The following is a 115,343-nucleotide window of genomic DNA, read 5'->3' on the forward strand; positions in this document are numbered from 1 at the left end:
CGACGGCAAATTGAAGCTAATCAAGACTTTTACATTGTCAAAAGCGGACGAATCCGCGTTGATGGCTTTCGCCAAAAAAACACTGAATGTAAATTTGTCTCGCTTCTCAAAAAACAATTATCCACCACCACCAATGATGGCTCCTTCAAGCGGAAGTGGTAAAACAAAAGATGTTATAGTGTTGTATCCGTTTTTTCAATTTAAAAAATTAGAAAATGGTACTACCGTATTTGAACTTCAAAAAACGAAAGACGAAAGTCAATCTATTTTTAGTTTTGAAGGAGATAGAAGTACAACCCTCGATACAAAAAAACACCGAATAGGGATTGAAGACACGAATGGGAAATGGCATTATTTTAGTTTTGATCCAACCACAGGTGCTGTATTTTTACCTCAAAAATATTACAATGTAGTAGGAATTACTATTCTATAAATTTTTACGGAAGATCGATCCAATGAACAAAGCTAAATCATGATAAGATCACAAAATTTGCTATATCTTTTCTTTTAATTCAATACCTAAAAAGAAGTAATGAATCCAATTCCCCACTTCATTCAGCAACTTAACGACCAGCATTTATGGGACACCGAACTTTCGCTAAAAAGAAATGAATATTTGAAGGTGAAAGATACCACTGATACCAATCTCTATTTTGTGGTTAGCGGTGCATTGCGAATATACATTGTAGAAGAAAGCGACGAACATAGTATTCGATTTGGGTACAAAAATAACTTCATCGCATCATTAGACTCTTTCATAAGCGAAAAACCATCTGATTTATACATTCAAGCTCTTAAAAAAACCGAATTAAAAGTCATCACTAAAAGCAACTTCATGAGTTTCGTAGAAAGCTCTGCCGAGAATATTAAGATTTGGCTTCTTATGTTGGGTGACTTAATATTCCAACAAATGGAACGGGAACGCGATATTTTAACTTCGTCTCCCTTGGAACGTTACAAAAGAGTTTTAACAAGAAGTCCACAATTATTTCAGGAAGTCCCACACAAATACATTGCTTCCTATTTAAGAATGACTCCTGAAACCTTGTCAAGAGTCAAAAAATCTTAATTCAAATCAATGTCTATGAACACAACACCACGTAATTTTGACAAAAAACACCATGACTCTAAATACTGAAATACTGCTAGAAGACTTGATTTCCCGTACGCAAACCAATATCAAAGAAGCCGAAAAGTACAGCAAGCTTTCAATTGAAACGCTGAATTCGAAAGTGGATCCAAATAGTTGGAGCGTGCTAGAGTGTCTAGAACACCTTAACTTATACGGTGATTTTTACTTACCCGAAATTAAAAAGCGGATGGAGATTTCAACAACGATTCCAAGAGAAAATTTTAAATCAGGGTTTTTAGGTAATTACTTTGCAATGGCTATGGTACCAAAGAAACCGCTAAAAAAGATGAAGACATTTAAGGATAAAAACCCAATAGGCAGTGAATTAGACCAAACTACAATCTCCCGATTTATAAAGCAGCAAGAAGTACTTTTACAACTGCTGGAAAAAGCAAAAACAGTTGATTTAAGCAAAATTAAAACTGCGATTAGTATTTCAAAACTCATCAAGCTGAAACTCGGAGATACTTTTAGAGTGGTCGTTTATCACAACGACAGACATATTCTTCAAGCGAACAAGATACTTGTTTTAAAATAATTACTACTTACTATAAGAAATAACAGTCGTTTCATTAAATGGATTTATAGGCTTTTAAACTGGCTACCATCCTTCCGCAACAAGCACATGATTTATATCATTGTTAAACCACTTCCTCTTGTCTATATTTACAGGTCATTTTAGAAATTAGATATGAAAATACTAGAACCGATTGTTGTTGGAGGGGTTAGATTTAAAAACCGGATTATGTTTCCACCGCTAACCACGGGATACGAAGACAAAGACGGAAATATCACTGCTCAAAGTCGTGCATTTTATACCCGTTTAGCAAAAGGAGGCGTTGGGTATATTGTTCTTGGTGATGTCGCTCCTATTCGAAGTTTTGCACCTACACCAAAACTTTTTGACGACAGTCAAATTGAAAGTTTTCGACTTCTTGCCGAAAGCGTGCACCTTCATGGCGCAAAACTCGGCATACAAATTTTTCATCCCGAATATGATTGCGAAGCTTTAAACAAGTTATTTGATAATGGTCAAATGGGTCAAGTGCGAACACAATTGCACCACGATATGCAGTTTTTTATAAATGAAGTCACAGAAGACGCGTTACTCAAAATAATCGAAAATATGTGCGAATGCGCCATACGGGCCGAAAAAGCAGGTGTTGACGTCATTCAAATTCACGGAGACCGACTTGTGGGTGCACTTTGCAGTACTAAAATGAATTCCCGAACCGACCAATTTGGGGGATCGCTCGAAAATCGAACCCGATTTGCTCTTCTCTTAGTTCACGCATTAAAAAAAGCAGTTCCAAACATGCTACTCGAATATAAATTTCCGGTTGTGACACCAGAACGAGGAAAAGGTGGAATTGACGAAATTGACGCACCTCAGTTTGCAAAATGGCTCGAAGATGCCGGAATCGATATGTTGCATGTTGCCCAAGCCAATCATACGGGTAATTTGGCCGACACAATTCCACCAATGGGTGTACAACCTTATTGTTTCTTTGTTGATATCGCAAATACAGTTAAAAAAGCAGTTTCAATTCCTGTGAGTGCCGTAGGCCGAATTATTGATCCTGAAATGGCAGAAGAAGTAGTGCAAAGCAATAGAGCAGATATAATTGGTTTAGGTCGTGCTTTATTAGCAGATCCCGATTGGATTAATAAAACAGCGGCAGGTAACGCTTGTGATATTAGAAGGTGTATTTCCTGTAATCGTGGCTGTACGGACAATATTCAAAATCGCGCTTTTGTAGCTTGCGTACTGAATGCTGAAAACGGATTTGAAGAAGAGCGAAGTATTACTCCTGCTGCAATTAAGAAGAATATAATCGTTATCGGTGGTGGACCTGCAGGACTTGAAGCTGCAAGAGTGGCTGCCAAAAAAGGACATAAAGTGATTATGTTCGAGAAAGAGAAAAAGTTGGGTGGCCAACTAAATATTGCTGATGTTCCTCCTCGAAAACGGGAAATGCATCGTGCCGTACAAGATCTCGTCCATGCCGTCAGAAAGGAAGATGTTGCCATTCATTTGGGAGAACCGGCAACCATTGATCGAATTTTATCTTTGAAACCAAATGCAGTAATTATAGCGGTCGGTGCTAAGAGTTTCGCTCCTTCGATTCCAGGTATAGACGGAATAAACGTGTGTGACGCTTGGGACGTGTTATCGGGCGAACGAAAAGTAAAAGGCCGTGTAGCAGTAATTGGCGGTGGATTAGTAGGATGTGAAACCGCAGAATACCTTGCCGAACAAGGATGCAAAATAGCACTTATAGAAAAAGAAGCGACACTTGCAAATGGAATTAGTACAACCGTATTGCCTACATTACTCGAAAATTACAGAACCTACGGCGTCGAGCAATACACGGGACACAAGGTTTTGCGAATCGAAAAAGAAGTATTAATCTGCGAAGATGCTGAAGGAAAACAAATTGAAATTCTATGCGATTTTGTTATCACTGCACTTGGTTCTCGCTCACTTGCTTTTGATACCGAATCATTTATTCAAAATAATATAGAAGTAATAAAAATTGGAGATTGTAAAGAAGTAGCTGATATTTCGCATGCCATAAAGACGGGTTACGACGCTGCCAATGCGCTTTAAATTATGCATTAAAAAACGCACGTTCGAAGTTTTATCAATTTCGTAACGTGCGTTTTTTAATTATGTAACTTATCTTTTTATTCTTCCTTCTTAATCACATTTCTCGCGATTTCAATTTTAAACTTTTTGCCTTTCATCTTTTCGTCCTTGATGTTATTTAAAAGGTCTTTTACCTTTGAAAATTTCACCGCAGCAAACGACACAAAATCTTTGACTTCAATTAATCCCAAATCCTCTTTCTCTAGTTTTCCTTTTTGGGAGAAAAAACCAACGATATCAAATTTATTCAACTTCGTTTTCTTTCCACCTGAAATATAAACGGTTTGAAACTTTGGTGGCTGTGGCACACTTTTGTTCTGCTTCACGTCCAACTTTGGCATTTCATAATTAATGAAATCCATTTTTTTATCCCCTTCGTGAAAAAGAACGTAAGCTGTTCCCGAAGTTAACATACGAGCTGTTCGTCCGTTTCTGTGGGTAAACTCGTCTTCTTTTAAAGGCAAATGGTAGTGAATGACGTGTTTCATTTCCGGAATATCTAATCCACGAGCGGCTAAATCCGTTGTAATTAAATAGTTAATACTTCCGTTTCTGAATTGGATTAAAGCACGTTCACGTTCTTCTTGATCCATTCCACCGTGGTAATACGTAGCGTAAATTCCTCTTTCGTTCAAAGTATCAGAAATGCGTTCGGCAGCATCTCTGTGGTTGCAAAAAACCAAAGCGGCTTCTGATTTCAAGCCACAAATCAGTTGGAACAACGTATTCATTTTATCTTTTTCAGTCGACACAACTAATTTCACGGTCAAATTAGAATCCTCGTCTTCCGGTTTTATGAAATCCAGAACATAAGGATTTACCACTCTTGTATAACGTGGAATTTCAATATCAGCAGTTGCCGAAACTAAAATTCGCTTGTTTAGGTTGGTTAATTTTCCAATGATAAAAGACATTTCATCGTGAAAACCCAACTGTAGTGACTTGTCAAATTCATCCAAAATCAACGTTTGCACTTTGTCTAATCTAAAAGTTCCTCTTTCAATATGGTCTGCAAGTCGGCCTGGCGTTCCAATCAAAACCGCTGGAGGCGAACTTAAATTTTTTATCTCTGTATCAATGGAGTGGCCTCCGTAACAAATATTTACTTTGTAATTGGTTCCCATTTTTTTCCAAACTTGCTCAATTTGAAGTCCCAATTCTCTTGATGGAACAATAATCAAACATTGCACAGATTGGATTTCAGGTAAAAGCATTTCGAAAATAGGAACTAAGAATGCGACTGTTTTTCCAGATCCCGTGGGCGATAATAGCAAGACATTATTTTCCTCAAGGATTGCTTCTTGAGCGGCTACTTGCATTTCATTAAATTCGGCGAAACCTAAATTTAAAAGCAAATTAGTAGATGGTATATTTTTATTCATGGTGCAAAGGTAAGGGAATTATGATTTATGAATTATGATTTATGAATTTAACACTCTTTAAATTACATAAAACCATTTACATTATTTTGTCATTCTGAATAAGCAAGAATCTCATCAAGTTTAGGAATTTATTAGAGTTTTCTCTTTCAACGGATGGTACGTTTATAAATTATCTCGCAAAGACGCAAATTATGGATTACTCTCTTAGCGACTTGGCGAGATTTAAAAATTCGTTGAAAATCTGCGAGAAATAATACTTATGAAGAAACTGAACTTTCTAAATCTTTCTATTGCTCAAACAGCAATTTAATATTTTCATACGAATTTTTAAGCGCTTCCGTAATTTCATCTGGATTTAACCAAGCTACTTTTTCAATGCCTTCTTCTGCTTGTCCTTCAGGAATTCCGTCAAAATTGGTTCGCATTTCAAACCAGTGCGTGATTTTCAATTTGAAGCGTCCGTTTCGTTTAAAAATGTGATACGTTTTCTGCAATTTATTAGTGACAACCAACTTTCCAACACCGGTTTCCTCCTCTACTTCTCGCATTGCAGTATCTTCAATTGCTTCTCCTTTTTCAGTTCCGCCTTTGGGTAAATCCCATTTTCCATTTCGAAAAATAAACAAAACTTCATTTTTAGCGTTATAAACAAGTCCGCCTCCCGCCTTTTGAACAGGGATCTTCGTTTTTAACGTTTTCATAATCTCCTTCTCATCAGGGTGATAGAGATATGCTTTATGAATTTTATTTTGAAACATTTTTACAATAACCTGCTTAATATCAGCACTTTCAAGTAGAAAAAGCTGAAAATCTGTTTCTTTAACGATTTCATTGGTTAAAAAAAGTGGTTTGTCGTTCACAAAAACTTTATACATTTGTAGTATGATTTTTAATAAAGATACAGCGAGCAAAACTGCCGAATTGCTTTTACAAATAAACGCAATTAAATTAAATCCAGGAAATCCTTTTACATGGGCTTCCGGATGGAAATCTCCTATTTATTGTGACAATAGGATAACACTCTCATTTCCACCCATCAGAAATTATCTAAAAGCCGAATTTGCTAAACATATTGAGAAGCAATTTGGTAAACCAGATGTAATTGCAGGTGTTGCAACAGGTGCTATTGGTATCGGTTTGCTTGTTGCAGAAGCATTAGCCTTGCCGTTCGTATACGTCAGACCGGAAGCTAAAAAGCACGGAAGACTAAATCAAATTGAAGGTTTTTTGCAAAAAGGACAAAATGTAGTAGTGATTGAAGACTTGATTAGTACAGGAAACAGTAGTTTGATGGCCGTCGAAGCTTTACGTGCTGCAGGTGCAAATGTGAAAGGAATGGCTGCGATTTTCAGCTACGGATTTGACGTTGCCACTGAAAACTTTCAAAAAGCAAATGTTGATTTATTTACATTGAGCAACTATGAAAACTTATTGACTTTGGCCGTAGCCAAAAAATACATTACAGAAGAAGAAGAAAAAACGCTGCAAGAATGGTGTGTTAGTCCATCAACTTGGGGAGTGGAACAACAATCTATATAATATAAGCTATGAAATTAGAAAGCCATAAAGTTACGGTTGAACAATCAGCTGAATATCTATTTAACGCACTGAACGAAGTGGGCAATTTTGAAAAATTAATGCCGGACAATGTGGTGAAGTTTGAAGTTTTAGACGAACGAACGTTTAATTTCGGACTGAAAGGATTACCTGAAATTAAATTAAGAATGAAGGATAAAACACCTTTTTCTGAAGTTGTATTAGGTGCTGCTTCTGATAAATTACCGTTCACTTTAACGGCAGATTTGAAATCCTTATCTGAAAGTTCAACGGAAGTCTACTTGCATTTTGACGGTGAGTTCAATGCCATGATGGCAATGATGATCAAGGGACCGATTAGTAAATTGATCGAATCGTTTGCAAACAATATGCACAAATTATAATAGTTGAAAGCCTGATAAAAATTTATCAGGCTTTCTTTTAGTATAGCATTTTCAATTCCTTAATATTGAAGTGTTGCAAAGAATCATCTTCCATCAGTACTTCCAACTGACCGTTGAGATTCACCTGTTTTATAATTCCCATAAACTGTTGTCCTTCCTTGTTTTCAAAAGCGGAAGGAATCTCTTTTTTGTACAAAAATTGATGGTACTTATTCCATAAATCTTTAACGTGATTGGTGTTAATCAATCCGATATTAAATTTCAATTGTTTTACAATCTTTGTCAGCAACTCCTCCCGATCGTAAAACTGACCCGTTGTCAAACATAAAGATGAGGCTTGAGGCAAATCTTCATAGTTTTGTTGGTTTACATTCAACCCAATTCCAATAATGGATTGAATTTGATCGTGGTGTTTAATTGCATTTTCAATAAGAATGCCACCTATTTTTTTGTTGGCTGACATAATGTCGTTAGGCCATTTAATTTTTAATTCAGGAATCTGTTCTTTTTTTAACACTTCAAGTAGCGAAACTGCCACTGCAATATTCAAATTATAAATTGCTTCTACATTAGTTAAGGCATTCGCTAAAAAAACACTGAATGTCAAGTTTTTACCTACTTCGGAAGTCCAACTAGATCCCATTTGGCCACGTCCTTTTAATTGCTCTTCAGTAGCGACCACCGTATAATTTTCAAGGGTTTGTGCAATGGCTAATTGTTTTAGGAAGTCATTTGTAGAATCTGTGGCATTGAGTTTGATTAATTTCATTGAATTAAAATAAAAACAGAATTTAATGTTGTGTTAAGGTTCAAAAATAATAACATTTTTTGATAACTTTGCCAATCAGACAAAAAAATATAAATGACAAAAAAATCAGTGAATAATGATGTTTTACTAGCTAACATCATCAAAGGAATCGAAGAAGTAAAAGGTAGCAACATTGATATTTTGGACTTGAGGGAAATAGATAATTCAGCTTGTGATTATTTCGTTATTTGTGACGGAACTTCCAATACACAAGTTAGTGCAATTGTAAATTCAATTCAAAAGACCGTTTCTAAAGAACTGAAAGACAAGCCTTGGCATGTGGAAGGTTCTGAAAATGCCGAATGGGTTTTGATGGATTATGTGAACATTGTAGTTCATGTATTTCAAAAGCACATTCGTGAATATTACAATATTGAAAGTCTTTGGGGCGACGCGAAGATTACTACGATCGAAAATAAATACTAAGAAATGGCAAAAGATAAAAATCCAAATCCAAAGAAAATAAAAATTGGTCCTTGGCTAATACCTGGTGCTTTAATTGTATTTTTTATTGCTTTTAGTCTTTTCAGCGGTGAATCTGGGTTGTCAAAGCCGGGTGAACTTTCGTCTAGTAAATTCAACGTAATGTTGGAAAAAGGAGACGTTGAAAAAGTAATTGTTTACAATAAAACCGAAGCAGAAGTATTCTTAACAGCAGAAGCTTTGAAAGAAGCGGATTATAAAGCTGTAGCAAAAGGTTATTTGGACCAACCAAACAAAGGACCTCATTACGTTTTTGACCCAGGAAACGATGAGCTTTTTCAGAAAAAATTAGAGACTGCGGTTTCAGAAAACAAGTTGAAAGATTATAAATTTATGTCCCGAAGCAATTGGGGCGATATTCTTTCTATGTTTTTACCGTTTATCATCATTATTGCAATTTGGGTTTTTCTGATGAGAAGAATGTCAGGCGGTGCCGGTGGTGCTGGTGGTGGCCAACTTTTCAATATTGGAAAATCAAAAGCAAAATTATTTGACGAAAAAACAGATATAAAAACTACTTTTAAAGATGTTGCTGGTTTAGAAGGAGCTAAAGAAGAGATACAAGAAATTGTTGAGTTCTTGAAAAATCCTGAAAAATACACAAACCTTGGAGGTAAAATTCCCAAAGGTGCCTTACTTGTTGGTCCTCCAGGAACAGGTAAAACTTTATTGGCAAAAGCCGTAGCTGGTGAAGCTCAAGTTCCTTTCTTTTCACTTTCAGGATCTGATTTCGTGGAAATGTTTGTAGGAGTTGGTGCTTCAAGAGTGCGTGACTTATTTAAACAAGCAAAAGAAAAATCGCCTGCAATAATCTTTATTGATGAAATTGACGCTGTAGGACGTGCTCGTGGAAAAAACAACATGTCAGGCGGTAACGATGAACGCGAGAATACTTTGAACCAATTACTGACCGAAATGGACGGTTTTGGAACAAATTCTAATGTAATTGTTTTAGCAGCCACCAACAGAGCGGACGTTCTAGATAAAGCATTAATGAGAGCGGGACGTTTTGATCGACAAATCTTTGTTGACTTACCAGATATTCGCGAACGAAGAGAAATTTTCGATGTGCATTTAAAGCCTTTGAAAAAAGCAGAAAATTTAGATACTGAATTTTTAGCAAAGCAAACGCCAGGTTTCTCTGGTGCTGACATTGCTAATGTTTGTAACGAAGCAGCTTTAGTTGCTGCTCGAAAAGACAAAACTGCAGTTGACAAACAAGATTTCCTTGATGCCGTTGACCGAATTGTAGGCGGATTAGAGAAGAAAAATAAAATCATCACGCCGGATGAAAAACGAGCAATCGCTATTCACGAAGCTGGCCACGCTACTGTTAGTTGGATGTTAGAACATGCAGCACCACTTGTAAAAGTAACAATTGTTCCTCGTGGACAAAGTTTAGGTGCAGCTTGGTATTTACCTGAGGAGCGTCTTATCGTCAGAACGGATCAAATGTTAGACGAAATGTGTGCTACAATGGGCGGTCGAGCAGCAGAAAAAGTAACCTTTAATAGAATTTCTACTGGTGCTTTAAGTGATTTGGAAAAAGTAACCAAACAAGCAAGAGCGATGGTCACTGTTTACGGTTTGAATGAAAAACTAGGAAACGTGACTTATTACGATTCTGGAGGACAAAATGAATATGGGTTTACAAAGCCTTATTCTGATGAGACCGCAAAAATCATCGACCAAGAAATATCTGCTTTAATTGAAAGTCAATATATTCGAGCAATAGCGATTCTTGAGGAAAACAAAGACAAATTAAATCAACTTGCTGATATCTTAATTGAAAAAGAGGTGATTTTTAAAGATGATTTGGAAACAATCTTTGGGAAAAGAAGCTTTGATGCAAACCTACAAGAAGAAACTTCGTTGTAAATAGCATAAAAAGGATATTTAAATGAAAAAATCTTAATTCAAAATTTTTTTGAGTTAAGATTTTTTTATCTTTGAACGGTTTCTACAATCTAATTCTAGCATTCGACAACAATATGAGTCTTTTTAAAAAATTTTTTGGTTCTACCAATGATTCTTCTTCCGAGGAGGAAAAAGATAGTGCCTACAATCCTTTTACTGCAGAAAACACCCCTATCGACGAATTGTTCACTTTGAATTTTAAGAAAAACGGAGGTAAGTTTTTGTACTGTGAGAATTTGACCGAAGTCAAAACCCTTTTTGAAGATATTTTAACCGAGAATGACTGGTATGAAATCGATGTAATGTGCTTTGAGCCTAAATTATACAGTTTGTTAGATGAGAACAAATTAAATTACACTTCTGTGTCCAACCCAAAATTTCTTCTGGCGAGTTGCGAAAGTTTGATTGCTGATGAAGGTTCCATTTTATTTTCATCCAATCAAATCAAACAACATAAACCTCAGGATCTTCCGGGAAACATTATCATTGTAGCCACAACCAGTCAGATCAAAACGACGAAAAGCGATGCAATGAGCCACATTACAAAACACTATAATAAAAATTATCCAAATAATATTACTACCATAAAGTATTTTGAAAAAGCAAAAGTGGAAGATTTTTTAAGTTACGGAAGTAGCGCCAAAAATCTATATTTACTGCTACTAGAAGATTTATAGCATGAATGAAACTTTAAAAAGAGCAATTTCTGGCGCGATTTACATCTTGCTTCTGATTTTTTCAATTACTTATTCTACGGAAAGTTTCTTTGTGCTCTTCGGCATATTTTTATTGATTGCCGTTTACGAATTTTGTGAACTGGTGCATCTCAACAAAATTATTCCTATTATTTCTGCATTTTTAATATATGGAAGCGTTACTTATCTTGAAAGCCAGCACATTCCTCTCTCTAAGAGTTTTGACTACACTTTATTAATTGCCACCTTAGTTATCTCTTTTTACTGTATGTATTTCTTATTTGACGACAAACAGTATAAAGTAGAAAAAGTTTGGAAATACTTATTCCTTCTCGGCTATGTTATTTTGCCTTTTATTATAATTACTAAAATTCCATTCGGAGTTAAAGGCTACAACCACAAAATTATAATTGGAATATTCATACTGATATGGACAAATGATACCTTCGCCTACATTGTTGGAAAATCGATTGGAAAACATAAGTTGTACGAAAAAATTTCACCAAAGAAAACAATTGAAGGTTTTATTGGAGGTATTGTATTTGCTATGATCGCTAGTTATTTCATCGCCAAATATTACATTGAAGGAAAAGAAGTTGCACAATACATTTGGTTGGGATTTGCAGTCATCGTTGGTGTCTTCGGTACGATCGGCGACTTGATTGAATCAAAATTCAAGCGTATTGCCAATGTAAAAGACAGTGGAGCCATAATGCCTGGCCACGGAGGCATTTTAGATCGCTTAGATAGTGTTATATTTGTAGCACCGTTTATATTTTTATTTTATCAACTATTGCCATTTATTAAATTTTAAAATTATGTTACATTTTCATAAAGAAGGCGCCGTCAGTATTATGTTGGCCTCATTAGTTACTGTTTCGATCGTTTTTGCAGCAGAATATTTTTTGAAAGAACATTATTGGGTTCTGAAAGGAGTTCAAATTCTAGCCTTACTTTTACTAGTGATTGTATTGCAATTTTTCAGAAATCCAAACCGAAATATTCGGGCTCATGCTCAAACCATTGTTGCACCTGTTGACGGTAAAGTAGTTGTTATTGAAGAAGTAATGGAAACTGAATATTTTAAAGCAAAACGTTTACAAGTATCCATTTTTATGTCTCCTATAAACGTTCACGTTACACGATATCCTATGTCGGGTAAAATTAATTTTAGTAAATACCATCCGGGTAAATTTTTGGTAGCTTGGCATCCAAAGGCAAGCGAAGAAAATGAACGTACAACGATTGTCATTGAAAATGAAGTGTATGGTGAAATTTTATACCGTCAAATTGCTGGTGCGTTGGCAAAACGTATTGTAAATTATGCTAAAGTAGGAGAAGAAGTGATTCAAGGCGACGACGCTGGGTTTATTAAATTTGGCTCAAGAGTCGATTTATTCTTACCTTTAGGAACCGTTTTGAATGTAAAATTGAACGATAAAGTAAAAGGAAATCAAAGCATTATCGTAGGACAAACTGCATAAATGACTACTAAAGATTTAAATATTCGTTTTGATGAAGCCGTTGCTGTCGCTGCAGAAATGACGCAAGCGTCTTTACCGCAGGATGTGCAGCTGAGGCTTTACGCAAATTATAAGCAAGCTACATTTGGTACCATTCAGTACCAGAATAATTCTGGTTTTGATTTGCGAAATGCGTTTAAAACCAATGCATGGATGCAAATTAGCCATCTGACACCGGATCAAGCGAAAGAAAACTACATTGAAATTATAAATGCTATCGTAAATCAAAAATAATGAACCAATTTCGAACTGTTTTATCTGTATTTACAATTGCATTACTTTTTACTTCTTGCAATGAAAAAAAACTAACTGAAGTACAAGTTCCATTACCCGAAGAAGAAGCTACGACTGTTCAAATGGGAAACCCAGCTGATATCATTGCAAATGAAGGAACATTTAAAATGATGCCACTTCCCTACGCTTATGATGGTCTAGAGCCGAGTATTGATGCACGAACGATGGAAATTCATTATTCTAAACACCATTTAGGCTACATCAACAAATTAAATGAGGTAATCGCCGGAACGGAATTAGAAAAGTTGACTATTGAAGAAATTTTAAAATCGTTAGATTTAGAGAATAAAACATTGCGAAATAATGCGGGTGGTTATTACAACCACAACTTATTTTGGTCAAGTATGAGTTCAAAAGGCGGTGGCGAACCAACAGGATCATTGAACACAGCGATAAAAAAAGATTTCGGTTCGTTCTCCGACTTCAAAAATCAATTGGCTGAAGCTGCTAATAAGCAATTTGGTTCTGGTTGGGCTTGGTTGGTTACTGACAAAACAGGAAAATTGACAATTGTAGGTACCGCCAATCAGGATAATCCTTTAATGCCTAACATTGGCGTAACAGGAACTCCTATTCTTGCATTGGACGTTTGGGAACATGCCTATTACTTGAAATACCAAAATAAAAGAAATAGTTATGTAGATGCATTCTTCAATGTGATCAATTGGAAAGCAGCTGAAAAAAGATACGACGAAACAGTTAAAAAAGAACTTCCCGTAAAAGTACTATAAAACAAAAAAAATCCCTTAACGGGATTTTTTTTTGCTTCTCATTTTAATGCTACTATTTTAAATTTGCTAAACTTTGTTCTATTGTCGCAATCTTAGCTAAAGCATCAGTTTGTTTTTTACGTTCCATTTCCAATACTTTTTCAGGCGCTCCGTTTACAAACTTTTCGTTGGACAACTTCCCTTCTACCGACTTCAAGAATCCTTTAGTATAATTGAGCTCTTCGGTTAATTTAGCGATTTCAGCTTCCACATCAATACTTCCTGAAATTGGAATGAAGTATTCGTTCGATTTCACTCTAAATGACAACGCTCCTTCTACTTGCTCAGAAACGTACTCGAAATTAGTAATATTCCCTAACTTAGAAATAACCGAATCAAAGTGAACACTCATTTTTTCATTGTTTATTGCTTTCAATTCAATTGCATCTTTAAAAGCGATGTTCTTGTCTTTCCGAATTGTTCTAATGCCTGAAATGACTTCTATCGCATTATCAAAATCAGCAATTATTGTCTCGTCGTATGCCTTTAGAACAGGCCATTCAGAAACAATTAATGCTTCCTCTGGAGTTCGTTCAGCAATTAGGTGCCAAATTTCCTCTGTCAAAAACGGCATAAATGGATGCAACAATTTCATATTGTTTTCCATCATTTCAATTGCTTTTGCAAAAGTTTTTGCATCAATTGGTTGTTGGTAAGCGGGTTTGATCATTTCCAAGAACCAAGAACAGAAATCATCCCAAACTAATTTGTAGATTCCCATTAAAGCATCTGAAATTCTGTATTTTTCGAAATTATCTTCGATTTCTACTAACGTTTGTTGCAGTTTCGCTTCATACCATTCAATCGCCACTTTTGAAGATTCGGGTTGTGAAATTGTTTCAGAAACTTCCCAACCTTTAATCAGTTTGAATGCATTCCAAATCTTATTTGAAAACCCTTTTCCTTGGTTGCATAATTCTTCATCAAACATGATGTCGTTTCCGGCAGAAGCACTTAAAAGTAATCCTACACGAACGCCGTCTGCACCAAATTTCTCAATCAATTCTAACGGGTCTGGAGAATTTCCAAGCGATTTTGACATTTTACGACGTTGTTTGTCACGTACCAATCCTGTCAAATATACATTGTTAAACGGTTTTTCTCCTGTATATTCATAACCTGCAATAATCATTCGCGCCACCCAGAAAAACAAAATATCTGGACCCGTTACTAAATCATTTGTAGGATAATAGTATTTGAAATCTTCATTTTTAGGATCTAAAATTCCACCGAAAACTGCCATTGGCCACAACCATGAAGAAAACCAAGTGTCTAAAGCATCCGCATCTTGATTTAAATCTTGTGATTCAAGTTTAGAGTTTGAAGTTTTCTCGCGTGCTAATTTTAAAGCCTCGTCTATATTTTCTGCCACTACGAAATCTTCTTTTCCGTCGCCATAGAAATACGCTGGAATTTGTTGTCCCCACCAAAGTTGACGAGAAATATTCCAATCGCGTATGTTTTCCAACCAGTGACGATACGTATTTTCGAACTTCTTTGGATATAATTTAATTTCGTCTGTTTCTAAAACTGCTTTGATGGCTGGTTTTACTAAATCTTCCATTTTTAGAAACCATTGATCCGATAATCTTGGCTCGATAACGGCTTTTGTACGTTCAGACGTTCCTACTTTATTTAAGTGAATTTCGGTTTTAACCAAACTTCCATTTGCTTCTAATTCATTTTCGATTGCCGAACGAACTGCAAAACGATCTTGACCTTGGTAATGCAATCCAAAACTATTCAACGAAGCATCGTCGTTAAAAATGTCGATTACTTCCAAGTTGTGTTTGTCGCCCAACATTTTATCGTTCATGTCGTGAGCCGGCGTCACTTTCAAGCAACCTGTTCCAAACTCAATATCCACATATTCGTCTTCGATAATTGGAATTACTCGTCCGGCGATTGGAACAATCGCTTTTTTTCCTCTTAAATGAGTAAAACGCTCGTCGTTTGGATTGATGCAAATGGCAGTGTCACCAAAAATTGTTTCAGGACGCGTTGTCGCAATCGTTAAGAAGTCTTCACTTCCTTCGATTTTATATTTTAGGAAATATAATTTTCCGTTTTGTTCTTCGTAATTTACTTCTTCGTCCGACAAAGTCGTTTTTGCTTCTGGATCCCAATTTACCATTCGGTAACCGCGGTAAATCATGCCTTTGTTGTATAAATCAACAAATGATTTGATTACGGAAGCCGACATATCTTCATCCATGGTGAATTTTGTACGTTCCCAATCACACGAACAACCAAGTTGTTTCAGTTGCTCAAGAATAGTTCCGCCGTACTTATCCGTCCAATCATAGGCGTGCTTTAAAAATTCTTCACGGGTTAAATCTGCTTTATTGATTCCTTCACTTTTCAGTTTGGCTACCACTTTTGCTTCTGTTGCAATTGACGCATGATCCGTTCCCGGAACCCAACATGCATTAAAACCTTTTAGACGAGCACGACGGATTAATACATCTTGAATAGTATTGTTCAACATGTGTCCCATGTGTAAAACTCCTGTCACATTTGGTGGTGGAATTACAATGGTATATGGCGTTCTATGATCTGGAGTAGAATGAAAATAGTTGTTTTTCATCCAGTAATCGTACCATTTTTGCTCGATGTTTTTTGCGTCAAATTGTGCAGGTATTGTCATAGTATGGAAGTCGTTGTAACGTTTTATTTTTATTTAGATGTTGCTCAAAAATGGAAAAATAAATAGCCCCGATTGCATGGAATCTCGTCTTTTAGTGACGAGATGGAAGGAAAGCGGGAAAATGAAAACCTGAAAAAGCCCAAGCGGTTCGCTCCTAATTATATTTGGCATCCTTTTTGAAATCAGTACAAAAGTAAATAATTAAAGGCGTTTAAAAAATTAAGAATTAATAATTTGTTCTTTAATTAAAAGAAAGTAAATTTACGAACCCAATAAAATTAGAAAAAATGAGAAAATTATTACTTTTAGTAGCAGTTGTAGGTTTTAGCAGTTTGAGTTTTGGTCAAGCGAAGATTGAATTTACGGCGAAAGACAACACGATTGACTACGGTATCGTTTCGAAAGATTCTGATAGCGGTATACGTACTTTTGATTTTAAAAATACGGGAAATGCACCCTTGATTATTACAAATGTGCAATCCACTTGCGGTTGTACTGTTCCATCGAAACCAACAGAACCAATTATGCCCGGAAAAATGGGGAAAATTGATGTGAAATACAATATGGCTCCTGGTGCAATTAGAAAAACAATTACAGTAGAGTCGAATGCGACAAATTATGAAGGTGGAAGAGTTCCTTTGAAAATAAAAGGAAATGTTGTTGTAAAACAAGAAGTGAATCCACTTGAAAAATCAAAATCCATGATGGAGAAAAAATAATTAAAATTTTTCTTTACTAAAAGTGTAAAACCGTTTCATAAGCTGAAACGGTTTTTTTATGGTTAATTTTCTAGAATTTTAATTTCGACGCGACGGTTTTCGTTTTCTTCAAAATCACTTTTTTCAGGAATCGGATATATAGGTTGGGAAACGCCGTAACCTTTATAGGACAATCGGTTTCGTGCGATTTTATTTCGAATCAGATGATTGTAGATCGCTCGAGCTCTTGCCGTAGAAATGTGATCCAAACTGGTTGACAATTGACAACAGATATGTCCTTGAATTTCAATTTTAAGTTTTGGGTTCTCCTGCATGACGCAAAGTAAGTCGTATAAGGTGCTTTCTGATTTTGGAACAATTCGTGCTGAATTGTTGTAGAAATTGATGTTTTTCAATCGCACCACATCTCCTTTTTGCGCTATTTTAAAGGATTCCGCTAGGTTTTTTTCTTTAATTTGTTTCTCAGCTTGGGGGATTGCATTCGAGTACTCAATCTCCACTTTTCGGTTCAGCGCTTGATTTTTATCTTGTGTGAAATTTTTTCCAAAACCTTTTTGCAAATAATCTTTGTCAATCGCTATTTTATGTTCAGTGAGGTACTCAAAAACAGTCTGAACGCGTTGTAGTGAAAGCGTATCGTTGTATTCGCTGGTTCCTTTCCAATCACAAAAACCATAAATTTTAAGCACTTTGCTATCGGGTTGGGCCAAAATCCAGTCGTTTAGTGCTGTAAGTGCTGTAGGATTTAATTCGTACTTATTAAAATCAAAATATACAGCTATTTTTTCTTGTGAGAAACAAGAAAACAGTGAAGAAAAAAGGCAAAATGCTACTACAATTGCTTTCATACTGTGTTATTTAATCCCTTAAAATTAGTGAAAATTATCTAGTTTTCAATAATGAGTATTTCTACCCTACGGTTTGCAGCACGCTCTTGTTCGTTTTTTTCGGGTAATGGATAAAGTGGTTGTGTACTCCCAAATCCCTTGAACGTAACGCGACTCGTGTCAATTCCTTGGCTTTTTAAAAATCCTTTAATAGCTTTTGCACGTTGTGTGGAAAGCGTTTCCTTATTTGATGAATTGCAGCAGATGTGGCCCTGAACTTCGATTTTAAGTTGTGGATTTTGCATCATTACTAACAGCAATTCATACAATTTACCTCTGGAATCATTAGTAATCGCAAAGGTGTTGAATATAAAATTGAGATGCTCCAATTGCAACTTTTCACCTGATTTAGCTGTGGTGATTTTCTGCATAAAATTAGTGTCCAATGCATATTCAGAAACTGTTCCGTTTGGATTTTGAACTTGGAAGCTATCCGGATACCGAATTTCAGCTTTTGTTTTTTGAATCTTAATTTCTTCAGTAATTCCAAGTATTTCATTTTCACGAGCGAGGTCTTTTTCAAGAATGTAAAAAACATCAACTCTTCTGTTTTTAGATTTTTCTTGGTTCTGGACATGCTTTTCGCCGAAACTTATGGTTTTAAAATCGGAGCGAATTGTAATTTTATTTTCTACACATTTATAAATAAAGTCGACTCTTTTTTGAGCCAATGTATCGTTCATTTCTGACAAACCGTCTTTGTCCGTAAAACCATTAATAGCTACGATTTTTACTTTAGGATTTGCAGAAATCCACTCTAGTAATTTCTGATTTTCAGTTGGAATTAAATCAAATTTATTGGTTTCAAAATATACCGAAAATTGTTCTTGAGCGCTTGAAATTAGGCTCCCAAATAGAAATAAAACAAAAACCCAATTAATTTTAGACTTCATAAGTGTTGTATAAGTATCAAAACGAATTTACTACATTATTCGTATAAAAAAAAGACCTGAAAACATACATTTTCAGGTCTTATTCTTTTTATTTTTTTTAATTATCGTGTAAAAAGTAATTCACGGTATTTGGTCATTGGCCAAATTTCGTCGTCCACTAATAATTCTAATTTATCACAGTGTCTTCTGATTTCGTCGAAGAACGGAATTACTTTGTCGCAATACGTTTCCGCCATTTCTTGTGGATCTTCTAGTAAATTTGCAGCTTTACGCGTGGCAATCATTTCTGCCACATTTCGGTTAATTCCTTCAATGTGTTTTGAAATTTGCTTGATCAAAATGATTTGTTCACCAGCCGTTTTTTCAAATTCGTCTCCAAAAATTTCTTTCAAACCTCTTACATTTTCAATCAACGTATTTTGGTATTTGATAGCGGTTGGAATAATATGATTTCGAGCAATATCACCCAAAACGCGTGCTTCGATTTGGATTTTTTTAGTATATTCCTCAATCTCAATTTCATAACGTGCTTCTACTTCTACCGGATTCATGATGTTCATTTCACTATAAAGTGCAATAACACGTGGATCAATTTTTGCTTTTAAAGCCGTTGGCGTTGTTTTAGAATTGCTTAAACCACGTCTCACTGCTTCAACTTCCCATTCGTCGCTGTATCCGTCGCCTTCAAACAAAATTGATTTTGTGCTTTTGATGTATTCGCGTAAAACATTGAAAATTGCTTCGTCTTTCTTCAATTTTTTTCCTTCAATTAAAGCGTCTACTTCAATTTTAAAATCTTTCAATTGTTTTGCTACGATAGCATTTAAAGCAGTCATTGCATTTGCGCAATTTGCTGTTGAACCCACGGCTCTAAATTCCCATTTATTTCCTGTAAATGCAAAAGGAGAAGTTCTATTTCGATCGGTGTTGTCTAAAAGTACATCTGGAATTTTCCCAACCACGTTTAATTTTAGATCGGTTTTTTCTTCAGGAGATAATTTTCCATCCGAAACTCCTTCTAAGTTATTCAAAACATTTGTCAACTGTTCACCAATGAAAACAGAAATAATTGCTGGTGGCGCTTCATTGGCACCTAAACGATGATCGTTACTCGCTGTCGCAATTGTCGCTCTCAACAACGCTTCGTTATCATTTACCGCTTTAATTGTATTGATGAAAAAAGATAAAAACTGCAAATTACTCATAGGCGTTTTCCCTGGACTCAATAAATTAATTCCCGTATCACTTGCCAAAGACCAGTTGTTGTGTTTTCCAGAACCATTTACTCCTTTAAAAGGTTTTTCGTGAAAAAGAACTTTAAAATGATGACGTTCTGCAATTTTTTGCATCACATCCATCAATAATGAATTGTGATCTACAGCCAAGTTTGTTTCTTCAAAAATAGGCGCTAATTCAAATTGGTTTGGTGCCACTTCATTATGTCTTGTTTTCACTGGAATTCCAAGCAACATGCACTCTTGTTCCAATTCTCTCATGTAATTCAAAGCTCTCGTAGGAATGGATCCAAAATAATGATCTTCTAATTGTTGTCCTTTTGCAGACGTGTGTCCTAAAAGCGTTCTTCCTGTAACTAGAATATCGGGTCTTGAATTTGCTAATGCCTTGTCAATCAGGAAATATTCTTGTTCCCAACCTAAAGTGGCTGTCACTTTCTTTACGTTTTTGTCAAAATATTTACATACTTCAGTTGCAGCTTCATCAATTGCACTTAAAGCTCTCAATAGTGGCGTTTTATAATCTAAAGCTTCACCGGTGTACGAAATGAATACCGTTGGAATACATAAAGTAGTTCCAAAGATAAATGCTGGTGAAGTCGGATCCCAAGCGGTATAACCTCTCGCTTCAAATGTATTTCTGATTCCACCATTTGGAAAAGAAGAAGCATCTGGTTCTTGTTGCACCAATTGTGCTCCACCAAATTTTTCAAACGATTCTAAACCGTCATAAGAGGTTTCAAAAAACGCGTCGTGTTTTTCTGCTGTTGTTCCTGTTAACGGTTGAAACCAGTGGGTATAATGCGTCACTCCTTTTGAAAGTGCCCATTCTTTCATTCCCATTGCAATATAATCGGCTAAATTTCTGTCAATTTTTTTTCCAACTTGCATTGCTTCCTGAACACCTTTATAGGCATCATCTGTAAGAAATTGTTTCATCGATGCTTGGTTAAATACATTTTTACCAAAAAGAGCTGATTTTCTATCAGATTCTTCAAATTTAACCGGTTCTCTGTGAGTTGCATCATGTAATGCTTGGAAACGTAATGTTGACATAAAAATTTAGTATTAAATTGATAGTAAGTATAAAACTGAGTACAAAGATATTTTATTTATTAATGCAAAATAAATTTTACCCTATTTTTTTAGGGGTATAATCCAATAAATAAATTTAAATCATCAATACGAAACAATAAACGTATCAAAAATTATTTTAACCCCACTTAATTAGGGGCTAAAAATAAAAAAGGAGAAATAACGAATTGTCATTTCCCCTTTTTGAATTTAAAATAAAGATTCTATTATTTATTCAACACGGTGATTTTAGAATCATCAATATTGAACGCTTTAATTACAGAATTGTAATCGTTGAAATCCAATTCTGAATTTTTAGAAAAATATCCAGGAACTATTACAATTCTGAACGTTTGATTTTGAATAAATTGAGGAGTTGTTGCAATATTATATGTTCCACCGGCATAAATTGTAAAATCAACGCGAGAGAAATCAAAATCGTAATCTAATTCTCCTTCGTCTAAAAATAAGGTTCTAGGAATCAATTGCCAAATCGGAGTTTGTGCATTAATCGTACCTGCCATACGATAAATTAAAATATTATCAGAGTCAAGAATAACGGGAGTTAATTGTTGAAAAATAGTGTATTCGTTATTCTGATTGAGTTGAAAATTTACATTCTGCAATTCAAACACTTCACTTTCCGGTCCTGCAGGTCCTTGTGGTCCTGTATCACCATCACAACTTGATAGCGTTGTCAATCCAACTACGGCTAAAAATAGTAAAATACGTTTCATAATTTAGGTTTTTAAGATTAATGATGTTAAATGTATTTCAAAAACTAAACCAAAAAAAGAATTTAAGATAAATTTAGTGGTTAGTTGCTGCTTTTTGATAAATACGACTTCAAATACACCGATAAATAGACGAAATGAAGTTGTTGGTTTACTGAGATGAATGGCTTCCTTTGAAATTTCTCGTTGGTAAGATAATACTGTAATCCATTTTTAGTGGCAATTCCTTCAACTTGATGGAACGGCAACCCCAATTTTATTTTTCGTTTATTTCCTGAAAAAAACTCATTTTCTTTGTAGTCATATAATAGGTATAAAAACGGTTGAAGATTTTTTGAATAACCACAAAGTGCAATTATCTTTTTATCTTCTAAAAGCACACCACCGGTTACTAATCCATTTACATTTAAAGAAGCTCTGAATTTAGCTTTAAAGGTTCCTGCCAATTTTGGCAAAACATACAATCGTGTTTGTCCACTACTCCACTCTTTCGTCAATAAATACAAACTATCTTTCGTGACTAACATTGTTTCGCAATCAAAATTCGTGGTGTTTGACGTTTGTTTTTCAAAATTAATTTGGTCTTCAAAAGAAAAAGCTATAGTATCAATCACTATTTTATTTTCAAGTAAAGATTTCTTTTCGATTTTAAGAATATGCAAGTCTTGCCGATTTCCGCTGACGTTATTCCCAAAGTCTCCTATGTAAATATGCGAACTGTCTTGTGCAATCGCTTCCCAATCTTTGTTTTTAACTTTTAGTAAAGCAAATTTCTGCAAATTAATGCCCGTCGTGTCTAAACTGTACAGATTTGTATCGCCATCGTCGTTCATGGTCCATAATTTATCGTTCCAATAAATCAGACCGGAAGTTTCATGGATTGTATCACTAATTGGAACTGAGAAATTTGGATAAATTTTGGAAGACAAATAAATGCAACTTCCGTCGTTGATAATGGCATTCGGATTGTAATTTCTCGCTTCTAAATCTGTACAACCACTAATTTGCGCTAATAAAAGAGTAGGTGAAAATAAAACGATAGAAAAAAGTAGAAACCACTTCATTTATTCAGCAGTTTTTAATTTCAACATTACTTTCGTGCCTTGACTTTCAGATGAAATTTCGATGTCAAATTTCAATAAATCACTTAAACGACTGACAATTGACAATCCCAATCCCGTTCCTTTTACATCAGGATGTTCCGATGGATTGGAGCGGTAAAAACGGTTGAATACTTTATCAATATCCACTTTTGAAATTCCGATTCCAAAATCTTGTAGGGTGAAAATAATTTCGTTTTCTTGTTTCGCCACGTTGATGTCAATTTTGCCTTCATTAAACGAGTATTTTACCGCGTTTGAAATTAAATTATGAAGTACAATCGCGAATAAATACGGGTCCGTTTCGAAATAAAAGTCTTCTTCAAAAAACGAATTTACTTGTAGCTTTTTGTCGGAAATGGTTTCCGAATAAAGGGCTACAACATCTAAAACCATTGCGTTTAAGAAGGTTGTCTCGTATTTAATTTCATTTTGCTGATTTTCAAAACGGGCTAACAATAGTAGTTCATCCACCAAGAAATTCATTCGGTTTACTTCTGAAATGCAAAATTTTATCTTCTCTTCATATTCATTTTGTGTCCTCGGTTTGCGAGACAGCACTTCTAAAGTTCCTTTAATCACCGCTAATGGCGTTCGTAATTCATGGGAAGCATCTGACGTAAATTGTTTTTCGCGTTCGATGGCGCTTTCAATTCGGTCCAATAGATTATTGATTGTTTGTGATAGTGTATAAAGTTCATCCTTATTTTGCGGAAGCGGAATTCTAGTACTTAAATTGTCTTTTGAAATCAGAGAAGTAGTATCAATAATCGCAGAAATGGGCTTAATACTTCTTCCAACAATAAATCTGGTGATAAAATATAACACGATTAAAATCAGAAAATAACCTATAAATAAGATTTCACTTAAGTTGGTTACCACTGCTTTTGCGTCTTGTAACGACATCGCGATGACTACGTATCCAATCAATGCTTCGTCGTGAAATATCGGGAATTGTACCTGACGAATGTTGATTTCCTTTAATTTTGTATCGTAGAAAACTTCTTCTTCAATACCTTTTTTCAGCGATAGCGTATGATTTTCTAAATTGGGCGATTTGTCAAGGATTTTACCATTGACGTCTACTAATTGAATAAAAACGGGATGCAATCCGAGTGTAGTGTGTTCCCGTTCTTCCCATTCTTCCGGGTCCGCGATTTCAAAAGTGGTGGATTTTACAACTAATTGTTCTGTCGTGCTTTCCATTTCCACTTGCAAATCTTTGTCAATAGCACTGTAAACCCTAGCTTTTACACTGTAGTAAACGGCGAAAAACACCGCAAATATTAGTAAAGCCGTACTCACAATATAATAACGTGCAATTCGATTTTTGAAGGAAATAGTGGTCATAACAGAATTTAATCGTTTGCAATATAACCTATTCCGCGAATTGTTTTTATATATTCTTGGTCTTTTGGCAAATTTAATTTTTTCCGTATTCCGTTCATAAAAACATCAATTACACCCGAATCATATTCAAAATGGATGTTCCAAACTTCCTCAATAATTTGGGTTCGTGAACAAACGGTTCCTTTATTTTTCATCAGAAAATGGAGCAATTCAAATTCCCTTTGGGTAAAAGTAATTTCACGTTCATCCACAAAAACTTGATGCGTCAATCGATTCATCGAAATAGGACCTAAAGTCAGTTGTGTCGCTTCTGTATTTTCACGGAAATAAATACTAATTCGCGCTAAAAGTTCGTCAAAGCTGAACGGTTTTTTGATGTAATCGTTCGCTCCTCCTTTTAATCCTTCAATGGTTTCTTGAACGGTGTCTCGCGCTGTGAGAAAAATAATGGGCGTTTTTGTATCATTCGCTCTCACTTTTTTACAAACCTCAATTCCTGACATTTTTGGCATCATCCAATCCAGCAGGATCAAATCTGGTTTAGTTTTTTGAATTAATTCCCAACCTTTTTCGCCGTCATTTGCAGTTACAACTTCATAGTGTTCTTCTTCTAATCCTTGTTTTAGAAAATTGGTGATTCCAACTTCGTCTTCTATAATAGCTATTTTCATTCCGGTTTTTCGAAGAATTAAATTAATTTTATTGGTCTCGCAAAGTCGCGGAGACGCAAAGAGTTGCAATAAAAATTTCTGGTTAAAGATTTTACGAAATTAAAACATTTGTTTTTTTTGTGAATTAATACAAATTACAATTTGCTTGTTTTAGGATTGTATTCGTAAATTTAAAACAATTTTATTTCTCTTCCAATTTCTTATGGGTAAACAAATAATCAGCCGTTTGGTACCATGAAATTGCTTCCTTCGAAAAGGAATTATTCATTGGGATTTTGTTCAAACCGTTGGTTTCTTTGTTCCATTTGTAAAAATGCTTTTTCTTTTGATTGGATAAAATCATGATTTCGTCGTTTTTCATGTAACCCAATTTCAAATACGTTCCTAGAAAAGCACGGGGTTCAAAAGAAGTCGTTCGAACATCTTGTCCGTAAAAATTAGATTCATAATTCCAATTCAATAAACCAAATAACGTAGGAAATACATCAATTTGCGAACACAATTTTTCAATTTTTTCAGGTTTAATATTTGCACCGTAAATCATTGCCGGAATGTGATAATTGGCCACATCAATTTCATCTTTTCCTGCAGAACTTGCACAATGGTCGGCAATTACTACGAAGATGGTATTCTTGAACCAAGGTTTATTTTTAGATTTTTCAAACAATTGTTGCAAAGCAAAATCGGCATATTGAACCGCGCCATTCCTACTCGTTCCGGACGGAATCGCAATTTTTTTATCAGGATACGTAAACGGTCGATGATTGGAAGTCGTCATCACAAAGTTTAAAAACGGTTTCTTTTCGGCATGGTATTTATCGGCCACGGTAATCAATTTCTTGTACATGTCTTCATCACAAGCACCCCAAGCATTTTCAAAAGTAACTTCATCATCAGTAATATTGTAGCGTTTTGCTTTAATTTTATCACTCAAAATACTACCACGACCTCTGTCGTAAATGTCAAAACCATTTCCTCCAAAATACGCGTTCATGTTATCAAAATAACCGTCACCACCATAAAAGAAATTGCATTGGTAATTTTTCTGTTTGAAAACAGAAGCGATTGTAAATAAATTTGCATTGTTTGGACGTTTCACAATACTACTTCCCGGCGTTGGCGGAATGGACAAAGTAACCGCTTCCATACCACGAACTGTTCGTGTTCCTGTAGCATATAAATTACTAAATAGAAGACTTTCTTGAGCCAATTTATCCATAAAAGGCGTGATGGCTTTGTCATTTCCAAATTCCCGCATGAAGTTGGCACTCATACTTTCCATCAATACAAAAACCACATTAGGTCGCTGTTCACTCGCTAGAGAATCTGAAATCGTTCGTCTGATAGATATAGAATCCGCATTAAATTTAGTTTGTGGATTTTTAAGATTTGCACGTACGATTGCAAACGCTTCGTCTGTAGGAAGGGTTTCATAAAACGTTTCATAATCGAGTTTACTGTTTCTTAATTCCGCAAAAAACGAATAAATTCCTGCCTTTGATATTTCGTTCGTATAGCGATTTTCTGACCATTCCGCATCTGCATTTTTAATGTATGCAACATAAAAACCGGCAATTAGTAACGCAATAATGAACGGAATAATTCTAGTTTTGAAAGGAGACTTTGTAGAAAATGTTTCACGAAAACTACCTCTCTTTTTGAACACAAACAAAATACCAAAAGTTATCAAGAGCATTGCAGGAATTAAAATCACGAGCGGATAGGATTCGTTGATGTTTTTGACGACTTCAAAAGTGTAAATCAAATAATCGACTGCTACGAAATTAAAACGACATTTGAATTCGTCCCAAAAAGTGATTTCAGCAAAGAAAGTGAAGACAAATAGTAATACAGTTAATGTGAAAAAGAAGTAAATTAAAGATTTATCAACGATACTACCAATCCATTTTTTGGGCATTATTAATAAGTAGAAACTACTGATTAACCATACAAAAGAAAGAATGCCTAAATCAAAAAAGATTCCGTAGAAAATAGTTTTCACTAGACCAAAAATAGAATGATTGATTTCAGAAAACTGCCACACTATAAAAATGACACGAAGGAAAAGTGAAAATAATAAGAACCAAATTGAAAAATCAGACAGTAATTTGAATCGTTTTGGGAATTGGATTTGCATTTTAAAAATTGAATTGGTTTACAGAACAAAATTCAATTTTTAAAGATTAATTAGACTTAAGAGTTGCTAAAGTGTTTCTTAAGATTGGCTTAAAATAGTAAAATATTTTACTCAGATTACACGAATTTTCACAGATTTATTGAGATAAAAACGTTCTTGATTTTTTGTGTTTCCTGCAAGGTTTCCATCCCGAATAATATCAGGATTGTAAGTATTAACTTATTTAAACTGATACCTACAAGGTCAAAAAAAAGACCTTGCAGGATGTTGAAAAGAGACTAAAGCATTCCATTATACTTTCTAACAAACCACTCTATCGCTAAAAATAACGCCATTAGAATCAACAATAAAACAGTGTCAATTAACGGTTTTTTATTTGTGATTTGTTTTTCAACTGCCGTGTAATCCGTGTTGTTTTTTAAGGAATCAATTAAGGCTTCAATTTGGTTTGGCATAAAAGCTTGACCATTTGTTTGGGTTGCCAATTGGGCTAATTGTTGCACGTTTGGGTTTACAAATTGCTGTTCAATGTCAAAATCAAGTAATTCAAAAGTGTTTGAATATGTTGTATTTGAGTTTAATTCTTTGACTACAAAACTATATTTTCCGGCAGGCAAGCTTTCTAAATCGACGGAGAAGGAATTGTTGCTTTTTAATAAATCGTAATTTTTAATTTTGTTGGTTTCTGTATTTTTAATAGCGATAGTCAACCTTGCTTTTTCGTCAAACTCGTAATTTTTATTGAAATATTGAGCAGAAATAATTAAAGCATCGCCTGAATTATAAAATGATTCGTGTTCAACGACTAATGATTTTCGGGAACTTGTAGTGGCTAAATACTGCACAATTTTATCTACAAAAATATCAAAAGATTCAAAAGATTCTTTCTTGATATTGGTTTGCATACGCCATCTCCAAATATTTTCTCCTATTAAATAAGCCGTTCGCGGACTTTGATTATTAAACGCCAATAACGGCGAACCTGCATCAATAGCGCGAATTTTTGAACCTAATAAAGTAGTTGTTGCTCCATTGATTTGCACGGTTCCGAAGAGATTGTTTAACGGTGGAAAACTTTCGAATCCAATATTTTCAATTGAAAACAAGTTGAAATTAGTGTCAAACGTAGCCGTAAATTCCTCCGATTGGTTGCTCATTTTAAAAACCAAATCATTTTGTTGTTGGTTCAGAAAATTATAATCGGTTTGGGTTCCTGTAATAATCCATGTTGGAAGTTGCAGGTTTTTATTGGTATCAAAAACAGTTTTGAAAGTCGCATTGGGTTGGTACAAAATCAACACATTGTACTTGGTCAAATCACTTGCATCAGGTTTTAGAAGTGTGACATTTCGTTGAGAATTTTGTTCAATCGAACGTTTCAACGCACTAATATCCGGATGATTTATTGCCGAAATAATCGCAACTTCTGACTTCTGGTCGATGACCTCAACGGCGAATTTCTTGCTGTTGTTATAGGTGTTTTTTTCTTGCAGTTTTGAAGAAATCGTTGCTTGATAGATTTGCAATCCCACAGAATTAGCGGGTAAAAGCAAATTTAAAATCGCTGTTTTTTTGTTGGGTCCAAAAGAAACGCTTTGTTTAACCACGTTTGAATTTCCTTGTTTGATATTGAAATTCGCTTCTACAGTTTGTGTTCCTGAATAACTTAAAAATACTTCTACGAGAAACTTGTTTTTGTGAAAAGCATACTTGTTTACATTGATTTGATTGATTTTCAAATCTAAAAATGTAGTCGTGTCGCCTAAAACTACAGGATAAACCGAAGTTTTATTTGGAAAACCATACACGTAATCAGAACCCATCGTTTGGTTTCCGTCTGTCATTAAAACGATTGGAAAACGTTTGTTTTTGTGGATGCTTTTTAAGTTTTTAGCTACTTCCTCAATGTTGGATTGAGTGCCTTTGAAATCAAATTCAGATTCAGTTTCAAACTCGCTGTCGAAACGGTACGTTTGAATTTCAAACTTGTCTTGTAAGTCTTTATTGGTGCTTAATTGTTCGTAAACTTGTCTTGCAACTTTATCCGCTTTTAAGTAATTTATGGAAGCCGAATTATCCATTACCAAAGCCAAAGGTGTTTTCTGCACTTCGTACGTTTGACTGGTAATCTTTGGATTTATGAGTAAAAGAAATATCCCGAAGTACACACCAAAACGCAATAAAGCCAAAAACAAATGCAGTTTTGACTTGTTTTTGGCTTTGTAATAATATTGAAAATAGGACAATCCACCGGCTATAACTATTGAAAGTAGTAGTAATAAGAGGGTGGATGTTGTCATTTATGAATTGGGATTTTTGATTTATGATTTAGCGTTAGGAATGAGGAACTTCTGTTGAAAACGAATCCCCTAGCCCAGATAGTAGTGGAAATCCTTTATCGTCCGGGGTTCGGAACATAAAGATTGCAACGGATAGCTGGAAATAGCTCCTGAAATAAATTCAGAATAAATCCTAAAAAATCAACTTAAAATACGATTAAGTTAACATCCCACCACAAACATTCATCACTTGACCCGTAACATACGTACTCATATCTGAAGCGAAAAACAGACATGCGTTTGCCACATCTTCTGTACTACCGCCACGTTTTAATGGGATACTTTCTCTCCAACCTTTTACGACGTCTTCGTTTAGTTTAGCAGTCATTTCCGTTTCGATGAAACCTGGAGCGATTGCGTTGCAACGAATGTTACGTGAACCCAACTCTAATGCCACCGATTTTGTGAAACCAATAACTCCTGCTTTTGAAGCAGCATAATTGGTTTGACCTGCGTTTCCTTTCACTCCCACAACCGATGCCATGTTGATGATTGAACCCGAACGTTGCTTTAAAAATGTTTTTTGGATTGCTTTTGTCATGTTGAAAACCGACTTCAAGTTGACGTCAATTACTTGGTCAAAATCAGCTTCAGACATACGCATTAGCAAGTTGTCTTTTGTAATTCCAGCGTTGTTGATTAAGACATCTACTGAACCGAAATCTTCTAAAACGGCTTGAACAAACGTTTCCGCTTCGTCAAATTTTGCTGCATTAGATTGGTATCCTTTCGCTTTAACACCCATGGCATTCAATTCTTTTTCCAATGCTTCAGCCGATGCTGCAGATGAACTATAGGTGAAAGCGACATTTGCGCCATTTTTTGCAAAAGTTTCTGCAATTCCTTTACCAATACCACGGCTTCCGCCTGTGATGATAACTGTTTTTCCTTCTAGTAATTTCATATACTTAAATATTATTTTTAAAGAAATAGTGACTTTTTAATGACTGCCAAATATAGTATAATTGCAAAGAACTAAAAAATTAAAAACACAATTGATTTAAAGTGTAAATTAGCGTTTGTATTGAAATTAATTTTCCCTTAAGATTAGTTTCTTATTGAAATATGGCTGTATTTTCGACGTTAATTTGCTGTTGATTTATTTTAAACTCCCCCACTATGCGAAATTTTAATATCATTTATTTTTTGTTTTTTGCTTCGTTGCATTCGTTTTCACAAACTGCAACTGACTCGATTAACACTGCTATTCCTGCGGTCGAAACCACACAATTAAAGTTCGCTACCAAGCAATTAATTATTCCTGCCGTCTTAATGACGTATGGAATTGTAGCAATCGAGAGTGATTATTTGAAATTAATCAACGTTGAACTTCGGGATGAATTAAAGGAAACGATTGATGATAAATTTACCATCGATGACTTTTCGCAGTACGCTCCAATGGCCTCGGTTTATATTTTGAATAACGTGGGTATTGAAGGGAAAAACAATTTAAAAGACCGTTCCATTATTTTAGCAACTTCGTATGCATTGATGGCGGCAACTACTTTAGGATTGAAAAGTGTGACGCAAATTGAGCGTCCAGATGGAAGTTCAAATAATTCTTTTCCTTCGGGTCATACGGCAACGGCTTTTGCAGGCGCTGAATTTTTGTGGCAAGAATACAAAGATGTGAATATCTGGGTCGGAATTTCCGGTTATGCGGTTGCTGCAGGAACGGGGTTTTTTAGAATTTATAACGGTCGGCACTGGCTCTCTGATGTAGCAATGGGTGCCGGAATTGGAATTTTGAGCACCAAAGCAGCCTATTGGATGTATCCGTATTTAAAGAAACATTTGTTTACTAAAGAACGCAATACGACTTCGATGATTGCTCCTTTTTATAATGGAAAACAGAGTGGTATTGGGTTTGTGATGGTGTTTTGATATATGATACATGGTTGAAATGGAGGGCAATTGATAGAATGTTTTTATATAATGAACCCACGGTTGAAACCGTGGGCAATATTTTATGCGAATATGGGCCACGGTTTTAACCGTGGTGTTGAAAGATAATTATTTTTTTATAATGATCCAAGTTGAAATCGTGGGCAATGTTTAATTTGATTAAAAGCTCTAAACCATAAAAAAAGTCTTACAAAAATGTAAGACTTAAATTGTTTTCTTTGAATAGAAAAATCTAGAACGCAACATTCCAACGTGGCAATCTTGCGTTTTCGTCCATAAAGTTTTGCAACATTTGTCCTTCGACAGCGGTAGGAATTGCTTTATTTTTTTCGTTGAAAGTCTCGTACCACGAAACCTCTAATCTTTCGATGTTTTCTAGTTTCATTTGTGCTGGCCAAGAATACTTTCTTCCTGTTTTAGCAAATTGGTGTCCGTTTACAATTTTGTCGTAAAGACCACCATTTTTGATTTTCAAAGTTCCGTCGTTTTGAACAGTACCTGTTGAACCCACCATAATCAATTCCTTTTCTTCACCATCTACAGCATAAACCATAAACACACCACTACCTGATTCTGGAGCGTTGCAAACCGTTTCTAAACTGTCTTCTTGTGTGAAAGAAAATGTATTTTGGGTTTTGAATTTCTTTAATTCTTTGTACATAAATTTGTTTTTTTCCACAAAGGCACGAAGGCGCCAAGTGAGTTTATAAAAGAAAAACTCCACCGTAAAGTGGAGTCTTCTCTATTTTTAGAACAGATTTAAATCTATTCTCTATATTCTATTTTCTAAATTCTTAAGAACCTAAAACTTCTTTTACTTTCAAACCAATTTCCGCTGGAGAATCAACCACGTGGATTCCACATTCTCTCATGATGCGTTTTTTAGCTTCTGCAGTATCGTCTTCACCACCAACAATAGCACCTGCGTGACCCATTGTTCTACCTTTAGGAGCTGTTTCACCTGCGATGAAACCTACAACAGGTTTACGGTTACCGTCTTCTTTAACCCATTTAGCAGCATCAGCTTCTAATTGACCACCAATTTCACCAATCATGATGATGATTTCAGTCTCTGGGTCATTCATTAATAATTCAACCGCTTCTTTCGTAGTAGTTCCAATAATTGGATCTCCACCAATTCCGATAGCTGTCGTGATACCTAAACCTTGTTTTACAACTTGATCCGCCGCTTCGTAAGTTAAGGTTCCTGATTTAGAAACGATTCCAACAGTTCCTTTTTTGAAAACAAAACCTGGCATAATACCTACTTTTGCTTCACCTGGCGTAATTACACCTGGACAGTTAGGACCAACTAAACGACAGTCTTTAGTTTGAATATAAGCGTAAGCTTTAATCATGTCTGCTACTGGAATACCTTCTGTAATCGTGATGATTACTTTGATTCCTGCATCAGCTGCTTCCATAATTGCATCTGCAGCAAAAGCCGGCGGTACAAAAATAATAGTAGTATCCGCTCCAACTTGGTCTACAGCGTCTTTTACTGTATTAAATACTGGACGGTCTAAATGCGTCGTTCCACCTTTTCCTGGCGTTACTCCACCTACAACGTTTGTTCCGTATTCAATCATTTGCGAAGCGTGAAAAGTTCCCTCGCTTCCTGTAAAACCTTGAACAATTATTTTAGAATCTTTATTGACTAAAACGCTCATAAATATATCTTTTAAATTATTTTTTGAAATAGTGTGGCAAAAGTACGGTTTTGATGCCTAATTGAAAAGTTTTTTCAAAACTTTAATCACACTTAAGTTAATTAAGTTGGCTCATCTGATACCCTCTATACAATTTGTCGTCTTTTACTTCTAAAATCACAAAGAAATTAGCCAGAAGCATTTCTTCTCTCGGATTTTCAACTGTTTTTACAAATTGTGAATATCGCAAAGCAACTTGATTTTTCTCAATAACTAGCGAATGAATTTTAACTTTAGTTCGAATGTAAGAAGCGCTCATTTCTGTAGTTAAATTAAGTACTTCTTGTCTATTCATCTTCGAAAATCCTTTACTACTTTGCCATTCCAATACAAAATCGGGATGCAAATAATTTTCCATTTCTGCAACATTAATAAATGCATCGGATTTGTAAAAATCTTGAATTAACTTTTTAGTTGTCATATTTCTTAATTTTTTCAATTAGCTCCGGAATCTTCTTGATGTAAGCCAATTGTTTTAATTTCTCTCGCGATTCTTCAATGGGTGTTCCAAAATAACTCTTTCCACCTTCAATGGACTTCGTAACTCCGGTCTGACCCATTACAACCGCTTTTGTACCAATGGTAATTCCACTTGTAGTTCCCACTTGTCCCCACATTGTCACTTCGTCTTCAATAATCACACAGCCTGCAATTCCGGTTTGTGAAGCAATCAAGCAGCGTTTTCCAATCACGGTATCGTGACCAACATGCACTTGATTGTCCAATTTTGTTCCTTCACCAATGGTGGTATCGCCTGTAACTCCTTTGTCAATTGTACAAAGTGCTCCAATGCCTACATTATCATGAATAACAACACGACCTCCCGAAAGCAATTGGTCAAAACCATCTGCTCTTTTTTTATAATAAAAAGCATCCGCTCCTAAAACCGAACCTGCGTGAATGATTACATTGTCGCCGATGATCGTATTGTCGTAAATTGAAACATTGCAGTGTATCACACAGTTTTTACCAATCTTGACATTATTTCCAATGAAACAATTGGGCTGAATAAAAGTATGTTCGCCAATTTCCGCACTTAAAGAAATGGAAACATTCGTTCCCTGAAAAGGTCTAAAATGCCGTGTCAATTTATTGAAATCTCTAAACGGATCATCTGATATTAATAAAGCTTTGCCTTCAGGGCAATCTACCTTTTTGTTAATCAAAACAATCGTAGCTGCTGATTGCAACGCTTTATCATAATACTTTGGATGGTCCACAAAAACAATATCACCCGATTCCACCACGTGAATTTCGTTCATTCCCAATACAGGAAAATTTGGTTCACCCACATAATCACAATCGATTAATTCGGCAATTTGTTTGAGCGTATGTACTTTAGGAAACTTCATAGGAAAGCGGTCAGTATTCAGTTATATAGCGGACAGTTTTGAAAGTATTCAGTATTCAGTTGATTAGTGGCTATTTTTAGTAGTGCTCATCCAACTGATTACTAAAAACCTGACCACTTAACACTACTCTTTTACTCGCTCCATGTAATTTCCTGAAGCAGTATCAATTTTTATCTTATCGCCTTCGTTGATAAACAAAGGAACATTAATAGATGCTCCCGTTTCTACAGTTGCAGGTTTATGTGCGTTTGTAGCCGTATTTCCTTTTAATCCCGGCTCTGTGTAAGTAACTTCTAAAACAATTGAAGCCGGCATATCAACCGAAAGAGGCAAATCTGTTTCCGTATTCACTTGGACCATTACGTTTGATCCTTCTTTCAATAAATCGGGGTGATCAAGTACATTTTTATTCATCGTAATTTGCTCAAAAGTCTCCGTATTCATAAAGTGAAAATCTTCTCCTTCAGCATATAAATACTGGTAAGTATGAGTTTCCACACGAACGATATCAATTTTGTGTCCTGCAGAAAACGTATTATCCAATACTCTTCCGTTCGTTACACTTCTTAATTTTGTTCTTACGAAAGCAGGACCTTTTCCTGGTTTTACGTGCAAAAATTCAACAATTTTATAAATGTCGTGGTTGTGTTTGATACACAATCCGTTTCTAATATCTGATGTAGATGCCATTCTGTTTTTTTATTTAATGTAACTTATTTTTTTTAAACACTTCCGCTGTAGCCTTTCATCACTCCTCGCGAAGAGTTTCGGATGAACAAAATGATTTCGTCACGTTCTGGAGTTGCTTCCATTTCCGCTTCGATAATTGCCAAGGCTTGGGAAGTATTGTAATTCTTTTGATATAATATGCGGTAGATATTCTGAATTTCTCTGATTTTATCCGAAGTAAATCCACGTCTTCTCAGTCCTACAGAATTGATTCCAACGTAAGAAAGTGGTTCTTTCGCCGCTTTGGTATAAGGAGGAACGTCTTTTCTCAATAAAGAACCTCCCGAAATCATTGCATGATCTCCAATACTAATAAATTGATGTACGGCAGATAATCCTCCAATTATTGCATAATCGCCAACCGTAACGTGACCACCTAGAAGAACGCCATTTACAATAATGACATTGTTCCCAATGTGACAGTCATGAGCAATGTGTGCCGTTGCCATTATTAAACAATTATTTCCAATCTTCGTCTGACCTGACGCAATCGTACCCCTATTAATTGTTACGCATTCGCGAATTGTAACATTGTCGCCAATGATAACTAAAGAATCTTCACCACCAAATTTTAAATCTTGTGGTACGGCTGAAATTACTGCTCCTGGAAAAATATTGCAATTCTTACCAATTCGAGCACCTTCCATTATGGTTACGTTTGAACCAATCCAAGTTCCCTCTTCAATAATTACATTATTATGAATGGTTGTAAATGGGTCGATTACTACGTTTCTTGCTATTTTTGCACCGGGATGCACATATGCTAAAGGTTGATTCATCTTTTTTTGGATTATGGGTTATTTGGTGAAGGTTTTGGGGTTTGGGTTGTACTTCTAAAACTTTATTGAAAAATTTCTAAACCTATAACCTCTTAAACTCTTAAACTTATAACCTTTTTAATTTATTGTTTTCTGGCAATCTGAGCCATCAATTCTGCTTCTGCAACTAATTTTCCGTTCGCATAAGCGTGCGCTTGCATGTGGCAAATTCCTCTTCTAATTGGTGTAATTAAATCACACTTAAATATCAAGGTGTCGCCTGGTAATACTTTATGTTTGAATTTCACATTGTCAATTTTCATGAAAAATGTCAAATAATTTTCTGGATCTGGAACCGTACTTAAAACTAAAATACCTCCCGTTTGTGCCATTGCCTCTACGATAATTACTCCTGGCATTACAGGTGCGTTTGGAAAGTGACCAACAAAAAAACCTTCGTTCATCGTCACATTTTTCAATCCAACTACATGAGAATCTGACATTTCAATGATTCTATCGATGAATAAAAAAGGTGGACGGTGAGGCAACATATCCATAATTTGATGGATATCCATTAACGGCGGTAGGTTCAAATCGTAAGTGGGAACAAAATTCCGTTTCTCGATTTTAATTAATTTGGCCATCTTCTTTGCAAACTGTGTGTTTACAAAATGTCCTGGTTTATTTGCAATTACTTTTCCTTTAATTCGGGTACCAATTAAAGCTAAATCACCAATTACGTCTAGTAATTTATGACGTGCCGCTTCATTAGGATAGTGTAAAGTCAAATTATTTAGAATACCATTTGGCTTTACAGCAATATCGTCTTTGCCAAAAGCAACTTTCAAATGTTCCATTGTGCTTGGAGAAATATCTTTGTCTACATACACAATTGCATTGTTCAAATCACCACCTTTAATCAGACCGTTTTCCAATAATGATTCCAATTCATGTAAAAAACTGAAGGTTCTTGCATCTGCAATTTCAGTTTTAAATTCGCTCATGTTTTTAATGCTGGCATTTTGAGTACCTAACACTTTTGTACCAAAGTCAACCATAGCAGTTACCTGATAATCATCGCTTGGCATCACAAGGATTTCACTTCCTGTCGCTTCGTCCGTAAAAGAAATCACTTCTTTTACCACATAAAACTTACGTTCCGCTTCTTGCTCTTCTACTCCTGCTTTTTCAATTGCTTCTACAAAATATTTAGAAGAACCATCCATAATAGGCGGTTCTGCAGCATCTAATTCGATGATAACGTTATCTACATCACAACCTACAAATGCAGCTAAAACATGTTCCGAAGTTTGGATTTTAACGCCTAATTTTTCTAAATTAGTACCTCGTTGGGTATTTACAACATAATTTGCATCCGCTTCAATAATTGGATGACCTTCTAAGTCCATACGAACAAAGGTGTATCCGTTATTTACTGGTGCGGGTTTAAAAGTCATCTTGACTTCTTTCCCTGTGTGGAGTCCAACTCCTGTAAGAGAAATCTCGCTTTTGATGGTAGTTTGCTTAACCATTGTACTAAATTTAAGGTTTTATTCTTTTATATTATTTTTTAATAACTCATTAAACTGGCTTACCATTTTCGGTAAATTTTTGAAATGAACAAACGATTTACTATAATCATTATAGTTAAATGCAGGCGAACCTTGCACTGTTTCCTCGTCTTTCATGCTTTTTGTAACGCCTGATTGGGCTTGAATACGCACGTTATTTCCAATCACAATGTGACCTGAAATTCCCACTTGTCCACCAATAATGCAATGTTGTCCAATTTTCGTAGAACCTGCAATTCCCGTTTGTGCAGCAATTACCGTGTTTTCTCCAATTTCAACATTATGAGCAATTTGAATTTGGTTGTCCAATTTCACACCATTTCTAATAATGGTCGAACCCATTGTTGCTCTATCAATCGTAGTTCCTGCTCCAATTTCAACTTTATTCTCGATAATTACATTTCCTATTTGAGGAATCTTATCGTAGGAATTGTCAGCATTTGGTGCAAAACCAAATCCATCTGCTCCAATGATTACACCCGAATGAAAACAGCAGTCATCACCAATCACCGTTTCTGAATAAATCCGAACTCCGGAATGCATTAACATATTGTCGCCTATCGTGACATTATCACCGATATAACAGTTGGGATAAATTTTTACATTTTTACCTAAAACTACGTTCTTACCAATATAGCTGAAGCTTCCTAAATATAAATCTTCACCATATTTAACGTCGTCCGACATAAAAACAGGTTGTTCAATTCCTTTTTTGCTGTCGTTTTTCGCTTGAGCATAAAACGTCAACACTTTTGCGAAAGCGCCGTAAGCATCTTCAACCCTAATAAGTGTAGTGGAAATAGGCGATTCTGGAACAAAATCTTTATTTACAATAGTAACAGAAGCTAGTGTCGTATAAATATAACTTACATATTTCGGATTGCTCAAAAAGGTGAGCGAACCGTCCACTCCTTCTTCTATTTTTGACAAAGTAAAAACTTCAGCAAGCGGATTTCCCACTACTTCACCTTCTAAAACGCCCGCTATTTGTTCTGCTGTAAATTTCATTCTGACAAAAATATAAAAAATAGGGTTTAAAACTTACTTTTCAGCAAGTACTTTTGGGAAGCAAATATAGTATTTAGTTACCGGTTTCGTCAACGCCTTCAAATTTAATTGGTCCGATGCCGTAACTACGTCTTCAATCGTCTTGTCCTTCTTCAAAATTCGGATGGGTTCTGAATCTTTACTGTAGGCCTGATTTTTGATTTTTCCGCGTGTTACAAAATAACTCGCATCGTGAAAAGTCAATCCGGTCAACTTAATGAACTTGTTGATTAATGCATCAACTTGTTCTTGCGTAAATTTATCCTCACTAATCTTCACTTTCAATAAATCGCGATTGATAATCATCGAGCTCAAGTTTTTCAACACATAATCGTCGTGGTATTGCCACATTTTCAACGCACTGATGATATCGTAATCGTCTAATTGTGCAAAAAGATTTAAGGTTTTTGAATCAAAATCTTCTTGCGTAATTTTATGTTGCATAAAAAATAAAAGCGGCTGACTGCATGGTAAAACGATTCCTCTTTGCGTCAATTCTTTGGCTCTTTTTAGTACTTTCGTTAAAATCACTTCGGCTACTAAACTGGTTTTATGCAAATACGCTTGCCAATACATCAATCGTCGCGCCATCAGAAATTTCTCTACTGAATAAATTCCCTTTTCTTCAATTACTAAAGTATCGTCCACCACATTCATCATTTGAATCAAGCGTTCCGAATTGATATTTCCTTCAGCAACACCTGTGTAAAAACTATCGCGACGCAAATAATCCATTCGGTCCATGTCCAATTGACTTGAAATCAATTGCAACATGAATTTTCTAGGGTATTCTTCTTTGAAAATTTGGATTGCCAAAGTCAATTCGCCGTTAAATTGCTCATTCAATTCGTCCATGAAAAGTAATGAAATCGACTCGTGATTTACGTCTTCCACAATGCTGTGTTCCATGGCGTGCGAAAACGGTCCGTGGCCAATGTCGTGCAATAAAATCGCAATGTATAGTGCTTTTTCTTCTTCTTTCGAAATTTCAACACCTTTAAAACGCAACACTTCCATCGCTTTTTGCATAATGTGCATGCAACCTAGAGCGTGGTGAAAACGCGTATGATGTGCTCCGGGATAAACCAAATAGGACAAACCCATTTGAGAAATTCGGCGTAAACGCTGGAAATAAGAATGTTGCACTAAATCATAAATCAACGTATTCGGTAACGTAATAAACCCATAAATTGGGTCGTTGAATATTTTAAGCTTGTTGATTTCTGTTGACATAAATCCTTTTTAGGACTGCAAATATAACGAAATAAATGCAAGTTGTAATGCACTGAATTTTAACACAAAAACACGTAATTAAGTTCGAAATCTTTTTGTCCAACTGATAAATATCAGTTTTTAATCGGTGCAAAAAAACAATATTTGTTCCTTATAATATATAATGAATATGAAATGAGCATGCCCGAAAGTTTGTCGAAAAATCGAATCAAGATATGCGAATTCCATATTCCATTAAAAAAACAAATAATACCTACGTATGAATACTGAAAAACAAAAACTCCACTGCTTTCACATTCCGGTGATGGGTTTGGCCTATACGATTGACAGCCCAATAAAAGTGGCACATTACGGAATTTCTTCCGTTCTTTCCATTGTTGACGACGATTTAATTGAAAAAATGACCGCTTTTTACAGCAAAAAATTCGAAAAACCGTACCAAGAAATCACTCAAAAAATCGAAGATTATCGTGCAAAAAGAATCACGACTTACCTTGATTTAGTTTCCGATATTGTGCAGAAAAAGTTTGAAAATTTCAAAACTGAATTGTGCGAAAACAAAGAAACGTTGGAGCAATATATCAATATGTTGCCTACGCAATCTGAAGTGAGAACTGGTTTGCAACATTTAATTGAAGACGGCTACGAACTGAAAAACAAAGTCGCTGATTACATCGAACGTCATCTTTCTCCTGGATCTATTGACGTGAACATCATGACAAAAGTGGACAAAGAAAACTTCAATAAAAATGAAGCTTTGCCTGTAATGTACAATGACGCTCATGCGGCACTTCGCGGTTTTGCAAATAGTAAATTGAGTTCGTCCATTGTACTTTCTGCGGGAATGAATCCAAGATTGTACAGCTATTTTGAATCTTTTCCTGATTTTTATCCGGATGCGAATAATCAGTTGAAAAAGAAAATCATTTTGAAAGTAAGTGATTTCCGTTCAGCGATGATTCAAGGAAGTTTTCTAGCCAAAAAAGGTTTGTGGGTTTCGGAATACCGGATCGAATCTGGATTGAATTGTGGTGGACACGCATTTGCTACGGAAGGCATTTTGTTAGGCCCAATTCTAGAAGAATTCAAGCAGAAAAAACAAGAATTGATTGCGAATAATTTCCAAATGATGAATAAAGCGTTGGAATTAAAAAATCTTCCAATCGTTGAACAACCTTTTTCAATGGAAATTACCGTGCAAGGTGGCGTTGGCACTTCCGCTGAACACGATTTCTTAATGGAAAACTACAACATGGATTCTGTAGGTTGGGGTTCGCCGTTTTTATTGGTTCCTGAAGCCACAACTTTAGATGCAGAAACCCGAACACTTTTGGCGAAAGCTGAAGAAAAAGACTTGTATTTGAGTAATATTTCTCCGTTGGGAATTCCGTTTAATACCATTCGTGGAACGTCAAACGAGTTTTTCAAGCAACAACGAATTGACAAGGATAAAGCAGGAAGTTCTTGTCCGAAAAAGTTTTTGGCGTTAAGCAAAGACAGTAATGGTAAAGGAATATGTACGGCTTCCAAGAAATATCAAGACACGAAATTAGAAGAATTAGATGCAATAAAAGCGGACATGACGGACAAAATTTATCAGAAACGAAAAGATTCGATTACTGAAAAAGCCTGTCTTTGTGTAGGTTTAGCAAATGCTTCGTACTTGGACAACGATATCAAAATCAAAGGTGAAGCACAAGGAGTTGTGATTTGTCCTGGGCCAAATATGGCGTACTTCAACGAAGAAATTTCGCTTGAAAAAATGGTCAATCATATTTATGGTCGTATAAATGTCATGCCTTTTGAAAACCGTCCGAACTTGTTTGTGAAGGAAATCGAGTTGTATTTTGACTATCTGAAAAAAGAAATCGAAGACCACACGGATATTACCAATGCTGTTTTGAAAAAATGGAACAAATTTAAAGCAAATTTGATTTTGGGAATTGAGTATTACGAGAATTTACTTTCACAGAAAAATTCGTTTGACAAAAGCGAAACTACGCGTGAAAAATTAAGTTTTTGGAAGAAAAATATCGCTGAAATTGAAGTTCCGGTTTTAGAGATGGCTTAAAATCCTTTGCCACGAATTGCACTAATTTTAAAATTAGATTCGTGTGAAGTCGCGCATTTCGTGGCTAAAAATAGACGCAGGAGAAAATTTAATAGAAAGAGAAAATAATCACATCGATTGTTTTCTCTTTTTTTATGTGTGAAAGCGTACTAAACGAGTAAATTTCGCAATAATATATTTATAAAACATAAGTTTATTCAACGTCGATTTGCCATCTTTGTAGCAAATTGCAGTTTACACTTGACTTATAAAGTCAATCCGACTGAAAAGTACCACTGCAATTTAGCCAAAACAATTAAAATCAATCGCTTGAAAAAGTATTTTTATAGAACACTTCGTGTCTTTGCATGGATTATTGGAATTCTGATATTACTAATTCTTGTGGTTTTTATTGCAGTTCAAATCCCTGTTGTACAAAATTTTGCAAAAGACCAAGCGGTTTCCTACGTCGAAGGAAAAATCAAAACTAAAGTTGTCATCGATAATTTCGAAATGGGTTTCCCAAAGAAATTTCTTTTGGAAGGTGTTTACCTTGAAAATCAGCAGAAGGACACACTTTTATACGGAAAGAAAATTGCCGTCAACTTCAATCTTTTTGGGCTGTTTAATAACAAATTAGAATTTAACGATATCGATGTTGATGGTCTTGTTGCCAATATTTCACGAGACAACAATGGTGCATTTAATTTTGATTATATCACAGATGCTTTTGCCTCGAAAGACGTTAAAAAAGACAGTTCCGCACCCATGCAAATTTCGTTGAATACGATTGAATTGAATAAAATTCGCATCAATTACGAGGATGACTTCACGAAGAATTTTGCAAAAGTAAGTTTAAATCATTTTGACACAAAAGTGGAGAATTTTGATTTGCAAAACCTAGATTTCAACGTTCCTAAAATTACTATTGATGGATTTAGAGCGAATTTAAAACAAGGAATTGTTGAAAAAGTAGCCAAGGAAACTGAAATTGCCATTAAAGAACAAGCCGAAAGCAACGTGCTGAAAATCAATGTCGAAGAAATTAATCTTTCCAAAATCTATTTGGATTATCTGTCGGAATCTGGGAATATGAAAACGGTAACGGATTTGGCTTCACTGCACATTCTGATTAATGCGATTGACCTCGAAAAACAAATTCTTGACATTAAAGAAATTCGATTATCGAATACAAAAAGTACACTTGCAATGACCAAAAAAGAGCAGGTGAAAGTGGTGAAAGAAGAAGTGAATTCATTAGAAAAAGATACTTTAATTCCAAGAAATAATTGGCAACTAAAATTAAACACCGTAGTAGTTGATAGTGTTGACTTTAAATTTGACGATTACAATTCTGTAGCCGTGAAAAGAGGAATTGACTACAAACACCTTGATTTAAAAGGTTTAAAATTAGATGCAACTACTTTTTTCTATTCAGAAAAAATGATTTCGGGAACCATCAATAATTTCAAACTGACTGATAAAAGTGGCGTTCAAGTCGATTCTTTAACGACAGACTTTTTCTACGGAAATCAAGGTTCCTATTTAAAGAAATTATATTTAAAAACACCTCAAACCGAACTCAAAAACGAAATTATCATTGGCTACGAATCCATCAAAACGATTGGAGACGACATCGGCGATTTGGCCTTAAATGCTACTTTAGAAGGAAGTCAAATTGGTTTTAAAGACATTTTATTTTTTGCTCCTGATTTGGCAAATAGCAATCCATTTAAGTCGAATCCAAATGCGATTCTAAAAGTAAACAGCCGGATTTCTGGAAAAGTAAATAATTTTAAGATTCCTAATTTAGAGCTTTCAGGAATTGGTACTACAAAAATTGTAGCGAGTGGAACGGTTACGGGATTACCTGATGTTCAAAAAATGAACTTGGTTTTAGACCTAAAAAACTTCGAATCTTCGGCGAAAGATCTAAATGATTTCTTGCCTTCCGGAACCATTCCAAGTAATATACAATTGCCAAGTCGATTTACCGTGAATGGAAAATTCAACGGCGGAATCAATAATTTCAAAACAGATTTAAGACTGAAATCAAGCTCTGGAAATGCGACTATAAAGGCGATGTTTGACCGTTCTAGAAAAAATGCAGAACGTTACGATGCCGTTGTAAGTCTTGACCGTTTTGATATTGGACGCTTGATTCGAAATGATTCTGTTGGAATTGTGTCCATCGATGCAAAAGTAAAAGGCATTGGATTGAATCCAAAAACTGCTAATGCAACGGTTGCTGGACTTGTAAAGCAAGCTCAATTTAACGGCTACAATTATACCAATTTGAATTTAGACGGCTCAATCGCCAATGGAACTTTTGATGCCAAAGCCGACATGAACGACCCGAATTTGACGTTCAAATTAGCAACGAGCGGCGGTTTTAAAGATAAATATCCGGCAATCAAACTAAAAATGAATGTTGATATTGCTGATTTGGACAAATTGAATTTACACGCTGGACCTTTAAAAATCAAAGGAAATATCGTGGCTGATGTTCCCACAGCAGATTTGGATTTCTTGAACGGACGTATTGATTTAACTGATTTTACGTATGCCGATGGAACAAATCAAATAGCTTTAGACACGATTAAAATTCGTGCGATTGCAACCGCGGAAAAAAACACGATTACGCTTCAATCTCAATTTGCAAATGCTGACGTAGACGGGCAATTTAAGTTAAGTGAAATTGGTCAAGCAATACAAAATTCGATTTCAAAGTATTTTGATGCGAATCCAACGGCGAAGAAAATTAAAACGGGTCCACAACAATTAGCGTTTAAAATTAACATTACGGACGACCCTACATTGCTGAAAATCATTCCAAATTTGACAAGTTTACAACCTGTTGAAATTATTGGAAAATACAACAGCGTGAATGACACGATTGACATTAAAGGAAAAATTCCGAAGATTGTCTATAATGGAAATACGATTTCGGGAGCTGTTATTGACGTCAACACAAAAGGCGATTCGCTGGTTTACAATGTGGTTGTTGATGATATTAGTAATGCGTCTTTTGGTTTGCCGTACACGAAAATTTCAGGAACGGTATCGAATAATGTTGCCAATTATGATTTGCTTTTGAAAGACGCAAAAAACAAAGACCAATACGCGATTTCAGGAAATTTAGAAGCAAAAGACAGCAATAATACCGTAAAAATAAACTCCGATAATTTCTTATTGAATTATGAAAAATGGACGATTCCAAGTGATAATTCAATCGTGTTGAATGACAAAGGATTACTAGTCAATAATTTCAAATTAGAAAACAACGGAAGTTCGATAAAAGTGCAATCGCAAAATCAAAAACCAAACGCTCCTTTAGAAATTGAATTGGATCAGTTTGACATTACAACCATTACCAACATCATTAAAAATGAAAATTTAGACGTTACAGGCGTTTTAGATGGAAATGTACTACTAAAGAATTTAGATCATAAAACGCTTTTTACCGCAGATTTGAATGTGGAAAATTTCACATTTAATAAAGATACCGTTGGAAACATTGCTGTTAAAGTAGATAATAATGTAAAGAATATTTACAATGCTAAAGTTGCCATTACTGGAAACGGCAATCAAGTAAATTTAGACGGAACGTATAAAGAAGATTCGGGTGTATTTGATATGGTTTTGGATTTAGAAAAGTTGAATATGAAAAGTATTCAAGGATTCACGATGGGTAATTTGACCAAAAGTGAAGGCTTTTTATCAGGGAAATTTACTGTAAAAGGAACTGCAAAAGAACCATTGGTGAATGGCGATTTAAACTTCAACGACGTCGGTTTTAATGTCACGCAATTGAATTCAACGTTCAAAAACATCAATGATAAAATTGTCATCAATCAGAAAGGAATTGTTTTTAACGACTTTGAAGTAAGCGATGAAAACGATAATAAGTTATTTGTTAAAGGGGAAGTTTTGACGCAAAATTTCCGCGATTATGGCTTCAATTTGAATATCGATGCCAACAATTTTAGAGCCGTTAACTCCGGACCACAAGACAACGAGGTGTATTATGGAAAATTATTTTTAGATACAAGTTTGTCGGTCAAAGGAGATTTGAATAGGCCAATCGTAGAAGGAACTATTAAGATAAATGAAGATACTGATTTCACCATTGTACTTCCGCAATCCGATCCTTCGATTGCCGACCGTGAAGGAATCGTTGAATTTATTGACCAAGACAATCCGCCACTTTTTGACAAATTAACCGTTAGCGATACGTTGAGTCAAACGAAAGTACGAGGCGTTGAAGCTTCGGTGCAAATTGAAATTGTCAAAGAAGCTGCGATTTCGGTCATCATTGACAAAGGAAATGGCGATTATTTAAAACTAAAAGGAGAAGCCCAACTGAACGGTGGAATTGACGCATCGGGAAAAACTACGTTGACCGGTCGTTATGAATTTACCGAAGGAAGTTATGAAATGTCGTTCAATCTGATTAAACGGAAATTTGACATTAAAAAAGGAAGTTATATTCTTTGGACCGGCGAACCAACCGATGCTGATGTAAATATTACAGCCGTTTATAAAACGGACGCCTCACCTATTGACCTATTGGAAGACCAACTTACTGGTAAAACAGCGGAAATTAGAAACACGTACAAACAGAAAATTCCGTTTGAAACCGAGTTAATTATGAAAGGTGAATTATTAAAACCGGATATTACTTTTGACATCGTTTTACCGGATGGAAATAACAGCGTTTCTACAGAAATTATCAACATGACAAAGGTCAAGTTAATCCAAATTAGACAAGAACCTTCTGAATTAAACAAGCAAGTTTTTGCGCTATTATTGCTGAATCGTTTTATTGGTGAAAACCCATTTTCAAGCGAATCTGGAGGCGGCGATGCGGGTTCTATAGCAAGACAAAGTGCAAGTAAAATTTTATCGCAACAATTGAACAACCTCGCTTCTGACCTTATTGACGGTGTACAATTGGACTTCGATTTAGAATCAAGTGACGATTATACGACGGGACAACGGGAAAACAAAACCGACTTGAATGTAGGCGTTTCAAAAAAATTATTGAACGACCGATTGAAAGTTACTGTGGGAAGTACGATTGGCCTTGAAGGACCTCAACAAGCGAATCAAGAAACAAGTAAAATTGCAGGTGACGTAACGCTTGAATATCAACTGTCAAAAGACGGAAGATACCGCGTGAGGGCTTATCGCAAAAACGATTACCAAGTAGCATTGCAAGGGCAAGTCGTAGAAACTGGAGTAGCTTTTATTATCACTTTAGATTATAATAAATTCCGCGAATTGTTTCACCGAAGTCAAGCGGAAAAAGATGCGAAAGCAAAGGTGAAGGAAATTGAAAAGCGTCAAAAAGAAAAAGACAAGCTTGAAGAAAAAGAACAAATTAAAGATGCTCAAAAGAAAAATAATGAACAGTAAACACCTACTCTATTCGCTGCTATTTTTAGTCCTATTGAGTGCTTGTAACAGTACGAAATACGTTCCCGAAGGTGATTTATTGTACACCGGTGGAAGCTTAAAGGTAGAAGATTCCTTGCTTTCAAAGAAAGAACGAAAAGCCTTACGATCCGTGATGGAAGATATGTTACGGCCAAAGCCCAATAAGTCGTTTCTTGGCTTAAAGCCAAAATTATTCTTTTATAATCTCGTTTCAGAACCTAAAAAACAAAAGGGATTCAAGTATTGGCTGAAATACAAATTAGGAGAAGCACCGGTTTTATTCAGCAAAGTAGATTTAGATTATACCGCTGACGTATTGCGAAATTTCACAGAAAACAATGGCTATTTCAAAACTAGAGTGGAATCAGATAGTACTCGAAATGGCAGAAAAGCAACAGCAGAATATACGGTTAAACCAGGGAAACAATTTATAATTAAATCGATTACGTTTCCTAAAGATTCTACTGATTTGGCAAAATCGATCGGCAAATTGAAGCGAAGATCTTTGTTGAAGGTCGGTAAACCGTACAGTTTAGATTTCATCAAATTAGAACGCCAAAGAATCGATACCCGTTTAAAAGAAAAAGGATATTATTATTTTTCTGAAGACAATTTACTTGTTCAGGTGGACAGTACTGTTGGCAATTATGAAGTCGATTTAATTTTGAAAATCAAAGAAGAAACTGCTCCTCAATCCAAAGAGCAATTTAGAATTAACGACATTATTGTGTACCCGAATTATTCTATTAACGACAGTATTGATAGCGAACAACTAAAAGTAAAAAGCTATACAGATTTTACTATTATTGACAAAGACAACACCTTTGACTCGCGTGTTTTTGATCGAACTTTATATTTTGAAAAAGATGATTTGTATAATCGAACCAACCATAATCTCTCCCTCAACCGACTCGTTAATTTAGGCACGTTCAAATTTGTAAAGAACTCTTTTAAAGTTGCCGATACCACTGGAAATTATTTGGACGCTTATTACTATTTGACTTTGTTACCTAAAAAATCATTTCGAATAGAAGTGCTGGCTAAAAGTAATTCAGCCAATTATGCCGGAACGGAACTGAATGTCAACTGGAGCAATAGAAATACCTTCAAAGGTGCTGAATTATTGAGTATCTCAACCTTCGGTGGACTTGAATTCCAAATGGCAGGACAAAACAATGGGTTTAACGTCTATCGTTTTGGTGCAGAAACCAGTTTAATTTGGCCGCGTTTTATAGCGCCAATAAAACTAAAATCCGGCAGTGGATTTGTGCCAAAAACCAAAGCACTTTTGAGTTATGAGTTTCAACAGCGTTCGAAATTGTATTCCCTAAACACTTTTAAAGGTTCGTTTGGTTACATCTGGAAAGAAAACATTCGCAAGGAACACGAACTTAAGATAACCGATATTACCTACGCAAGTCCAATGCATGTTACAGAACTTTACGAAAATCAAATTAGTAAAGATGAAAGTGGCGCGTTGCAAAAAGTAATTGACAAGCAACTTATTTTTGGTCCTTCTTATTCGTACACGTACCAAAATACGATGGAAAAGCGGAAGAAAAACACAATTTATTTCAGAGGTGATCTTGAGACCGCTGGTACTACTGTAGGATTACTTATGGGTGGAGATGCTAAAAATGAAGCACCAAAAGAGATTTTAGGCGTTCCGTTTAGTCAATTTGTAAAATTGCAAGCCGATTTCAGACTTTACCACAAGTTGTCAAAAAACAGCGAAATCGCAAGTCGCATAATTGCTGGAGGAGCTTACGCTTACGGAAATTCGACTTCCATTCCGTTCATCAAACAATTTTTTATTGGCGGAACGAATAGTATTCGAGCGTTTCGAGCACGTTCTATAGGTCCAGGATCAAGCATTCCAGATAACACGGCCACATTTTTACCCGACCAATCAGGTGATATAAAATTAGAATTCAGTACAGAATACCGTGCTAAATTGTACAGTTTTATTAATGGCGCTGTATTTTTCGACGCTGGAAATATTTGGACTAGAAACGATGCGGATGCATCTAAAAATTTCTCAAAACGATTTTTAGATGAGATCGCTGTCGGTACTGGTGTGGGACTTCGTTTTGACTTTTCATTTTTAGTCTTGCGAACAGACTTCGCTGTACCGTTACGATTGCCTTATGGACCAAGCTCCGACCGATGGATTTTAGATAAAATCAATTTAAAGTCGGGTGTATTTAACTTGGCTATTGGATATCCTTTCTAAATTTGTGCAATGAAGAGCTACAATAAATACAATTTTCACAAATATACTTTTTGCATTTTCAATGAAGTTATGGCTTCCGAAATTGAACATTTAACGATGAATTACGTGAGTAAATCAGGTAGTTCCTACATTTTTACGAACGAAGGCGTTTACCGAAAATCAGACCATTGGGGTCGTGCAGCAAACTGCAAATGGCGCTTACAAACCAATTCTTCAGATCCTTCAAGAACAAAAATTGGATTTGCAAAATGGAGCCACTTCCACTCGATTAATGAAGTAGAAAAATTATACTATATCGAAGTTAATTTCGCAGAAAAAACAGTGCAATACAATCATAAAGGCATTTCAGACCAAGAGAATTTGCATTTGCGAAATGCTTCTGAAACTATAAAACGTGTAAAGGAAATTCGGAATTTATTTGACAACGACAAAAAATTACAGTATTGGGAAACTGCATTTGAATTTGACGATTTGCTTAAAAATGTAGTTCTTAATTTGGTTTCAACCGACTTGAATTTGTTAGCTATTAAGAACCTTCTTTCACAATAAGTTTTAGTAAAAGCGTTGTTTCTTTTTCCGTACAGTTGTTTTTTTAATGCCAAAAATATAATAGATGGGACAAAAATCAAATAATACTGTTGTTAACGCCACAATCCCTAAAATACCCGAACTAAGTTCGAGTAGCTCCTTATGAAATACTTGTGTCGCATAAATTAGTAAACCAGTAATTCCAATTACTATTCGAATAATTTTATCTACAATTGAAAATTTCATACATCTTAGAATTTAGGCAGGTAAGTTATTGTTCGCTTTGATTCTTCAAAAGTAGCAATAGCTGCTAAAGTCTTTTATTATTTGTGACGAAGTAGGGCTTATTTGGTACGAAATATTGTTTGCACTATTAAATTACTCGAAATCTTTTTAATAATTCGTCGGAGTAGTTTTTTGTAATCGGAATTTTAATTTCTTGTATGGTTACAAAAGGCATTTCAAATTTAGTCAAGTAGTCTAAATTTATGATGTAAGACTTATGCGTTTGCAGGAAATTTTTTCGGTTAATTTCAGTCAGAAACGTATGCATTGTAGAACGGATCAGGAAAGGTTTTAGTTCTTCCGTATGGATTTCAAGATAATTACCTTCTGATTTTACATATAAGATTTTATCTAAATTCAGTCGCGTATATTTGAGTTTATCCTTAATAAAAATATCGTCTTTTATAAAGAAAACTTGCTCTTCGCTTTCGTCTTGTACTTCTGTTTTATCGGGATTTTTTGTTTTAAAATCTGCAATTTCTATGGCCGTAAACAGCTGTTCCTTTTGAAAAGGCTTTACTAAATAGTTTATGGGTTTTAACTTTTTAGCTTCACTTAACGTACTTGAATCTGTATAAGAGGTTGTGAAAATAAATGGAATTTCAAACTCGTCGTTAATGTATTTCGCTAAGTCAAGCCCTGTTTTGCGACCTGCTAAATTAATATCCAATAGTATTAAATCCGGTTGATGTAGTTTGATTGCCGCAACACCTTCGTCAAAATCAATTGCAATGCCAACCACATTATAGCCTGCATTTTCCAAATTTATTGCAATATCTTCGGCAATTATAAGCTCATCTTCTACAATTAAAACATCTATCATTACTACTAAAATATTATTCAATAGCAAATCTAACATTATTTATTGAGTAAACGAATTCGAATGTCGCAAAGAATTAAACACTTTTAAGTCCTTAAACTTGATTGTGAATATGGACCCATTTAGCGTAGTAAAAACCATTGATCCGCGAAGTTGCCGGCTCAAAATTGTTACTAATTTCAATCCTAATGATTTGCTGTTTTTTATTTGAAAATCATCCGGCAAACCTCTACCATTATCCTTAACGGTTAGTTGATAATCAGCTCCATCAACAGAATCAATAGAAATCGTAATCATTCCTTTTTCAGTTTCTGCGAACGCATATTTAAAGGCATTTGACACCAACTCGTTGACAATTAACCCAAGTGGAATTGCAGTGTCAATATCAAAATACAATTCTGATGTTTCAATAGAAACACTAATGTCCTTACTTTTTCCGGCAAATATATCACGCAAATAAGCGGTAAGTTGTTGCAAATAATTTTCAATATTTATCGCATCTAATTCTTCTGATTGATATAGATTTTGGTGAATCAAACTCATCGCTTGTACCCGAGATTGTCCTTCTTTAATGCTTTCTAACACTTTAACGTCACTAATGTTCTGTGCTTGAATATTTAGTAAACTGGACACAATTTGCAGATTGTTTTTCACGCGGTGGTGAATCTCTTTTAAAAGCACTTCCTTCTCTGACAAGGTATCTTGAATGCGTTGGTTCTTTGTTTCCAATTCCGCTTTTTGCAGGTTAATTACTTTTCTTTGTTTTTTTACCTTTTGCAAATTATAAAAGATAATTCCAAACAAGAGTAAAAGTACGATTGAAAACCCAATAGCTCCATTCCTTATAAAACGTAATCGATTTGCTTCATTATTCAGCTTCGCTATTTTCTGTTTCTGTAGGTTTTCACTTTTCTGTTGCAATTGGTCGAATCCATATTGCATTTGCATTTCAGTTATTTTTTTAGCTTGACTCGCATTAAACATTGAGTCATTAATCTGCTTGAATAATACCTGATTTTCAAAAGCGGCTTTGAAATTATTTTGTTTGACAAACATTTCTGCTCGATTTTCATACGCATCTTTTTGCCATTCTAGGTTTTGTATTGCTTTTGCTAAAGCTAAACCTTCTGCGTTATATTTAAAAGCATTTGCGGTTTGCTGATCCGAAAAAAATGCAGATCCCAAATGAATCTTCGTCTTAGAAATACCCGACTTGTCATTGATGGAATCATAGCTTTGCAACGCTTTTTCATAATAGTAAATAGCTTTCTTATAGTCTTTTTTTCTAAAAAATGTTGCCGCTAACGTATGACTATTTTCTGCGTTTAAATAAGGACTTCCTGCTTTTGATGCAAAAACTTGCGACTGATTAATGGCTTCAATCGCTTTTTCCTTATTTCCCATCTTCAAATACGCTTGACCCATATTTGAATAAATGGCGGCTTTCGCAAAATGAGCCGCATCTTTATCCACTTTATCATAAACTTTAAGGGCTTTCTCGTAGTATTCAAATGCCTTGTCAAATTTATTTTGATGTTTGTATAAAATACCCATATTGATCAAACCATTTCCATACATCTGCAAATCACCTAACTTTTCATAGTAATTTAGAGCTGCTAGCGTATGTTTTGTAGCCTCAGGATAGTTGCTCATCTTGGAATAAACGATTCCTTTTTCGTTGGATATATTGGCGATTTGAATTTTATTCTTAAATCTTTTAGCTACTGAATCACACGTTTTTAAGTGTTTTAAAGCCAACAAATAATCGCCCGTATTGGAATAATACATTCCCAATATATAGTTGTTGTACAAGATTCCTTTACTGTAATGAATGGTATTGGAAAGTTGGAGTGCTTTTCGTGTGTAGGCTAGAGAAACATCGGGTTGCGTGTCAAAAGTATAGTCACTTAATAACTCAAGTAATTGTACTTTCGTGGAATCAGCAGCTGAAAAGCGTTTTGAGGAATTTTTAGATTCGTACTGCTGTAATAAAATTTTTAAACTATCGATTTGCTTTTGTTGGCCGTAATTTTTTGGAGCATATAAAAAAAATATAATCCAAAGTACGAGTAGTTTTCTAAGCATCATTTAAACAATTAAGTAGTAAGCAAAACTATACATTTTTACTTAATTTAAATGAGAAAATAATTATTGTACTTTAATTAATACAACTATTGAAAATAAAATACTGTAAAAACCAAGTAAACAAAAAGCATGATTAACGAAACGAAAATTCGATGCGTTCCTACGTAATGATTACCAATCTTGTAAAATTTTCTGACTTTAGCTCCCATTTTTGAAGTTTATTATATTGAAAGTTTAAAGAGACAAATTTATCAGTCTTGTACAAACTAAATGTTATGAACGTACTGTATTATGTTATGAAATTACTAAACATTATGAACAGGAACTTCATTTAATAATTCATTTCATAATATTCTTTATTTTAAATATAATTTCTAACTTTACAGTGCTATTCAACTTACTTTATGAAAATAATTAAATATATATTCTTACTTCTTCTTTTGGCTTTTGTAGGAATCTCAGTTTACATCGCGACCCAAAATGGCGACTACACAATTAAACGTTCCACTTTTATTAAAGTACCCAAAGAAGTGGTTTTTAATTATGTAAATGATTACCGAAATTGGGATCAGTGGCTTGATTTAGATTCCAACCGTGATGATCTAAAATTCAACTTTCCCGAAAACACTGTTGGCGAAGGTGGTTCTTTTTCTTGGCAAAATGGAAGCGAAAAAGGACAAGTACAATCCCTTTTTGTAAGAGAAAACGATAGTATTTCGCAAAAGTTAGTTGTAGATAATAAAACTTCAAAATCTACTCTTACCTTAAAGGATTCTATTGGAGGAACAAAATTAAACTGGATTGTTCAAGGATCAGCTGATTTTAAAACCAAGATAAAAGCTGCTTTAAATGGTGGTGTGGAATTGTTTATTGGAAAAATGTTTCAAAATAGTTTGAATAATGTAAACGCAATTATCACAAAGGAAATTCGAGATTTTTCCGTTGAAGTAGTTGGTGAAGTAAAAATGGACAGTGTTTATTATGTGAAACAATCTGCCACGGTAAAAGTGCAAGATATGAACTCTAAAATCACTTCTATGTTGCAAAAAATGGATAAGTTTTTCAAAAATGGGAACCTGCAAATGAACGGAAAGCCATTTGTGATCTATGAAAGTAGCGACTTGGCAAACAAGAGTATAACATTTTCAGTATGTGGACCTTTAAAAGAGGAAATTTTCGTTTCAGATCCTAGTGATGTTAGTATTGAAAAATTACAGCCTTTTACTGCTTTAAAAACAATACTGAAAGGCGATTATTCGCATAGAGATGAAGCAGTTAAAAAAGCAATGCTTTATCTGTCCGAAAATAAAATCAACAGAAATACCGCTTTAAAATACGTTGATATTTATGCTGTAAACGCCTCAAGTGAGAAAAGTCCTTCTAAATGGGTCACGGAAGTTTTAATTCCAATCCAACCTTTGATTGCTCCAACTGTCACTCCAGCTACTATTATCGTTACTGCACCAACACTTCGGGTTGAAGATAGCGTTATCGAATAATTTCAAAAATAGAGCAATCGATTCCCTTTCTTGTTAAGAATGCGGTAAAGTAGTTTACAAACAAACCCTTTTTATTACATTTGCTTTTATATCAAAAAAGTAAAAAATGAATAAAAATCTAATCGCCTTTGTAAGCTTCTTTTTCATTGTAGCTGCTTTTGGGCAAACAAAAGAGTTGACATTAGAAGATGGTGTCATGCAACAATACCGAGCCTTTCGACCAGATCAAGTACTCGGTTTTCATTGGATTCCTGAAACGAATAAATTTGTTTATTTTGAAGAATTAGGACGCAAATTAATGATTGCGAATCCTAACGACACAAAAGGAACCGAACTGGTTTCGCTTTCAGATTTAAATGAAGTACTAAAAGCAGATTTTAGAAGTTTCTGGGGAATGGAGTGGAAAGATGCTTCTACCTTTATTTTAACGGATGGTTCTAAATATTACGCTTATAATTTTACTACTAAAAAAGGCAATTTACTTGCTACGACTCCTGATGGTGCAGCAAATTCCACATTAAATAACGCAAAAGATTTAGTGGCTTTTACAGAAGAAAATAATCTTTATTTTATTGACAAAAACAATATAAAAGTTGCCGTAACTGCAGAAACGAATTCAGGAATTGTATCCGGTCAAACGTATGCGAGAAGTGAATTTGGTATTTCAGGAGGTATATTCTGGTCTCCAAAATCGTCCTTTATTGCTTTTTACCAAAAGGATGAAACAGAAGTAGCTGATTACCCTTTATTGGACATTACAGAAACACCTGGTAAATTGATGAGTATCAAGTATCCTATGATTGGTCAAAAAAGTGAAAAACCACGCGTTGGGATTTACAATTTAGCCACCAAAGAAACTTTATTTATTACGCCAAAAGGAGCTGTTGATGCTTACTTAACCAACTTAGCTTGGTCACCAGACGAAAAATATGTGTTGATTGCAGAGGTAAATCGTGAGCAAAACAATATGTCAATGAATCTTTATGATGCAAAACTAGGTACGTTCATCCGAACATTGATCAATGAGAAAAACGAACGATGGGTTGAACCAGAAAAACCCGCTTTTTTCCCAAGTAAAACTTCCAATAATTTTGTGTGGTCCAGCGAAAAGGATGGGTTCCAAAACTTGTACTACTACTCTATCGAAGGGAAATTAATCAAACAACTGACTTCGAATAAATTTGTAATCAAATCAATTTTAGGAAGCAATACAAAAGGAACAGAAATTTATTTTGAAGCAACGGGACCAAATGCAATGAACACTTTGGCTTATAAAGTTGATTTAAAAGGAAAACAGTCGTTGCTAACAAAAACAGATGGAACGCACACTGTTGCTCTAAGTTCTGACGGGAATTACTTCTTCGACGAATATTCAAATCATTCTACACAATCAAAATCTTTGTTGGTTGATTCAAAATTAAAAGAAACTGTTTTAGTAGAAAGTACGAACAAGTACAAGGATTACAAAATGGGTACTTCAGAAATCAAAACGATTAAAGCAGCAGACGGAACAACTGATTTAGTAACGCGATTAATTAAACCTTCCAACTTCGACGCTGCTAAAAAGTATCCTGTTTTAGTGTACGTTTATGGTGGTCCACATGCTCAACTGATTACTAATTCATATTTAGATGGTGCGAGTCTATGGATGTATTGGATGGCAGAACAAGGCTATTTAATTTTCACTGTTGATAATCGCGGTTCTGAAAATAGAGGTTTTGCTTTTGAAAGTATTATTCACGGTCGCTTAGGAGTTCATGAAATCGATGATCAAATAAAAGGTGTCGATTATTTGAAATCGCTACCTTATGTAGATGGAAATCGCTTAGCCGTTCACGGTTGGAGTTTTGGTGGCTTCATGACTACATCTTTAATGTTGAGAAAGCCTGGCACATTTACAACAGGAGTTGCCGGTGGTCCAGTAACCGACTGGAAATATTACGAAGCGATGTATGGCGAACGCTATATGGATATGCCAGCGGAAAACCAAAAAGGTTTTGATGAAGCAAACACATTGAATTATGTAAAAAACCTTGAAGGTAAATTACTGTTAATTCACGGAACTGTTGATGACGTAGTTGTTATGCAACATAATTTTGCTTTAGTGAAGAAATTTATCGAGGCAGAAAAACAAATGGATTTCTTTCCATATCCAATGCACAAACACAATGTTGGCGGAAAAGACCGTGTACATTTAATGAAAAAAGTATTGGATTATGTGATCGATAATAATAAATAAAATCTTTTATTGTTTTTTTAAAAGTTCCAATTTCGAGAGAAGTTGGGACTTTTTTATTGACTCAATACGGAATAGTTTACATATTTTAAATAATTAAATAATTCGAGATATTATTAATTCTTCCTTAGAAGTTAATTTCAAAATTTTGCAGCAAATATTCAGCACAAAAAAAGCCTCTAAAAAGAGGCTTCTCTATTAATAATAAGTAGAATTTATTAGTTTTTAATAATTTTCTTTGTCAAAGTAGCTCCATTCGTGCTGGTCGCTTTTAAAAAATAAGTTCCTGCTGTCAACTCACTCACATTGATATTTTGTGTCACATTTGTTTTCAAAACTTCTTGTCCTCTCACATTATAAATAGAAATCTGACTAATTTGAGTATCCGTTGGTCCTGCAATTGAAATTAAATCAGTAGCAGGATTTGGATATACGGCTACGCTATTTGACTCAAAAGGATTTATATTTAGATTATTTGAAGTGATCACGAAATTGTCGTAATAAGCATCATTACCATAATTGTTATGCAACATATTAAAACCTAAAACATCAAGTTGCGTAAAGTTTGCAATGGTGTTCTGTAGAACATTATTTACATAATATTTAATTTCAACAGCAGATATTTCTATTTTAATATTAACCCAAACATTTGGTGTCCATTCTGCTTCTGCATAGTCAAAACCGTATGAATCGTTTTTAATTAAATAAATATAACCTCTGTTTTCAATTCCAACACCTGCTACGGGAGTAAATTCGTCGTCAGCATCAATTGAATATAGTACAAATTCAAAGTCAGCACCATTTTTAGCTGAAGCTTTTACGTCGTAAGAAAACGTCAGATTTGTATGGTCTAATGGTGTTGCAAACGTTTTTACTGCTCCAAAAATTGGAAACCATTGTTCGTCAAAACTTGGCTCATGTGCATTTTTAAAAGAAAATGTTCCGGTAGATGCTTGTTCATTCGTTATTACTTGATTTTGGATTAAACCGTCGCTGCCTTGAGTAACTTCCCATCCATTTTGTCCATGAAGAGTTCCTAAAGCATATCCTTCTGAACTTTCAAATGAGATCGATTCTTGTGCAAATGAGAATGATGATGCAACTGCCATCAATAAAATGTAAACTTTTTTCATAATTTGATTTTTTTTTGACCGGCAAAAGTACTGCTTTTATTGGGTTTGTTACCTTTTAAGTTTGCTAAAATAATCCTAAATTGAACAAAGAAGTAATGAGTTGTCATTGTTCATAAACTAGAAAGTTTCGCTGAATAGTCTATGCTTTTAGTTAAAATAAGTGATCGCCTTATACCAGAATCCTTTATATTTGACAAATAAAATAATCGTTTTCTTAAATGTCTAAAATATCCTATGAACTTATTAACTTTCACTAGATCTCTCCTTCTTACTTGTTTTTTATTTTTAAGTTCTATTGCAACAAATGCACAAGATGCGGAGTGGTTTGAATACGAAATGGATAGCATTGTACTGAAATTTCCCAGTGAAGATGTTCGGTTGTTTGATACGATTAATGAGGGAATAAAATTAAAACAGCTATACACTACGGTAGGAACTTCTACCTATATCTTACAAAAATTGCCTTTGGATAATAGTCATGTATCAATTAGTCAACAATTACCATCCGATCATGAATCATTGATTAAATATTATGAAGGCGTTAGCAGAGGGACCGTAAAAGGAATTGGAGCAGAAACAGTAAAAGCAGAAGAAATTAAATTCGGACATTTAATTGGATACAAATCAATTTTCTATGACTCAGATGAAAAGCCGTTCTACGAAATGCATACTTTCATAATTGGTAATGATCTAATTAATATCTGCTACTACGACAAAGTTAAAAAAAATAATGTCAGCCAAAATCGATTTTTCGATTCGCTAGATTTCGATCTTTTAGAACCCGTGAGTCAATTTGTAGAAGAAGACAAAGCGTATGCATTAGGCTATAAAGCGGGATACTTGTTTGCTCAATTTTCTATCTATATTATTATGGCACTTGCTACTATTGCACTTATTTGGTTTATTGCTAGAAAGAAGAAAAAGAAACCGTTACAGTAGAGTGTTATTATAAGACATGCTACATGAATAAGAATATTGAACTACCTAACTAAAGCGTTATTGCAATTATTGTATTAGTCTCCAAGCAAGTAACAAACTTTTCTGAAGATATGATCAAAAAAGATTACAGTACCAATAATCCTTCACAATTTAACTGAAATTATCCAAACTACGTCTTCTGTTTTTTCTTTTTCGCTGCAGGAAACAGTACGTTATTTAAAATTAATCGGTATCCAGGTGAGTTTGGATGCAAATCTAGAACTGTTGGTTCATCGCCTACTCTATGTTGATAATCCTCTGGATCATGACCGCCAAAGTAAGTAAAAAATCCTTTACCAATTTGTCCGTGAATATAACGCGCTTCGCCATTATACTGACTTTCTCCCATTATTAAGACATTTGACTTTACTAAATTACTATCGAAAGAAGTCGTTTGTCCCATAAAACCTTTGACCAATTGCGTGTGATTTTGACACAACATACTTGGCACAAAATCCCATTTTGCCGAAAAATCCATTAAGGTGAAGTAATCTTTTTCCATCGGAATCTTACGTTTCGTGGTCATATCAATATCGGAAAACTCGTACGTATTGGGATTTCTTTCTAAAATATAATCTTTGAAAGCAAAGCTTCTGCGGTAGTCAATTTTAGATTGGTAGTTTCCTTCACTTGGATCGCCATCAAACATAGGTTCGCATATATCAACACCATCAGCGGCTAAAGCAATATCAAAACTATCCGTTGCAGAACACATGGCAAACATAAATCCACCACCAATTACAAAATCACGTATTTTTTTGGCTACAGCCAATTTCTCTTCGGAAACCTTATTGTAACCCAATTTTGTAGCCAAAGCTTCAGCTGCTTTTTTTTGTTCAATGTACCAAGGCGTATTTTTATAAGCACCAAAAAACTTTCCGTATTGACCGGTGAAGTCTTCATGGTGCAAGTGCAACCAATCGTATAAAATCAATTTATCTTCTAAAACTTCTTCATCGTATATTGGTGTAAACGGAATTTCAGCATATGTTAAAACGAGTGTAACCGCGTCGTCCCAAGGTTGTTTCCCTTTTGGCGTGTAGACTGCAATTTTAGGAGTTCGCTCTAAAACTACCGCTTCCATATTTTGTGAAGGACTCGAAATTTCGTTTAAAATAGAATTGGTTTCTGCATCAGAAATGGGTTCAAAACTAACGCCCCGAATCTGACACTCTTTCCGAATTTCTGTCGCGTCTGGAAGTAGAAAAGAACCGCCACGGTAATTCAGTAGCCAGCTGACTTTGTACTGTTTCTCTAAAGCCCAATACGTAATTCCGTACGCCTTTAGGTGATTTTGTTGTGTCGTTTCGTCCATTGGAACCAATATAAAACCGGCTTTTACGGAAATCGTACACAGCAAGAAAAGAAGATACAATGAGTTTTTAAAAGACATTTTCCGTTTTTATTTCAAAGATAGCAGAATTAACGGAAAACGAATCATAAAAAAATCCGCTAAAAGCGGATTTATAAGTCATTAAAAAGGAACGTCGCTGTCGTCGTCGTAATTGTTCGAACTACTACCAAAAGCCTCGTTCGGAGACGGTAAACTTCGTGGTGTTGTAAATGGATTTTGATCGTCCAAATTCATTTTTGACGGTAAATCATCATATCCTTCACCATAACTTTCAAGGTTGTCAAACTTACCTAAATTTCCAATAAATTTCAATCGGATATTTTCCAAACTACCGTTACGGTGTTTTGCAATGATAAATTCGGCTTGACCTTCTGTTGGTGAATGTTCGTCGTCGTCCCATTCATCAATTTTGTAATATTCAGGTCGGTAAATAAAGGATACAATATCGGCATCTTGCTCAATCGCACCCGATTCCCGAAGATCCGATAGCAAAGGTCTCTTACTCGATCCACGTGTTTCCACCGCACGTGACAATTGGGAAAGTGCAATTACAGGAACGGCTAATTCTTTGGCCAAAGCCTTTAAATTTCGCGAAATTGTTGAAATTTCTTGCTCTCTATTTCCGCCACCTTTACCATTTCCACCAGCTGTCATTAATTGCAAATAGTCGACTACAATTAATTTGATTCCGTATTGCGAAGCCAAACGTCTCGACTTAGCACGTAAATCAAAAATAGAAAGTGAAGGCGTATCATCAATATAAAGTGGTGCTTTCTCAAGATTTTTTACCTTGATACTTAATTGTTCCCACTCGTGTTTTTCTAATTTACCTGTTCTCAATTTCTCTGAAGACAAACCCGTTTCCGAAGAAATCAAACGAGTAATCAACTGAACGGAAGACATCTCTAAAGAGAACAGCGCTACCGGATGACCAAAATCAATTGCAATATTTCGCGCCATCGAAAGTACAAACGCCGTTTTACCCATACCAGGACGAGCGGCAATAATAATTAAATCACTTGGTTGCCATCCAGAAGTTACTTTGTCTAGCAACTCAAAACCAGTAGCCACACCACTTAACCCTTCTTTCCCAGCAATTTCTTCAATTCTTTTTTTCGCTTGGATTACTAAACTTTGAGCCGTTTCTGAACTTCGTTTGATATTTCCTTGGGTTACCTCGTATAATTTAGATTCTGCTTTATCAAGCAAATCAAATACATCCGTACTTTCGTCATACGACTCTTCAATAATTTCCGAAGAAATTTTAATTAAACTTCTTTGAATGAATTTCTGCAAAATAATGCGTGAATGAAACTCAATATGTGCGGAAGAAGAGATTTTTTGCGTCAGCTGAATGAGGTAAAAGTCACCACCTGCTAAATCAAGTTTTGCGTTCTTTTTTAACTGTGCTGAAACTGTTAATAAGTCAATAGGCTGTGTATCTGTGAATAACTGAACAATTGCTTCAAAAATATGTTTGTGAGCGTCTTTGTAGAATGCATCAGGTTGCAAAATATCAATCACTTCATCTACCCCTTTTTTGTCAATCATCATCGCTCCTAAAACCGCTTCCTCTAAATCCAGAGCCTGTGGCGGGAGTTTTCCTTTTTCCAAATTGATAATGGTAGTTTTATCTACTCGTACCGGGTTCATATTTCTGATATTTTCCATACTGCGAATGTAACTAAAAATAAAAAATTAAATGGAATGAGTTGTCATTCTAAATTGTTGACAACTAACCTAAAATTGTTAATAAGCCAAAAAAAATCCGTCTCATAGTGGATTGCTTCACGAGACGGATTTAAAATATGTTTGTAAGAAATTACTCCTTAAATTCACCCATCTTACTGTATTTATCCATCCTTTGGTCGATAAGATCAACTGTTGATAAATCTTTCAATTCATCGTACGATTTCAAAATATATTCCTTTACATTTTTGAATGCAGTTTCACGATCGTAATGAGCACCACCAAGCGGTTCTGGAATAATATCGTCTACTAATTTCTGTTTTTTCATATCGGTAGAAGTTAGTTTTAAAGCTTCAGCCGCTTTCTCTTTGTATTCCCAACTTTTCCAAAGAATAGACGAACAAGATTCAGGAGAAATAACGGAATACCACGTGTTTTCCATCATCAAAACTTTGTCTCCCACACCAATTCCCAACGCACCACCAGAAGCTCCTTCGCCAACGATAACAGTAACAATAGGCGTTTTTAGACGCATCATTTCAAATATGTTTCGAGCAATCGCTTCTCCTTGTCCTCGTTCTTCCGCCTCTAAACCTGGATAAGCTCCAGGAGTGTCAATTAAAGTTAAAACAGGAATATTAAACTTCTCCGCCATTTTCATCAATCGCAATGCTTTACGGTATCCTTCCGGATTTGCCATCCCAAAATTACGGAATTGACGCGTTTTCGTATTGTATCCTTTTTGTTGGCCCACAATCATAAACGATTGTCCGCCAATTTTCCCTAAGCCACCCACCATTGCTTTATCGTCTTTAAACCCTCTGTCTCCAAAAAGTTCTAGGAATGTATCGCCACATAATGCTTTGATGTGATCCATCGTATACGGACGATTCGGGTGTCTTGAAAGTTGAACTCGTTGCCAAGCCGTAAGATTTTTATAGATCTTCTTCTTGGTTTCTTCTAATTTCTTTTCAATTTGTTTGCAGGTGTTGGAAACATCTACGTCCGATTCCAGACCAATAATTTGACATTTGTCCAATTGATCCTCAAGTTCTTTTATAGGAAGCTCAAAATCTAAATATTCCATAGGGTTTGTGCGTTTGTTAGTTTTGTTAGAAGTACAAAGATAAAATATAAAACGGGGAACGAAAGATATTTCTGTGAATTAAAAATTTGAAAATTTCTTTCGCTATTGCAAAAATTTCGCAATCATTCGAGCTGCTCTTTGCCTTTAATCCTATTTTTAATAACACCATTTAGAATAACGGTAATCAAAATTATAACGGAACCAATGTAAAACGGCATACTCATTTTTTCGTCTTCACCAATGATAAAATAGGCTAATAAAATTCCGTAAACAGGCTCTAAATTTGTCGTAAGCATCACCGTGTAAGGCGATAAACGTTTCATTACCTGAACTGAAGCGGTAAAAGCATAAGCGGTACAAATGGAAGCCAAAAGTAGGACTAACATCCAATCATTTCCTGAAAGTTGAAAGAATGCTGCATCAAATTTGCTGTCGAATAGTAGATACACGGAAACAAATAGAAATCCAGCGAAAAATTCGTAGACCGTAATCACCGTCGAATCGTGCTGCTGAATGAGTTTCCCATTAAAAAGCGTAAACAATACACCAATAAACACGGAGAATAAAGCATATATAATTCCTTCTAAATATTTTATCTCCACCTGCATGATGATGAATAATCCGGCTACAATTATTAATCCGAATAAAACTTCATACCACAAGACTTTTCTTTTGTAGATTAACGGTTCTAAAATAGAAGCAAAAAAGGAACCCATTGAAAACATAGCCAATGTAATGGCGACATTGGAAACTTTTATCGCTTTAAAAAAATAAATCCAGTGAATGGCAATTAGAAAACCAACCAATACAAGTTTCACCACCGATTTCATCGGAAGTCGAATGGATTGCTTTTTATAAACCAGGTATAAAAGTAAAAAAACGCCTGCTAAACCCATTCGGTACCAAACCAATGAAGTGTCGCCAACTGTAATTAACGCGCCTAGAACTGCCGTAAAACCCCAAATAAAAACGATGAAATGGAGGTTTAAGTAGCTTTTTAAATAATTATTTTCTTGCATTATTGAGTAAGTAGATTGCTAAAAGACCAAAGCTTAAATTGGGAATCCAAACCGCTAACATTGGCGGAATACTTGATTTTTCGGCTAAGACGCCAAATATTTTATCAAAAAAGATGAAGGTAAATGCGAGTCCAATTCCGATGGCTAAATTCATTCCCATTCCGCCTCGTCGTTTCATAGAAGAAACTGCGACCGCGATAATGGTTAAAATAAATGCAGAAACTGGAATACTGTATTTTTTATATAAAACCACTAAATACGTATTGATATTGGACGATCCACGTTCGCGTTCCTTGTCTATAAACTTGTTTAATTCTCCGAGGGAAAGGGTTTCTGCGACGTAGACAGTTGGTGTCAAATCTTCTAAATCGAATGTAAAAAGTGTATCTTTTTTAGCCAGTACTTCAATTTTATCATCTAAAACGCCCACTTTTCGCTTGTTGTAACCAAACATAGTATAGGTACTGTCTTCTTCACTCCATTTAATTCGTTGTGCAGAAATTTTGAAATCCAACGTATTGTCTGCTTTGAATTTTTCCAACGAGAAATGAAACGCTGTTTTATTTTCTTGGTTAAAACTGCCTACATAAAGGTATGTTCTATCATCTAATTGTCTAAAAACGTCGGAACTTTGACGCATGTTATTTCTTCCGTTTCCCTTCAAGTACATGTACCTGAAATTGTTGAATCCTTCACTTGCTTTTGGTACTAAGAAAAATCCCATCAAAAGTGAGAACACAGATACGATTGAAGCACCAATTATGTAAGGTCGTAAAAAACGTGTAAATGAAATTCCTGAACTTAAAATAGCAATGATTTCCGTGTTGTTCGCTAATTTTGACGTAAACCAAATCACCGATAAAAACAAAAATATTGGAAACAGCAAATTGGCAAAGTATACCGTGAAATCTAAATAATAAAGCGCAATTTTACCAAAAGGCACTTTATTTTGCAGCATTTTATTGACCTTTTCAGAAACATCAATAACAATTCCGATGGGTATAAACAGCAAAAGCATGACACTAAAAGTACCAAGATATCGCTTTAAAATATATTTGTCAATTATATGCATTCGTAAACTGCTCTAGTCTTAAAGTCGTTGACCCAATTGTTTTACCATCATTTCTTTCCAGGTTCTAAAATCACCTGCAATAATATGTTTTCTTGCTTCACGAACCAACCACATATAAAATCCAAGGTTGTGAATCGTTGCAATTTGCTTTCCTAAGTATTCATTTGCAGCAAATAAATGACGCAAATACGCTTTGGTGTATTCTGTATCTACAAAAGTATGGCCCATAGCATCTATTGGCGAAAAATCATCTGCCCACTTTTTGTTTTTAATATTTATTGTCCCTTGTGAGGTAAACAACATACCGTTTCTTGCATTACGCGTTGGCATCACACAATCAAACATATCCACACCTAAAGCGATATTTTCAAGAATATTTATAGGCGTTCCAACACCCATCAAATAACGCGGTTTGTCTTCAGGAAGAATTTCGCAAACTACTTCCGTCATTCCGTACATTTCCTCCGCAGGTTCTCCTACTGAAAGTCCACCAATTGCGTTTCCTTGTTGGTTTGAATTTGCAATATATTCCGCTGATTGTTTTCTTAAATCTTTATACGTACTTCCTTGAACAATAGGAAAAAAAGTTTGTTCGTACCCGTATTTATAAGGCAATGTGTCCAAATGATTGATGCAACGGTCCAGCCAACGGTGCGTCATTTTCATGGAACGTTGTGCATATTTATAATCGCAAGGATATGGCGTACATTCATCAAAAGCCATGATAATATCCGCTCCAATGGTTCGTTGAATTTCCATCACGTTTTCAGGCGTGAAAAAATGATAAGAACCGTCAATATGCGATTTAAACTTCACTCCTTCTTCCTTAATCTTCCGATTTGCCGAAAGAGAATACACTTGATATCCACCAGAATCCGTTAAAATTGGTCGGTCCCAATTCATAAATTTATGCAATCCACCGGCTTTTTCAAGAATCTCAGTTTGCGGACGCAAATACAAATGATACGTATTCCCTAAAATAATATCGGGATTAATTTCCTCTTTTAGTTCACGTTGGTGTACACCTTTTACGGATGCAACCGTCCCAACAGGCATAAAAATAGGCGTTTCAATAACACCGTGATCTGTAGTAATACTTCCCGCTCGTGCTTTGGACTGGGGATCTTTTGCTAATAAGTCAAACTTCATAAATAGAATTTTCTGCCTGTGGAATTAAGTGGGCAAATATAAGCGTTTTATCGCTTACCTATTCGGAATGCGAATGTAAATTAACAAATTATAAACGCTTCTTTTGCAGTGGATTCGGATTAATATAAATAGCAAACACAAAAAAACCATCAATAAATTGATGGTTTTCCACTTAAAAACAAATCCTTAAAATTAAAAAAGTCTTTCAACTTTCAAATTAGCTCAGTTGATTTTAGTATCCCCAAATCCTAATAAATTTCAACTGATAATTTCATTGTTTTAGTAGTATTATTTTATTCAAGTGAAGAAACAATAATTGCTTGTTTACTTATTAACAAATTAAAAATAAGGTGAAAACAGGCGTTATTCACTCCAGTAAATATAAGGTGAAGCAACGAGCAAATCAATACGTCATTTGTCGTATATTATTCAATTTCTTTTGCTTTTTTAGCGGCGATAAAACTGACAAACACAATTTGGAACCCGTGAAATAACATTAATGGCAAAAGCATGATTCCTACAAATGGCAAGTTTGCAAACATAATTTTAGACATGACACTTCCGTGAATTAAGGACTTTTTCGATCCACAAAATTGAATCGCGATGCTGTCTTCTCGGTTGATGTTGAGTCGGAAACAAACATATTTAATGATGTAATACACCAACCAAAAAAGTGTTATTACCGCCAAGGCTAAAATGGCCATATCCCAAATTCCTATTGTGTTAAATATGCCTTCCAAGAAAGATTCTGAAAAACTTTTGAATACAATCAATAGAATAATCGACTTATCAAACATACTGATTTTCGCCGAATTTCGAATTGCCCATCCACCAAAATAGCGTTGCAATAAAATTCCTAAAATGAGCGGTACGATTATTTCCGTAACCAATTTGAAATAGATTTCACTAAAATCAAATTCCATGGTTTCAACTGCAATGAAGTAACTCATCCAAATTGGCGTAATCAAAATTCCAATAATCCCAGAAATACTTGCGTTAAAAATGGCGGCGGGAACATTTCCTTTTGCAACCGCAACCATTACAACTGAAGCGGAAACGGACGAAGGCAATACGGCGAGAAAAAACACGGCAAGCCATAAAGTATGTGCGGTATCGGTTTTAATGAATGGATAAAAAAGTAAAACAATAAGCGGAAATAAAATAAACGTCGCCGCTTGAACAATCAAATGCACACGCCAGTTTTTAATGACCTCTTTAATTATCGTATAATTCAATTTCAACCCGTAAAAGAAGAAAATCAATGAAATTCCAACACTACTTACCGCCATTAAGACAGGTTTTACTAGTGCTTTATCTCCAAAAAACGGAATTAAATAAGCCAATAAAACAGCGGAAACAATGGCGTAAACGAATGGATCTATCTTTATTTTGCTCATCATCTATCAGGGAAAATTTTACCAGGATTTAAAATAGTATTGGGATCGAACACTTTTTTAATACTACGCATCAAATCTATTTGCACTTTTGAAAACGCTATATCCATGTAGTTTTTTTGAACATAACCAATTCCGTGTTCACCAGAAAGAGTTCCATTTAATGAAACGGTTAATTCAAAAATTTCACGAATGCCTTTTGGAATTTCAGTGTTCCAGTTTTCATCTGTCATCTCTTCTTTGACGATATTGACATGCAGATTTCCATCTCCAGCATGACCGTAACAAACTGATCTGAAACCATATTTACTTCCAATTTCTTTAATTCCAGCAAGTAGTTTTGGCAATTCATATCTTGGAACAACCGTATCTTCTTCTTTGTAAATTGAATTTGATTTAACAGCTTCGCCAACAGCACGTCGCAATTTCCACAATGCATTTTTCTGATCTTCAGTATCGGCGAATAAAATTTCGTCAATTTCAAATTGCTCTAAAACCACACTAATTTTTTCAGCTTCGCTGAATAAAATCTCCGGATAATTTCCGTCCACTTCAATTAGTAAGTGCGCTTGAATTTCATCTTTAATTTCAATATTCACTCCATCAACGTAACGAAGCGTCCAATTAATGGCGTCCCGTTCCATAAATTCTAAAGCACTAGGAACAATTCCCGCGTGAAAAATTTTGGCGACAGCCTCACACGCTTGATTCGCATTAAAAAAAGGAACCAACATTAAAATAGTATGTGAATTCTTGGGCAATAACTTCATCACAATTTTAGTAATCACGCCTAACGTTCCTTCACTGCCAACCATCAATTGCGTCAAATTATAACCTGTCGAATTTTTTAAGGTATTCGCTCCCGTCCAGATAATTTCGCCGGAAGGCAAAACCACTTCTAAATTCAAAACATAATCTTTCGTCACGCCATATTTCACAGCTCGAGCGCCACCAGCATTTTCAGCGACGTTTCCACCAATCCAGCAACTTCCCTGTGAACTAGGATCAGGCGGATAAAACAAGTTTTTTTCCGCAACCGCTTCTCGCAATATCTGAGTAATTACAGCTGGTTCAACGGTTACTTGTAGATTGTTCTCATCAATTTCAATGATTTTATTCAAACGTTCCATCGCTAATCCAATTCCTTGGTGAATGGATAACGCACCACCACTCAAGCCGGTTTGACCACCAATTGGCGTTACAGGAATTAAATGGTGATTTGCTAATTTTAGAATCGCACTAATTTCAGCAGTATTTGCAGGCTTAATTAAAACAGCGGGTGGAAAATTATAGTCTTCAGTTTCGTCGTGACCGTAGTTTTTACGTGTTTCTTCATCTGTAAAAATATAATTCGAACCGACAATTTGAGTCAGTTTCTCAATAATTTCATGCGAAATTGTTATGTGATTCATATTTAAAATTATTATCGAAAAATGTCTAACTAAATTTTAAGGTTAAACAAAGTTAAGAATTTAATCTCGCAAAGGCGCGAAGACGCAAAGCTTTGGGTGTTTTTTCTTTGCGTCTCTCCGTCTTTGCGAGACCATGTAAAACTACATCCTAATTATAATTGTCCAAAAAAACTAGAACCAACCTATAATTATTTCTTCTTTAAATTCGGCAAAAACAAAGCAACGATACCTATTAAAGGTAAATAAGCACACAATTGGTAAATGTAAGTGATGCTCGTTTTATCTGCCAATGAACCCAATAATGCGGAGCCTAATCCTCCCATTCCAAAAGCAAAGCCGTAGAATAAGCCAGAAACCATTCCTAGTTTTTTAGGTAATAATTCCTGAGCATAAACCAAAATCGCTGGAAATGCAGACGAAATGATCATTCCTATTATTACAGATATAATTCCGGTCCAAAATAAATCGACATAAGGAAGTAAAAGTGTAAATGGTGCCGCTCCAAGGACCGAAAACCAAATCACATATTTTCGACCAAATTTATCTCCCAAAGGTCCACCAATTAAAGTTCCTACCGCACAAGCCGCTAAAAACCAGAACAAGTGAAACTGTGCGTCTTGGATGGAAAGTTGGAATTTATCCATCAAATAAAATGTAAAATAACTCGAAATACTTGCGGTGTAAAAGAACTTCGAAAATATCAATACTAACAAGATTACTACTGACATTGACACTTGCGTTTTGCTCAAATTTGGCAATACGATATCTGATTTCTTTTTAGCTCGTAGAATCAAGTGGTTTTGGTACCAAAATGCAATTCTATACAAAACAAAAAGTGCTGCGATTGCGATTAATGCAAACCAAACAATATAATGTTGCGATCTTGGAACTACTATAAATGCAACTAACAAAGGTCCAATTGCAGTTCCTGCATTTCCACCCAATTGAAATATAGACTGTGCCAAACCTCTTTTTCCTCCGGAAGCCAAAAACGAAATTCGTGAAGATTCTGGATGAAAAATGGAAGAACCAATTCCAACGAGAATTACTGCGACAAGTACAATATTAAAACTTGAAGCATACGCTAAAGTTACAATTCCAGCTAAAGTGAAGAGCATTCCGTACATCTGCCAAAAAGGCTGTGGTTTCTTATCAGTGTATAATCCAACTAATGGTTGGAGAATAGATGCTGCAAGTTGGTACGACAAGGTTATTAATCCAATTTGTGTAAACGACAAATTATAATTGTCTTTCAAAATAGGATACGCTGCCGGAATTACCGCTTGTAGAAGGTCGTTAAATAAATGCGCAATTGCCACGGCAAATAATATCGGGTACACCGTTTTTTGAGCTAAGGCACCTGTAGTAGTCGACGAATTTGTATTTATTGTTGTCATAAAAATTTAAAATATCTGTAAAATCCAAAACCAAAATGCCAGCGTTACGAATGAAAGTGGAATTCCAAATCCAATCATCATGCTGCTTAATTTTGGTTTTAAACCGTGGGTTGATGCTAATATTGATGCTGTAATCATTGGCGCCATCGCTGATTCCATGATTGATATGTCGAAAATTTCTCCGCTTTTACCTAAAATAAAAATATAAAATATGCAGAAAAATGCTGGAGTTATAAGAAGTTTGAAAGCCAATCCTAAAGTCAAAAATTTCCAATGTTTGCTTTTTCGTTCAAAGCTTAGTTGGAGTCCAACAGCAATCAATGCGATTGGAGTTACTGTGGAGCCAAGGTTTTGAAATACAGGTTGCAATTCATTTACGAAATCATATTGAAAAATATTCATTACCGCGGCAATTGCAAAACCTATAAACGGCGGGAAAACCAATATTTTCTTAATAATTACTGAAGCAGTTGCAGTTCCTCGAGAATAATAAGTAGCAACTAAAACACCTAATGTCGCCAAGACTACAAAAGTTCCTGGTTGGTCAATAATGATTGCCGTTTTCAGACCTTCTTCTCCATAAAGTGCTTGAATCACAGGGAAACCAACGAATGCTGTATTTCCTAAACCTCCTGTTAAAACTAAACAACCGATGAGTTTTTTAGACCAACCCAACTTCTTTCCAAGTATGGAGAAAAAAAGAAATGCAAATGCGAAACCTATCCATGGCACGGCCAAAGGATAAAGTAAATCACTACTAATTTCTATTTTTGGAATGTAAAATAAAGCAAGTGCGGGAAGTGAAATGTAAATGACAAACTGATTGAGTGCTTTGTGGCTGTCCTGCGGGAAATCCTTTACTTTTTGCAGCAGTAATCCAATTAGTAAGCAGACAAAAATTAAAATAATATTTTCCATAACTCCAGTTCGGGTGCAAAAATACTACTATAAAATTGGTTGTCGAATTTTTAACGGTTTTTTATAACTTATAGAGGCCTCACAATTGCTGACTTCTTTTTGAAACCTTGTCTCTTTTACTTACTTTTACTTTTCAAATCTATTAAGTGAAAAATTCTGCACCAAAAACCTCCGCGTTATCCGAAAAAGAAGGCGTTTCAGGACCTGAAATTATCAACGCAAAATCGGTTGAAGTTATTCAACGCTTTCGCAGAAAACAGCCGACTGCAGATGAATTGATTAGTGGAATATTAGCCGGCAATATGGCTGATTTAAGTCGGGCGATCACTTTAGTGGAAAGCACCAACATTGAACATTTGGCGAAAGCCAATACCATAATAAACGCTTGTCTGCCTCACTCTAAAAAGTCGGTCCGCATTGGAATTACGGGTGTTCCTGGTGTAGGAAAAAGTACATTTATAGAAGCATTTGGAACTTATCTGACAAGCTTAGGCAAGAAAGTTGCCGTTTTAGCTGTTGATCCAAGTAGTACGATTTCGCATGGAAGTATTTTGGGCGATAAAACACGAATGGAGGAATTGGTAAAAGATAAAAACGCTTACATCCGACCTTCAGCTTCGGGTGCAACTTTAGGTGGTGTGGCAAGAAAAACCCGCGAAACGATTACACTTTGTGAAGCTTGCGGTTTTGATATCGTTATCATTGAAACCGTTGGTGTAGGTCAAAGTGAAACTGCCGTTCACAGTATGGTCGACTTTTTTCTGTTGTTGAAAATTTCAGGCGCTGGCGATGAATTACAAGGAATCAAACGCGGAATTATGGAAATGGCAGATGCGATTGTCATCAATAAAGCCGATGGCGATAATGTGAAAAAATCACAACTTGCTAAAGTGGAATTCAATAGAGCTTTGCATTTATTTCCTGCAAAAAACTCTGGTTGGATGCCAAAAGTATCGATGTGTAGTTCAATTACAAAAGAGGGAATTGATGTGGTTTGGGAAACGATTTCGAAGTACTTGGAATTGACAACTGAAAATCATTATTTCGAAGCAAAACGCCAAGAACAAAATCAATATTGGATGATGGAAACGATTGAAGAACAGTTGAAAAATGATTTCTACAATGATTTATCCATCAAAAAGTTATTGGCCGAAAACAAAAAAGCAGTGCAAAATAATGAATTATCACCATTTGCAGCTGCTAGAATTTTATTGGAACATTATTTTAATAAATAGTCGTTTTACACAGATTAGCATGAATTTGCACTAATTCTTTAGCCACAGATTAAAAAGATTTTCACAGATTTTATCTTCTAATCCTTAGTGTTTAACCGCAAATTGCGCAGATTTACACAAATTTTTTTAGCCACTGATTAAAATAATTTACAAAGATTTTATCTTCTAATAGTTAGTGTTTAACCGCAAATTACGCAGATTTACACAAATTTTTTTAGTCACTGATTAAAAAGATTTTCACAGATTCTATTTGTAGGTAATGTTAAACCGTAAATTTTGAAGTGAGTAATATTTCCAAAGCTAAAAATCAACCAATTCCTCAAAATAATCATTTTAATCTTTTGAATCTGTGGCATAACTTTTTACTCCTCGTATAAAGCTATTTCTCGGTCGTAAAATGCGTTTGCTAAAGTGATTAAATTTTCCATTTCGGCATTTAACTCAGCTTCGTCTAAATCCTCGTCTTCTTCTATAAACTCCACTTCATCATCTTTTAGATTGATAATAAAACGCGGGTAATCTAAATGAATAACAAAGATGTCTTCTGGGAAGTCCGTATTGTCTCCTAATAAAAATTTTGGTAATTCCATGGTATGATTATGATTTACACTGCTGCAGAAGCTTGAGTGTCGATTAATTTTTTAGTTAATTTTTCAAAGCGAAGATACAAAAATAATGCGGCTGCTGTAAGTCCGGCTAAAAGTCCAATCCAAATTCCCACAGCACCTAAATCGGTATATAATCCCAAGTAAATTGAAATTGGAAAACCAATAATCCAGTACGATACGAATGCAAGATACATTGGTACTTTCACGTCTTGTAATCCACGTAAAGCGCCTAACATTACCACTTGGATTCCATCTGTGATTTGGAAAATAGCGGCTACTAAAAGTAAATGCGATGCAATTTTAATCACTTCTTGGTTTTCAGCATAATTCAAATCTTGTGCGGTACTGACAAAAAATTCTGGTAAATATTGATGGAATAAAACGAAAATTAACGCAAAGAAAATTTCCAAAACAATCGCTAGTAAAAATATGGAACGAGCAACGAGTTGTAATTTTGGATAATCGCGCAAACCTTTCTGATTTCCAACCCGAATCATTGCTGCAACGCTTAATCCCATTGCAAACATGAATGTTAAGGATGCTAAACTCAACGCAATTTGGTTTGCTGCTTGACTAGTAGTTCCTAACATTCCCGAAAGCCAAACCGCTCCTGTAAACAAAGCCACTTCAAAAAACATTTGCATCGCAGATGGTGTTCCAAGATTAATGATTTTCTTTAAAGCAGTTTTTCTAATTTCTGCAAAGCTGAAGTTTTCAAAATAAGGAGCAAATTTCACACGACTTTTTAGCGCCATGTGCATGTAAATTAACATCACAATTCGAGAGACGATTGTTCCCACGGCAGCTCCGATAATTCCTAATTTTGGAAAAATCCAAATTCCATAAATCAATAAGAAATTTAATAAAACGTTGACTGCGTTCGAAATTATGGTCGCCCACATGGAGTATTTAGTTTCTGATTTTCCATCGGCGAACTGCTTGTATGCTTGGAACATAATCAAGGGAATCAAAGAAAACGCAACAATATCAAGATATGGTTTTGCCATTTCCACCACTTCCTCAGGTTGATTCATATAACCAATCAAAGGCTTTGAAAAGAAAATAATGGTAAATAATGAAATTCCTAAAACGGTACATAATAAAAGGCCGTGTTGAAAAATACTTCGACCTTCTTTAATATCTTTTGCACCATCAGCTTCGGCAATTAAAGGTGTAATTGCTGTTGAAAAACCAATTCCCAACGACATGGCAATAAAAACAAAACTGTTTCCTAGAGAAACAGCAGCAAGTTCGGTTGGGCCTAATTTCCCCACCATTATATTATCTACAATTCCCACCAAAGTATGTCCCACCATTCCTAAAATAATTGGATAGGCTAACTTAAAGTTGTAGGAAAATTCTTTGGTATATTGTTCTAAATTCACTTTTGCAATTTTTGTGCAAAGATAGAATCTTAAAAGAGAAAATAGTTATAAGGTTTTACTAATGTAGAATTAAATTTTCGCTCGCTATTTTCGGTTTAATTTTTCTCGCAAAGTCGCAGAAATGCAAATCGATAAAAATACACTCTGCATTTCTGCGACTTTGTAAGATAATTTGAAAATATTAAAAAAGACGAAAGAAATTTTTAAATCTAATGAACTACTCTTTTTTCAATGTATTTTGAGTTCATGATTCGCACAATTCCCATGTAATCTAAGGTAAATTCCATTTGGTCGCCCACTTTAAAGTTGGTCAAATTTTCACCTAAATCCAGCACAACCATATCGGATGTCGCTCCAGCGAGTTTGACATTTTCATCAGTCGCTTCCAAATGCTTCATATCAATATCCAACAATCCAATATCAATAATCGCACGAACAGAACTCTTTCCGATGTTTTTTTCGTCAAATGTCATCGTATTTCCTTCAAGATTGGTGCCCAACTCTCCAATTGGAATCAATGGTTTTTCATACAATTCGATAATTTCAGCATAAAGTTTGAAAATATCGTTGTCCATATTTTTAAAAGGCAAATTATTATAGGCATCCGTTCCCATAAATAATGTCTCGCCTACGCGAAAATGATTGATATCCTTGGGCAATAATCCCTGTTTGATTAACGGAATTGTAACTGATGAACCTCCCGAAACAAATGGAATTGTTACATTAAATTTAAGCTCAATCAATTGTTTGTACAAACACAATTGCAATAACTTATCATTGTTGGGTTTTATACCATAAAGACAAGCCAGGTTTGTTCCCAAACCAACGACTTCAATGTTTTTCATTTCAAAAACCTTGGCATAAAAATCAACGAAATCCTCCCGCATTACGCCTTCACGCAATTCGCCAAGATCAATCATGATGATAATTTTGTGAATTTTATTTTGCTTTACTGCTTCTTCTGAAAGCATTTCAATAGTATGAAAATCCGTATTCATACTAATATCTGCATACGTCACCACTTCTTCGATCACTCCTTTCGCTGGAGGTTTGATGTAGATTGTTTGTGCATTGGGATCCAAATTCTTGATCATTTTCAAATTAGAAATTCTAGAATCCGAATATTGTTTAATACCTAAATTGAGTAATTCGGTCAGGTACTTTTTATTTCCACACAAAATTTTGGTCACAATACTCCAATCAATATTGTGGCTTTTGAAAAAATCGTTTAAGTGGTTGAAATTATTTGCTAACTTTTTAGTTTCTAAAGTTATATAAGCCATAAATTATTTTTTGATGTATCTCATTTCTAAATACTTGTTTGTGAATCCTAATTTTTCATACAAACCTTTTGCAGGATTATTAGGTTCTACGTGAAGTGCAATACTTCCTTCTGCGGTTGCAATTGCTTGTTCCATCAACTTCTTTCCGATCCCTTTTCCGCGGTATTTCGGATCTGTTGCGATGTACACCAATATGTTTTCTGGAATGTATTTTTTCATACCAGTTCGATTAACCACCACGCTTCCCACTACTTTTTCGCCATCGTTTGCAACCAAAACAAATCCGCCTGGTGAATTTTCCATGCCTAAAGAGTAATTGATAGCATCATTAATGTCGCTTTTAGGATCGCCGTATTCTTGCAAGCTTTTAAAGAGAAATTCATTTACTTCCTCTTGTTTTCCGTTTATGAAATTTTGGTTTTTATCGAATTTTTGAATTGAAATCATAGATTGTATTTTTAATTATACCCCAAGTTAATTATTATGGCACTTTTTCCAAATTTTCGTCGTTAAACTTTGTTAATAATTACTTAGGAAGCTTTAAAATGGATTTATAGAATTACAGTGTTTTCTAAATCCAGCTGAATGTTAAAGTATAAACAATCTTAAAAATCATGTAACTTTAATCTCAATCACCACACTATATTTGCATCGAATTTCAACAAACACCGAAATTCAAAATTTAAATAACATTAAAGACAAAAATTATGAAAAACAATTTAAAATCAATTATTGCTGTTATTGCACTATGTTTCGTCGGAACAGTAAATGCACAAGACATTAAAGGAGATGATTACGAGCAAAAATTTAAATTAGGAGTTGGAGCAAATGCAGGTTATGTTTTTGACGATGCTTACGGTTTAGCGTTAGGAGTAGATGTACGTTTACAATATGATTTATCTAAAAGAACTTCTTTAACTTTAACTACAGGATTCACGAATTTATTCAAAGATGAAGCAGTAAAAGATTTAGGATTTATTCCAGTAAAAGCTGGTTTCAAAGGATTCATTTGGGAAGACCGTTTCTATCTAATGGGAGAAGTTGGTGCTGCAATTTCAGTAACTAACAGTTATGATAAAACGTCTTTATTATTAGCGCCAAGTATTGGATATGCTACAAAATATATCGATTTGAGTGTACGTTACGAACACTACAATGATTTTGCAAATGCAAAAGGTAAAGAAGGAATGGGCCAATTGGCTTTGCGTTTGGCTTACGGTTTCAAATTATAATACGGCACTTTTATAAAATTCAAACCCTGAAGAATTCAATTTTTCAGGGTTTTTTTTATGTCTTATTCTTTGCTGTCGCTCAAAATTTTCTTATACTTTTTGATGTTTTCTTGAACCTCTTCAGATAATGTGGGGTTTTGAATGTCCGTGTGTTTTTTTAGCTCCGTCAAAATAATTTTTGCAACAATGTACCGTGCTAATTCCTTGTCGTCCGCCGGAACTACGAACCAAGGCGCTTTCTCAGTAGAAGTAGTATTTAAAATCTCTTCGTAACACTCTTGGTACTTTTCCCAAAGTGCTCGTTCTTCTAGGTCGCCAGGAGAAAACTTCCAGTTGTGTTTGTTCTTTTCCAGACGCCGCATCAATCGTTCTCGTTGTTCTTCCTTACTCAAATGCAGAAAAAACTTCAACACAATCGTTCCGCTTTTAGAAATGTGATTTTCAAAGTTGATCATATCTTTCATTCGTTCTTGCCAGAAATTTTCTGGAATATCTTCAACCGATAAAATTGTGGGAATGTTTTCCTTCAAAAGATATTCAGGATGCACTCTTGTGACTAAAGCATTCTCGTAATGTGTTCTGTTAAAAACGCCAATTTTCCCTCGTTCGGGCAATGCTTTGTAATGACGCCAAAGAAAATCGTGTTCTAATTCCGCACTTGTGGGTGTTTTAAAACTTTCCACCACTACTCCACGTGGATTGATTTCTTTAAACACTTCCCGAATCAAACTGTCTTTTCCGGCGGTATCCATTCCTTGTAAACAAACCAGTAAACTGTATTTATCATGAGCATACATCACATCTTGCAGTTCACTTAACTCATGACGGATTTTTTTGAGTTTTTCCTTTAAACGTTTTTCATTTGGTTTTACTTCTATTTTAGTGGGAAGATCTGCGAGTTTTATTTGTGTGGTTACGCGAAGTTCCTCAATGTTCAGGTTTTTCATAGCTTTTTGATTTATATAAAAGTATTTAAATTGATTGGAATTTAAAAGGGTGTTGGCGATTTTTTAATTTCGAGCAAGTTTTTAGTTGGTTTCGAGGAAATAAGTATATTTATAGAAAATTAAATATGCGCTAAAAAGTATCGTGTATACATCTTAAATTAGATGTATACACGATACAAAGTAGCGTCAATATATAAGTTATCTGTCATTTCAAAAAAACCGCAATGAAACAAATTTTAGTTATAATTTTCACAATTTTTTCAACCATTATTTCTGCCCAAGAAAATACTGATTTCTTAATGGAGGGGAATAATTTACTAAACCAAAATAAACCAAAAGATGCTGAATTAATCTTCAAAAAAGGAATTGAAAAAAATCCTAATGATTTAATTCTTAAAAATCAACTTGCATTATCGCAAATTAATCAGAAGGAAAATTTAAAAGCACAAGAAACTTTAAATGAAATTTTAGAATCGGACAGTTTAAATGTTGCGTCATTATGGTACAGCGGAATTAATAATTATACGCAAAAACCTGCAAAAATGGACGAAGCAATAAAATATTTCGAAAAGGTTTACCCACTTTTAAATAAAAATTCCGGACAATTTTTTGGAGTAAATTATTTTATTGGAAATAGTTACAAAACATTACTTTATACAAAAGGATTGAGTTATGACGAAGTTAGCAGAATGCTTGAAACTTTAAAAATATATACAGACCTTCAACCAGAAGCAGACGATTATAAATCTACTAAAGAATTTATAACAAAAATAGAGCAAAATAGAGCGCCCAAAAATGTCAAAAAGTGGATTATAACGACACAAGAAAATGCTGAAAAAGTTTTGCAAGAAAATATGAAGTAAAAGAAACGTCAGATAACAGCGGTTTTGCAATAGTGCGGGATTTTCGCAAGTTTAAAGATTTTAGATTTCCCGGGGTTTAGTTTATAATAGAAAGATTTATCATATTTAGCCGCACCATCGCAAAGCCGCAAAACGTTGGCAGTCATATTTGACAAACTAGGAGAATCAAAAATGAAAATAACTAGAATTTTTAAGAAGCTAATTGACAATTCAAAATATGAAGAAACTTGCATTGATAAAAAATTCTATTCGAAAGAATATGGCGAAAAAGTAATTTTAAAAAATTCAATTAAGTTAAATTTTGAAATGTTAACTATTAGCTTTGTGCTGGTAATAATCACTTTTTACATAAATACAATTCATAAAAACACAATTATTGCTATTCTTTTTTGCGTAATTATCGTATTGATTCCTTTACTTAAGTTAATAAACCAAAAACCTAAATTAATTATCTCGAAAGAATCGATAGTATTAAGTACTGAAAAGCAAATAAAATGGCGTGAAATTAAAGAAACAAAAATTGAAGAAACAAATCCGTCAGAAATAAATAGTTATTTTAAATTAAACATATTACAAACAAACAATAAACTTCATAAGATTATTATCAATGACTTAAATTATTCGATTTCTGAGATAGGTCATATAATTGAATATTATAAAGCAAAAAACGGCTGCTAACTTCCAGTTGGCAATATGGCGGATTTAGGCTTAATTTAAAGTTGGTTTTGTACTTGGAAAATAGTCATTAACAAATAGTTTAGACATCATTAAGCCGCCACATCGCGAAGCGACCAAACGTTATTAAGTTCAGTTATAACTAAATATTTTCCCATGATTATTTTTAGTCTCCTTATTCAAATAAACCTTTAAAAATGACCCTTAAAAAAATTGGTTTTGGTGGTGGTTGTCATTGGTGTACCGAAGCTTATTTTCAAGCATTGAAAGGTGTTGAAAAAGTAGAGCAAGGCTGGATTAGTGCTACATTTCCAAATGATGGTTTTTCTGAAGCGGTGATTATTCATTATGATTCTAAAATCATCTCAGTAGAAGTTTTAACTTCAATTCATTTACATACTCATGCTTCAACAAAAAACCACAGTTTTCGTGAAAAATATCGTTCCGCAGTATATGTTTTTCACAATGAAATTGAAGCGGTTCAAAAGATAATAAATGAAATTCAAAATGACTTTGAGGAAGCAATTATTACAAAACCATTGTTGTTTAAAGAATTCAAATTAAACAGCGAAGACCAACAAAATTATTATAGAAAAAATAAAGAAGGAGCTTTTTGTGAGCGTTATATTTTACCTAAATTGAAAAAGATTGAAAGTGAATATGCTAACTATTTTAAACAAATATGAATCAATTGGAATTTAATCCATTTACTAAAAAAACATAGCTATTCACACAAACTTCTAGGACAAAAGTGTTATCGTAATTCTAATAGATTAGGCAAAAATTTACTACAATTCCTTTATCGCTAATCTCCTTAAATTTCATTCCTTTGCACAAAATTAAAAACACGCTTCGTTGTTAAAGGAAGAATCTAAAATGATTGAATTACTATTCATAATTAAATTACTTGTTGCGATTTCATTTGTGATGGGTTTGTCGCTTATTGCGGAAAATGTAAGCCCAAAAGTGGCCGGCATTTTATCCGGATATCCCACGGGAACTTTACTTACTTTGTTTTTCTTTGGGTTGGAATTCAGTCCGGAATTTGCTGCCGAAAGTGCGGTGTACAATATGATCGGTCTAGTTGGTTCCTTGTCCGTCGTTTACATTTATTATATTACTTCGAAGTTCTTCGAGAAAAACAGTATGTTCTATTCCATATTATTTTCGATAGCTGGTTATTTCGTGGTCGTTTGGCTGTTGCATTTCATAGAAATTAACAAGTACATCGCCATTCTAATTCCACTTGTGTTTTCATTTTTGTGCCTCTATCTTTTTAAAGATATTGAAAATATTAGCATTCAAAAAAAGGTCAAATTGAATTACAGAATTATTTTTATTAGAGCGTTTTTTGCCTCTTTATTAATATTGGTAATTACAACGGTTCCCCGATTCGTTGGGCCAACATGGGCTGGATTGTTTTCGGCATTTCCAGTGACTTTGTTTCCGTTGTTGCTCATTATTCACTTCACTTATTCAAAAGAACACGCACATACGATCATCAAAAATGTGCCCATCGGCATTTTTTCTTTGATTATTTATTCATTATCTGTTTCAATTGTTTATCCGTTGTATGGCATTTATTTAGGCACACTTATTTCACTTGCAGGAGCAACAATTTATTTATTGGCTTACAGAAAAATTCAAAGTAAGATGAGCAAAAACATAGAAAATTCTAAAAATCCCGTACCTTCATTTAAAAAATAATTATCAGTTCAACAAGAGTACTTCATTATGAAAAAATTCAAACTCGAGTTATTTGTCAAAATCATTGGAATCGGATCTGCTTCTGGATTGATTTGCGTCAATGATTCCCTATATGTTATATCGGACAACAGCAATTATTTGTATGAATATAACTTGCTAAACGCTGATTTAAAAAAGCACCTCCTCTTTGACAATGCAGCAGTAAATGAAAATATTCCGAAGAAAATGAAATCGGATTTTGAAGCAATTACGAAATACGAAGACGATATTTTTGTTGTGGGATCAGGTTCTACAATGGCGAGAAACAAAATGATTCAAATCAGTGAAGCGGAAAAAACGGTGCTTCAAAACCACGATCTGACTGATTTGTATTTATCGATGCAATATTTTGCCGGAATTTCTGCCGAAGAATTTAATATCGAAGGTGTTATTTTTACAGGCGAAAAATGGTATTTCTTTCAACGTGGAAATGGTGCAACGGCTAAAAACGGAATTTTCACAGTGGACAGTCGGTACTTCACGCAAGGCTACTCGTTGCAATATACCAGTTACAAATTGCCGAAAATTAAAAAAGTAACTTCTTCATTTACAGATGCTATTCTTGTGGACGATACGTTTTACTTTTTGGCTTCAGCCGAAGATTCGAAATCTACGTACCACGATGGAGCTGTGATGGGAAGTAGTTTAGGTACAATTGACGCAAAAACAATGAAGCTCAAAAAAGTGGTTACTATAACTGAATCGTATAAATTAGAAGGAATAACACTCTTTAAAAACACAGACAAAACATTGGAATTTCTACTTTGCGAAGACCAAGACAGTGACGTACAAGAAGCTCAGATTTTTAAACTTACCTTAAATAAATAAAAGATGCATCCCATTTTAAACAAAAATTTATTTTTAGTTAAAGAACATGTTGGTTATTTTAAAGCGGCTAATAATTTTGATATTTATGATGCCGAGACGAATGAGCTGATTATTAAAACGCGTGAAAATAAATTGGGTTTCGTAACAAAATTACTACGATTCACAGACTACAAGCGAATGACGTCGTTCCATATTGAAGTCACTACGATCAGTGGAGAAAAAGTGATTAGCATCAAACGGGGTTTTACGGTCTTTCGTTCCGATGTCGAGATTTTTGATGAAAAGGACCGAATGATCGGCGTTTTCAAGCAGAAGTTTTTTTCCTTTGGCGGTCGATTTAATATTCAAGATAACGAAGGTCGCGACCTTTGTACGTTGCAAGGAAAATGGACGGGATGGAACTTTTCATTTAAAAAGGGAACTACAGAATTAGCACATGTAAGTAAAAAATGGGCAGGTATCGGCAAAGAATTCTTTACTTCGGCTGATAATTACGTGCTGCAAATTCACAACGACGTTCCGCAAAATGATGCGGTACGACCTTTAATCTTAGCAGCGGTTATGTGTATTGACATGGTTTTTAAGGAATAAATTTAGCGGTTATTTCACCTTAACAATTCTTACTCAAATACTAAAACAATAGGAATTTCTTTGCAAATACAATACTTTTGAACTTCTTAATTTTAATTCAAATTTACGATGTACACCAAGAATTACTTAAACATTTCGCTTCACTCCTATTCTGATTCGTCAAAGATCACAGAAGAAAGCGTTTCCCTCATAATTTGTTCTAACGAAGAACATTTAAAACAATTTGAGCCGCGTCCTCAAGTGGTTCAAAAAGTAAAATTGGCGATGGAAAGTAAAAAAGGAACTGTTCTTTCTTTCTTTGCAGAAAAACCCTATTTAGTAATTGTAAATGCTTCGGACGAATCTGAGAACTGGAGAATTACAGGTGCTGATTTATATAAAAAACTAGAAAGCGAAAAAATAAAAACAGCTCATTTAGTTGGTTTAAGTCATTTAAATACAGCAATGAAGACTGCGTTTTTAGAAGGATTATTGTTGGCCAGCTATAAATTTACCAAATATAAAAAAGACGCTACGAACGACGAGATTTCCGTTTATATTTCTGAATCGTCACTTTCACAGACGGAATTAAAGCAGTTGAATGCCTTAATTAATGCGGTTTCAAATACCAAAACAATGGTGAACGAACCTGTAAACTTTTTAGATGCATTGAAATTTGGAGAAATTACAGTTGAAGCAGGAAAAGCGTTTGGTTTTGAAACTGAAATTTTGCACAAAAAAGAAATTGAAGCATTGAAAATGGGCGGACTTTTAGGTGTGAATCAAGGTTCAACGACACCACCTACTTTCAACATTATGAAGTACAAACCAACAAATGCGGTAAATACAAAACCGTTAGTTTTAGTTGGAAAAGGAGTGACATTTGACACTGGTGGTTATTCACTAAAAGTAGGTGGATCGATGCCCGGTATGAAATCAGATATGGCTGGTGGAGCGGCAGTTTTAGGAATTATTTCTGCAATTGCTCAAAATAATTTGCCTTACCACGTAATTGGACTTGTACCTGCTACCGATAATAAAATTTCTGGAAACGCTTTAGTTGTTGATGATGTAATCACGATGATGGACGGAACGACCGTTGAAGTTTTGAACACAGACGCGGAAGGAAGATTGGTTTTAGCCGATGCTTTGACGTATGCAAAACGTTTTGATCCTGCATTAGTAATTGATATGGCAACGTTAACTGGTGCTTCTGCAGCAATAACAGGACCTTTTGGAATTGCAATGGCTGGAAATGCACAAGACCAAATGGATGCTTTAAAAGTCTCTGGTGAAAATACTTACGAACGTTTGATCCAACTACCGTTCTGGAAAGAATACGCGGAATTATTGAAATCGGATATTGCCGATTTAAAAAATATTGGTGGACCAATTGGTGGTGCAACAACTGCTGGAAAATTCTTGGAACACTTCACAGATTATCCTTGGATTCACTTGGATATTGCTGGAGCTTCGTTTATTGATAAGCCAAGTGGTTATAAACAAAGTGGTGGAACGGGAGTTGCAGTACGTTTGATTTATGATTTTATCACAAAACAAATTGAGAAATCCAACTCGTAATACCTGAAATGCTTAAATAAATTCAGCATCTCAACTTTTGTACAGTTATAATTATTGGATCAAAAAAAACCATTGAGCTTTTAAACTTAATGGTTTTTTGTGCTTGTAAATTTATAATCAACCGTTTATTAAATCAAAATAAAAGCAAACGTAATAATTATTAAAAGAATAATTAAAAATCCAATTCTTACATTCCACTTACTTTTAGTAATTTCTTCAATGCTGATTTTTCGACCATACCATAGCAAACGAAGAGTCAGTCCGATTTTTTTTGCAATACCCTTGAAAAACGTGTACAAAAACTCTTCTATTACTTCTTGAATCATTGAACTATTTTAAAGATTAATTCAGCATTAAACATTCTCCAATTAAATATTACTTTCATTGAAATTATTAAATTTTTATTTCTCTATTTCATTCATATGCTCCATTTTCTTGTGTGCCAAAAATCCGTTGATATCTTCAAAATGCTCTTTCACACGTTTATTTCCAAATTCAAAAACTTTAGTGGCTAATCCGTCTAAGAAATCTCTATCGTGAGAAACTAAAATTAAAGTTCCTTCAAAATCACGCAATGCGTCTTTAATGATATCTTTTGTTTTCATATCCAAGTGATTCGAAGGTTCATCTAGAATCAATAAGTTTACAGGTTCCAAAAGCAATTTAATCATTGCTAAACGTGTTTTTTCTCCACCCGAAAGGAACTTTACTTTCTTCTGAATGTCATCACCATGGAACATAAATGCCCCTAAAATATTCTTTATTTGCGTTCGAATATCTCCAACCGCAATATGATCTATCGTTTCAAAAATCGTAGCATTTTCGTCTAATAAAGAAGCTTGATTTTGGGCAAAATAACCAATTTTAGCGTTGTGTCCTACTTCTACACTTCCGCCATTGATTTCGATTTGTTTCATAATAGCTTTAATCATTGTCGATTTTCCTTCCCCATTTTTACCGACGAAAGCCACTTTATCTCCACGTTCGATAACAATATTGGCATCTTGAAAAATCAAATGTTCACCATACGATTTGGCTAAATCTTTCACAATTACAGGATAATTTCCCGAACGAACTGCTGGCGGAAATTTCAATTTCAACGCTGAATTATCCACTTCGTCCACTTGTACAATTACCAATTTCTCCAACATTTTTACACGCGATTGAACGGCATCGGTTTTAGAGAATGTTCCTTTAAAACGATCGATGAACGTTTGATTATCGGCAATCATTCTTTGTTGTTCGTCGTAGGCTTTTTGCTGGTGAATTCTTCGATCTTTACGCAATTCTAAATAGTGTGAATATTTAGCTTTGTAATCGTAAATTCGTCCCATTGTTACTTCAATTGTACGATTGGTGATGTTATCTACAAACGCTCTATCGTGCGAAATTACCACAACCGCTTTTGCAGAATTAATCAAGAAATCTTCCAACCACTGAATACTTTCAATATCCATGTGATTCGTAGGCTCATCCAATAAAATCAAATCGGGTTTACGTAAAAGTATTTTTGCCAACTCAATTCGCATTCTCCAACCTCCTGAAAATTCAGATGTTGGACGGTTAAAATCTTTACGGTTAAAACCTAAACCAACTAATATTTTTTCTACTTCTGCTTCGTAGTTAACTTCTTCAATCGCGTAAAATTTCTCGCTTAAATCAGAAACACGTTCAATCAATTTCATGTATTCGTCTGATTCATAATCGGTCCGAATTGTAAGTTGTTCGTTAATTTCGTCAATTTCCCCTTTCATTTTGAAAATCGCTCCAAACGCTTTGGACGCTTCTTCCATAACAGTTGCATCGTCTTGCGTCAATAAATGCTGCGGCAAATAAGCAACAACAGCATCTTTCGGTGCTGAGATATTTCCTGTTGAAGGTTTACTTTGACCTGCAATAATTTTCAACAGTGTCGATTTTCCTGCACCATTTTTACCCATTAAGGCGATTTTATCATTTTCATTAATGGCGAAAGAAACGTCGCTAAAAAGTGTAGTTCCGCCAAATTGAACGGAGATATCGTTAACTGTAATCATTTTGAAAAGTTAGAAGTTAGAAGCCAGAAGTCGTAAGACGAAAAAGCTGCTGGATTTTTAAAGGTGCAAAGATAAGCGGTTTGCGAGATAATTTCGCATAAAAAAACACCCTAATTTAAAAGGATGTTTTTTGATGTTTTAAACTGAATTGAGCAATTAAATACTCAATCTAAATTCTTCTATTACTGCATTTGCTTTTCCAAAATCTACTTCTTCGATAAAGATTTCAACCGCTAAATCACTGTTTCCAAACCCACCCAAACGAGCCGATTGAATGTTGTCCTTCATAATCGTGTCAACGCCAACTGCTTTAATTTTTTCGTTTAAAGCTTGCGCTAAAATTTGGCTTCCCGAAAATACTTTTATCATTCCCATATCTCTAATTTTTTAATTAATCTTATTCTTCTTCGCCGTCTTCTTCATCCTCTTCGTCACCGTCTTCGTCTGCATACTCTTCTTCTTCGCCGGCACCGTTAAAGTCAAACCATGTTGGCTCAATCATCATAATTCGTTCTGCAAAAATCTCTAATCGTTCCGAATCATTTTCTGAAAATAGAATTCGTTGTGTTTTAATGTTTTCTCCAATTCTTGCTATTTTAGTATCATAACGCAATCTTAACAATTCATCTGTATCCTCAACGATGAACATTTTGAGTTGGTTTACATCAAAACCTGCAGTCGAAAACAAGTCACTTAAACGGTTTGGAGTTCCAATTAAAACGTCAAGACCCAATGAAATATGATTTTTATCAAATTCTGTATCTCCTTTATCATGAACGCCGTACACTCGCAGATTCGTGTAGTTTCCGAATTTTTCGAACATTTGTTTCATCTCAATTAGCTTTTCTTTGTTTGAAACAACAATCAAAGCTCTCGGAGATTCTTGAAATTCTTTTTCAAGTTTTTGAATCACATTTAAAACTAACGTAGTCGTTTTTCCTGACTTTTCAGGAGCGATAATAACGCAATCTGCTCCACTTTTTATCAGTGAAAACGTTTCTTTTTGGATTTCATTTGCTTCTGTTAATTCATTTTCAATTAACGCATTCTGCAAATTTGTATTTATCTTCTTTAATTTCATTCTCTTTTTTTTATGATCTTGAACACTTTTTTACCCAAATTATTTACTGGCAAAAAGTTTCACATCTTCTTCCGAAATAGTCGCCCCACCTAAAATAATAAGACGTTCAACCACATTTCGTAATTCTCTAATATTTCCGGTCCAATCGTATTCTTGCAATAAAGTCAATGCTTCAGCAGAAAATTCTTTGGCATTTGAACCTTGTTCGTCGGCAATTTTCTTTGAAAAGTGTTCGATTAACAAAGGTATATCATTTCGACGGTCATTCAATGCTGGAACTTTGATTAAAATTACGGCTAAACGATGGTATAAATCCTCACGGAATCGACCTTCAGCAATCTCTTTTTTCAAATCTTTATTCGTTGCCGCAACTACGCGAACATCAACTTTTATGTCTTTGTCAGCACCCACTCGCGTAATCATACTTTCTTGTAAAGCACGTAACACTTTGGCTTGAGCCGACAAACTCATATCGCCAATTTCATCCAAGAAAATAGTTCCTTTATCTGCAGCTTCAAATTTGCCCGCTCTGTCTTTTATGGCCGAAGTAAAAGCTCCTTTTACATGACCAAATAATTCGCTTTCAATTAATTCAGATGGAATTGCCGCACAATTCACTTCAATTAACGGTGCTGCAGCACGTTCACTTTTTTCATGCAGTTGATGAGCAACCAACTCTTTTCCTGTTCCATTAGGTCCCGTAATTAAAACTCTCGCATCGGTTAATGCAACTTTCTCAATCATTTCTTTGATGTGGTGGATTTCTTTCGAATCACCAATCATCTCATAATTCTTGCTGACTTTCTTTTTAAGAATTTTATTTTCAACAACCAACTGTTTTTTGTCCAATGCATTACGAACCGTATTCAATAATCGGTTTAAATCAGGCGGTTTTGAAATGTAATCAAAAGCACCTAAACGCATGGTATTTATTGCGGTTTCCATATCGCCATGACCTGAAATCATGACAATTGGAATCTCCGGTTTTATCTTTTTTGTCGCTTCCAAAACTTCGACTCCGTCCATTTTTGGCATCTTGATGTCACACAAAATAAGGTCGTAATCGGTGTTTTTTATTTTTTCAATTCCAATAAGTCCATCTTCGGCCTCTTCGACTTGGTACGTATCATTTTCCTCCGAAAGAATTTTGTTCAATACTCTTCTAATCGCAGGTTCGTCTTCTATTATTAATATTCTTGACATTATTCTTCTGTTTTATTTGGCATTTTTATTTCGGAATCTTGCACCATTCTACTTTGATTGATATATAATTCACGTTGTGGAAACGGAACTACAATATTATTTGCCCTAAAATTTTTATCTACTTCAAAACGCAAATCGCTTTTTGTCGTTTGCACTACAAAAGCATCGTTGACATAAAAATTAACCACAAAATCTAAATAAGATTCTCCAAAATTATCAAACAAAACATTGGGTTTCGGGTCTTGTAAAATTTCAGGAATATTTGCGATACTTTCATAAAGCAGCTTTTCTGCTAAACGCGTGTCCGAACCATAAGCTATTTGTATGGTGATATTATCACGAACTACCGTGTTATTTTGGGTCCAATTGAATAACAAATCATTCATAAACATGTGATTGGGAATAATCATCACACGTTGATTTCGCGTATACGCTCGCGTAGAACGCAAACTAATTTTGTCTACTTTTCCCACTTTTCCATTCAACTCGATGATGTCTCCGACTTTCAAGGATTGTTCGATAATAATTAAAATTCCCGCAATTAAATCCTGAAAAAGTTGTTGCAATGCAAAACCCAATCCAATAAAGATTGCCGCTGACGCCGTAAGTAAAACGGAAATATCAACGCCTGAAATTCTTAAGGCAAACATGATTACGAACAAATAAACCAAGTATTTTATGAATTGAAAAATACTGATAAATTTATTGGTGTCTTCGATAGGTAGTTTTCTAGTGACGAACTTTCGAATCATTCGCAATAGAAAACTCGTAAACCAGAAAGCAAAAACAACCGCAATCAACGCACCAATTGTAATATTAATGTGTTTAGATTGGATTAAACTCAGTCCAAGAAAATCTTTTATTTGGTTGATTACCTCCATCTATTTAATATTTCAACCATTTGTACAATTCTTTCCATGTTGGTTTTTTACCATACATTAAAATTCCAACGCGGTAAATTTTAGAAGCAAACCAAACTACGAAAAAGAAAGTGGCAAACAATATTGTTACAGAAATCAGAATTTGCCACCAAGGCACTCCGAATGGAATTCGCATCAACATTACAATTGGCGACGTCAATGGAATCATTGAAAAAACAGTAGCAATTGTTCCGTGTGGCTCACTTAAAACACTGAAAAAACCAATATAAACCCCTAACATTAAAGGCATAATGATAGGCAACAGAAATTGTTGTGAATCGGTTTCGTTGTCAACAGCAGCACCAATTGCAGCATAAATAGAACTGTATAAAAAGTAACCTCCGATGAAGTAAATTAGGAATGAACTCAATAAAGTACCAAGTGGTAAATTCATTAATTCGCTAATGTAAAGTTGAGCGGTTCCTGCAAAATTATTTCCAGAAGCCGACGCCATTTCCGTAGTTGGAGTGCTCATCTCCATTCCAAAAAATAGGGAAGCGACGAAGAACAAAATAGTTCCGACAATTGCCCAAATCACAAATTGCAAAACACCAGCTAAAGAAGTTCCGATAATTTTTCCCATCATCAGTTGGAATGGTTTTACCGATGAAATGATGATTTCGATAATGCGGTTTGTTTTTTCTTCAATCACACTTCGCATCACCATGTTTCCGTAGATAATAATGAACATCATGATTAAATAACCAAACGCACCACCAATAATTACTTTGATTTCGTTTAAACCTTTTACCGTTTCTTCGCCCGAAACTTTCGTCAAATTGATATTGACTTTTGCCTGTGCATTTTTAATCGCCAACGTATCCAAACCTGCTTTTTGGAAATTATCAACGGTCATTTTCTTTCCAATAATATCCTGTAAATCTTCGATGAATGACATACTTGGACTTTCATTTGAAATGTATTGAATCTTCGTCGATAACTCTTTATTGTCGGCATTTTTTGGGATGAATAAAATTCCTTCATATTTTTCAGCGACAATGCTGTCTTTTAAAGCTTGCAAAGGCATTTGCGAAAAATCCAAATAATGATATTCGTCAGTTTGTTTGAAATCATTGGCAAATAAATTCGACTCGTCGTGAATCATAATTTTCTTTACATCCGAACGCAACGTACTTAAATAGCCAACAAATGCAGCAAGGGCCACAAAAAGTAATGGACTCAAAAAAGTCATTACAATGAAGGATTTGTTTCGCACTTTTGCAATGAATTCTCTTTTTATAATTAGGGTTAATATGCTCATTTTCTATGTGAAGATTATATTTTTTGAAATTTTAAAAACTTACTGTGTAACCGTTTGAATAAAAATATCATTCACACTCGGAATTTTTTCAACAAAATGCGTCACTTGACCTCTTTGCGTCAAAACATGCAGTAATTCGTTTGAATTTGCAGTTCCTAATTCTATTTGAAGTTTTAAATCTTCGTTTAAAGATTTAAAAGAAGCCGGACTGACTTTGAATTTTTGTGTTAAATCGTACATCAAACCTTCCACATTACTCGTTAGAATTCCAACTTCAAACGTATTACTTCGATAAGCACGTTTTACGTCGTTTAGTTTTCCTTCAATTAATTTATTGGATTTGTGAATCAAAGCAATATGGTCACATAATTCTTCCACACTTTCCATTCGGTGTGTCGAAAATATTATGGTTGCTCCTTTTTCACGCAATTCTAAAATTTCGTCTTTTATCAAATTCGCGTTCACAGGGTCAAAACCTGAAAACGGTTCGTCAAAAATCAGCAATTTGGGTTGGTGTAAAACCGTTACGACAAACTGAATTTTTTGCGCCATTCCTTTCGAAAGTTCCTCAATTTTCTTGTTCCACCACCCTTTTATATCGAGTTTGTCAAACCAATATTCCAATTGTTTTTTGGCTTCTGCTTTGGACAAACCTTTCATTTGAGCGAGGTACAAACATTGTTCACCCACTTTCATGGATTTATACAATCCTCTTTCTTCCGGAAGATACCCAATGGACTGAATGTGTTTGGGTTGCAACTTTTCGCCGTCGAGCAAAATGGTTCCACTATCAGGTAAAGTAATTTGGTTAATAATTCGTATTAAAGATGTTTTCCCAGCGCCATTTGGACCTAATAATCCGTAAATGCTTCCTTTTGGAACAGAGAGGGAAACCTCATTTAACGCGGTATAATCGCCGTATGTTTTGACAACTTTGTTTACTTCAAGAATGTTGCTCATTTGCTTTTTTTGATTTACTGTAAATATAAATATTAATCGACCTAAAATAGTGCTTTTTCAAAAAAAAACCCACCCTTATTTGCACAAGGATGGGAAAAATTGCTATGAAAAAGAATTCACTAGTAAACTAGTAAAGCCCAAATATAAGTAATGTTTTTAGATTATGAAAACATATCTTTCACTTTTTCGAAAAAAGATTTATCTGATTTTTCGGGATTTGGTGTAAAGTTTTCGTCTGTTAAATTCTTTTCAAAAAACTGTTTTTGTTCTTTGTTTAATGTTTTCGGCGTCCAAACATTTACATGAACCAGTAAATCTCCGTTTCCGTACCCATTAATACTTGGAATACCTTTGCCTTTTAAACGTAAAATTTTACCGGATTGAATTCCTTCTTCTAACTTGATTCTCACTTTGCCATTTACAGCATTGATGTCTTTTGAAACACCTAAAACCGCTTCTGCAAAACTAATATAAAGGTCTAAATGTAAATTTTCGCCTTCACGTTTCAACGTTTCGTGCTCTAATTCTTCAATTACTACAATCAAATCACCAGGAATACTGTTGCTTCCCGGAGCTTCATTTCCTTTATTGGCCACTTTCAACTGCATTCCTTCGGCAACACCGGCCGGGATTTTAATTGAAACCGTTTCGTCTTCAACAATCAATCCTTGAGCGTCAGCATTCGCAGGTTTTCCGTCCAAAATCTGACCAGAACCACCACAAGTAGTGCACGTTGTAGCGGATTGCATACGACCTAAAATCGTATTCGTCACTCGCATTACTTGTCCTTGACCGTTACAAGTCGAACACGTTTTATAAGAAACGCCGCTGGCTTGCACTTTACGCTTCACTTTTACTTTCTTGTCAACACCATTTGCGATTTCTTCTAAAGTCAATTTCACTTTAATACGCAAATTACTTCCTTTTACACGACGTTGACCTCCGCCGCCGCCGCCGAAGCCAGAGAATCCTCCGCCTCCACCACCGAAAGCACTTCCGAAAATATCGCCAAACTGACTGAAAATGTCATCCATATTCATGCCACCATGTCCACCACCAAAACCGCCTGAACCATCAAAAGCTTGATGACCATATTGATCGTATTTGGCTTTCTTTTGCGGATCGCCTAAAACTTCGTAAGCTTCAGCTGCTGCTTTAAATTTTTCTTCTGCTTCTGCGTTTCCAGGGTTTTTATCAGGGTGAAATTCAATCGCTTTCTTTCGATATGCTTTTTTAATTTCGCCTGCATCAGCACTTTTTGTAATGCCTAATATCTCGTAAAAATCTTTCTTCATAAATTTGAATTTAGCTTTAAATAACGCCTTTCATTGCGGTATTTAAAATCTTAATTTTCTGCATTTTACTATTAATTTCTAATACTAAACCGCACTTCTAATTACATTCCTATAACTACTTTTGGGAAACGGATGATTTTGTCACCTAACTTGTATCCTTTTTCAATTACATCTACAACTTTACCTTTCAACTTATCCGTTGGTGCAGGAATTTGTGTAATTGCTTCTGCAAAATCAGCGTTAAAAACGTCACCATTTTTAATTTCAACTTCTTCTAAACCTTTTGACACTAACGTGTTTTTCAATTTTTCATGAATCAATTGTACACCTTTTGTCAAGTTTTTATCTTTTGCTTTATGAATTTCCACCATTCCACGGTCAAAATCATCTAAAACAGGAAGTAAAGAATACAAAACATCTTGGTTCGCTGTTTTGAATAACTCAATACGCTCTTTTGCAGTTCTTCTTTTGAAATTTTCAAATTCAGCAAAAAGACGTAAAAATTTATCTTTCTCGGCAGCTAAATCTTGTGTCAATTGTTCCTCAACACTAATTTCAGCTACAGGATTTTCCACTTCGTTTGTTACTTCTTGTACTGTTTCATCAGTTAAATTGAACTCTTTTTCTGTATTTTCGGTAGTCATTTTTGCTTTATTTTTGAATATATTTTTTAAATCCATTTTTTTATTTCTGTAATGGCAAAAGTGTTGCCAAATTGAGTTCCGTGTCAAATTGTCACTTTTACGACAAAACCCTTTTGCCGTAAGCAAAATTTAATATTAAATTAAGAAATTATGCATCTTCATTAATTATGTTTGCCACACTAAAAAATAAATGATTATGAAAAAGACAGTTTTAAGTTTATTCGTTTTAGCTTCAATGGCAACGTTTGTATCATGTAAAGATGACGCTACGAAAACAACCGAAGCAAATGAAACAGTTGTTGCATCTTTGGAAGCGACTACTTATAAAATAGATAAAGCGAATTCTATTGTAGATTGGAAAGGTTCAAAACCAGGAACAACACACACCGGAACAATTCAATTTATGGATGGTGAAGCAATCGTTACTGATGGAAAGCTAGAAGGCGGAACATTTGTTTTTGATATGAGTACCATTACAGTTACTGACTTAAAAGCAGGCGACGGTAAGGAAGATTTAGAAATGCACCTGAAAGGAACTGGAGAAAAAGCCAAAGAAGATCACTTTTTTAACACCGGAAAATATCCAAAAGGAAGTTTTGAAGTGACTGCAGTAACTGAAGAAAACGGAAAAAGTATGATTACAGGAAACCTAACTTTGAAAGAAATTTCTAAAAGTATCACCGTTCCTGCAATGATTACAAGTGACGAAACGTCAATGACGATTAAGAGTGAGCCATTCATGATTAACAGAACAGAATGGAATGTAAATTACGCTTCAAAATCTGTTTTTGATGATTTGAAAGATAAATTCGTAGAAGATAATATCGAATTGACCGTAAACGTGAAAGTATTAAAATAGTTATTAATTCATCTTACTATTTTCAAAAAAGCTCCGAAATTATTTCGGAGCTTTTTTTTATACTAAAAGTTGTTTCAGCGCTTTTTCAAGCTGCTTATATTTGAATGAAAAGCCTTCACTTTCAATTTTTTTGCAACTCACATTTTGACTTGAAAAAAGAATAACATGCATTTCACCTAATACAAGTTTCATTAAAAACTGTGGGATATTCGGCATAAATAGAGGCTTATTTAAAACAGAAGCAATTTCTTGTGTCAATTTTTTATTGGTTACCGGATTTGGAGCCACTGCATTGTAAACGCCGTCTAATTCGTTTTTAACGGCAAAGAAATACATTTCAACCAAGTCGTGGATATGAATCCAAGACTGGATTTGTTTTCCCGAACCAAAAGGCGAACCGATTCCCATTTTTATCGGCTTGACCATTTCCGGCAAAGCACCGCCTTTTTCTGACAGCACTAATCCAGTTCTGATTTTGACGACCTTAATATTCAGTAATTTGAATTTATTAACCGATTCTTCCCATTTCATAACTACTTTACCTAAAAAACTTTCGTCTACACCGGTTTCGTCCTCCGTATATAATTTTGTCAAATTGTCCGGATAAATACCAACTGCTGATGCGGAAACGATTTGTTTGACTGAATTGGGATGGTCTTTTAAGGCTTTGAAAAGCACATTAGATGACAAAATCCGACTTTCAATAATTTCTTGTTTGTATTTAGAAGTCCACCGTTTAGAAATCGTGGCTCCTGCCAAATGAATGATAGAATCGACACCCATTAAAGCGTTTTCATCTATGATACCTTGGTTGGGATTCCAATAAAATCCATGGTAATTGGGCTGTGATTCAATTTTCTTCTTGGAGGTCGTTAAATAGTGAATTGTGACGCCGTTTTGAAGTAAAAGTGCCACTAATTCAGTACCGATTAAACCCGTCGCTCCTGTAATTAAAATTTTCATCGCTTTTGTTGTTTCTTTCAAAACTACACCGAAAACACTTGAATCGAAAGAGAATTATGCAATGTTTAACGGTCGTATAAAGTTATTTTTTCACTTTTACCGTCCATTCGAAATGCATTTCAGAAACTTGGATATTTTCTTGGTTGTAACCAATAGATTTCAGCCAGAAAGTCTGTCCTTCTCCAGTAGCAATCGCTTTTGCAATTCCTTCCTTGACTAGAGTTCCTTCGTTACAGATAAAAGTAATTTTACCCGTTGCTTTTTTTGAAAAAGTGCTTTTATTGTTAGCGACCAACATTGAAATTTTAGCTTTACTATGTTGAATTTCATTCATAACTAACGCTCCTGTAGTGAGTTCGGCCGCCATAGCTTGTACGGCAAAGTACATCGAATTAAACGGATTTTGATTGATCCATCGATGCGTAACGGTCGCTTCACAAATTTCAATACTTATGGATTTGACGCGAACGCCGCAAATAAAAGCGGAAGGTAATTTTAGAAATAAAAAACTATTGAGTTTACTTGTAGTCAGTGCCATTTTCATTGATTTTGTGTAAAAATAAACTATATTTTTGAATTCTCTCAATGTTAATTTTTTGTTAATATTCAGTACTATGTAAAGCACGATACTATCCTTTAGCCATATATTTGCATAAGAAAATACTATATACTTTTTATTATGGAAAAAATTACACACACAAACACTGCAACCGCAATACATTTAAGCAGTTTATTTCAGTATTGCATTCCCTTTGGAAACTTTATATTTCCAATTATCATTTGGGCTTCTACAAAAGACAAGTCGGAATTTGTGGATGAACAAGGCAAAGAAGTGATCAATTTTCAATTGAGCTTGTTCATTTATTCGTTGGCTTTAGCTTTAATCGCAATTCCAATTGTACTTATTATGATTTTCAGCGCCAGCGATATTAGCTATCATGAAAATACGGATTTATTAATTGAGAACTTCAATTATGCAGAAGTTTCAGGCGGAATGATTATCGCATTTATTGCCATTTTCATTTTAGCAATTGTCAAAACGGCTGAATTCTTTTTGATTATTTATGGAGCCGTAAAAGCTTCGCAAGGTCATCACTTTAGATATCCAGCTACCATTAAATTTATAAAATAAAGCAGAGCTAATCACTCCAAGAGGTTTTAATCATCAATCAAAAAATCGAATCGTTATGTTACAAGTAATCATCACCGCTACCCTACTCATCACAGGATTATTAGCATCTGAAAAAGCTGTAAATCAGACCCATTCTACCACAGTAGAAATTTGTTTAGAAACAAATGGGGCATACAAAAAAACTGATTTCCATAGTAAAAAAAATACCCATTTGTTCGCAAATACCGCAAATCTGAAATATGAAAATGAAAGAGAAACGATTTAACCCAAGACAATCATGAATATAGAAAACACAAAAGCCCAGATGCGAAAAGGTGTTTTGGAGTTTTGCATCTTATCGGTTTTAAAAGAGAAAGACGCCTATACTTCTGAAATATTAGAAACACTCAAAAACGCAAAATTATTAGTCGTAGAAGGAACTATTTATCCTTTATTAACCCGACTCAAAAACGACGGATTGCTCAACTACCGTTGGGAAGAATCAACTTCTGGACCTCCTAGAAAATACTACGGATTAACGGAAATAGGACACACATTTTTAAACGAACTAAGCGGCACTTGGACAGAACTTTCAGACGCTGTAACCATAATCACAACTCAAAACTAATAGTCATGAACAAAACTGTAAACATAAATTTAGGAGGAACGTTTTTTCACATTGACGAGGACGCTTACCAAAAATTATCCCGGTATTTTGAAGCGATAAAACGCTCTTTGACCAATTCAAACGGACAAGATGAAATCATCAAAGACATTGAAATGCGTATTGCCGAACTTTTTGCTGAAAAGCATTCAAACGGAAAGCAAGTGATTAGTCTGAAAGAGTTAGACGAAGTAATTGCAGTAATGGGACAACCAGAAGATTACCGTATTGACAACGACGACGCGGAAGAACCAAGACCTAATTACACCTACCAAAACAAAGGCGTGAAGAAATTATACCGCGATAAAGACGGCGGAATGATTGGTGGTGTTTTAGCAGGTTTGGGCCATTACTTTGGCATCGATAAAGTGTGGATTCGCATCTTTTTCTTAGTATTGGTTTTATGCTACGGAACAGGAATTTTGGCCTACATCATTTTATGGATTGTTATGCCAGAAGCGATTACGACTTCTGAAAAGTTAGAAATGACTGGAGAACCGGTAAATATTTCAAACATTGAAAAGAAAGTAAGAGCTGAATTTGACAATGTTTCTGAAAAAATTCGGAGTGTGAATTATGACGAAATGGGTAATCAAGTAAAAACCGGTGCTGATAAAATTGCGTCAAATGCAGGAAAAGTATTCATGGTTATTTTTAATGCTTTTGCAAAAGTTTTAGGAGTCATATTGATTCTGTCTTCCTTGCCGTTATTAGTGATGTTACTCATAGGGATTTTTACTTTAGGAACTTCCGCTTTTATTGAATTCCCTTGGAGTGATTTTATTCAAGCCGGTAATTTCTCTGACTTCCCAGTATGGACTTTTGGGTTACTTATCTTTTTCTCCATCGGAATTCCGTTTTTCTACTTGATGATTTTAGGTTTCAAATTATTAATTACCAATATGAAATCATTGGGAAAAATGGTCAACTACACTTTATTCGCTTTGTGGATTATTTCAATTGCCTTGCTAATTACAATTGGTATGAACCAAATGATGGAATATTCGACTCAAGGAAGAGTAGTTTCGAAACAAACATTGACGATGAATCCACAAGATACGTTGCAAATTAAATTTAGACACAACGATTATTTCGCTAAAAATGTAAACAGCCACACGAACTTTGAAATCAAACAAGATTCTGCAGATCAACGTGTTTTGTATTCTAATAATGTAAGATTGACTATTGCTAAGACGGACGAAAACATGCCTTATTTGCAAATTGAAAAGAAAGCAAAAGGTAGAAGTTTAGGTCTTGCAAAAGACAAAGCAACTAAAATTCAATACGGATTCACTTTTAAAAACAACGAGTTGATTCTAGACAATTATGTGATTACTGATTTCAAAAATAAATTTAGAGACCAAGAAGTAGAATTGACTTTATATTTACCAAAAGGAACAATTTTTAAAGCAGATAATTCGGTACAAAATTACGACAGTTCAGACGATGCGTTTTTCAATTTGCATTACAGTTCTGAAGATAACATTTACCAAGTGGAGAATTTAAAGGTGAAATGTTTAAATTGCCCGTCAAATGAAAATGAATACAACGATGTTTCGACGGAGAATAATCCTGCAGAAAATGACACGGTTCGCGAAGTAATCTTGAAAGTAAACGGTAAGGAAATCATTACTTCTGCAACGACGAGTAAAACAACCGAATTGAAAATTGACAGTGACGGAAAAATAATCAAAATCAAATAATTATGAAATCAAAATTAACCTTCGTACCAAAATTTTTGCTTGTATTTACACTCGTATTCTCACTTGCATCTTGTCACACCTCTTTTGATTTTCGAGGAGAAAAAGGCGACGGAAACGTCATCACTCAAACACGGTCCATTGCTGAAAAGTTTGAAAAAATTGAAGTAAACAGTGGTCTTGATTTAATTGTAACACAAAATGATTCTACTTCAGTAACGGTAGAAATTGACGAAAACTTACAATCGTACATTACTACAAAAGTGGTAAACGGCGTTTTGATTGTTAGTACAGATGGCCAATTTAATGCGACAAACAATGTAGTTATTCGTGTAAATTTACCCATAATCAGTGGTTTAAAATCAACTAGTGGTTCTACTATTAAAAGTAACAATACGCTAAAAACGACATCATTGAAATTAGAATCTACAAGTGGAAGTGAAATTCAATTAGATGTTGAAGCAGATTACATCAGCATGGAATCAACAAGTGGAAGCGACATTGAGGTGACTGGAAAAGCGTTAAAAGTAGAAACTTCGTCAACAAGTGGAAGTGATATTAACGCTGGTAAATTAATTGCAAACGAGGTGTTTTCGCAAAGTTCTTCGGGAAGTTCAACTAAAGTCCATCCTGTTCTGAGTTTAAAAGGAACAGCCACAAGCGGAAGTGAGATTGAATATGTCAATGTTCCTAAAAAGCTTGAAAAAGAAGAAAATTCTGGCGGAAGCGTTTCAAAATACTAAACTAAAATAGCTCTTTAAACGGAGCTATTTTTTTTTATATTTGCAGAAATCATCTACTTATAATGAAGCAAACTATTACTTTACTCGTGTTTTTATTTGTTACCTCAATTGGATTTTCACAAAAAGGAGAAAAAATGAAAGGTTCAAAAACAGTTACTACTGAAGAACGAGCGACACCTAATTTCTCATCCGTTTACATTCAAGACAACATCCAAGTTACCTTCATCAAAGCGGATAGCACGGGAATTGAACTTGAAGCAGACGACAATTTGCACGAAGCTTTAAAAACTACAAATAATGGCGGAAATTTAAATGTTTCGCTAAATAACAAGTTGCGAAGTTTCAAGAAGTTTGAAGTAAAGATTTATTATACAGATGCTTTGCGCAAAATTGAAGCAACTGATGAAGCAAAATTAATGATTTTAGATGAAATGCAATTGGAAGACGTGGCTTTCAAAATGAACGAAAAATCGAAATTATTCCTGAATTTAAAGTCAAAAGTAGCTTTGATTGAATTAAATGACGACGCTTCTGCAGAATTAAATGCGAAGTCGGAGAAGATTCACTTTATATTGAATAAAAATGCGATCGTAAAAGGCTTAGTTGCAACTACGGAAATGAAAGTCGACCAATACCAGAAATCAAGAAGTACTTTTGAAGGAGACGCCATCGATTTAAAATTGCGAATGGATAATAATTCAAAGTTTGCCGGTAAGAATCTGACCGCAAAAAATGTCGAAATTCTTGCTGAAGGTTACAGCGAAACAAGCATCAATGTAGAAACCAACTGTATTATTAATGGATTTGCCAATTCGGAAATTGAGTTGTTTGGCGAACCCACTATTGAATTGAAGAAATTTACTGGGAAAACGATTTTGAAGAAAAATGTACTGAAGTAAAAAAATTAATTCTTTTTCTCCTCGTTTAGCTTTGCAATTTTGTCGCTCCAAAAATCCGACATTTCGTCAAAATCTATTGGATTTACAACTTTTTGCGGCACTAACCTCCGACTTTTAAAACCACGATCTAAAATGGTTTCGATGAGATAATCTTCGTACACGTCCATTGGAGCATATTCTGTTTTCAAATTAATATCAAATAAACGAGCGGTATTGTTGGACCAAAATGCTTTCCATCCCGATTTCAGCGTTTTAATTAAAGTGAAAGTAGTCGTGCCGGTTTGTCTGTGAATGAGCTTCACTAAAATCTGACCGTCTTTTCGCGAAAGTTTTTTAAGTTTGGCTTCAAATTCATTATTCAAATAGTCTTCGGTAATTTTGAAATATTTTTTTCGTTCACGATTGGTTTTCAAACCTTCCATTCCTTTATTCAATTGCACCAAACGTTCCGAAGCGAGTTTGGCATAAGGATATACTTTATACACTCTTCGTTGCAAAATCAAGAATCGTTTTCGCGCATCATCACTGATTTTAACTTGATTTTTGTCAATTACAACTTCTTCCAATTCAATGGCAATTCCTAAAACCGTGTCTTTTTCTTTGAGGTAATCATCGCGGTGATCGATTTGGGCATTTGCACCAAAACCCATGAAGCATAGTAATAATAAAAGAATGTGTTTTTTGAAAATGTTCATGGTGCTTTTTATTTGAGCCAAATTTATGCAAAAGTACGATACAACTGTAATGCCAAATTTATACTTTAGCAAAAATTTTAATTATGCGTACAAAATCAATATTGAAAGATACTTCAATTACATTCCTAGAAAACTATTTAAATAATGCTTCGCCAACCGGATTTGAAGCCGAAGGGCAAAAGATTTGGATGGATTATTTACGTCCTTATGTTGACACTTTTATCACGGATACTTACGGAACTGCTGTTGGAGTTATCAATTCTGAAGCTCCTTATAAAGTAGTTATTGAAGGACATTCAGACGAAATTTCTTGGTATGTAAATTACATTACGGACGATGGGCTGATTTACGTAATTAGAAATGGAGGTTCGGATCACCAGATTGCACCATCAAAACGCGTAAACATTCACACAAAAAACGGTTTTGTAAAAGGCGTATTTGGTTGGCCTGCCATTCACACTCGTAAAGGAGAAAAAGAAGAAAGTGCAAAACTTGACAACATTTTTATCGATATAGGTTGCGAAAACAAAGAACAAGTTTTAGCTGCCGGAGTTCATGTAGGTTGCGTGATTACGTATCCCGATGAATTCATGATTTTGAATGGAAATAAATTTGTTTGCCGTGCCATTGATAATCGTATGGGTGGTTTTATGATTGCAGAAGTTGCCCGTTTGTTGCACGAAAACAAAAAGACGTTGCCTTTTGGATTATACATTACAAACTCTGTTCAGGAAGAAGTTGGACTTCGTGGTGCAGAAATGATTACTAAAACCATCAAACCAAATGTTGCTATTGTTACGGACGTTTGCCACGACACGACCACTCCAATGATTGATAAGAAAACACAGGGAGAAACAAAAATTGGTGCTGGACCTGTTATTACTTATGCTCCTGCTGTTCAAAATAATTTGAGAGAGTTAATTATTGACACGGCAGAAAAAAATAAAATTCCTTTTCAACGCAATGCTTCCTCACGAGTTACAGGAACGGACACAGATGCATTTGCTTACAGCAATGGAGGCGTGGCTTCGGCTTTGATTTCACTTCCATTACGATACATGCATACTACGGTTGAAATGGTGCATCGCGACGATGTGGAACATGTGATTGAATTGATTTATCACACCTTATTGAACATGAAAAATGAGGAAACTTTTTCTTATTTTAAATAATTTAAAAAGGGTACAATTTTATAAGTTGTACCTTTTTTTTTTGATGATTGTGTTAGTCCGTTACTCTAAATTTACAACTTCACCGCTTCAAGTATTTCTGTTTTCAAAAATTATGTTTATTGCTTAAGATTTGAATCAATTGATATGGTGGTATTAAAATACCTTTTGATACTGAAAAATATTTTTTATTTACCTTAACAACATCTTTAGTTTGGGAAATCATTTTGTTTGACAGCGACCTTAAAATAGAACTAATCATTATTCTTATTTTTTATAAAAATCTAATATTAAACAACATAGAGCATTTTTATATTTCAATTATAATCCTATTGTCAAAAATAATAACTAAATTTAGTCGATAACGTGTCTCTTAAAATCTGTATTCCTAATTAAACACGATTCGATATAAAAGTAGTAGTGCCTTTTATAACCTTTAGAAGAGAATTTTTACTAACGATGTGTATTTATTCTAGAATTAAAAAAAGTCACTTTTTATGATTGCAGTCATACGATGTGCTTTTTCAAAAATGCAACTTTGTATTATTAACTCTAATATTTAAAATTATGAACAAATCATTTTTAGTAGTTCTAGCATTGGCGCTAGTAGTTGCATGTGGCAAAAAAGAAGAAAAAGAACCTGCTCTTTCTACACCCACAACTGAAGAGGTGAGTTCAGAGGCTCCTCCTTATGATCCAAATCGTGGAGAAGGCAAGTTTGATACTGTGGATTTATCACCAACCTTGAACTCCGAAATGGCTGACAAAGGAAAACAAATTGCAGAGGTAAAGTGCAGTTCTTGTCACAAGATGACGTCGGAAAAACTTGTTGGTCCCGGATGGAAAGGCGTTTCTGAGCGAAGAAAACCAGAATGGATTATGAATTTTATTACCAATCCTGATCCAATGATTGATAAAGATCCTGAAGTTAAAGCACAATTGGAAGTTTGTTTGGTACGGATGCCGAACCAAGGTATTTCTGATGTTGAAGCCCGAGAAATTTTAGAATATATGCGTAAAATTGACGGAGTTAAATAAAAAAGTAAGAAAATCGAGTTATTTAAAAGTAACTCGATTTTTTTTTGTCTAAAAATTTGAAATACTTCTTTTGTTAAAACCGCACGCTATTGTTCTACAAAAATTATAGTATTGTTATCTAGTCGAATCTTCAATTTTAGTGACTGAACTGCACTTTAATGCGAATATAAACGTAATCCCAATTCCCAAAACTAAAATTATTGCTGCTCCAAAAAGCATTTCATTAATAAAAGGAATGGCTGTATAACTAAAAGAAGCTATACCTTGAACGGCTAATATTGCTTCATTTAATAGGACACCAACCGTGAATGTAATTAATCCAAATTTGACATACTTTCCGATTTGAATAACTCCCGTTGCAAAAATATAAAACAGCAGAAAAAGCGAAATTACAGCGAGTAAAATGAGATGCAAGTATGCGATTACTATAGGTCTAAATCCAAACGTTAGTTGGCTTAAAACCGGAATCGTTGAAGCTAACTGAAGTACAAACTTTAAGCTCAAAGCAAATCCTGCGAACAGAAAAATATACTTCAAAAATAATGGATATTGATTTAGGAATCCATTCCTTGCTTTTACAATTATTATTAAAAACTTAGCCCAAGCATACACTTGAATCAGGGCGGCGACTACAGTCAAAACATACACCCAAAAGGGTAGATCTAACCAAAGCGTAGATAAAAAATAAGCAGGAATACAGGTGAAAAATAACAAATAGAAAAACCGACTGTAGTACGAATTCTCTGCTACTTTTACATTAAGAAGCGTCACAAGTAAACCCATACAAGCGAAGAAAAACCAACCGTTGTATTGAAAATGCAAATAATAATAAACGGAAGCTAAATATTCATTCTGAAGAATATGTTTTGTCAGCATGATGTAAGCCAAATAGAAACTGCCAACCGAAGAAATTACATTAAAAAAGAGACCTGCTTTAAACCAATTTTTAGACAAGTCGTCCTTGGGAAGTAATTTTAAATCTCGAAAATACAAATACGCAAAAACAAATCCGATAAAGATTGACAGGGTTGAAAAGAGTATTGAAATCATTCCGTATCCTTGAATGATGAAAGAAATCAGCATTCCATAAGAGCATGCCAAGTTTGCACCTAAAACGAGATCGTATTTTTTTAAAAAATGCATCTTGGAACGATCTATTTTGCAGGATAAGACTACAATCATCAACACCATTATCGTATGGGTTACCCACCCTGCAAATGCAAAATGAGAATGCGATTGTTGTAAGTTTTTTTGATCTAAAAAAGGAAACTCAAAGCCTATTTTATACCGCATTATAAGACCTAATACTGCTACAAAAAACAGATTTAGTAATGAAAATTTTAACCAAAATGAGGCTTTCGTAAACATCCGTTTAATTATTTATAATTTGTAATTTCAATCCTAATTTAAACATACAATAAGCTGTGTTATTCAATAATTTAAACAGCTTATATATTGTTTGTCTTTCTGAGTACATTTTCACCAAACTACTTTTAATTCAGATTAAAAAGTGTTGTTCCAAGTTCTAAAATTAACAAAATAAGCTGTAAGATTTGAAACAAATTTACAGGTAATCTTTCTTTTAAAGTTATGACTAAAATCATAAGTGTCCAAGTTGACCTTAATTTATTTCAAAGCAAAGAAAGTAGTAATTTCAATAGTACAAATCAATTACCTCTAGATTTACTACGTTACGAGAAATAAATAATCCTATCAACAAACTTTAAATAAATCTAAATTGAAAAACTTTACTATTTGAAATCAATACCTTTGAATCCTTGTGAAAAAGACGTTAAAATTAATTTTAACAAACATAAACATTCTATATTCATCAAATGATACTAATTATTGGAGCAGGATTATCAGGACTTTTAACCGCCTACCGACTCAAACAAGCAGGAATTCCATTTAAAATAATAGAAGCCAGACATCGAATTGGCGGCCGTATCCATACAGTTACAGGTTCACAACCCATACCTGTGGAAATGGGAGCTACTTGGTTTAACGATTCACATCACAATCTCCTTCAACTTCTAGATGAATTGGGCTTAGATTATTTTGAACAATATATGGAAGGCACGGTTTTTTATCAACCTGATGTAAACGCTCCAGTGCAATCCATCCAAATTCCAAAACAAGCACCAAGTTATAGAATTTCAAAAGGCTCATCTCATTTAATAGAAGTATTAAACTCGAAAATAAGTCCGGACGATATTGTTTTTGATGCAAAAGTTACAAAAATTTCTTTCGGTGAAAACTCCGTTCAAGTTACTGCCGACAAAACATTTCAAGGAACACAAGTCGTATTAGCACTTCCGCCGAAGTTGTGGGCTAAAAATATTACTTTTGAACCAACTTTACCTCAGCAATTGATAAAAATCGGAAAGGAAACGCACACTTGGATGGAAGATTCTATAAAAGTAGCGTTGACATACAAAATGCCTTTTTGGCAAGACAAAAAGCAATCAGGCGCGTTGTTTAGTAATGCCGGACCGATGACCGAATTATACGATCATTGCAACCATGAACGTTCCACTTATGCACTTTGCGGATTCATGAGCACCTCCTTCAAAAGTTTAGAAGCTGCAGCGCGAAAACAAAAAGTCATTGAACAGTTGCAAAATGCTTTTGGTACCGTAGCCACTGATTTTATCGACTACCACGAATCCATTTGGAGTCACGAAGAACATACGTTTGCCACATCAGAGTCACTCTTGTTTCCGCACCAAAACAACGGAAATTCTATTTTCAGAACTACCTATTTTGACCACCGTTTATTCATTTCGAGTTCAGAATCCGCTACTGAGTTTGCGGGTTATATGGATGGAGCTGTTGCTGCGGGAAATAGAGTTGGAAATGAGATTATTAAAAAAGAAATGGGTACAACTCGGTAAAGTAGCACCCATTTTTTGTCAATATATTCTTATTAAAGATTACGTTTAAAAGACCTTCTGCGTTACTACACCTCCATTACTCAATTTTACTTTTACAATTAAAGTCTGATCCGCATAAACGATGTGACTGGCGTCAAAAGTATTTGTGTTGCAATTTGTTTTCTCAAAAACAAGTCGGCCTGTAATGTCGTAAACGGATACTGTATGAATGATTTCAAAAGGTGAACTAACGTGCAATATTGCATCATTTTTACGAATTACGACTCCTTTTATTTGCTCGTTGAATGTTGGATTATCTAAAGTTTCTTGTGGCATGTACCTCAACACAAATCGCGTGTTGAATGTTCCCGGTATAGTGGCAAAAGTATAATCAGACGCTTTCAAATCGTGAATTACATTCAGCAGATTATCTTGTAAATAAATGTCTTGACCGTTAAGCAATCCGTCTACTTGGTCAATACTGATGATTAAGTTTCCGGTCAGTGTCGTTTGGTAACCCAAAGGAACGGTATCTGTATTTACAAAAGGTAAACTACGTCCTTGAATGACAAGATTTTTGTTCTCTAAAATAGAATAGAACGTTATGAAGTTACCGCCAAAGGATTCTCCGTCGTACCGATTGTCGTAACCATTTGTGGCGTTTTCAATATAACCCACTAGAATTTGATTGAATCCCTTCTCTACCCCTTTCATATTCAACCATACACGGTGTTTACCCGTTGTCGCCCAATTGTCAACCGGTTGCGTTGGCATTGGTTTAAAAAACTGATTGTTGTTCGCTCCACCAAATCTCATATCATTATTAAAAACAACTTCAGAGCCCGCGTCATTACCGCTTACAAAGAACGCCTGTCCCGCAGCAATATAACCCGATGGTACGTCAGCGTTAAAACCGGTCAGTGGACTTTCAGATGAAGGTGCTGGTTTTGTTGCAGCACCGCCGGTACCATTCCACGATGCATAATCATTTGGAGTATAGCTGAGTACTCCACCTCCAACTGGTGTATTATGGGTCCAAAAGTATAATGTGCCACCCATATTTGGATTTTGAGCTAAAAGCATGGTAGCATCAATTGCGGAAGGATACGGATTTCCTAATAAATTCCATGAGGTACTAGCTGCAGCAATTGTTGTTCTCACAGTTCCATTATTTGGTTTACCTATTAAAGTAGCCGCATATTGATTTGGAATTCCTGCAATATTGTAACTCTGAGGCGCACGAACAATATACCCCTTACCAGGATTCATTTCTACGTTACCGCCGTAATGCATAACCCAGCCACCATTCCAACTGTAATATTTATCTTGTAAGGTATTAGGTGATAAATTGTTTAGCGTAAATTCTCCAATATCTGGGATGCTGTTATTATTACCGTAAATAGGTGAACTCCAATAACTATAGTCGTAACGAAGCATAGGTTTTGTAATACGATGCATCTTGATGCTGCCTAAATTATTATTCGCTGAACTATTTTCAACATTAGCAACCTGTATTAAACTTCCTCCATCAAAAATCTCTAATGTACCGCCAGTATTCACATTGATGCCCTCCATTATGGTTAACGTACTGGCAGAAGGCACATTTACGACCGCATTGTTTTTAACGGTAAGCGTTTTTCCTGTAACAGTTGCCCCTCCAGAAATGACAGGAACAGCTAAAATATCTGGAATAATAATACAATTTGTACTGGACGGAACACCTGCTGGTTTCCAATTAGAAGGGTTACTCCAAGAAGTATCACTTGTCCCTGCCCAAATTTTAGCATTATTCGTAACGGGTATAGATTGAAATAAAGTACAACCATTTGTTAAAGTAGTAGTAATGTCGATATTAAAATTAGGCAATTCTAATAGCGCTATCTTAGGCACAACATACACTTTAGCAATAGCAGTTCCAGGAGTATATATATTTTGTAAAGCCGCATCGGTGTAAACTGAAACATCAGTACCAGACCAAGAATAAGAGGCTGTAAGCTTTTTTGAACCATAAATAGCAATATCATCTACAGCAACACCGTCTGCCCACGTATCCGTGCGGTATCTAATTCTGAATTTCAAATTTGCTTGGTTTTTATAAGAGCTTATATCAATTGTTTTTAAAGCAAAGTTTCCAGGATTACCTTGACTTGTTGAATATTTAATTGGTGTCGCTAACGGTGTGAAAGTTGCACCGCCGTTAACCGATACTTCTACAGATACATACTCTTTATCTGGATTGCTACCTGCTGCTAAGTATCGAGAAAAATATATTCTGAAGTTCATTGTTAGGCTTTCAAAACTCATGGTATTAATACCGGTTTTCATTTGCAGTACATTGTCAACGGTATAATAAACTTCTGACGCTACCTGACCTACATCGGAAGTAGCAAATGCAAATTTATTGGCACCAAAACCAGAAGAGATTGCCGGTAACCATGCTAATTCACTGTCTTGTGGGATAAATATACTGCTTTTCTGAGCCCAATTTGACACCGCATTTATGGATGTACCATTGTCATATAGCACAGTGCCTTCAAAGGCAGATGTTGCTAGAGTTCCTGTGTCAAAATTTTCACTAAGCAGATATACCGTTTCCACGGTGTCTTGTGCGGTTAGTTCAATAGGTTCACTTTCTCCACAAGAAATAGGAGATGCGGGTGAAAAACTAATTTCAGGCACTTCTTTAACTGTTGCTGTTACTGCCTTTCTTACTTGCGTTTCACAGCTTCCATTAAAGGCCGCTACGTAATAAACGGTAGTAGTTGCAATTACAGGGGTTTCAAACAGCGTTGCGTTGCTATTAACTGTGCTGGTTGTATAAGAACCGCCTACAGCGCTGGTAAACCATCTAAATTCGGTAACTCCTGGGGAAACTGTAGATGCTTCTAAACTCACTGTACCTGATCCACAGCGTTCCTTATTCGTAACTGTTGCAATATCAGCACTACATCTTGCTATAACCGTTAATAAATAATCTTCCGTTTCACCCGCAGAGGTTAAATCATCACAAGAGCCAAAATCATAGTTTGGCAATGAAACTGTATAATCCTCCACCCTAACTCTGATCTTGTAATTACCCGGTGCTAAATTAAGAGGAACTGAATATCCAAATGTAGTTGAATATTGACCAATTTCTGTACTGTATAGAGATTCTTGTGCATCCACAAAATCACCATCACCGTTAAGATCAATCCATGCTTTAATTAAAGCAGAGCCAACTGTATTTACCTTAATGTTAATTCCCTCTCCTTGAATTTGACTTGGATGAGCACCTGAAGAGCTAAAATCTTGATAACCTCCTGACATATTAGTAGAAGTATTTTCAATATCATTTTGCGTACCTAGAAAGGTTACTTTCTTAATGTAAACAGTGTTACTGATGGTATTAGAGGGTACACACGTATTGGTAGGCACCGTACCACAATGCAATTCAATCTTGCCAATTAAAAATCTACGTGTATCACCACTTGTTCCCACTGATTCAATCACTAATTGAGAGCCAGCTGAAACACCTGTAAAAGTATGTAATACAGTACTGTAAGATGTAGTAGTATAAGTTCCAGAAGACACGAAATTAATTGTTGTAGACGCTCCTCCTAAGGTTATTTTTATAGGAATAGTAGCAGCGGACCAACCTTTTACTTTCATTTTTACAGTAATGGTGCCTGAGAGACCGTATATGGCACTAGTCGTTTTTGATGTAATCACTCCATTTAGAGCATTTGTACTTAATCGCATTGCACCATTTTGCTGATAAACGTTTGCATTTGTATTGAAGTCTGAGTTGCCAGACCATGCAGCACCTGAACCTGTCAATGCGATGTAAGATTGTTCAAAACAGGGAGGACTGGTTACAGTAAGAAGCGCCGCTGAAGAGGTCACCTGACCGCCACAAACTCCATTTACCAAAACACGGTACAAATATCCATTCATACCTAGCGTTGTTGCTGCAGTAGTATATGATGCACTATTGGTTCCAATATTTGCCCAACTGGAACCTGTATTAACTTGCCACTGATAATTTAATCCTCCACCGTTTGCTGTGACACTAAACGTATTTGTTGCACCTGTATAAACTGATGCGTTAGAAGGATTAGTGGTAATAGCCGTAACATCATTAACCGTTACTACCGTATTGGCGGCAACACTCCAACATCCCGTACCGTCAAATCTCGATCTCAGATAGAGTGTAGAAGTTCCTGGTGTAGTAACTACATAACTAGAAGCAGAATTAACAGCTCCCATTTCAGTGCCCGTTGCAGTAGTTTGCCAATACCATGTTTCACCCGCTGGTGCAGAGCCTACCTTTGTAACAGTTACACCTGCCGGCAAGCATTGAGGGGAGTTACTTATTGGACTCGTTGGCGCCAGTGGAGCGGTACAACTTGCTGTAACAATGAGTTTAAAGTCTATAGCCTCTCCAAACGATACATTACCACAGCTAGAAGGATCAACAGCACTATATACTGCTCTTATTCTCATTCTGTAATTACCCGGTGTGGTAGTAGATGGTACAGAAAATTCATCAATAAATCCCGCACTTGCAGACGTTCCAGACGCAAAGACTTTTTCTCCCGCATCGTTAAAATCACCATTTTTATTAAAGTCAACCCAAATATTAAAACCGTGGGTTTCTGCACCTCCACTAGAATTGACATAGGTTTCTGCAAATGTTAGGGACTGACCCGCTACTTGTGATACTGAATGTGTATTGTATAAGTTTCCATATCCATTGGCAGAAACTGTGTTGGAATTATAGACTATCGAGGTAGCGCCTTCTATTTCAAAATAATTAATTCTGTCTGAGTAAGTTGAGGAAGGCACACAAGCACTTACCGTTAATGTAACAACATTTGAGTTTACGGAACCACAAAGAGTGCTTGTTACTATAACTCTATAGTTCGTATCACTCATCGCAAGCGTAGTTCCAGATATAGAGTAGGATGCATTCGTTCCTACTCCCGAAACGTTAACCCAAGAACCGCTAGCATCTGTTTGCCATTGGTAGCTATTTGCATTTGTTGCCACTACACTGAAAGTAGCTGTAGCGCCAGTTACTACACTGACACTGACAGGTGCGGTAGTAATCGTTGGCGTTTTATTGATGACAACCGCCATATTCTTTGTGCCAGACGACCAGCAGTCACCGTTATAAATGCGTACGTGGTACGTACCAGAATTAACAACCGTTTTTGTGCTTGTAGCCGGAGATAGTATGCTGGTGCCTCCCGCGGTTGTTTGCCAATAAGCGGTTGACGCATCACTTCCCGTATACGTTAAGACGGTACTGTCGCAATTTGGTGTTGTGCCCGATATTATGCCAGTAGGATCTGTAGGAGGTGTACAAGCGACTATAACATTTATCATCATGTCAACAGTAACTCCATAAGTGCCAGAATAACAAGGGTTAGCGGTTGATTGTCCACTATCGGCTGTACCGATTCTCATTTTATGTAGACCTAAATTTGCACCTACAGCAACGGTAAAATTGGTTGTTAATGTTGTTGGATTTGTTGATGCGGACAATCCAGAAAATACTTTCTCATTCGTACTGTTAAATATTCCATCGTCGTTATAATCAATCCAAATATGAGCATCATATCCAAAACCTGTTGCAAAAGAAACTGATGAGTTTACTAATTGTCCTTGTGGTAATTCGGGAATTGAATTAGTGTAACTATAATAATTCACATCTGCGACAGGAAAGTTTGCAGAACCTACTATCACATTTGTAATCCCGCTACCGTCATTTGAGGTAGGAGATGAAGGGCAGTAATCAACTGTTAATAGTGCTACACTAGAAGTCACAGGGTTACAGGTGCCGTTAGAAACTACTACACGATACTGGTAGCCGTTCATGGCTAAAGTGGTTGAGCCAGTTGTATACGAATTAGTTGTTCCACCGGTTCCACCCGATACATTTGCCCATCCACTACCTGAATTAACTTGCCATTGGTATCCGGTTGCATTAGCAGGCATAGAAGTCGAAAATGTTGCTGTAGCACTAGCGCCAACTATTGCATCTGAAGGTTGCGTTACTATATTCACTTGATTATTTACGGACACATTAAAGGTGGAGGTGTCTCCAGCAGCATTATACGAACGCACTCGAATGAAATAAGTCGTCCCCGAATTTAAACTTGCACTTGTAGTTAGTATCTCGGGATTTGAAGTGGTGTTGGCCGATTGCACCGGAGTGGTTGATGCACATGAAACAAAATAAGAAACGTCTAAATCTCCGACAAAGTCCGATACTCTAATTGTACTCTTTCCCGTACAAGTAGGTGTGAATTTATACCATACATCTAGATAAGTGTCAATTGCTGGAGTAGTATTTGAACTTGTCATTTGTCCTGCCGTAACCGCTGCATTCACTGTCAAAGTAATTGCATTACTGCAATCATCATTCGCTGGTGGTGTGGTGGTAGTAAACGTATTTACTACACCATAGGTATAAGTAGTACCATCAAACAAATAAGGCTTAAAACTGTATTGTGTTGAATGGGTCAGTCCTGCGACTGCTTGAGTAAAAGCGCCTGCTGTTCCAGGAGAACCTGCTGTAATGTTGGTTACCCCGGCTCCGCCGATAAGTGGATTCGAATTTGTACCCGTTACCGAATACACAAATCCTTTTACCGTCGTATTTGGACAAACCCCAAATGTTGAAGCAGATGCTCCCAGTGTAGCCGTCGTATTTTTTACAAGTGTTGCCGCTACTGTAGTTACCGATGGAGTTACAGGAGTAATTCCCGTTCCTGATAACGTACTCGTAACATTAGGTTGTGAACTACTAATTGTTACAGTAGCCGCTTTAACTCCCGATGTAGCTGGTGTAAATGTCACTGTATACGTTGCGGTTGCTCCTGCAGCGATACTTGTTGCTGATAAACTACTTACCACAAATTCTGGATTGTTCGAACCAACGGTAATGCCCGTTACAGTGGATGCACTATTATTAGTAATGGTATTGGTTTGAGAAGGTGCCGCAAAAGTAGGACAACTGGAACCGTGTGCAAGTGTTCCTGAAACGACTAAAGCTGGAGAAGTAGTAAAGTTGACGACACTGCCATACGTATATGTAGCTCCATTTAACACATAAGCCCGGTAAGAATATTGCGTTGCTGCTAATAGAGTGTTCGCAGTGAAGCTGTAAGTACCAGACGATGTTCCCGCATCAGTAAAAGTAACAACACCACCTCCCGCATTAGTAGGCGTGGAATTGGTTGCAGTAACCGAATAAACAAATCCTCTTTGACTTATGACTGGACAAGAACCTAGGCTAGTAACATTTCCATTTAGTACAGCCGATTTTGCAGTGATCGTGCCAACTGCAGAAGTAGTGACCGCTCCTAAAGCTATTGCTGTTCCCGTTCCTGATAACGTACTCGTAGGCGTATTACTTCCAGACGTTGTACTTGCTGCAGTAATAGTAGCCGACTTGGCTCCCGCTGAGGAAGGGGTGAATGTTACCGTATAAGTAACCGTACCGCCACTTCCTGCAATCGTAGTTGAAGATAAACCACTCACAACAAATTGCGCATCACTGGACACTACCGTAACACCCGCTGCCGCAGTTGTTCCCGTATTTGTAATCGTGTAGGTTTGAGTAGCTGCAGGAACTGTTGGACAACTTGTGCCATTATCAGTCGTGCCGGTTATTGCTAAAACTGGATCTCCAGACGCTAGAGTGCCTTTCAACGAAACATCATCTAAACACCAGATTTCTCCCGCCGCGTTGTTAACGGCAACAATCTTTACGTAGACATTAAGCCAGCCTGAAGGTACATTAATTAAAATCTTTGAAAATGCAGAGGCTCCTGTTTTAGTCACATTCAACCCCGTATATGTTTGCGTAATAGGAATTCCAGCCGTTGTTGTCAATAAACCAGTCCCATCCATACCCCATCTGATATTTGACCCCGAAGCATCTATTGTTACGTCGGCGGTAGTTGAAAATGTGTTTGTTTCAGAAAGAAATACTTCAAATGTGTCAGATGCCTCAATTCCATTACCAGTCGTTGTTGAAATTGAAGAATTCCATATTTCAACGAAACAGTTTGTGTATCCAGACGTTGAAACACCATCAGTGATAAATGTCGCACTTCCATTATTTAGCTGCCAAGACTTAAGACCGCTCTTAATTCTAGATGCGGGTGTACCAGTATTTAAAGAAGAAGAAATAAAGTTATTCGAAGATGTATTCCAAGTTGGACTAGTTTCAGCCCCATTGAATGCTATTGTCGTCTGCCCCATCACCCCTCCACTCCACAACAAAACAACAAGCAAAGCAAAAAGGTTTCGGGTATTTTTCAAGTAAAGTAAAGTTGTTTTCATAATCGTATGATTTAAAAAAGTTCGGAAGTAGGGCAATGCGTTGGTGCGGCACGTTGTGGAGGCAGGTCGGTATTGAAACTTCTGTATCAGTTATGGGTAGGTTACTAATTAATTGCTGTTTAGGTATTCTAACGGTTAGAAGAGTGGAGAAATGGAGTATAGATAATGGATGTATTAGGCTTTAAAACCTGTCATTTTCGAAAGCAAATTTATAAGAAATTTGCTTTTATTTAACAAAAAACAGATAATGGTTGTGTTAAATTTTTTGTTTTTCGATGAACTGTATACTAATACCGATGAATTACACTAATTTGATGTGTTTTGACTTTACGTTTTTGTTTTTTACTGTAGGCATTGAAGTTAAAAATAACCAACTGATTAACATATTTAAGACAAATATTGTTTACACAGTAAACTTAATTATAAATTAAATCTAAAATATTTATAAAAAAAGTAGCGTACTGTTAATAACTGTGTTCAT

General features: G+C 35.2%; 98 protein-coding genes (1 of these 98 cut by a window edge). 41 read left to right on the plus strand and 57 right to left on the minus strand.

Annotated features, from left to right (window positions below; genetic code table 11):
• The 4 genes from YWA_RS0108135 to bilR all read left to right on the plus strand — a co-directional run.
• Nucleotides 1-433, plus strand: partial view of a hypothetical protein gene (locus tag YWA_RS0108135; protein WP_157505318.1) — the end only. The gene continues 737 nt to the left of window position 1, outside the view; the window shows 433 of its 1,170 coding nt (coding positions 738-1,170); the start codon falls outside the window, past its left edge; the stop codon is at nt 431-433.
• Nucleotides 434-532: 99 nt separating this feature from the next.
• Nucleotides 533-1,069, plus strand: coding sequence for a Crp/Fnr family transcriptional regulator (locus tag YWA_RS0108140; RefSeq protein ID WP_022828017.1), 537 nt, complete (start codon nt 533-535; stop codon nt 1,067-1,069).
• A gap of 52 nt (nt 1,070-1,121) precedes the next feature.
• The gene (locus YWA_RS0108145; RefSeq protein WP_022828018.1) at nt 1,122-1,670 is read left to right on the plus strand and encodes a DinB family protein; all 549 of its coding nucleotides are present in this window, start codon (nt 1,122-1,124) and stop codon (nt 1,668-1,670) included.
• Between the two features lie 153 nt (nt 1,671-1,823).
• Entirely contained in the window at nt 1,824-3,743 is a 1,920-nt protein-coding gene (gene bilR / locus YWA_RS0108150; RefSeq protein WP_022828019.1) for a bilirubin reductase, long form, read from the plus strand.
• 77 nt (nt 3,744-3,820) lie between these two features.
• On the opposite strand, the gene YWA_RS0108155 is transcribed toward bilR, so the two are convergent.
• Nucleotides 3,821-5,164 (minus strand): DEAD/DEAH box helicase, encoded by a 1,344-nt coding sequence (locus YWA_RS0108155; RefSeq protein WP_022828020.1) that lies wholly within the window; start codon nt 5,162-5,164, stop codon nt 3,821-3,823.
• Nucleotides 5,165-5,451: 287 nt separating this feature from the next.
• Complete coding sequence (locus tag YWA_RS0108160) at nt 5,452-6,039, minus strand: NUDIX hydrolase (protein WP_022828021.1); 588 nt, start codon at nt 6,037-6,039, stop codon at nt 5,452-5,454.
• 7 nt (nt 6,040-6,046) lie between these two features.
• Between YWA_RS0108160 and pyrE the strand changes: the two genes are divergently transcribed.
• Nucleotides 6,047-6,703 (plus strand): orotate phosphoribosyltransferase, encoded by a 657-nt coding sequence (gene pyrE, locus YWA_RS0108165; RefSeq protein ID WP_022828022.1) that lies wholly within the window; start codon nt 6,047-6,049, stop codon nt 6,701-6,703.
• A gap of 8 nt (nt 6,704-6,711) precedes the next feature.
• Nucleotides 6,712-7,104 carry an orotate phosphoribosyltransferase gene (locus tag YWA_RS0108170; protein WP_022828023.1) on the plus strand — a complete coding sequence of 131 codons (393 nt, stop codon included), beginning with the start codon at nt 6,712-6,714 and terminating at the stop codon, nt 7,102-7,104.
• A gap of 37 nt (nt 7,105-7,141) precedes the next feature.
• Here the strand turns inward: YWA_RS0108170 and YWA_RS0108175 are convergent, their stop codons facing one another.
• On the minus strand, nt 7,142-7,873 hold the full coding sequence (locus YWA_RS0108175) for a biotin--[acetyl-CoA-carboxylase] ligase (RefSeq protein WP_022828024.1): 732 nt from the start codon (nt 7,871-7,873) through the stop codon (nt 7,142-7,144).
• Nucleotides 7,874-7,966: 93 nt separating this feature from the next.
• Between YWA_RS0108175 and rsfS the strand changes: the two genes are divergently transcribed.
• From rsfS to YWA_RS0108210, 7 genes are all read left to right on the plus strand, one after another.
• Entirely contained in the window at nt 7,967-8,338 is a 372-nt protein-coding gene (rsfS, locus tag YWA_RS0108180) for a ribosome silencing factor (protein ID WP_022828025.1), read from the plus strand.
• Between the two features lie 3 nt (nt 8,339-8,341).
• Nucleotides 8,342-10,273: an ATP-dependent zinc metalloprotease FtsH gene (ftsH, locus tag YWA_RS0108185; protein ID WP_022828026.1), complete on the plus strand. Its 1,932-nt coding sequence runs from the start codon at nt 8,342-8,344 to the stop codon at nt 10,271-10,273.
• A 113-nt stretch (nt 10,274-10,386) separates the two neighbouring features.
• Nucleotides 10,387-10,989 carry a lactate utilization protein B/C gene (locus YWA_RS0108190; RefSeq protein WP_026718677.1) on the plus strand — a complete coding sequence of 201 codons (603 nt, stop codon included), beginning with the start codon at nt 10,387-10,389 and terminating at the stop codon, nt 10,987-10,989.
• Between the two features lies 1 nt (nt 10,990).
• Nucleotides 10,991-11,821, plus strand: coding sequence for a phosphatidate cytidylyltransferase (locus tag YWA_RS0108195; protein WP_022828028.1), 831 nt, complete (start codon nt 10,991-10,993; stop codon nt 11,819-11,821).
• 4 nt (nt 11,822-11,825) lie between these two features.
• A complete protein-coding gene (locus YWA_RS0108200) occupies nt 11,826-12,491 on the plus strand; it encodes a phosphatidylserine decarboxylase family protein (protein WP_022828029.1) in 666 nt (221 codons plus the stop codon).
• Nucleotides 12,492-12,764: an acyl-CoA-binding protein gene (locus YWA_RS0108205; RefSeq protein WP_022828030.1), complete on the plus strand. Its 273-nt coding sequence runs from the start codon at nt 12,492-12,494 to the stop codon at nt 12,762-12,764.
• Nucleotides 12,764-13,555 carry a superoxide dismutase gene (locus YWA_RS0108210; RefSeq protein ID WP_022828031.1) on the plus strand — a complete coding sequence of 264 codons (792 nt, stop codon included), beginning with the start codon at nt 12,764-12,766 and terminating at the stop codon, nt 13,553-13,555. The genes YWA_RS0108205 and YWA_RS0108210 overlap by 1 nt, the downstream gene beginning before the upstream one ends.
• A gap of 52 nt (nt 13,556-13,607) precedes the next feature.
• Here the strand turns inward: YWA_RS0108210 and YWA_RS0108215 are convergent, their stop codons facing one another.
• A complete protein-coding gene (locus YWA_RS0108215; RefSeq protein ID WP_022828032.1) occupies nt 13,608-16,241 on the minus strand; it encodes a valine--tRNA ligase in 2,634 nt (877 codons plus the stop codon).
• A 287-nt stretch (nt 16,242-16,528) separates the two neighbouring features.
• Here YWA_RS0108215 and YWA_RS0108220 point away from each other — a divergent pair, with 287 nt between their 5' ends.
• The gene (locus tag YWA_RS0108220; protein WP_022828033.1) at nt 16,529-16,960 is read left to right on the plus strand and encodes a DUF1573 domain-containing protein; all 432 of its coding nucleotides are present in this window, start codon (nt 16,529-16,531) and stop codon (nt 16,958-16,960) included.
• A gap of 62 nt (nt 16,961-17,022) precedes the next feature.
• Here the strand turns inward: YWA_RS0108220 and YWA_RS0108225 are convergent, their stop codons facing one another.
• From YWA_RS0108225 to fabG, 10 genes are all read right to left on the minus strand, one after another.
• The gene (locus YWA_RS0108225; RefSeq protein ID WP_022828034.1) at nt 17,023-17,808 is read right to left on the minus strand and encodes an OmpA family protein; all 786 of its coding nucleotides are present in this window, start codon (nt 17,806-17,808) and stop codon (nt 17,023-17,025) included.
• Nucleotides 17,809-17,846: 38 nt separating this feature from the next.
• Nucleotides 17,847-18,740, minus strand: a complete 894-nt coding sequence (locus tag YWA_RS0108230; RefSeq protein ID WP_022828035.1) for an OmpA family protein — start codon at nt 18,738-18,740, stop codon at nt 17,847-17,849.
• Nucleotides 18,741-18,841: 101 nt separating this feature from the next.
• Nucleotides 18,842-21,031, minus strand: a complete 2,190-nt coding sequence (locus YWA_RS0108235; protein WP_022828036.1) for a glutamine synthetase III family protein — start codon at nt 21,029-21,031, stop codon at nt 18,842-18,844.
• A gap of 245 nt (nt 21,032-21,276) precedes the next feature.
• Nucleotides 21,277-21,786, minus strand: a complete 510-nt coding sequence (locus YWA_RS0108240) for a hypothetical protein (RefSeq protein WP_022828037.1) — start codon at nt 21,784-21,786, stop codon at nt 21,277-21,279.
• Nucleotides 21,787-21,866: 80 nt separating this feature from the next.
• Nucleotides 21,867-22,847: a hypothetical protein gene (locus YWA_RS0108245; RefSeq protein WP_022828038.1), complete on the minus strand. Its 981-nt coding sequence runs from the start codon at nt 22,845-22,847 to the stop codon at nt 21,867-21,869.
• Entirely contained in the window at nt 22,848-24,233 is a 1,386-nt protein-coding gene (locus YWA_RS0108250; RefSeq protein WP_022828039.1) for a sensor histidine kinase, read from the minus strand. It abuts the gene before it with no gap.
• Between the two features lie 8 nt (nt 24,234-24,241).
• Nucleotides 24,242-24,904: a response regulator transcription factor gene (locus YWA_RS0108255; protein ID WP_026718679.1), complete on the minus strand. Its 663-nt coding sequence runs from the start codon at nt 24,902-24,904 to the stop codon at nt 24,242-24,244.
• Between the two features lie 181 nt (nt 24,905-25,085).
• Nucleotides 25,086-27,041 carry an LTA synthase family protein gene (locus tag YWA_RS0108260; RefSeq protein WP_022828041.1) on the minus strand — a complete coding sequence of 652 codons (1,956 nt, stop codon included), beginning with the start codon at nt 27,039-27,041 and terminating at the stop codon, nt 25,086-25,088.
• A 278-nt stretch (nt 27,042-27,319) separates the two neighbouring features.
• Nucleotides 27,320-29,341, minus strand: a complete 2,022-nt coding sequence (locus YWA_RS0108265) for a hypothetical protein (RefSeq protein WP_022828042.1) — start codon at nt 29,339-29,341, stop codon at nt 27,320-27,322.
• Between the two features lie 196 nt (nt 29,342-29,537).
• Complete coding sequence (gene fabG / locus YWA_RS0108270; protein WP_022828043.1) at nt 29,538-30,284, minus strand: 3-oxoacyl-[acyl-carrier-protein] reductase; 747 nt, start codon at nt 30,282-30,284, stop codon at nt 29,538-29,540.
• A 215-nt stretch (nt 30,285-30,499) separates the two neighbouring features.
• On the opposite strand from fabG, the gene YWA_RS0108275 reads away from it, so the two are divergent.
• The gene (locus tag YWA_RS0108275) at nt 30,500-31,264 is read left to right on the plus strand and encodes a phosphatase PAP2 family protein (protein WP_022828044.1); all 765 of its coding nucleotides are present in this window, start codon (nt 30,500-30,502) and stop codon (nt 31,262-31,264) included.
• Nucleotides 31,265-31,517: 253 nt separating this feature from the next.
• Here YWA_RS0108275 and YWA_RS0108280 read toward each other — a convergent pair whose 3' ends face one another.
• The 9 genes from YWA_RS0108280 to YWA_RS0108320 all read right to left on the minus strand — a co-directional run bounded on the left by YWA_RS0108280 (nt 31,518) and on the right by YWA_RS0108320 (nt 39,684).
• Entirely contained in the window at nt 31,518-31,946 is a 429-nt protein-coding gene (locus tag YWA_RS0108280; protein ID WP_022828045.1) for a hypothetical protein, read from the minus strand.
• 133 nt (nt 31,947-32,079) lie between these two features.
• Nucleotides 32,080-32,955: a succinate--CoA ligase subunit alpha gene (sucD, locus tag YWA_RS0108285; protein WP_022828046.1), complete on the minus strand. Its 876-nt coding sequence runs from the start codon at nt 32,953-32,955 to the stop codon at nt 32,080-32,082.
• A 97-nt stretch (nt 32,956-33,052) separates the two neighbouring features.
• The gene (locus tag YWA_RS0108290) at nt 33,053-33,415 is read right to left on the minus strand and encodes a nuclear transport factor 2-like protein (protein WP_022828047.1); all 363 of its coding nucleotides are present in this window, start codon (nt 33,413-33,415) and stop codon (nt 33,053-33,055) included.
• Nucleotides 33,405-34,346 (minus strand): UDP-3-O-(3-hydroxymyristoyl)glucosamine N-acyltransferase, encoded by a 942-nt coding sequence (locus tag YWA_RS0108295; protein WP_022828048.1) that lies wholly within the window; start codon nt 34,344-34,346, stop codon nt 33,405-33,407. Before YWA_RS0108295 ends, YWA_RS0108290 begins: the two co-directional genes overlap by 11 nt.
• 123 nt (nt 34,347-34,469) lie before the next feature.
• Nucleotides 34,470-35,036 (minus strand): elongation factor P, encoded by a 567-nt coding sequence (gene efp, locus YWA_RS0108300; protein WP_022828049.1) that lies wholly within the window; start codon nt 35,034-35,036, stop codon nt 34,470-34,472.
• Nucleotides 35,037-35,068: 32 nt separating this feature from the next.
• The gene (lpxA, locus tag YWA_RS0108305; RefSeq protein WP_022828050.1) at nt 35,069-35,854 is read right to left on the minus strand and encodes an acyl-ACP--UDP-N-acetylglucosamine O-acyltransferase; all 786 of its coding nucleotides are present in this window, start codon (nt 35,852-35,854) and stop codon (nt 35,069-35,071) included.
• 122 nt (nt 35,855-35,976) lie between these two features.
• The gene (locus YWA_RS0108310; protein WP_022828051.1) at nt 35,977-37,365 is read right to left on the minus strand and encodes a bifunctional UDP-3-O-[3-hydroxymyristoyl] N-acetylglucosamine deacetylase/3-hydroxyacyl-ACP dehydratase; all 1,389 of its coding nucleotides are present in this window, start codon (nt 37,363-37,365) and stop codon (nt 35,977-35,979) included.
• Nucleotides 37,366-37,383: 18 nt separating this feature from the next.
• A complete protein-coding gene (lpxD, locus tag YWA_RS0108315) occupies nt 37,384-38,412 on the minus strand; it encodes a UDP-3-O-(3-hydroxymyristoyl)glucosamine N-acyltransferase (protein ID WP_022828052.1) in 1,029 nt (342 codons plus the stop codon).
• 33 nt (nt 38,413-38,445) lie between these two features.
• Nucleotides 38,446-39,684, minus strand: coding sequence for an HD domain-containing protein (locus YWA_RS0108320; protein ID WP_022828053.1), 1,239 nt, complete (start codon nt 39,682-39,684; stop codon nt 38,446-38,448).
• Nucleotides 39,685-39,943: 259 nt separating this feature from the next.
• Here YWA_RS0108320 and YWA_RS0108325 point away from each other — a divergent pair, with 259 nt between their 5' ends.
• The 4 genes from YWA_RS0108325 to YWA_RS0108340 all read left to right on the plus strand — a co-directional run bounded on the left by YWA_RS0108325 (nt 39,944) and on the right by YWA_RS0108340 (nt 49,955).
• Nucleotides 39,944-41,755 (plus strand): hypothetical protein, encoded by a 1,812-nt coding sequence (locus YWA_RS0108325; protein WP_022828054.1) that lies wholly within the window; start codon nt 39,944-39,946, stop codon nt 41,753-41,755.
• A gap of 309 nt (nt 41,756-42,064) precedes the next feature.
• On the plus strand, nt 42,065-47,152 hold the full coding sequence (locus YWA_RS0108330) for a translocation/assembly module TamB domain-containing protein (protein WP_051126937.1): 5,088 nt from the start codon (nt 42,065-42,067) through the stop codon (nt 47,150-47,152).
• Nucleotides 47,142-49,406, plus strand: a complete 2,265-nt coding sequence (gene tamL / locus YWA_RS0108335) for a translocation and assembly module lipoprotein TamL (RefSeq protein WP_026718683.1) — start codon at nt 47,142-47,144, stop codon at nt 49,404-49,406. Before YWA_RS0108330 ends, tamL begins: the two co-directional genes overlap by 11 nt.
• A gap of 9 nt (nt 49,407-49,415) precedes the next feature.
• Nucleotides 49,416-49,955, plus strand: a complete 540-nt coding sequence (locus YWA_RS0108340; RefSeq protein ID WP_026718684.1) for a hypothetical protein — start codon at nt 49,416-49,418, stop codon at nt 49,953-49,955.
• A gap of 3 nt (nt 49,956-49,958) precedes the next feature.
• Here YWA_RS0108340 and YWA_RS0108345 read toward each other — a convergent pair whose 3' ends face one another.
• From YWA_RS0108345 to YWA_RS0108355, 3 genes are all read right to left on the minus strand, one after another.
• Nucleotides 49,959-50,180: a YgaP family membrane protein gene (locus YWA_RS0108345; RefSeq protein ID WP_022828058.1), complete on the minus strand. Its 222-nt coding sequence runs from the start codon at nt 50,178-50,180 to the stop codon at nt 49,959-49,961.
• Nucleotides 50,181-50,307: 127 nt separating this feature from the next.
• A complete protein-coding gene (locus YWA_RS0108350) occupies nt 50,308-51,078 on the minus strand; it encodes a LytR/AlgR family response regulator transcription factor (RefSeq protein ID WP_022828059.1) in 771 nt (256 codons plus the stop codon).
• A 3-nt stretch (nt 51,079-51,081) separates the two neighbouring features.
• Nucleotides 51,082-53,127 carry a tetratricopeptide repeat-containing sensor histidine kinase gene (locus YWA_RS0108355; protein WP_022828060.1) on the minus strand — a complete coding sequence of 682 codons (2,046 nt, stop codon included), beginning with the start codon at nt 53,125-53,127 and terminating at the stop codon, nt 51,082-51,084.
• A gap of 401 nt (nt 53,128-53,528) precedes the next feature.
• Between YWA_RS0108355 and YWA_RS14820 the strand changes: the two genes are divergently transcribed.
• A complete protein-coding gene (locus YWA_RS14820) occupies nt 53,529-54,623 on the plus strand; it encodes a transcriptional regulator (protein WP_022828062.1) in 1,095 nt (364 codons plus the stop codon).
• A gap of 106 nt (nt 54,624-54,729) precedes the next feature.
• The gene (locus YWA_RS0108370) at nt 54,730-56,862 is read left to right on the plus strand and encodes a S9 family peptidase (RefSeq protein ID WP_022828063.1); all 2,133 of its coding nucleotides are present in this window, start codon (nt 54,730-54,732) and stop codon (nt 56,860-56,862) included.
• Between the two features lie 215 nt (nt 56,863-57,077).
• Here YWA_RS0108370 and YWA_RS0108375 read toward each other — a convergent pair whose 3' ends face one another.
• Entirely contained in the window at nt 57,078-57,992 is a 915-nt protein-coding gene (locus tag YWA_RS0108375) for a T9SS type A sorting domain-containing protein (RefSeq protein ID WP_022828064.1), read from the minus strand.
• A 336-nt stretch (nt 57,993-58,328) separates the two neighbouring features.
• Between YWA_RS0108375 and YWA_RS0108385 the strand changes: the two genes are divergently transcribed.
• Nucleotides 58,329-58,931 carry a hypothetical protein gene (locus YWA_RS0108385; RefSeq protein ID WP_157505319.1) on the plus strand — a complete coding sequence of 201 codons (603 nt, stop codon included), beginning with the start codon at nt 58,329-58,331 and terminating at the stop codon, nt 58,929-58,931.
• A gap of 169 nt (nt 58,932-59,100) precedes the next feature.
• Here YWA_RS0108385 and YWA_RS0108390 read toward each other — a convergent pair whose 3' ends face one another.
• The 10 genes from YWA_RS0108390 to YWA_RS0108440 form a co-directional block, all read right to left on the minus strand.
• Entirely contained in the window at nt 59,101-60,363 is a 1,263-nt protein-coding gene (locus YWA_RS0108390; RefSeq protein WP_022828067.1) for a hypothetical protein, read from the minus strand.
• 81 nt (nt 60,364-60,444) lie between these two features.
• Complete coding sequence (gene dnaB / locus YWA_RS0108400; RefSeq protein ID WP_022828069.1) at nt 60,445-61,995, minus strand: replicative DNA helicase; 1,551 nt, start codon at nt 61,993-61,995, stop codon at nt 60,445-60,447.
• 151 nt (nt 61,996-62,146) lie between these two features.
• Nucleotides 62,147-63,100 (minus strand): acetyl-CoA carboxylase carboxyltransferase subunit alpha, encoded by a 954-nt coding sequence (locus tag YWA_RS0108405; protein ID WP_022828070.1) that lies wholly within the window; start codon nt 63,098-63,100, stop codon nt 62,147-62,149.
• Nucleotides 63,101-63,222: 122 nt separating this feature from the next.
• Nucleotides 63,223-64,119 (minus strand): DMT family transporter, encoded by an 897-nt coding sequence (locus YWA_RS0108410; RefSeq protein ID WP_022828071.1) that lies wholly within the window; start codon nt 64,117-64,119, stop codon nt 63,223-63,225.
• Nucleotides 64,106-65,191, minus strand: coding sequence for an LptF/LptG family permease (locus YWA_RS0108415; protein ID WP_022828072.1), 1,086 nt, complete (start codon nt 65,189-65,191; stop codon nt 64,106-64,108). Before YWA_RS0108415 ends, YWA_RS0108410 begins: the two co-directional genes overlap by 14 nt.
• An 18-nt stretch (nt 65,192-65,209) precedes the next feature.
• A complete protein-coding gene (gene tgt, locus YWA_RS0108420) occupies nt 65,210-66,340 on the minus strand; it encodes a tRNA guanosine(34) transglycosylase Tgt (protein ID WP_022828073.1) in 1,131 nt (376 codons plus the stop codon).
• A gap of 425 nt (nt 66,341-66,765) precedes the next feature.
• A complete protein-coding gene (locus tag YWA_RS0108425) occupies nt 66,766-67,740 on the minus strand; it encodes a bile acid:sodium symporter family protein (protein ID WP_022828074.1) in 975 nt (324 codons plus the stop codon).
• On the minus strand, nt 67,737-69,146 hold the full coding sequence (locus YWA_RS0108430; RefSeq protein ID WP_022828075.1) for an FAD-binding oxidoreductase: 1,410 nt from the start codon (nt 69,144-69,146) through the stop codon (nt 67,737-67,739). The genes YWA_RS0108425 and YWA_RS0108430 overlap by 4 nt, the downstream gene beginning before the upstream one ends.
• Nucleotides 69,147-69,334: 188 nt before the next feature.
• Entirely contained in the window at nt 69,335-70,543 is a 1,209-nt protein-coding gene (locus YWA_RS0108435) for an MFS transporter (RefSeq protein ID WP_022828076.1), read from the minus strand.
• A gap of 6 nt (nt 70,544-70,549) precedes the next feature.
• Nucleotides 70,550-71,461: an AEC family transporter gene (locus YWA_RS0108440; RefSeq protein WP_022828077.1), complete on the minus strand. Its 912-nt coding sequence runs from the start codon at nt 71,459-71,461 to the stop codon at nt 70,550-70,552.
• Between the two features lie 146 nt (nt 71,462-71,607).
• On the opposite strand from YWA_RS0108440, the gene meaB reads away from it, so the two are divergent.
• Nucleotides 71,608-72,696, plus strand: coding sequence for a methylmalonyl Co-A mutase-associated GTPase MeaB (gene meaB, locus YWA_RS0108445; RefSeq protein ID WP_022828078.1), 1,089 nt, complete (start codon nt 71,608-71,610; stop codon nt 72,694-72,696).
• A 362-nt stretch (nt 72,697-73,058) separates the two neighbouring features.
• Here the strand turns inward: meaB and YWA_RS0108450 are convergent, their stop codons facing one another.
• The 4 genes from YWA_RS0108450 to YWA_RS0108465 all read right to left on the minus strand — a co-directional run bounded on the left by YWA_RS0108450 (nt 73,059) and on the right by YWA_RS0108465 (nt 76,419).
• Nucleotides 73,059-73,286: a hypothetical protein gene (locus tag YWA_RS0108450; RefSeq protein WP_022828079.1), complete on the minus strand. Its 228-nt coding sequence runs from the start codon at nt 73,284-73,286 to the stop codon at nt 73,059-73,061.
• A gap of 14 nt (nt 73,287-73,300) precedes the next feature.
• Complete coding sequence (locus YWA_RS0108455; protein WP_022828080.1) at nt 73,301-74,689, minus strand: MATE family efflux transporter; 1,389 nt, start codon at nt 74,687-74,689, stop codon at nt 73,301-73,303.
• 209 nt (nt 74,690-74,898) lie between these two features.
• Nucleotides 74,899-75,972, minus strand: a complete 1,074-nt coding sequence (locus YWA_RS0108460; RefSeq protein ID WP_022828081.1) for an alanine racemase — start codon at nt 75,970-75,972, stop codon at nt 74,899-74,901.
• A 3-nt stretch (nt 75,973-75,975) separates the two neighbouring features.
• Nucleotides 75,976-76,419: a GNAT family N-acetyltransferase gene (locus YWA_RS0108465; RefSeq protein WP_022828082.1), complete on the minus strand. Its 444-nt coding sequence runs from the start codon at nt 76,417-76,419 to the stop codon at nt 75,976-75,978.
• A gap of 260 nt (nt 76,420-76,679) precedes the next feature.
• On the opposite strand from YWA_RS0108465, the gene YWA_RS0108470 reads away from it, so the two are divergent.
• A complete protein-coding gene (locus tag YWA_RS0108470) occupies nt 76,680-77,204 on the plus strand; it encodes a hypothetical protein (protein ID WP_022828083.1) in 525 nt (174 codons plus the stop codon).
• 62 nt (nt 77,205-77,266) lie between these two features.
• Here the strand turns inward: YWA_RS0108470 and YWA_RS0108475 are convergent, their stop codons facing one another.
• A complete protein-coding gene (locus tag YWA_RS0108475; protein ID WP_022828084.1) occupies nt 77,267-78,151 on the minus strand; it encodes a PPK2 family polyphosphate kinase in 885 nt (294 codons plus the stop codon).
• A gap of 224 nt (nt 78,152-78,375) precedes the next feature.
• On the opposite strand from YWA_RS0108475, the gene YWA_RS0108480 reads away from it, so the two are divergent.
• From YWA_RS0108480 to YWA_RS0108510, 7 genes are all read left to right on the plus strand, one after another.
• A complete protein-coding gene (locus tag YWA_RS0108480) occupies nt 78,376-79,014 on the plus strand; it encodes a tetratricopeptide repeat protein (protein WP_022828085.1) in 639 nt (212 codons plus the stop codon).
• A 171-nt stretch (nt 79,015-79,185) separates the two neighbouring features.
• Entirely contained in the window at nt 79,186-79,692 is a 507-nt protein-coding gene (locus tag YWA_RS0108485) for a hypothetical protein (RefSeq protein ID WP_022828086.1), read from the plus strand.
• Nucleotides 79,693-79,886: 194 nt separating this feature from the next.
• Nucleotides 79,887-80,375 carry a peptide-methionine (S)-S-oxide reductase gene (locus YWA_RS0108490; protein WP_022828087.1) on the plus strand — a complete coding sequence of 163 codons (489 nt, stop codon included), beginning with the start codon at nt 79,887-79,889 and terminating at the stop codon, nt 80,373-80,375.
• A 190-nt stretch (nt 80,376-80,565) separates the two neighbouring features.
• Nucleotides 80,566-81,396, plus strand: a complete 831-nt coding sequence (locus YWA_RS0108495) for a hypothetical protein (RefSeq protein WP_211214221.1) — start codon at nt 80,566-80,568, stop codon at nt 81,394-81,396.
• A 27-nt stretch (nt 81,397-81,423) separates the two neighbouring features.
• On the plus strand, nt 81,424-82,263 hold the full coding sequence (locus tag YWA_RS0108500) for a DUF6929 family protein (protein WP_022828089.1): 840 nt from the start codon (nt 81,424-81,426) through the stop codon (nt 82,261-82,263).
• 3 nt (nt 82,264-82,266) lie between these two features.
• Nucleotides 82,267-82,854 carry a phospholipid scramblase-related protein gene (locus YWA_RS0108505; RefSeq protein WP_022828090.1) on the plus strand — a complete coding sequence of 196 codons (588 nt, stop codon included), beginning with the start codon at nt 82,267-82,269 and terminating at the stop codon, nt 82,852-82,854.
• A 108-nt stretch (nt 82,855-82,962) separates the two neighbouring features.
• Nucleotides 82,963-84,414 (plus strand): leucyl aminopeptidase family protein, encoded by a 1,452-nt coding sequence (locus YWA_RS0108510; protein ID WP_022828091.1) that lies wholly within the window; start codon nt 82,963-82,965, stop codon nt 84,412-84,414.
• A gap of 128 nt (nt 84,415-84,542) precedes the next feature.
• Here the strand turns inward: YWA_RS0108510 and YWA_RS0108515 are convergent, their stop codons facing one another.
• The 10 genes from YWA_RS0108515 to YWA_RS0108560 form a co-directional block, all read right to left on the minus strand.
• Nucleotides 84,543-84,740, minus strand: coding sequence for a hypothetical protein (locus tag YWA_RS0108515; RefSeq protein ID WP_022828092.1), 198 nt, complete (start codon nt 84,738-84,740; stop codon nt 84,543-84,545).
• Between the two features lie 75 nt (nt 84,741-84,815).
• The gene (locus YWA_RS0108520; protein WP_022828093.1) at nt 84,816-86,450 is read right to left on the minus strand and encodes an ABC-F family ATP-binding cassette domain-containing protein; all 1,635 of its coding nucleotides are present in this window, start codon (nt 86,448-86,450) and stop codon (nt 84,816-84,818) included.
• A gap of 156 nt (nt 86,451-86,606) precedes the next feature.
• Nucleotides 86,607-86,825: a putative signal transducing protein gene (locus tag YWA_RS0108525; RefSeq protein ID WP_022828094.1), complete on the minus strand. Its 219-nt coding sequence runs from the start codon at nt 86,823-86,825 to the stop codon at nt 86,607-86,609.
• Between the two features lie 22 nt (nt 86,826-86,847).
• Nucleotides 86,848-87,531, minus strand: a complete 684-nt coding sequence (locus YWA_RS0108530; protein ID WP_022828095.1) for a DEAD/DEAH box helicase — start codon at nt 87,529-87,531, stop codon at nt 86,848-86,850.
• Between the two features lie 39 nt (nt 87,532-87,570).
• Nucleotides 87,571-88,734: a sigma-54-dependent transcriptional regulator gene (locus tag YWA_RS0108535; protein WP_022828096.1), complete on the minus strand. Its 1,164-nt coding sequence runs from the start codon at nt 88,732-88,734 to the stop codon at nt 87,571-87,573.
• Entirely contained in the window at nt 88,734-89,615 is an 882-nt protein-coding gene (locus YWA_RS14825) for a mechanosensitive ion channel family protein (protein ID WP_022828097.1), read from the minus strand. Before YWA_RS14825 ends, YWA_RS0108535 begins: the two co-directional genes overlap by 1 nt.
• Before the next feature lie 4 nt (nt 89,616-89,619).
• The gene (locus tag YWA_RS0108545; protein ID WP_022828098.1) at nt 89,620-90,915 is read right to left on the minus strand and encodes an ABC transporter permease; all 1,296 of its coding nucleotides are present in this window, start codon (nt 90,913-90,915) and stop codon (nt 89,620-89,622) included.
• A gap of 39 nt (nt 90,916-90,954) precedes the next feature.
• The gene (locus tag YWA_RS0108550) at nt 90,955-91,875 is read right to left on the minus strand and encodes an ABC transporter ATP-binding protein (RefSeq protein ID WP_022828099.1); all 921 of its coding nucleotides are present in this window, start codon (nt 91,873-91,875) and stop codon (nt 90,955-90,957) included.
• A 161-nt stretch (nt 91,876-92,036) separates the two neighbouring features.
• Nucleotides 92,037-93,170, minus strand: a complete 1,134-nt coding sequence (gene dnaJ / locus YWA_RS0108555; protein WP_022828100.1) for a molecular chaperone DnaJ — start codon at nt 93,168-93,170, stop codon at nt 92,037-92,039.
• 101 nt (nt 93,171-93,271) lie between these two features.
• Nucleotides 93,272-93,850, minus strand: coding sequence for a nucleotide exchange factor GrpE (locus tag YWA_RS0108560; RefSeq protein WP_022828101.1), 579 nt, complete (start codon nt 93,848-93,850; stop codon nt 93,272-93,274).
• A gap of 160 nt (nt 93,851-94,010) precedes the next feature.
• On the opposite strand from YWA_RS0108560, the gene YWA_RS0108565 reads away from it, so the two are divergent.
• Nucleotides 94,011-94,673: a YceI family protein gene (locus YWA_RS0108565; RefSeq protein ID WP_026718691.1), complete on the plus strand. Its 663-nt coding sequence runs from the start codon at nt 94,011-94,013 to the stop codon at nt 94,671-94,673.
• Between the two features lie 57 nt (nt 94,674-94,730).
• On the opposite strand, the gene YWA_RS0108570 is transcribed toward YWA_RS0108565, so the two are convergent.
• The gene (locus YWA_RS0108570) at nt 94,731-95,636 is read right to left on the minus strand and encodes a TIGR01777 family oxidoreductase (protein ID WP_022828103.1); all 906 of its coding nucleotides are present in this window, start codon (nt 95,634-95,636) and stop codon (nt 94,731-94,733) included.
• An 82-nt stretch (nt 95,637-95,718) separates the two neighbouring features.
• A complete protein-coding gene (locus YWA_RS0108575; protein ID WP_022828104.1) occupies nt 95,719-96,174 on the minus strand; it encodes a DUF4442 domain-containing protein in 456 nt (151 codons plus the stop codon).
• A 141-nt stretch (nt 96,175-96,315) separates the two neighbouring features.
• Between YWA_RS0108575 and YWA_RS0108580 the strand changes: the two genes are divergently transcribed.
• The 6 genes from YWA_RS0108580 (at nt 96,316) to YWA_RS0108605 (ending at nt 100,753) form a co-directional block, all read left to right on the plus strand.
• Nucleotides 96,316-96,768 (plus strand): DUF4870 domain-containing protein, encoded by a 453-nt coding sequence (locus YWA_RS0108580; RefSeq protein ID WP_022828105.1) that lies wholly within the window; start codon nt 96,316-96,318, stop codon nt 96,766-96,768.
• Between the two features lie 55 nt (nt 96,769-96,823).
• The gene (locus YWA_RS0108585) at nt 96,824-97,033 is read left to right on the plus strand and encodes a hypothetical protein (protein WP_022828106.1); all 210 of its coding nucleotides are present in this window, start codon (nt 96,824-96,826) and stop codon (nt 97,031-97,033) included.
• 12 nt (nt 97,034-97,045) lie between these two features.
• Entirely contained in the window at nt 97,046-97,375 is a 330-nt protein-coding gene (locus YWA_RS0108590) for a PadR family transcriptional regulator (protein ID WP_022828107.1), read from the plus strand.
• Nucleotides 97,376-97,380: 5 nt separating this feature from the next.
• Complete coding sequence (locus YWA_RS0108595) at nt 97,381-99,114, plus strand: PspC domain-containing protein (protein WP_022828108.1); 1,734 nt, start codon at nt 97,381-97,383, stop codon at nt 99,112-99,114.
• 2 nt (nt 99,115-99,116) lie between these two features.
• Nucleotides 99,117-99,854, plus strand: a complete 738-nt coding sequence (locus YWA_RS0108600; protein ID WP_022828109.1) for a head GIN domain-containing protein — start codon at nt 99,117-99,119, stop codon at nt 99,852-99,854.
• A 62-nt stretch (nt 99,855-99,916) separates the two neighbouring features.
• Nucleotides 99,917-100,753, plus strand: coding sequence for a GIN domain-containing protein (locus tag YWA_RS0108605; protein WP_022828110.1), 837 nt, complete (start codon nt 99,917-99,919; stop codon nt 100,751-100,753).
• Nucleotides 100,754-100,758: 5 nt separating this feature from the next.
• Here YWA_RS0108605 and YWA_RS14830 read toward each other — a convergent pair whose 3' ends face one another.
• Nucleotides 100,759-101,448 (minus strand): DUF4294 domain-containing protein, encoded by a 690-nt coding sequence (locus YWA_RS14830; protein WP_022828111.1) that lies wholly within the window; start codon nt 101,446-101,448, stop codon nt 100,759-100,761.
• Between the two features lie 83 nt (nt 101,449-101,531).
• Here YWA_RS14830 and YWA_RS0108615 point away from each other — a divergent pair, with 83 nt between their 5' ends.
• Together YWA_RS0108615 and YWA_RS0108620 are read left to right on the plus strand one after the other, a co-directional pair.
• A complete protein-coding gene (locus tag YWA_RS0108615; RefSeq protein ID WP_022828112.1) occupies nt 101,532-102,620 on the plus strand; it encodes a M42 family metallopeptidase in 1,089 nt (362 codons plus the stop codon).
• Nucleotides 102,621-103,184: 564 nt separating this feature from the next.
• Entirely contained in the window at nt 103,185-103,655 is a 471-nt protein-coding gene (locus YWA_RS0108620) for a c-type cytochrome (protein WP_022828113.1), read from the plus strand.
• Nucleotides 103,656-103,769: 114 nt separating this feature from the next.
• Here the strand turns inward: YWA_RS0108620 and YWA_RS14835 are convergent, their stop codons facing one another.
• Nucleotides 103,770-104,798, minus strand: coding sequence for a hypothetical protein (locus tag YWA_RS14835; protein ID WP_157505320.1), 1,029 nt, complete (start codon nt 104,796-104,798; stop codon nt 103,770-103,772).
• Between the two features lie 692 nt (nt 104,799-105,490).
• On the opposite strand from YWA_RS14835, the gene YWA_RS0108635 reads away from it, so the two are divergent.
• A complete protein-coding gene (locus tag YWA_RS0108635; RefSeq protein WP_022828116.1) occupies nt 105,491-106,549 on the plus strand; it encodes a flavin monoamine oxidase family protein in 1,059 nt (352 codons plus the stop codon).
• A gap of 45 nt (nt 106,550-106,594) precedes the next feature.
• Here the strand turns inward: YWA_RS0108635 and YWA_RS15910 are convergent, their stop codons facing one another.
• Complete coding sequence (locus YWA_RS15910; RefSeq protein WP_022828117.1) at nt 106,595-114,862, minus strand: GEVED domain-containing protein; 8,268 nt, start codon at nt 114,860-114,862, stop codon at nt 106,595-106,597.
• Nucleotides 114,863-115,343: the final 481 nt, after the last annotated feature.

Origin of the sequence: Flavobacterium antarcticum DSM 19726, assembly GCF_000419685.1 — a bacterium.
Lineage (GTDB): Bacteria > Bacteroidota > Bacteroidia > Flavobacteriales > Flavobacteriaceae > Flavobacterium > Flavobacterium antarcticum.

Bases quoted from the DNA above. Each gene is read 5' to 3' on its own strand.
- YWA_RS0108140 (WP_022828017.1), top strand. From the start codon at position 533: ATGAATCCAATTCCCCACTTCATTCAGCAACTTAACGACCAGCATTTA.
- YWA_RS0108145 (WP_022828018.1), top strand. From the start codon at position 1,122: ATGACTCTAAATACTGAAATACTGCTAGAAGACTTGATTTCCCGTACG.
- bilR (WP_022828019.1), top strand. From the start codon at position 1,824: ATGAAAATACTAGAACCGATTGTTGTTGGAGGGGTTAGATTTAAAAAC.
- YWA_RS0108155 (WP_022828020.1), bottom strand. From the start codon at position 5,164: ATGAATAAAAATATACCATCTACTAATTTGCTTTTAAATTTAGGTTTC.
- YWA_RS0108160 (WP_022828021.1), bottom strand. From the start codon at position 6,039: ATGTATAAAGTTTTTGTGAACGACAAACCACTTTTTTTAACCAATGAA.
- pyrE (WP_022828022.1), top strand. From the start codon at position 6,047: ATGATTTTTAATAAAGATACAGCGAGCAAAACTGCCGAATTGCTTTTA.
- YWA_RS0108170 (WP_022828023.1), top strand. From the start codon at position 6,712: ATGAAATTAGAAAGCCATAAAGTTACGGTTGAACAATCAGCTGAATAT.
- YWA_RS0108175 (WP_022828024.1), bottom strand. From the start codon at position 7,873: ATGAAATTAATCAAACTCAATGCCACAGATTCTACAAATGACTTCCTA.
- rsfS (WP_022828025.1), top strand. From the start codon at position 7,967: ATGACAAAAAAATCAGTGAATAATGATGTTTTACTAGCTAACATCATC.
- ftsH (WP_022828026.1), top strand. From the start codon at position 8,342: ATGGCAAAAGATAAAAATCCAAATCCAAAGAAAATAAAAATTGGTCCT.
- YWA_RS0108190 (WP_026718677.1), top strand. From the start codon at position 10,387: ATGAGTCTTTTTAAAAAATTTTTTGGTTCTACCAATGATTCTTCTTCC.
- YWA_RS0108195 (WP_022828028.1), top strand. From the start codon at position 10,991: ATGAATGAAACTTTAAAAAGAGCAATTTCTGGCGCGATTTACATCTTG.
- YWA_RS0108200 (WP_022828029.1), top strand. From the start codon at position 11,826: ATGTTACATTTTCATAAAGAAGGCGCCGTCAGTATTATGTTGGCCTCA.
- YWA_RS0108205 (WP_022828030.1), top strand. From the start codon at position 12,492: ATGACTACTAAAGATTTAAATATTCGTTTTGATGAAGCCGTTGCTGTC.
- YWA_RS0108210 (WP_022828031.1), top strand. From the start codon at position 12,764: ATGAACCAATTTCGAACTGTTTTATCTGTATTTACAATTGCATTACTT.
- YWA_RS0108215 (WP_022828032.1), bottom strand. From the start codon at position 16,241: ATGACAATACCTGCACAATTTGACGCAAAAAACATCGAGCAAAAATGG.
- YWA_RS0108220 (WP_022828033.1), top strand. From the start codon at position 16,529: ATGAGAAAATTATTACTTTTAGTAGCAGTTGTAGGTTTTAGCAGTTTG.
- YWA_RS0108225 (WP_022828034.1), bottom strand. From the start codon at position 17,808: ATGAAAGCAATTGTAGTAGCATTTTGCCTTTTTTCTTCACTGTTTTCT.
- YWA_RS0108230 (WP_022828035.1), bottom strand. From the start codon at position 18,740: ATGAAGTCTAAAATTAATTGGGTTTTTGTTTTATTTCTATTTGGGAGC.
- YWA_RS0108235 (WP_022828036.1), bottom strand. From the start codon at position 21,031: ATGTCAACATTACGTTTCCAAGCATTACATGATGCAACTCACAGAGAA.
- YWA_RS0108240 (WP_022828037.1), bottom strand. From the start codon at position 21,786: ATGAAACGTATTTTACTATTTTTAGCCGTAGTTGGATTGACAACGCTA.
- YWA_RS0108245 (WP_022828038.1), bottom strand. From the start codon at position 22,847: ATGAAGTGGTTTCTACTTTTTTCTATCGTTTTATTTTCACCTACTCTT.
- YWA_RS0108250 (WP_022828039.1), bottom strand. From the start codon at position 24,233: ATGACCACTATTTCCTTCAAAAATCGAATTGCACGTTATTATATTGTG.
- YWA_RS0108255 (WP_026718679.1), bottom strand. From the start codon at position 24,904: ATGAAAATAGCTATTATAGAAGACGAAGTTGGAATCACCAATTTTCTA.
- YWA_RS0108260 (WP_022828041.1), bottom strand. From the start codon at position 27,041: ATGCAAATCCAATTCCCAAAACGATTCAAATTACTGTCTGATTTTTCA.
- YWA_RS0108265 (WP_022828042.1), bottom strand. From the start codon at position 29,341: ATGACAACATCCACCCTCTTATTACTACTACTTTCAATAGTTATAGCC.
- fabG (WP_022828043.1), bottom strand. From the start codon at position 30,284: ATGAAATTACTAGAAGGAAAAACAGTTATCATCACAGGCGGAAGCCGT.
- YWA_RS0108275 (WP_022828044.1), top strand. From the start codon at position 30,500: ATGCGAAATTTTAATATCATTTATTTTTTGTTTTTTGCTTCGTTGCAT.
- YWA_RS0108280 (WP_022828045.1), bottom strand. From the start codon at position 31,946: ATGTACAAAGAATTAAAGAAATTCAAAACCCAAAATACATTTTCTTTC.
- sucD (WP_022828046.1), bottom strand. From the start codon at position 32,955: ATGAGCGTTTTAGTCAATAAAGATTCTAAAATAATTGTTCAAGGTTTT.
- YWA_RS0108290 (WP_022828047.1), bottom strand. From the start codon at position 33,415: ATGACAACTAAAAAGTTAATTCAAGATTTTTACAAATCCGATGCATTT.
- YWA_RS0108295 (WP_022828048.1), bottom strand. From the start codon at position 34,346: ATGAAGTTTCCTAAAGTACATACGCTCAAACAAATTGCCGAATTAATC.
- efp (WP_022828049.1), bottom strand. From the start codon at position 35,036: ATGGCATCTACATCAGATATTAGAAACGGATTGTGTATCAAACACAAC.
- lpxA (WP_022828050.1), bottom strand. From the start codon at position 35,854: ATGAATCAACCTTTAGCATATGTGCATCCCGGTGCAAAAATAGCAAGA.
- YWA_RS0108310 (WP_022828051.1), bottom strand. From the start codon at position 37,365: ATGGTTAAGCAAACTACCATCAAAAGCGAGATTTCTCTTACAGGAGTT.
- lpxD (WP_022828052.1), bottom strand. From the start codon at position 38,412: ATGAAATTTACAGCAGAACAAATAGCGGGCGTTTTAGAAGGTGAAGTA.
- YWA_RS0108320 (WP_022828053.1), bottom strand. From the start codon at position 39,684: ATGTCAACAGAAATCAACAAGCTTAAAATATTCAACGACCCAATTTAT.
- YWA_RS0108325 (WP_022828054.1), top strand. From the start codon at position 39,944: ATGAATACTGAAAAACAAAAACTCCACTGCTTTCACATTCCGGTGATG.
- tamL (WP_026718683.1), top strand. From the start codon at position 47,142: ATGAACAGTAAACACCTACTCTATTCGCTGCTATTTTTAGTCCTATTG.
- YWA_RS0108340 (WP_026718684.1), top strand. From the start codon at position 49,416: ATGAAGAGCTACAATAAATACAATTTTCACAAATATACTTTTTGCATT.
- YWA_RS0108345 (WP_022828058.1), bottom strand. From the start codon at position 50,180: ATGAAATTTTCAATTGTAGATAAAATTATTCGAATAGTAATTGGAATT.
- YWA_RS0108350 (WP_022828059.1), bottom strand. From the start codon at position 51,078: ATGTTAGATTTGCTATTGAATAATATTTTAGTAGTAATGATAGATGTT.
- YWA_RS0108355 (WP_022828060.1), bottom strand. From the start codon at position 53,127: ATGATGCTTAGAAAACTACTCGTACTTTGGATTATATTTTTTTTATAT.
- YWA_RS14820 (WP_022828062.1), top strand. From the start codon at position 53,529: ATGAAAATAATTAAATATATATTCTTACTTCTTCTTTTGGCTTTTGTA.
- YWA_RS0108370 (WP_022828063.1), top strand. From the start codon at position 54,730: ATGAATAAAAATCTAATCGCCTTTGTAAGCTTCTTTTTCATTGTAGCT.
- YWA_RS0108375 (WP_022828064.1), bottom strand. From the start codon at position 57,992: ATGAAAAAAGTTTACATTTTATTGATGGCAGTTGCATCATCATTCTCA.
- YWA_RS0108385 (WP_157505319.1), top strand. From the start codon at position 58,329: ATGGATAGCATTGTACTGAAATTTCCCAGTGAAGATGTTCGGTTGTTT.
- YWA_RS0108390 (WP_022828067.1), bottom strand. From the start codon at position 60,363: ATGTCTTTTAAAAACTCATTGTATCTTCTTTTCTTGCTGTGTACGATT.
- dnaB (WP_022828069.1), bottom strand. From the start codon at position 61,995: ATGGAAAATATCAGAAATATGAACCCGGTACGAGTAGATAAAACTACC.
- YWA_RS0108405 (WP_022828070.1), bottom strand. From the start codon at position 63,100: ATGGAATATTTAGATTTTGAGCTTCCTATAAAAGAACTTGAGGATCAA.
- YWA_RS0108410 (WP_022828071.1), bottom strand. From the start codon at position 64,119: ATGCAAGAAAATAATTATTTAAAAAGCTACTTAAACCTCCATTTCATC.
- YWA_RS0108415 (WP_022828072.1), bottom strand. From the start codon at position 65,191: ATGCATATAATTGACAAATATATTTTAAAGCGATATCTTGGTACTTTT.
- tgt (WP_022828073.1), bottom strand. From the start codon at position 66,340: ATGAAGTTTGACTTATTAGCAAAAGATCCCCAGTCCAAAGCACGAGCG.
- YWA_RS0108425 (WP_022828074.1), bottom strand. From the start codon at position 67,740: ATGATGAGCAAAATAAAGATAGATCCATTCGTTTACGCCATTGTTTCC.
- YWA_RS0108430 (WP_022828075.1), bottom strand. From the start codon at position 69,146: ATGAATCACATAACAATTTCGCATGAAATTATTGAGAAACTGACTCAA.
- YWA_RS0108435 (WP_022828076.1), bottom strand. From the start codon at position 70,543: ATGACAACAATAAATACAAATTCGTCGACTACTACAGGTGCCTTAGCT.
- YWA_RS0108440 (WP_022828077.1), bottom strand. From the start codon at position 71,461: ATGGAAAATATTATTTTAATTTTTGTCTGCTTACTAATTGGATTACTG.
- YWA_RS0108450 (WP_022828079.1), bottom strand. From the start codon at position 73,286: ATGGAATTACCAAAATTTTTATTAGGAGACAATACGGACTTCCCAGAA.
- YWA_RS0108460 (WP_022828081.1), bottom strand. From the start codon at position 75,972: ATGGCTTATATAACTTTAGAAACTAAAAAGTTAGCAAATAATTTCAAC.
- YWA_RS0108465 (WP_022828082.1), bottom strand. From the start codon at position 76,419: ATGATTTCAATTCAAAAATTCGATAAAAACCAAAATTTCATAAACGGA.
- YWA_RS0108470 (WP_022828083.1), top strand. From the start codon at position 76,680: ATGAAAAACAATTTAAAATCAATTATTGCTGTTATTGCACTATGTTTC.
- YWA_RS0108475 (WP_022828084.1), bottom strand. From the start codon at position 78,151: ATGAAAAACCTGAACATTGAGGAACTTCGCGTAACCACACAAATAAAA.
- YWA_RS0108480 (WP_022828085.1), top strand. From the start codon at position 78,376: ATGAAACAAATTTTAGTTATAATTTTCACAATTTTTTCAACCATTATT.
- YWA_RS0108485 (WP_022828086.1), top strand. From the start codon at position 79,186: ATGAAAATAACTAGAATTTTTAAGAAGCTAATTGACAATTCAAAATAT.
- YWA_RS0108490 (WP_022828087.1), top strand. From the start codon at position 79,887: ATGACCCTTAAAAAAATTGGTTTTGGTGGTGGTTGTCATTGGTGTACC.
- YWA_RS0108495 (WP_211214221.1), top strand. From the start codon at position 80,566: ATGATTGAATTACTATTCATAATTAAATTACTTGTTGCGATTTCATTT.
- YWA_RS0108500 (WP_022828089.1), top strand. From the start codon at position 81,424: ATGAAAAAATTCAAACTCGAGTTATTTGTCAAAATCATTGGAATCGGA.
- YWA_RS0108505 (WP_022828090.1), top strand. From the start codon at position 82,267: ATGCATCCCATTTTAAACAAAAATTTATTTTTAGTTAAAGAACATGTT.
- YWA_RS0108510 (WP_022828091.1), top strand. From the start codon at position 82,963: ATGTACACCAAGAATTACTTAAACATTTCGCTTCACTCCTATTCTGAT.
- YWA_RS0108515 (WP_022828092.1), bottom strand. From the start codon at position 84,740: ATGATTCAAGAAGTAATAGAAGAGTTTTTGTACACGTTTTTCAAGGGT.
- YWA_RS0108520 (WP_022828093.1), bottom strand. From the start codon at position 86,450: ATGATTACAGTTAACGATATCTCCGTTCAATTTGGCGGAACTACACTT.
- YWA_RS0108525 (WP_022828094.1), bottom strand. From the start codon at position 86,825: ATGGGAATGATAAAAGTATTTTCGGGAAGCCAAATTTTAGCGCAAGCT.
- YWA_RS0108530 (WP_022828095.1), bottom strand. From the start codon at position 87,531: ATGAAATTAAAGAAGATAAATACAAATTTGCAGAATGCGTTAATTGAA.
- YWA_RS0108535 (WP_022828096.1), bottom strand. From the start codon at position 88,734: ATGTCAAGAATATTAATAATAGAAGACGAACCTGCGATTAGAAGAGTA.
- YWA_RS14825 (WP_022828097.1), bottom strand. From the start codon at position 89,615: ATGGAGGTAATCAACCAAATAAAAGATTTTCTTGGACTGAGTTTAATC.
- YWA_RS0108545 (WP_022828098.1), bottom strand. From the start codon at position 90,915: ATGAGCATATTAACCCTAATTATAAAAAGAGAATTCATTGCAAAAGTG.
- YWA_RS0108550 (WP_022828099.1), bottom strand. From the start codon at position 91,875: ATGAGCAACATTCTTGAAGTAAACAAAGTTGTCAAAACATACGGCGAT.
- dnaJ (WP_022828100.1), bottom strand. From the start codon at position 93,170: ATGAAGAAAGATTTTTACGAGATATTAGGCATTACAAAAAGTGCTGAT.
- YWA_RS0108560 (WP_022828101.1), bottom strand. From the start codon at position 93,850: ATGGATTTAAAAAATATATTCAAAAATAAAGCAAAAATGACTACCGAA.
- YWA_RS0108565 (WP_026718691.1), top strand. From the start codon at position 94,011: ATGAAAAAGACAGTTTTAAGTTTATTCGTTTTAGCTTCAATGGCAACG.
- YWA_RS0108570 (WP_022828103.1), bottom strand. From the start codon at position 95,636: ATGAAAATTTTAATTACAGGAGCGACGGGTTTAATCGGTACTGAATTA.
- YWA_RS0108575 (WP_022828104.1), bottom strand. From the start codon at position 96,174: ATGGCACTGACTACAAGTAAACTCAATAGTTTTTTATTTCTAAAATTA.
- YWA_RS0108580 (WP_022828105.1), top strand. From the start codon at position 96,316: ATGGAAAAAATTACACACACAAACACTGCAACCGCAATACATTTAAGC.
- YWA_RS0108585 (WP_022828106.1), top strand. From the start codon at position 96,824: ATGTTACAAGTAATCATCACCGCTACCCTACTCATCACAGGATTATTA.
- YWA_RS0108590 (WP_022828107.1), top strand. From the start codon at position 97,046: ATGAATATAGAAAACACAAAAGCCCAGATGCGAAAAGGTGTTTTGGAG.
- YWA_RS0108595 (WP_022828108.1), top strand. From the start codon at position 97,381: ATGAACAAAACTGTAAACATAAATTTAGGAGGAACGTTTTTTCACATT.
- YWA_RS0108600 (WP_022828109.1), top strand. From the start codon at position 99,117: ATGAAATCAAAATTAACCTTCGTACCAAAATTTTTGCTTGTATTTACA.
- YWA_RS0108605 (WP_022828110.1), top strand. From the start codon at position 99,917: ATGAAGCAAACTATTACTTTACTCGTGTTTTTATTTGTTACCTCAATT.
- YWA_RS14830 (WP_022828111.1), bottom strand. From the start codon at position 101,448: ATGAACATTTTCAAAAAACACATTCTTTTATTATTACTATGCTTCATG.
- YWA_RS0108615 (WP_022828112.1), top strand. From the start codon at position 101,532: ATGCGTACAAAATCAATATTGAAAGATACTTCAATTACATTCCTAGAA.
- YWA_RS0108620 (WP_022828113.1), top strand. From the start codon at position 103,185: ATGAACAAATCATTTTTAGTAGTTCTAGCATTGGCGCTAGTAGTTGCA.
- YWA_RS14835 (WP_157505320.1), bottom strand. From the start codon at position 104,798: ATGCATTTTTTAAAAAAATACGATCTCGTTTTAGGTGCAAACTTGGCA.
- YWA_RS0108635 (WP_022828116.1), top strand. From the start codon at position 105,491: ATGATACTAATTATTGGAGCAGGATTATCAGGACTTTTAACCGCCTAC.
- YWA_RS15910 (WP_022828117.1), bottom strand. From the start codon at position 114,862: ATGAAAACAACTTTACTTTACTTGAAAAATACCCGAAACCTTTTTGCT.